Source organism: Streptomyces sp. NPDC053474 (genome assembly GCF_044544845.1).
In the GTDB taxonomy this organism is placed as follows: Bacteria; Actinomycetota; Actinomycetes; order Streptomycetales; family Streptomycetaceae; genus Streptomyces.
On the sequence record NZ_JBITXV010000017.1, the window covers coordinates 159,213 to 241,622 of the forward strand.

The 82,410-nt window shown below is 69.1% G+C and carries 81 protein-coding genes and 2 tRNA genes (1 of these 83 cut by a window edge); 39 read left to right on the top strand and 44 right to left on the bottom strand.

Going from position 1 to position 82,410, the window contains the following annotated elements; genetic code table 11:
• Nucleotides 1-183: the beginning of a type I-E CRISPR-associated protein Cse1/CasA gene (casA, locus tag ACIG3E_RS33330; protein WP_399623339.1), read on the bottom strand. Its footprint begins 1,341 nt before the window's first position; 183 of the gene's 1,524 nt are visible here — the first part of the coding sequence; the start codon lies at nucleotides 181-183; its stop codon lies beyond the left edge, outside the window.
• Nucleotides 184-371: 188 nt separating this feature from the next.
• Between casA and ACIG3E_RS33335 the strand changes: the two genes are divergently transcribed.
• Genes ACIG3E_RS33335 through ACIG3E_RS33360 form a run of 6 tightly spaced genes read left to right on the top strand, consistent with a single transcriptional unit; the run spans nucleotide 372 to nucleotide 5,719 of the window.
• Nucleotides 372-905: a hypothetical protein gene (locus ACIG3E_RS33335; RefSeq protein ID WP_399623341.1), complete on the top strand. Its 534-nt coding sequence runs from the start codon at nucleotides 372-374 to the stop codon at nucleotides 903-905.
• On the top strand, nucleotides 902-2,380 hold the full coding sequence (locus ACIG3E_RS33340) for a hypothetical protein (RefSeq protein WP_399623342.1): 1,479 nt from the start codon (nucleotides 902-904) through the stop codon (nucleotides 2,378-2,380). The genes ACIG3E_RS33335 and ACIG3E_RS33340 overlap by 4 nt, the downstream gene beginning before the upstream one ends.
• Nucleotides 2,347-3,675, top strand: a complete 1,329-nt coding sequence (locus ACIG3E_RS33345) for a DUF3440 domain-containing protein (protein WP_399623344.1) — start codon at nucleotides 2,347-2,349, stop codon at nucleotides 3,673-3,675. The genes ACIG3E_RS33340 and ACIG3E_RS33345 overlap by 34 nt, the downstream gene beginning before the upstream one ends.
• Nucleotides 3,672-4,481 carry an IbrB-like domain-containing protein gene (locus ACIG3E_RS33350; RefSeq protein ID WP_399623346.1) on the top strand — a complete coding sequence of 270 codons (810 nt, stop codon included), beginning with the start codon at nucleotides 3,672-3,674 and terminating at the stop codon, nucleotides 4,479-4,481. Before ACIG3E_RS33345 ends, ACIG3E_RS33350 begins: the two co-directional genes overlap by 4 nt.
• 49 nt (nucleotides 4,482-4,530) lie before the next feature.
• The gene (locus ACIG3E_RS33355; RefSeq protein ID WP_399623348.1) at nucleotides 4,531-5,262 is read left to right on the top strand and encodes a hypothetical protein; all 732 of its coding nucleotides are present in this window, start codon (nucleotides 4,531-4,533) and stop codon (nucleotides 5,260-5,262) included.
• A 25-nt stretch (nucleotides 5,263-5,287) separates the two neighbouring features.
• Nucleotides 5,288-5,719, top strand: coding sequence for a GNAT family N-acetyltransferase (locus ACIG3E_RS33360; protein WP_399623350.1), 432 nt, complete (start codon nucleotides 5,288-5,290; stop codon nucleotides 5,717-5,719).
• A 268-nt stretch (nucleotides 5,720-5,987) separates the two neighbouring features.
• Here ACIG3E_RS33360 and ACIG3E_RS33365 read toward each other — a convergent pair whose 3' ends face one another.
• Entirely contained in the window at nucleotides 5,988-6,281 is a 294-nt protein-coding gene (locus ACIG3E_RS33365) for a hypothetical protein (RefSeq protein WP_399623352.1), read from the bottom strand.
• A gap of 435 nt (nucleotides 6,282-6,716) precedes the next feature.
• The gene (locus tag ACIG3E_RS33370) at nucleotides 6,717-7,016 is read right to left on the bottom strand and encodes a sigma-70 family RNA polymerase sigma factor (RefSeq protein WP_399623354.1); all 300 of its coding nucleotides are present in this window, start codon (nucleotides 7,014-7,016) and stop codon (nucleotides 6,717-6,719) included.
• 169 nt (nucleotides 7,017-7,185) lie between these two features.
• On the opposite strand from ACIG3E_RS33370, the gene ACIG3E_RS33375 reads away from it, so the two are divergent.
• From ACIG3E_RS33375 to ACIG3E_RS33410, 8 genes are all read left to right on the top strand, one after another.
• Nucleotides 7,186-7,614: a hypothetical protein gene (locus tag ACIG3E_RS33375; RefSeq protein WP_399623355.1), complete on the top strand. Its 429-nt coding sequence runs from the start codon at nucleotides 7,186-7,188 to the stop codon at nucleotides 7,612-7,614.
• Nucleotides 7,614-7,829, top strand: coding sequence for a hypothetical protein (locus tag ACIG3E_RS33380; RefSeq protein ID WP_399623357.1), 216 nt, complete (start codon nucleotides 7,614-7,616; stop codon nucleotides 7,827-7,829). Before ACIG3E_RS33375 ends, ACIG3E_RS33380 begins: the two co-directional genes overlap by 1 nt.
• Nucleotides 7,826-8,089, top strand: coding sequence for a hypothetical protein (locus ACIG3E_RS33385; protein ID WP_399623359.1), 264 nt, complete (start codon nucleotides 7,826-7,828; stop codon nucleotides 8,087-8,089). Before ACIG3E_RS33380 ends, ACIG3E_RS33385 begins: the two co-directional genes overlap by 4 nt.
• Nucleotides 8,090-9,026: 937 nt before the next feature.
• Nucleotides 9,027-9,152 (top strand): hypothetical protein, encoded by a 126-nt coding sequence (locus tag ACIG3E_RS33390; RefSeq protein ID WP_399623360.1) that lies wholly within the window; start codon nucleotides 9,027-9,029, stop codon nucleotides 9,150-9,152.
• Nucleotides 9,153-9,254: 102 nt separating this feature from the next.
• Nucleotides 9,255-9,401 (top strand): hypothetical protein, encoded by a 147-nt coding sequence (locus tag ACIG3E_RS33395; protein ID WP_399623362.1) that lies wholly within the window; start codon nucleotides 9,255-9,257, stop codon nucleotides 9,399-9,401.
• Nucleotides 9,402-9,403: 2 nt separating this feature from the next.
• On the top strand, nucleotides 9,404-9,862 hold the full coding sequence (locus ACIG3E_RS33400; protein WP_399623364.1) for a hypothetical protein: 459 nt from the start codon (nucleotides 9,404-9,406) through the stop codon (nucleotides 9,860-9,862).
• Nucleotides 9,863-10,092: 230 nt separating this feature from the next.
• Entirely contained in the window at nucleotides 10,093-10,746 is a 654-nt protein-coding gene (locus ACIG3E_RS33405) for a DUF6192 family protein (RefSeq protein WP_399623366.1), read from the top strand.
• A gap of 280 nt (nucleotides 10,747-11,026) precedes the next feature.
• Nucleotides 11,027-11,677, top strand: coding sequence for an HNH endonuclease family protein (locus tag ACIG3E_RS33410; protein ID WP_399623368.1), 651 nt, complete (start codon nucleotides 11,027-11,029; stop codon nucleotides 11,675-11,677).
• 170 nt (nucleotides 11,678-11,847) lie between these two features.
• Here the strand turns inward: ACIG3E_RS33410 and ACIG3E_RS33415 are convergent, their stop codons facing one another.
• A complete protein-coding gene (locus ACIG3E_RS33415; RefSeq protein ID WP_399623370.1) occupies nucleotides 11,848-12,855 on the bottom strand; it encodes a hypothetical protein in 1,008 nt (335 codons plus the stop codon).
• Between the two features lie 412 nt (nucleotides 12,856-13,267).
• Between ACIG3E_RS33415 and ACIG3E_RS33420 the strand changes: the two genes are divergently transcribed.
• Nucleotides 13,268-13,486 (top strand): hypothetical protein, encoded by a 219-nt coding sequence (locus tag ACIG3E_RS33420; RefSeq protein ID WP_399623372.1) that lies wholly within the window; start codon nucleotides 13,268-13,270, stop codon nucleotides 13,484-13,486.
• A 50-nt stretch (nucleotides 13,487-13,536) separates the two neighbouring features.
• Here the strand turns inward: ACIG3E_RS33420 and ACIG3E_RS33425 are convergent, their stop codons facing one another.
• From ACIG3E_RS33425 to ACIG3E_RS33445, 5 genes are all read right to left on the bottom strand, one after another.
• Entirely contained in the window at nucleotides 13,537-14,721 is a 1,185-nt protein-coding gene (locus ACIG3E_RS33425; RefSeq protein WP_399623373.1) for a hypothetical protein, read from the bottom strand.
• Between the two features lie 670 nt (nucleotides 14,722-15,391).
• Nucleotides 15,392-16,477, bottom strand: a complete 1,086-nt coding sequence (locus ACIG3E_RS33430; RefSeq protein ID WP_399623374.1) for an asparagine synthase-related protein — start codon at nucleotides 16,475-16,477, stop codon at nucleotides 15,392-15,394.
• A 58-nt stretch (nucleotides 16,478-16,535) separates the two neighbouring features.
• Nucleotides 16,536-17,069: a hypothetical protein gene (locus ACIG3E_RS33435; RefSeq protein ID WP_399623375.1), complete on the bottom strand. Its 534-nt coding sequence runs from the start codon at nucleotides 17,067-17,069 to the stop codon at nucleotides 16,536-16,538.
• Nucleotides 17,070-17,619: 550 nt separating this feature from the next.
• Nucleotides 17,620-18,666: an NUDIX domain-containing protein gene (locus ACIG3E_RS33440; RefSeq protein ID WP_399623376.1), complete on the bottom strand. Its 1,047-nt coding sequence runs from the start codon at nucleotides 18,664-18,666 to the stop codon at nucleotides 17,620-17,622.
• 208 nt (nucleotides 18,667-18,874) lie between these two features.
• On the bottom strand, nucleotides 18,875-19,870 hold the full coding sequence (locus ACIG3E_RS33445) for a phosphotransferase (RefSeq protein ID WP_399623377.1): 996 nt from the start codon (nucleotides 19,868-19,870) through the stop codon (nucleotides 18,875-18,877).
• 650 nt (nucleotides 19,871-20,520) lie between these two features.
• On the opposite strand from ACIG3E_RS33445, the gene ACIG3E_RS33450 reads away from it, so the two are divergent.
• Entirely contained in the window at nucleotides 20,521-20,910 is a 390-nt protein-coding gene (locus ACIG3E_RS33450; RefSeq protein ID WP_399623379.1) for a hypothetical protein, read from the top strand.
• Between the two features lie 77 nt (nucleotides 20,911-20,987).
• Here ACIG3E_RS33450 and ACIG3E_RS33455 read toward each other — a convergent pair whose 3' ends face one another.
• From ACIG3E_RS33455 to ACIG3E_RS33485, 7 genes are all read right to left on the bottom strand, one after another.
• Nucleotides 20,988-21,989 carry a thioesterase domain-containing protein gene (locus tag ACIG3E_RS33455; RefSeq protein WP_399623381.1) on the bottom strand — a complete coding sequence of 334 codons (1,002 nt, stop codon included), beginning with the start codon at nucleotides 21,987-21,989 and terminating at the stop codon, nucleotides 20,988-20,990.
• 40 nt (nucleotides 21,990-22,029) lie between these two features.
• On the bottom strand, nucleotides 22,030-22,998 hold the full coding sequence (locus ACIG3E_RS33460) for a beta-ketoacyl synthase N-terminal-like domain-containing protein (RefSeq protein ID WP_399623383.1): 969 nt from the start codon (nucleotides 22,996-22,998) through the stop codon (nucleotides 22,030-22,032).
• Entirely contained in the window at nucleotides 22,995-24,134 is a 1,140-nt protein-coding gene (locus ACIG3E_RS33465; protein ID WP_399623384.1) for a beta-ketoacyl synthase N-terminal-like domain-containing protein, read from the bottom strand. The genes ACIG3E_RS33460 and ACIG3E_RS33465 overlap by 4 nt, the downstream gene beginning before the upstream one ends.
• Nucleotides 24,131-25,912, bottom strand: coding sequence for an AMP-binding protein (locus ACIG3E_RS33470; protein WP_399623386.1), 1,782 nt, complete (start codon nucleotides 25,910-25,912; stop codon nucleotides 24,131-24,133). Before ACIG3E_RS33470 ends, ACIG3E_RS33465 begins: the two co-directional genes overlap by 4 nt.
• A 164-nt stretch (nucleotides 25,913-26,076) precedes the next feature.
• A complete protein-coding gene (locus ACIG3E_RS33475; protein WP_399623388.1) occupies nucleotides 26,077-26,862 on the bottom strand; it encodes a nucleoside 2-deoxyribosyltransferase in 786 nt (261 codons plus the stop codon).
• 90 nt (nucleotides 26,863-26,952) lie between these two features.
• Nucleotides 26,953-27,669 (bottom strand): uracil-DNA glycosylase family protein, encoded by a 717-nt coding sequence (locus ACIG3E_RS33480; protein WP_399623390.1) that lies wholly within the window; start codon nucleotides 27,667-27,669, stop codon nucleotides 26,953-26,955.
• 43 nt (nucleotides 27,670-27,712) lie between these two features.
• The gene (locus ACIG3E_RS33485) at nucleotides 27,713-29,020 is read right to left on the bottom strand and encodes a methyltransferase domain-containing protein (protein ID WP_399623391.1); all 1,308 of its coding nucleotides are present in this window, start codon (nucleotides 29,018-29,020) and stop codon (nucleotides 27,713-27,715) included.
• Nucleotides 29,021-29,562: 542 nt separating this feature from the next.
• Here ACIG3E_RS33485 and ACIG3E_RS33490 point away from each other — a divergent pair.
• Nucleotides 29,563-30,957 (top strand): Twin-arginine translocation pathway signal, encoded by a 1,395-nt coding sequence (locus ACIG3E_RS33490; protein WP_399623393.1) that lies wholly within the window; start codon nucleotides 29,563-29,565, stop codon nucleotides 30,955-30,957.
• Between the two features lie 947 nt (nucleotides 30,958-31,904).
• Here the strand turns inward: ACIG3E_RS33490 and ACIG3E_RS33495 are convergent.
• The 4 genes from ACIG3E_RS33495 to ACIG3E_RS33510 form a co-directional block, all read right to left on the bottom strand.
• Entirely contained in the window at nucleotides 31,905-32,069 is a 165-nt protein-coding gene (locus tag ACIG3E_RS33495) for a DUF5999 family protein (RefSeq protein ID WP_399623395.1), read from the bottom strand.
• Nucleotides 32,070-32,359: 290 nt separating this feature from the next.
• The gene (locus ACIG3E_RS33500; RefSeq protein ID WP_399623397.1) at nucleotides 32,360-32,797 is read right to left on the bottom strand and encodes a hypothetical protein; all 438 of its coding nucleotides are present in this window, start codon (nucleotides 32,795-32,797) and stop codon (nucleotides 32,360-32,362) included.
• A 49-nt stretch (nucleotides 32,798-32,846) separates the two neighbouring features.
• On the bottom strand, nucleotides 32,847-33,242 hold the full coding sequence (locus ACIG3E_RS33505) for a hypothetical protein (RefSeq protein ID WP_399623399.1): 396 nt from the start codon (nucleotides 33,240-33,242) through the stop codon (nucleotides 32,847-32,849).
• 92 nt (nucleotides 33,243-33,334) lie between these two features.
• Nucleotides 33,335-33,712 carry a hypothetical protein gene (locus ACIG3E_RS33510; RefSeq protein WP_399623401.1) on the bottom strand — a complete coding sequence of 126 codons (378 nt, stop codon included), beginning with the start codon at nucleotides 33,710-33,712 and terminating at the stop codon, nucleotides 33,335-33,337.
• A gap of 495 nt (nucleotides 33,713-34,207) precedes the next feature.
• Here ACIG3E_RS33510 and ACIG3E_RS33515 point away from each other — a divergent pair, with 495 nt between their 5' ends.
• Nucleotides 34,208-35,077 carry a helix-turn-helix domain-containing protein gene (locus ACIG3E_RS33515; protein WP_399623403.1) on the top strand — a complete coding sequence of 290 codons (870 nt, stop codon included), beginning with the start codon at nucleotides 34,208-34,210 and terminating at the stop codon, nucleotides 35,075-35,077.
• 29 nt (nucleotides 35,078-35,106) lie between these two features.
• Complete coding sequence (locus tag ACIG3E_RS33520) at nucleotides 35,107-35,328, top strand: DUF397 domain-containing protein (RefSeq protein WP_399623405.1); 222 nt, start codon at nucleotides 35,107-35,109, stop codon at nucleotides 35,326-35,328.
• 184 nt (nucleotides 35,329-35,512) lie between these two features.
• On the opposite strand, the gene ACIG3E_RS33525 is transcribed toward ACIG3E_RS33520, so the two are convergent.
• On the bottom strand, nucleotides 35,513-35,998 hold the full coding sequence (locus tag ACIG3E_RS33525; RefSeq protein WP_399623407.1) for a hypothetical protein: 486 nt from the start codon (nucleotides 35,996-35,998) through the stop codon (nucleotides 35,513-35,515).
• Nucleotides 35,999-36,642: 644 nt separating this feature from the next.
• Between ACIG3E_RS33525 and ACIG3E_RS33530 the strand changes: the two genes are divergently transcribed.
• From ACIG3E_RS33530 to ACIG3E_RS33540, 3 genes are all read left to right on the top strand, one after another.
• Entirely contained in the window at nucleotides 36,643-37,218 is a 576-nt protein-coding gene (locus tag ACIG3E_RS33530; protein ID WP_399623409.1) for a helix-turn-helix domain-containing protein, read from the top strand.
• 220 nt (nucleotides 37,219-37,438) lie between these two features.
• A complete protein-coding gene (locus ACIG3E_RS33535) occupies nucleotides 37,439-37,840 on the top strand; it encodes a hypothetical protein (protein WP_399623411.1) in 402 nt (133 codons plus the stop codon).
• On the top strand, nucleotides 37,833-39,095 hold the full coding sequence (locus ACIG3E_RS33540) for a DUF6545 domain-containing protein (RefSeq protein ID WP_399623413.1): 1,263 nt from the start codon (nucleotides 37,833-37,835) through the stop codon (nucleotides 39,093-39,095). The genes ACIG3E_RS33535 and ACIG3E_RS33540 overlap by 8 nt, the downstream gene beginning before the upstream one ends.
• Here the strand turns inward: ACIG3E_RS33540 and ACIG3E_RS33545 are convergent.
• From ACIG3E_RS33545 to ACIG3E_RS33560, 4 genes are all read right to left on the bottom strand, one after another.
• A complete protein-coding gene (locus tag ACIG3E_RS33545; protein WP_399623415.1) occupies nucleotides 39,069-40,397 on the bottom strand; it encodes an NAD(P)/FAD-dependent oxidoreductase in 1,329 nt (442 codons plus the stop codon). The genes ACIG3E_RS33540 and ACIG3E_RS33545 overlap by 27 nt on opposite strands.
• Nucleotides 40,398-40,482: 85 nt before the next feature.
• The gene (locus ACIG3E_RS33550; protein WP_399623417.1) at nucleotides 40,483-41,385 is read right to left on the bottom strand and encodes a phytoene/squalene synthase family protein; all 903 of its coding nucleotides are present in this window, start codon (nucleotides 41,383-41,385) and stop codon (nucleotides 40,483-40,485) included.
• Between the two features lie 440 nt (nucleotides 41,386-41,825).
• On the bottom strand, nucleotides 41,826-42,881 hold the full coding sequence (locus ACIG3E_RS33555; RefSeq protein ID WP_399623419.1) for a PhlD: 1,056 nt from the start codon (nucleotides 42,879-42,881) through the stop codon (nucleotides 41,826-41,828).
• A gap of 214 nt (nucleotides 42,882-43,095) precedes the next feature.
• Nucleotides 43,096-43,914, bottom strand: coding sequence for a hypothetical protein (locus ACIG3E_RS33560; protein ID WP_399623421.1), 819 nt, complete (start codon nucleotides 43,912-43,914; stop codon nucleotides 43,096-43,098).
• A 377-nt stretch (nucleotides 43,915-44,291) separates the two neighbouring features.
• On the opposite strand from ACIG3E_RS33560, the gene ACIG3E_RS33565 reads away from it, so the two are divergent.
• Nucleotides 44,292-44,909, top strand: a complete 618-nt coding sequence (locus tag ACIG3E_RS33565) for a hypothetical protein (RefSeq protein WP_399623423.1) — start codon at nucleotides 44,292-44,294, stop codon at nucleotides 44,907-44,909.
• Nucleotides 44,910-46,091 carry an MAB_1171c family putative transporter gene (locus tag ACIG3E_RS33570; protein ID WP_399623425.1) on the top strand — a complete coding sequence of 394 codons (1,182 nt, stop codon included), beginning with the start codon at nucleotides 44,910-44,912 and terminating at the stop codon, nucleotides 46,089-46,091.
• Here ACIG3E_RS33570 and ACIG3E_RS33575 read toward each other — a convergent pair.
• Nucleotides 46,051-46,878, bottom strand: a complete 828-nt coding sequence (locus ACIG3E_RS33575) for a helix-turn-helix domain-containing protein (protein ID WP_399623427.1) — start codon at nucleotides 46,876-46,878, stop codon at nucleotides 46,051-46,053. The genes ACIG3E_RS33570 and ACIG3E_RS33575 overlap by 41 nt on opposite strands.
• A gap of 572 nt (nucleotides 46,879-47,450) precedes the next feature.
• Between ACIG3E_RS33575 and ACIG3E_RS33580 the strand changes: the two genes are divergently transcribed.
• From ACIG3E_RS33580 to ACIG3E_RS33615, 8 genes are all read left to right on the top strand, one after another.
• Nucleotides 47,451-47,849, top strand: coding sequence for a hypothetical protein (locus tag ACIG3E_RS33580; protein ID WP_399623429.1), 399 nt, complete (start codon nucleotides 47,451-47,453; stop codon nucleotides 47,847-47,849).
• Between the two features lie 241 nt (nucleotides 47,850-48,090).
• Nucleotides 48,091-48,570, top strand: a complete 480-nt coding sequence (locus ACIG3E_RS33585; protein ID WP_399623431.1) for a hypothetical protein — start codon at nucleotides 48,091-48,093, stop codon at nucleotides 48,568-48,570.
• 165 nt (nucleotides 48,571-48,735) lie between these two features.
• Nucleotides 48,736-50,043, top strand: a complete 1,308-nt coding sequence (locus ACIG3E_RS33590; protein ID WP_399623433.1) for a winged helix-turn-helix domain-containing protein — start codon at nucleotides 48,736-48,738, stop codon at nucleotides 50,041-50,043.
• Nucleotides 50,040-50,792, top strand: coding sequence for a DciA family protein (locus tag ACIG3E_RS33595; RefSeq protein WP_399623435.1), 753 nt, complete (start codon nucleotides 50,040-50,042; stop codon nucleotides 50,790-50,792). Before ACIG3E_RS33590 ends, ACIG3E_RS33595 begins: the two co-directional genes overlap by 4 nt.
• Before the next feature lie 225 nt (nucleotides 50,793-51,017).
• Nucleotides 51,018-51,923: an alpha/beta fold hydrolase gene (locus ACIG3E_RS33600; RefSeq protein WP_399623437.1), complete on the top strand. Its 906-nt coding sequence runs from the start codon at nucleotides 51,018-51,020 to the stop codon at nucleotides 51,921-51,923.
• A gap of 592 nt (nucleotides 51,924-52,515) precedes the next feature.
• Nucleotides 52,516-52,725, top strand: a complete 210-nt coding sequence (locus ACIG3E_RS33605) for a hypothetical protein (RefSeq protein WP_399623439.1) — start codon at nucleotides 52,516-52,518, stop codon at nucleotides 52,723-52,725.
• Nucleotides 52,726-52,993: 268 nt separating this feature from the next.
• Nucleotides 52,994-54,259, top strand: a complete 1,266-nt coding sequence (locus tag ACIG3E_RS33610; RefSeq protein WP_399623441.1) for a PTS transporter subunit EIIC — start codon at nucleotides 52,994-52,996, stop codon at nucleotides 54,257-54,259.
• Between the two features lie 1,315 nt (nucleotides 54,260-55,574).
• Nucleotides 55,575-57,386, top strand: a complete 1,812-nt coding sequence (locus tag ACIG3E_RS33615) for an ATP-dependent nuclease (protein ID WP_399623442.1) — start codon at nucleotides 55,575-55,577, stop codon at nucleotides 57,384-57,386.
• Nucleotides 57,387-57,545: 159 nt separating this feature from the next.
• Here the strand turns inward: ACIG3E_RS33615 and ACIG3E_RS33620 are convergent, their stop codons facing one another.
• The 16 genes from ACIG3E_RS33620 to ACIG3E_RS33695 form a co-directional block, all read right to left on the bottom strand.
• Nucleotides 57,546-57,989, bottom strand: coding sequence for a hypothetical protein (locus tag ACIG3E_RS33620; RefSeq protein ID WP_399623444.1), 444 nt, complete (start codon nucleotides 57,987-57,989; stop codon nucleotides 57,546-57,548).
• The gene (locus ACIG3E_RS33625) at nucleotides 57,989-60,076 is read right to left on the bottom strand and encodes an integrase (RefSeq protein ID WP_399623446.1); all 2,088 of its coding nucleotides are present in this window, start codon (nucleotides 60,074-60,076) and stop codon (nucleotides 57,989-57,991) included. Before ACIG3E_RS33625 ends, ACIG3E_RS33620 begins: the two co-directional genes overlap by 1 nt.
• Nucleotides 60,073-62,007 (bottom strand): hypothetical protein, encoded by a 1,935-nt coding sequence (locus ACIG3E_RS33630; RefSeq protein WP_399623448.1) that lies wholly within the window; start codon nucleotides 62,005-62,007, stop codon nucleotides 60,073-60,075. Before ACIG3E_RS33630 ends, ACIG3E_RS33625 begins: the two co-directional genes overlap by 4 nt.
• On the bottom strand, nucleotides 62,007-63,470 hold the full coding sequence (locus ACIG3E_RS33635; protein WP_399623450.1) for a hypothetical protein: 1,464 nt from the start codon (nucleotides 63,468-63,470) through the stop codon (nucleotides 62,007-62,009). The genes ACIG3E_RS33630 and ACIG3E_RS33635 overlap by 1 nt, the downstream gene beginning before the upstream one ends.
• 776 nt (nucleotides 63,471-64,246) lie before the next feature.
• A complete protein-coding gene (locus tag ACIG3E_RS33640; RefSeq protein ID WP_399623452.1) occupies nucleotides 64,247-64,648 on the bottom strand; it encodes a peptide deformylase in 402 nt (133 codons plus the stop codon).
• Between the two features lie 189 nt (nucleotides 64,649-64,837).
• Nucleotides 64,838-64,987 (bottom strand): hypothetical protein, encoded by a 150-nt coding sequence (locus tag ACIG3E_RS33645; protein ID WP_399623454.1) that lies wholly within the window; start codon nucleotides 64,985-64,987, stop codon nucleotides 64,838-64,840.
• Nucleotides 64,988-65,118: 131 nt separating this feature from the next.
• Nucleotides 65,119-65,805 (bottom strand): hypothetical protein, encoded by a 687-nt coding sequence (locus tag ACIG3E_RS33650; protein ID WP_399623456.1) that lies wholly within the window; start codon nucleotides 65,803-65,805, stop codon nucleotides 65,119-65,121.
• A gap of 54 nt (nucleotides 65,806-65,859) precedes the next feature.
• Nucleotides 65,860-67,140 (bottom strand): hypothetical protein, encoded by a 1,281-nt coding sequence (locus ACIG3E_RS33655; protein WP_399623458.1) that lies wholly within the window; start codon nucleotides 67,138-67,140, stop codon nucleotides 65,860-65,862.
• 39 nt (nucleotides 67,141-67,179) lie between these two features.
• Nucleotides 67,180-68,064 carry a hypothetical protein gene (locus tag ACIG3E_RS33660; RefSeq protein ID WP_399623459.1) on the bottom strand — a complete coding sequence of 295 codons (885 nt, stop codon included), beginning with the start codon at nucleotides 68,062-68,064 and terminating at the stop codon, nucleotides 67,180-67,182.
• Between the two features lie 35 nt (nucleotides 68,065-68,099).
• Nucleotides 68,100-68,711 carry a hypothetical protein gene (locus ACIG3E_RS33665; RefSeq protein ID WP_399623461.1) on the bottom strand — a complete coding sequence of 204 codons (612 nt, stop codon included), beginning with the start codon at nucleotides 68,709-68,711 and terminating at the stop codon, nucleotides 68,100-68,102.
• Nucleotides 68,712-69,375: 664 nt separating this feature from the next.
• On the bottom strand, nucleotides 69,376-69,930 hold the full coding sequence (locus tag ACIG3E_RS33670; RefSeq protein WP_399623463.1) for a hypothetical protein: 555 nt from the start codon (nucleotides 69,928-69,930) through the stop codon (nucleotides 69,376-69,378).
• Nucleotides 69,931-70,110: 180 nt separating this feature from the next.
• Entirely contained in the window at nucleotides 70,111-70,845 is a 735-nt protein-coding gene (locus ACIG3E_RS33675) for a hypothetical protein (protein WP_399623465.1), read from the bottom strand.
• 328 nt (nucleotides 70,846-71,173) lie between these two features.
• The gene (locus tag ACIG3E_RS33680) at nucleotides 71,174-72,028 is read right to left on the bottom strand and encodes a hypothetical protein (RefSeq protein ID WP_399623467.1); all 855 of its coding nucleotides are present in this window, start codon (nucleotides 72,026-72,028) and stop codon (nucleotides 71,174-71,176) included.
• Nucleotides 72,029-72,078: 50 nt separating this feature from the next.
• Nucleotides 72,079-72,591 (bottom strand): hypothetical protein, encoded by a 513-nt coding sequence (locus ACIG3E_RS33685; protein WP_399623469.1) that lies wholly within the window; start codon nucleotides 72,589-72,591, stop codon nucleotides 72,079-72,081.
• 965 nt (nucleotides 72,592-73,556) lie between these two features.
• Nucleotides 73,557-74,114: a hypothetical protein gene (locus tag ACIG3E_RS33690; protein ID WP_399623470.1), complete on the bottom strand. Its 558-nt coding sequence runs from the start codon at nucleotides 74,112-74,114 to the stop codon at nucleotides 73,557-73,559.
• 92 nt (nucleotides 74,115-74,206) lie between these two features.
• The gene (locus tag ACIG3E_RS33695; RefSeq protein ID WP_399623472.1) at nucleotides 74,207-75,199 is read right to left on the bottom strand and encodes a DUF932 domain-containing protein; all 993 of its coding nucleotides are present in this window, start codon (nucleotides 75,197-75,199) and stop codon (nucleotides 74,207-74,209) included.
• A gap of 263 nt (nucleotides 75,200-75,462) precedes the next feature.
• On the opposite strand from ACIG3E_RS33695, the gene ACIG3E_RS33700 reads away from it, so the two are divergent.
• The 7 genes from ACIG3E_RS33700 to ACIG3E_RS33730 all read left to right on the top strand — a co-directional run bounded on the left by ACIG3E_RS33700 (nucleotide 75,463) and on the right by ACIG3E_RS33730 (nucleotide 79,444).
• Nucleotides 75,463-75,535: transfer RNA gene (locus tag ACIG3E_RS33700), tRNA-Glu, on the top strand.
• Between the two features lie 135 nt (nucleotides 75,536-75,670).
• Nucleotides 75,671-75,742, top strand: a tRNA-Glu gene (locus tag ACIG3E_RS33705).
• 265 nt (nucleotides 75,743-76,007) lie between these two features.
• Nucleotides 76,008-76,712 carry a nuclease-related domain-containing protein gene (locus tag ACIG3E_RS33710; protein ID WP_399623474.1) on the top strand — a complete coding sequence of 235 codons (705 nt, stop codon included), beginning with the start codon at nucleotides 76,008-76,010 and terminating at the stop codon, nucleotides 76,710-76,712.
• 77 nt (nucleotides 76,713-76,789) lie between these two features.
• Entirely contained in the window at nucleotides 76,790-76,924 is a 135-nt protein-coding gene (locus ACIG3E_RS33715) for a hypothetical protein (protein WP_399623476.1), read from the top strand.
• Nucleotides 76,924-77,700 carry a GGDEF domain-containing protein gene (locus ACIG3E_RS33720; RefSeq protein ID WP_399623478.1) on the top strand — a complete coding sequence of 259 codons (777 nt, stop codon included), beginning with the start codon at nucleotides 76,924-76,926 and terminating at the stop codon, nucleotides 77,698-77,700. The genes ACIG3E_RS33715 and ACIG3E_RS33720 overlap by 1 nt, the downstream gene beginning before the upstream one ends.
• A 213-nt stretch (nucleotides 77,701-77,913) precedes the next feature.
• Complete coding sequence (locus ACIG3E_RS33725) at nucleotides 77,914-78,936, top strand: hypothetical protein (protein WP_399623479.1); 1,023 nt, start codon at nucleotides 77,914-77,916, stop codon at nucleotides 78,934-78,936.
• 190 nt (nucleotides 78,937-79,126) lie between these two features.
• Nucleotides 79,127-79,444, top strand: a complete 318-nt coding sequence (locus ACIG3E_RS33730) for a hypothetical protein (RefSeq protein ID WP_399623481.1) — start codon at nucleotides 79,127-79,129, stop codon at nucleotides 79,442-79,444.
• A 211-nt stretch (nucleotides 79,445-79,655) separates the two neighbouring features.
• Here ACIG3E_RS33730 and ACIG3E_RS33735 read toward each other — a convergent pair whose 3' ends face one another.
• Both ACIG3E_RS33735 and ACIG3E_RS33740 read right to left on the bottom strand, forming a co-directional pair.
• A complete protein-coding gene (locus ACIG3E_RS33735; RefSeq protein ID WP_399623483.1) occupies nucleotides 79,656-80,678 on the bottom strand; it encodes a hypothetical protein in 1,023 nt (340 codons plus the stop codon).
• A 155-nt stretch (nucleotides 80,679-80,833) separates the two neighbouring features.
• On the bottom strand, nucleotides 80,834-82,231 hold the full coding sequence (locus tag ACIG3E_RS33740; RefSeq protein WP_399623485.1) for a hypothetical protein: 1,398 nt from the start codon (nucleotides 82,229-82,231) through the stop codon (nucleotides 80,834-80,836).
• Nucleotides 82,232-82,410 lie beyond the last annotated feature (179 nt).

Below are 82,410 nucleotides of genomic sequence, written 5' to 3' on the forward strand. Positions count from 1 at the left end.
GGCCGCCGCGCCGTACACGGCCAGCAGCAGCCGCAGCACCACGGTGTGCTCCTCTGGCGGCCCGGACAGGCGCACCTCATGCGCGCGCGTCAGGGCCTCGCGCAGCGACAGACGTACGGGCCCGGCAGCAGTCCAGGCCGGAATCCAGGGGCGGGTGGCCAGAGAGAACGAGGCGAGGCTCACGAAGACCTCTCAGTCAGGTCGGTCAGGAGCGGACGGCGCGGTCGCGGGCTGCGCACGATCGGTCTGGCAGCACGCGATCGACCGAATTTAATCGCAACTCTACACCGATGCGATTTAATAGGAGGTGAGATGGACCCAACTCCCGCTGCCCTCAACCACAACACCAACTGACCTCCAGGAGGACCGTGTTGAACGCCCCGCGCCTGCGCCGCACTAAAGGCCGCCGGGTGCCGGTGCGCGTGCGCACGCTGCTGTGCGCGGGGCCGGGCTACGATCGACCGGTCCGCCGCCCCACCGACCTGTCAGGCCCGATGACCGCCTCCGAGACGCTCCCCGAGCTCATCCACCGCCTCGTCGAGGAGAAGGGCCGCCAGTGGGTGCAGCGGGAACTCGGCTACGGGCCCGACGTGATCGCTCAGCACCTGGCCGCCTACGAACGCGCCCTCGCCCGCCGTGCCCCGCTGAGCGGCCAGCCGACCCCGCCGGAGCGCGTCGAGCGCCAGCCGCAGCGCCTGACCGACCTTGCCCTCTACCTCAGGGTGCGGCGCGACACCCTCTCGCGGGCCCTGCGCCGCGACCCCGCCGCGCCCGCCCCCGTCCCCGGCGGCCCGCCCCACCGCTGGTCCTACGCCGAGGTCTACGCCTGGTGGCCCCAGCGCCGCGGCCGCGGCCGCCCGACGGGCGAACCCGCAGCCCCCCGCACCCCGCAGGATCCGGCATGAGCGCCCACACCACCCCACCCGCCGCACCCGCCGCGGACACCCCCACGGTGCGCGCTGCCGTACCCGCCCTGGGAGCCGGGGCGGCGGGCGGCTGGCGGCGGCTGCTCACCGCCATCGCCCCCACCGCCACAGGCGCCCACGGCCTTGAAGGCCCGTGGCTGCCCGCGGGCGCCACCGCCGCGATACCGGCCGGGGCCCTCATCGTCGCCGTGGACCACCACCCCGGCCCGCCCCGGTGGGACATCACCGCGCTGCGCGCCACCACCCCCAGCGACGACAGCAGCGACGGTGACGGTGTTCTCATCGAGGCCGCCCACTTCAGCAGGCGCAGCCCGCTCGGCCGCCGCGAGATCACCGCGCTGCGCCGCCTGCTGGCCCCCGGCGCCCACCAGCACACCGCCCGCCTGCTCACCGCCCCCAACCGGAAGCCGGGCCGCTGCCGCCACTGCGACCGCCCCGTCGCCACCGGCCAGGGCCTGGTCCGCTACACCCCCACCGGCTCCGTCCTGCTCTGCGCCGCCTGCCCCGACCGCCCCCGCCAGCTGCTTGCCAACCTCACCGCCGGCCGGTGCGCGGTGTGCTCGGGCTGGGTGGCCGCCCGTACCGGCACCGCCCACCTCGTCCACGACCGCTACCAGCCCGCCCACCACACCTGCCCCGACCAGGTCCTGCCCGGCCCGCCGCTGCGCGCCGACGCCTGGTGCAAGGAGTGCCGCACCCCGGTGAAGGCGGGGACCGGCTACTGGCAGCGCGGCCCCCACCACGCCCCCGGCACCTGCCCCACCCCGGCCGACGGCCTGCCCCGCTGGGTCGTGCCCGTGCCCGCCCGCCAGGCCGCCGCCTGGCACGAGGGCCAGATCCGCCGCATCCACCACACCCCCCGCCCCGGCGAACCCCTCCTGCCCGAGGGCCTGCCCGGCGGGCGCATCCTCGCCGAGAGCGGTCACATGAGCGTCCTCGCCCACGTCCTGGCCCTGCGCACCACCCGCCGCGGCCGCACCCTGGCCCTGGTGCGGGCCGCGACCTGGCCCGAGGCCGTCCCGCAGCTTGCCGCCGAGGTCGAACTCGCCCTGGCCGCCCGGCCCGACGGCGCCACCTTCCTGGCCCGCGCGGTCATCGAGCGCATCTGCGGCGACCGCGGCTGGGTCGCCGAGATCACCGGCCACGACCCCCGCTACGGCCTGAGCAGGACCTTCCTGCGCCCGCAGAGCGACTACGACCAGGCCGACGCCCGCGGACACCGCGGCATCTTCGACGCCTGGACGCTGCGCCCGCGCCGCGTCTACGAGCTCTCCCGGCCCATCGGCCCGGCCCGCTCCGACTGGCGCCGGGTCCGCCGCACGTGGGGCCCAGACGCCCGCGTCACCAACGAGGAGCGGGCGTTCGTCCGCGTCAACGCCGACGGCGACATCATCGAGATCACACGAGAGGAGGTCGAGGCATGGCTAAGTACGGCCTTGGAATGGATGTCCTGACCGCTGCCCGCCAGCGCATCCGCCGGATCTTCACCGACTTCCCCGTCGTGTACGTCTCCTTCTCCGGCGGCAAGGACAGTGGGGTGCTGCTGGAGCTCGCCGCGATCGAGGCACGCGCCCGCGGGCGCCGACTCGGCGTGCTCATCGTCGACCTGGAGGCCCAGTACCAGCTCACCGAGGACTACATTCGCCGCGCGCTCCAACGCCACCAGGACGTGCTCGACGTCTACTGGGTAGCCCTGCCGCTGAATCTGCGCAACGCCGTCAGCAGCTTCGAGCCGCAGTGGATGTGCTGGGAGCCGGGCAAGGAAGAGATGTGGGTGCGCCCCCGCCCGGCGGAGGCCATCGGCGACGAGGACTTTTTCGACTTCTTCGAATCCGGCATGGAATTCGAGGACTTCGTGCCGAAATTCGGCGACTGGTACTCCCGCAAGCACAAGGGCCGGATGACCGCGTGCCTGGTCGGCATCCGCGCCCAGGAGTCCCTCAACCGCTACCGGACCATCGCCCGCAAGGACAAGCGGCGCCACGACGGCCTCGCCTGGACCACGATGATCACCCCGACGGTCTTCAACGCCTATCCGATCTACGACTGGCAGGTCGAGGACATCTGGCGGTACAACGGGCGCTTCGACGTGCCCTACAACGAGATCTACGACCACATGCACCAGGCCGGACTGACCCTGCACCAGATGCGCCTGTGCCAGCCCTACGGCGATGACCAAAAGCGCGGCCTGTGGCTCTACCAGCTCATCGAGCCGCACACCTGGGGCATGGTCGCCGCCCGCGTCCAAGGCGCGGAATTCGGCGCCCGCACCGCCCGCGAGATCGGCAATATCTCCGGCCGCATCAAAATCATCAAACCGGATGCGGTCACCTGGGAGGAATTCGCCCAGAACCTGCTGGCGAGCATGCCGCCGTCCACCGCCGAGCACTTCCGCAACAAGATCGCCGTGTTCATCCGCTGGCACCAGAAGAACAACGGCTACACCGACGGCATCATCCCCGACGAGGGGCCCTTCGACTACAAGACCCCCTCGTGGAAACGCGTCGTCAAGGTGCTGCTGTCATACGACTACTGGTGCAAGGGGTTCTCCATGGCGCCGCCCAAGAGCCAGAACTCCTACAAGGCGTACACAGAGCGCACGAAGCAACAGCGCCACGAGTGGGGGCTGCGGGGCACCCTCCAACTACCCCCCACGCCCCAGCCAGACCAACGACGACCCGCCCTCGCCCCCGCGGCGCCCGCACCGGCCGCCGACGGTGCCACCTCCTCACCGGAGCCGACCTCATGACCAGCCACGAGCAGACCGCCCTCGACCTCCCCATCGCCAGCACCGCCCGCGCCAAGCCGCCCCGGCGCACGGGCCGCCCCACCACCAGCGGCCGGGGCGCGGACATCGTGGAGGCCGCCCGGCCCCTGTTCGCCGCCCTCGCCGACCTCCCCCTGGACGAACACGTCGCGGCGCTGAACGAGCTGCGCACCCTCCTGCACGAGCAGTCCCCCTTCCGCGACGAGCCGGTCGACCTCGTGCTATGGGAGAAGGCCAAGGACGTCAAGGGCAACGCCTACAATCCCAACTCCGTCGCCCCCCGGCAGATGGAACTCCTGGAACACTCCATCACCACCGACGGCTTCACCCAGCCGATCGTCGCCTGGCGCCCGCCACCGAGCGACGACACCACAGTGAACTCCGCCCCCATCGAGGTCGTCGACGGATTCCACCGCCACCTCATCGGCAAGAACGCCCCCGAGGTGGCCAGCCGCCTCCACGGCTACCTGCCCATCACCGTCATCAACACCGACCGCGAGGCCCTGGAGGACCGGCAGGCCGCCACCATCCGCCACAACGTGGCCCGCGGCCGCCACATCATCAAGGGCCTCTCCGCGATGGTCCTGCAGCTCAAGCGCGCCGGGAAGTCCTACGACTGGTTCGAAAAGCACCTCGGTATGCAAAAGGACGAAGTCAACCGCCTCGCCACAGTCGACGGGCTGGCCGCGCAGTTCGCCGACCAAGAGTTCTCCGAAGCCTGGAAGGTCAAACCCGAGGCGTGGGCAGCCGACCACGACACCTTCACCGGCGACACCACCAACATCTAGTCACCACGCCCGCCCGCGCCCCGCGCCGCAACCGCAGAGGGGAGCCCCCGTGAACCCGACACCATCCCTGCGCCCCATCCCCGGCGCCCGCGTCCCCGACGGCTGGGTGCGCCTGAACGTGCCCGCCATCCCACCCGGACGGCGCGCCTCGTCCTGGCGACGCACCCTCACCCGCACACTGCCCGGCGCGAGCGGCCTGGACGCCCTGCCCGGCCACTGGCTGAACGCTGGCGACGCCGTCGCCCTCCCGGCAGGCACCCTGCTGCTGACCGCCGACAAGAACGCCACCGGCCACGCCGTCAACACCCGCACCGGCCGCCGCTACACCACCGAGGACGCCCACGTCCGCATCCACCTCCTCCACCCCGACGCCACCCTCACCACCCTGTGGGAACGGCACTACACCCACGCCGCCTCCGCCCTGGGCCGCCAGGTCACCACCAAAGCCACAGCGCTCCTCGCCACCCACCCCGCGCCCGGCGGGCAACCCGTCGTGCTGGCCGTCGCCCAGCGCCCCAACCGGCGCACCGCCCCCTGCCGACACCAGTGCGGCAGCGACGTCGCTCCGCACGACGGCCACCTCACCGGCCACGGCCGCGACACCGAAGTCGAGCACTGGCCCGACTGTTCAGCCCCCGCGCCCGCCTCCGCTCCGCGGCGCGGCTGCGACAACTGCAAGCGGCCCGGGCGCGGGCACCACGCCGTCGACTCCAGCGGCATCGACGGACAGGTCTGCGCCCGCTGCGCACCCCTGCCCTCCTACCTCCTCAGCTTCGCCTAACCCCCCCCGCACCCGGGAGACGCCCGTGTCGTCACACCCCGCCATCGTGCTCATGACCAACACCGACCCCGCCTTCTACCGCACCCTCGGCCCCTACCTAGCCCGGCCCGACGTGCACAAGTACATCGAAGGCGTGCCCTGGGACGAGGACACCAAGACGTGGCTGGTGCTGAACGGCTCCGACGGCCAGATGCGGGGCTTCTGCGCGGTCAACCAGACCACCACACGCACCCGCAGAACCCTCCTGGAAAGCCTCTACGTCCTGCCCGACCATCGCGACTCAAACGCCGTCGACATCCTCGTACAGGCCGCCGTCCGCGAGTTCGGCCACGACCGCGACCTGCACGCCACCGTCCACCACGACATCGCCCCCGCCTACCACAAGGCCGGCTTCCACGAAGTCAAGAAGACCACCAGAATGACCCACCTGGTCCGCCCCGCCACCATCCGCGAGTGAGAAGTTGTTTGCGAAGCTCGGGCTCGTCCGGCCAACCGGCCACCTTCGCTGGCTTCCGGCGAAGGCTCGCCATGGTGCCCGCGGTGATCCAGCGAGCCGGACCCGCACAGCAGGGCCCGGGAACTCCTGGGGCCGTACCGTGTCCGTCCCCGAGGTCTTCGACGCCGCCGCTCTGGCCCAGGCGGCCGCGCTGGCCGAGAGCGGCGACGGGCTGCTGGCCGATGCCCTGACCGCAGCCCCCACGCACTCCCTCCTGAAGAGGTGCGGCCTAGGCGAGGTCGGGGCGGATCCGCCGGACGGTGGTGGCCGCGTGGCGGGTGGTGCCGTGGTCGACCTCCACGGGCAGCGGCTGGGTGAGCGGCCAGTACGCGGTGCCGTCGGCCAGCCGCGCCGCCTGCGGGCGCCCGCTGCTGCTCGCCTGGAGTGCCTGGGCCATCAGGTGGCGCAGCTCGACGGTCAGCGGGGTGGACAGCGCGAGCGTGCCCTGGCCGAGGTCAATGATGAGCCGGGCGGGGGCGAGCGCGCGGCCGGTGTAGCCGACGGCCACGGCGTCCCGCGGCACGGACGGCCGGATCTATAGAAGGTGCCGGCGGGCCCGGCCCCTGCCCGCCGTGCGCGCCGACTCCGGGGGCGGTGGCGTTGTCAGTGTCGCCCGCTACGGTGGCCGACATCTATCCGCGTCTGCTGGCTGCAGCGCAACGTCCCGCCTCGGCGTGATGCACCGCGGCGGGGCGCACTGCTGTCTACTGGAGATCACTTCACGGACGCCCGCAAACTGATCAAGCCACCTCGGAGTGCCGGATGAGCCGCTTGAGCTGCATCTCGACGACGGTACGCGACTGCCCCGCCTCGGCGACGACCTCCGTGATCCGCTCCTGCACCGCCAGCGCGGTCACGCGCCGCTTGGACCGAGATTCAGGCCGGGGCGCTGACCGTGGACGCGCGTTCCAGCTTGATGAGGTCGTCGGGGATGTTGATGTCTGCCACTCGTTGAACCTTAAGCGATCTCCTCGCCGGGACTGCCGCCGTCTCGCCTCCGTGCGCCGGACCGGCTGTGGCCGCGGGCGATCCCTGATACCCGCTCGGGCTTTACGCCGAGGTGTGGGGCCATGTCGGTGTAGCTGATCCTGTCGCGCTCGTGGAGGGTACGGACGACGTGCTTGCGTTGCTCTCGTAGCCACTTCTGCAGGTCGGGGATGGCTGTGAGCGCGGCTGTGAGGGCGACGGCTTGGTCGAGGGACTCGGTGCCGTCGACGAGGCGTGCGAGCTCTTCGAAGGGAGGGGGTGGCTTATCCATGGAACGACGTTAATGGGTACCCAGCAAAGAATCTAGTGGGTACCCCCTTGACTTCGTTGATGGGTACCCACTAAATTCGGAAGCGGTCGAGGCTAGGGCCTTCAGTGCTGGCGCCGAGCCCGCCACTCCCATCACCATCGACCACATCCCGGCAGGACAAGGAGCGACCGTGAAGACGTACACGCTGACGATGAACATCCAGGCGGGCGACGACGTCGACGCCGACAAGATTCGCGACGAGATCTACGAGGCGGCCGGGAACGTCCCCTTTAGCTTCGGCATCGCCAGCATCACCGAGCTGATGCCCGCTGCGTTCCTCGCCGAGCACTGCACGATCAGCTGGCACGGCACCGACTCCGACACCCCAACCGGCCACACCACTGCCATCGGCACCGGCCCCTCCGGCACGCAGTACCTGTGGCTCTTCAAGGGTGACCAGCCCACCGACGACGCGTTCGTCGGATCGGTCACCATCCCGGTACAGCCCCGGCAGATCCCCGACGCCTACGGGCGTGGCGGCGACCTCATCGGCCCCGCACCGGACATGAAGAGTGCCCTGGCGGACCTCGCCGCACGCGCCGCCGCCGAGGAGAAGTGATGGCCGTGAAGAAGCCGACGAAGGCCCAGACGGCCGCGACCGCTAACTTGCTGGTGGGCGCCGGATGGGCTGAGTGGGGCGAGGAAAACGGTCTCAAGCGACCACTGACCATCACCGACACCGGCCGCGCACAGCGCGATCACTCCGGCCCGGCACTCGATCCGGCCACCGTCGTGATGCTGGCCGAGCAACAGCACGAGAGGACGCGACCGTGAGTGACGTGACCGTGAGTTTCTTCGCCCGTACAATTGCGGACGACGAGGCGATTTTCACCCGTGACGTCCGCTCTGCCGCTGAACTGATGGAAAGCATCGCCCGGAATCCCGACGCCGGGCGCGCTGATGGTGAACTCGCCCGCCTCTCCCAGCGAGTAACGGACCTCGTCCGCCTCGCCGCCAAGATCAAGGCCAGCCGGGAAGCCATCGAGCTGATGGGGGCCCAGAGGGATGAGGCCGCAAGGCTCCCCGCCGAGTAGAAGTACCCGCGCAAGCACCGGTGCCCCGCCTGAGGCATGCAGGCGGGGCACCGATGCGTCAGCCTACGCCGCTTCGACGACCTCCAGGCGCCGGGCCTCCACCCACTCCGCCCGCAGCCGCTCTTACCGCTCCCGCGTAGGCTCCCAGAGCCAGCCGCCTGTCGCCTGCATGAGGGCACGGATCTCCGCATCCACGACCTCCGCAGAGCGCACGCCGTCCTGGCACGGGGGAGAAGGGGGCATGGAGGCCCTAAGCGCCGGGTCTGAATCCGTTAGCATCAGGTACCGAGCACATCCATCAGATGATCGTCCAGCCGTGTGCGGGCCGCGGAGGCTGCGAAAGAGCAGCAGTGGGAGCGCAACCGCCATCAGGACGTCCCCCGCACCAAGTGGCGGCGGGAGAAGCTCGCCGAGCGCGACGCCGCGCAGGACAGCTAGGAGACACCCAGGCGTGCGCGCTCACCCGCTGCCGGCTGGCCGACCAGATCCACCTACACCCTGGCCGGCCCTATGCGGCTGACCAGCCCGACGCCGGACTACGGTCCATCAGTGGCTGCTCGGCCGTCACCTCGCAAAGGCCCGCAGGGCCATCACGACCGGCAGCGGGCCCCGCACTGGGAACTCGACGGCGCCCACGCCCCTGGCCGCCATCACCACGCCCGCGCCCGCCACAGGACCAGGACCCCGCTGCCTCGACGTCACTGCCCTGGCGCCGGGGCTGCCGCGAAGACAGCACGACATGCACCTACCGCCAGCACCGCAACGAACAAGCACGCACCGCCCGGCGCCGCCGCACCGAGGATCGCTTCCCCGCCACCGCGCAGCGCACCAAGTAAGCGTCCCGCCCGGGAGAATGAGGAACATGGACGCATCAGAGGTCACGGCTAAACAATTCGTTGCGACGAACTTCCACGACCCCGGACTACCGGAGGGCAGCGTGGGAAGGGTGCTTCACGTCCACACGGACGTGGGCGATGGCGTCGACATCCGACTCGTCGACGGACGAGTCGTCAACATCATGAGCACGGGCCTGGACCCGGCGCCCCAGGGCTGGGGCGACTAACCCCTGCCACACCGTGGCCAGCCCCCACTCCGGCAAGAGTCCTAAACCGCGCCGGACGTCGGTAGCGGCCACGCCCCACACAGGCCCCCGGGCAACCGCACTGTGCTCGTCGGATCGGTCACCATCCCGGCGCAGCCCCGGCAGATCCCCGAAGCCTACGGGTGCGGGGGTGACCTCATCGGCCCCGCGCCGGACGTGAAGCGCACCCTGGCCAAGCTGGCCGCCCACGCCGAAGCAAAGGAGAGCTGAGCATGCCCAGCAGTCACCACCGAATCCAGCAGGAGACCATCGAGCGCCTCGGCCCCAAACCGAACACGCCGCTGGAGCGCCTGCGTCACACCCTGGCCGTCCACGCCGAGACACCCGGCGACCAGGTGGTCGTGGAAGCCACCGACGGCATCTACGGCGACGGCGTCCGCACCGGCCTCACCATGGACGACCTCAGGGCCCTGGCCGCCCAGATCAAGGAGAGGCCCGCGAAGAAACCGTCGAAGGCCCAGATGACCGTGCTCTCCCTGGTCAACTCCGGGCGCGTATACCGATGGGAGCGCGCCGCTTCCTCCTACTTCACCGCCCCGGACGGCTCAAGAATCGCCAAGGCGACCGTGAGCGCGCTCGTGAAGAGCGGCTGGGCGCAGTACGGAGACCTCGAAGGGATCAGGCGACCACTACTGATCACCGACGCGGGCCGCGCGCAGCTCCCTCACTAGCTGTGCTTAATCCCCTGATCTGTGACGCACGGTGATGGTTGGCAGAGTCGTTCAGGTGTGTGTCGGGACTAGGTTCGGGTTCGGGCGGGACTGGGAGGGTTCGTGTACGAAGCGGTGGTCTCCGGTCGTTCGCGGTGACCTTGGGGTGGGCGGCGGACTCTGGCAGTAGCGGGCCGGACTTCCTTCGGCCGGTGGAGCATCGGCCGTTCGGCCCGCCCGGGGAGGGTGCTGTGTCCGAGGTGATCGGCAGTGTGGCGGGCGAGCGGTTCGAGGCTCTGGTGGATCGGTCGGTGGAGCTGGTCCGGGTGATGACGGGGTGCCAGTTCGCGTTAGGGGACATCGCGCTGGAGATAGCCCCGCTGCGCTCGCATGGCGGGGACATGACGCTGGGCGAGGACGAGCTGGGGGTGGAGGGCAGCCTGCGGGAGTTCGCCGAGGCGATCGGGCTGTCCTTCCACACCGTGCGCACGTATCGGTGGGTGGCCGCGCGGTGGCCGAAGGACCAGCGGCAGCAGGGGGTGTCCTTCGAGGTGCACCGGATCCTGGCGTCGGCGCCGGACGCGTACGAGCTCATCAAGAGCCCGCCGGTCAGCGAGCGGACGGGCCGCAGTGAGTGGAACGGGGACGCGGCCAAGCGGGCCGCGGGCTGGGCGAGTGCGACGCCGGTGACGGTGGAGGAGAAGGTCGAGGCGATCCGGGATCTGGCGGCCGACGAGACGGTGGCGGCCCTGGCGGCCTGTGATCTGCTGCGCAGGCCGGAGGTTGCATTCCGTACGATGCGTGACCGCCAGGCCCGGGAGCAGGTGAACCAGGCCCAGTACGAGCAGGCCGAGCTAGTTCGTGGCGCGGCATCGTCGCGTCTTCGCGGGCGGCATGCTCGGTGACCGCGGCCTGGAAGTCCACGGCAGCGTCGCGCCAGGTGCGCCACTGTGCGTCGTACGCCTCGGCTTCCAGCCCGGTTAGCCGCGCGCGAGCCTCCTCGGCGGAACGTTCCAGCTTGATCAGTTCGTCGGGAAGGTCAGTATCAGCCACGTGACCCAATCCTAAGGCGCGGCAGTGCGACTTACGCCCTCACACGGGTGATCCACGCACGGAAGTGTCACCCGCTCCCACCACTCCTCGCTACGAAGATCACGACCCGTTCCGCGATCTTCGGAGGATCCTGTGCGCATCCGCGCCGCAGTCACCCTGGCCGCCCTCACTGCTCTGCTCACCCCCGCCGCCCACGCCGCACCCGACGAGGACATCCATCTGCCTGTCCGCGACGCCCTCGCCGCGCTCACTGTCGCGGACGAATCCCGCGACGGCTACGAGCGTGACAAGTTCCGCCACTGGATCGACGCCGACCGTGACGGCTGCTCCACCCGCAACGAGGTCCTGCTGGAGGAAGCCGTCACCGACCCCGCGCGCAGCGGCCGTTGCACCCTGACCGGCGGCCAGTGGTACTCGCCGTACGACGACCGCTACGTCGACGGCCCGCGCGCCCTGGACATCGACCACCTCGTCCCGCTCGCCGAGAGCTGGGATTCCGGGGCCTCGGCCTGGACGGCCGCCGAACGCGAGGCGTACGCGAACGACCTCGGTGACCGCCGGGCGCTGATCGCGGTCACCGCCGCCAGCAATAGGAGCAAGGCCGACCAGGACCCGAGCACGTGGCTGCCGACCGCTGCGGGCTACCGCTGCCAGTACGCCACCGACTGGGTCGCGGTCAAGACCCGCTGGGGACTCGCCGTCGACCCGGCTGAGGCCGCTGCGCTCACCCGTACCCTCGGCGAATGCCCCAACGTGCCGGTGGAGGTTGAGCTGGCGCGCTAGTCCGCAGCGCTTGAGCACGCGACGAAGCCCAGACCTAGCCGGGGCTTCGTCGCGTGTGTGGCGTGGTCTTCCAGCCGCGCTACCGGCCGTGGTCTGCGACCGCGGCTGGGGCACGGCCTCGGCGTCACTGTGGGCGCCAGCTCACCGATCGTGCTCCGTCTCCGTCTCCGTCACAGGCCCAGGCCGTCGGCGACGGTGTACGCGGGCCGCAGCCACACCACCGTCTCGCACTCCCAGCCCTCCAGGTGCGGCTCGTCGCCGTCGGGGGTACGGGCGGTCTCGCTCGCGCCGTTGGCCGTGAGATACACCGCGTCCCAGTCCTGTGCGAGGCGCGGCCAGTCGGGGAACCGGTGCTGGTCTTCGTCCAGGCCGATGGGATTGGGGTAGGCCTGCACCAGCGCGCGCAGGTCCTCCAGGTCGTTCACCCGCACGATGCGTGCGTCAGGATTCGGCACGATCCGCCGGTGCTCGCTGTAGCGCTCCGGGTCCCGGCCCGCCTGTACCCAGTAGCTCGACCAGACGGTCCTCAGCACCTCACCGGTGGCGGGGTCGCTCTCCAGGACCGGCGACGTCCACAGGCCCGCTCCGCGCTGCGGCATGACGCCCCGCGTCACCGGGTCGGGACCCAGCGGCCGGAACCTCTCCGGCTCGGTCCACCCGTGGTAATGGCCGGGGCTGTGCGCGTAGGCAAGGGCGGGCAGTGCGGCCACGTCGACGCGTTGCGGGGATCGGTCGGTGGCGTGCCGCCCCTTCCACGCCGCCACCTCGATCTCCCGTTCTGCCAAGCCGTCTTGGTGCACGCGCCGCCGTACCCGCGCCTCCTGGTCGAGGAGCGTTGCCGTCTCGGCGGCACGGGCCCGCCTCTCCGCGCGCGCTGCTTGGCGCGCCTCGCGCCGCTGCTCGGCTTCCTCCTCCGAGATGGAGCGCACGACCAGGACGGCGCCGTCACGCTCGACCGCCACGGGCCACGGGCACCTGGCTCCTTCGAGGTTGGTCGCGGCCCACGACGCGGCGATGCGCAGGGCCGATACGCTGGGAATACCGAACCGGTCGGCGGCCTGCAAGCGCACCCCGTCGGCCGTCTGTTCGGCCAACCACGCGCTGTTGGGGTCCTGCTCGCTCAGCCAGGCGACGATCTGCTCGGCGTCTGGCTGAGCAGGGACGGCGTTCTCGGGCATGGCTCTCTCCTTGAGTCGTGGTGTGGCAGGGCATGGGGGCGCGCCTGGGCGGCTCGGCCCGCGTCCCTGCTTCAGCAGGGAGCCAGCCCGCGCGATGGCAGGCGGCGGGCGAAGAAATGGTCTCGCCCGCGGGAAAGGTATCGGGAATATTCAGGTCTTCCCAGGCCCTGCTGTCGGAGTCCAGGTGCACGCGGGGCACAGCCGCACACAAGATCATCTGTTTTATTGGCTTTTGTCTGGCTTCCGGCCGCCGTCGCGCTCCGGGCCTGGAGTGGCCTGTCGTGTGCTGCGTCGTCGAGTCCGGCTTCGCCGCAGCACGTCCTTACGCCCGCACTCACCCCATTAAAGTGGCTTGCCACTAGCCTAGTACCCCTCCTTGAAAGTGGCAAGCCACATGTGGCAGGGTCCTTTCATGAGCAGCCAGCACCGCGAGCCCGCCATGACCGTGCGCCCCCCGGCCCACTTGAAGGCGGCCGCCCAGGCTGCCCTCGGGGGCCGCGAGATGACGGCGTTCGTCGTCGCCTGCCTCACCGCCCTGGTCGCCAATCCGGCGGACTTCCTGGCCCAGCTGGACCAGCACTGGCCAAAGGAGAAGCCCCGCGGCCGCCCCCGACGCACCCCAGACGCCTGAGCGGAGGGTCGTGGTGTCTCGGCGCGAGCGGGCTGCGTTGGAGCCCGAGGTCAGCTTCTACGACGGCCTTCGTCGGCGGCTGCCGACGGGCGAGCCAACAGCATCCCGTTTCTGCGCAGGGTCGGGGCCCGCACGCCGCACCAGCGTGAGCAGAACTCCCGGGGCTGGCGCAGCGGTTCGGGCAGGGGCTGGGCACACACCAGGCAGTGCCCTGGCGCGCTGATGGGCGCCAGGCGCTCCAGAAGGCGCTGGGCTCGCTGTTCGTCCGCAGGTTCGTACGGGACCACGTCGGCCGGACAGCCGCGCAGCAGTTCGGCGAGGACAGCGCGCAGCGCAGGCAGGTCTCTGCGGCAGGCGCCGAGCAGGTCCAGGTACTCCTCCACGGGCCAGGTGACAAGGGCGCCGGATCGGGTCAGGTAGAGGCCGAGCGTGTCGATGCGGTACCGGTCGTGGGTGTCGAGCAGCAGGTAGCCGAGCAGCTGCCAGGCGGTGCGCTTCTCCAGCTGGCCGGGGTTCTTGGTGCTTTTGAAGTCGAGCAGCACTCCGTCCGCGACGAGGTCGGCGTCGGCGGTGATGCCGACGCCTGCGAACGTCGGGCCGCCGGTGCAGTCGCGTGGACGTGTGCGCCGGCGCAGAGCGTCTAGGGGGCCGTCGGCGGCCCGGTAGAGCTGGGTGACGACGTCGCTCACCGTGTCCGGGTGCGGGAGCTCCAGGAGCCGGGCGAGGGTGAAGGTCTCGGGATCCTCCAGGGCGGCCGTGAACAGCGGCGTATAGACGAATCCGATCGTGGTGCGGGCGAGCACCTGGTACCAGGCTGCGGCCAGCAGCATGCGGGCCAGGTCCTCTTCCTCATCGTGGGCGCGGACCATCGGCTCCTGGCGGTTGTCGAGGTTCAGACGGTGTACGGCCTCGGTCAGCCGCGCGATGAGCTCGGTGCCAACGGCGTGCATGCGCGCGCCCAGCTCGTCGTACAGCATGCCGGTGGATGCGATGCCGCAGCGGCTGGCATCGTCCACGGGAGCGGCCGTCGTGAAAGCCAGGCGCAGCCGCTGGTCGATGGCGGTGCCGACGGTGCCAGCTTCGGTGCCGACGCCGGGCGGCGGCAGGAGGATGCGGTCAGCGCGGTGCTGGGCGCGGAAGCTCGCGCGAAGAGGTCTGGGGCCCGCAGACAGCTCACGGTCCAGGAACCGGCGCAGCGGGGTGCGGGGACTGCGCAGTCCCGACGTCAGACTCATCGAGAGGCACCGCCTTCACGTACGGGTGCCGGGGCGTGGTGGATTGCCATGCCATGGACGGTAGGAAGACGGTCTGACAACGCGTCACCCACACGAGGTAGCCATGAGAGGGCGCGGCAGGCCGGTTCACCAGATCGTGTGATCAACGGGAGTGTCAGGGGTGCGGTGGTGCCGGGGCCCTGCACCTTCACGACCTGCTAGCGGTCGTTCGTCCCGACTACGCCCACACCCGCCGCCGCGACATCGAAGCCCGAAAGCGGTTAGACCCGGCCCTGGACGAGATGCCCTGCCCGCCGTCGCGCTGCACGGCCCCGAGAAGGTCACGGTGGCAGGGCAACGCCTGTACGACGCCGCGCTTGCGACCGCGGGACAGACGCTGCGCCTCGACGTCGCCTGTGTCCAGCGATCTCTGTCCACCCACCTGGAGTTCCAGGGCGGAATCTCACGTCAGCGAGCCGACGCGGCCCTTGAGGACCTCGACACCGCATACGCCCGGCTGGCCGCGCCATTTGGATTGCCCGCCTTCGCCAGCGACGTGGCGGAGGGACTCAACGACACTGGACTGGTGGCCGCCTGCATCCGGCTTCTGTCGGACTTCGAGGGCCCCGCGATCGCACCGGGTGCCCTCGCTCGTGCAGCTGACCGGCCGCTGGGCCGGGCGGTCAGCGGCTCAGCCGGAGGTTCCAGCCGCTGGAGCCCTGGTCGTCGTCGTAGCGGACCAGGTGGGAAGTGTAGGTCTCCGGGGCGGGCCGCCCGGCGCCCTCCCATCCGGTGAGCCACGAGCGCAGCGCCTCCAAGGCATGACGGGCTTCTCGGTGACTAGGCCGAGCGCGGCCAGTTGCGAGGAGGGCCCCAACAACTCCCGCAGCACGGGCGCGTTGGAGGTCAGTCCCGCGTACGCGAGGGCGTTGAAGCCGCCCTTGGTGGTGCGGGCGAGCACGAAGTCGGGCACCACGCCGGTGGCGGTGAACGCCGCCTCCAGGAGCGGTTTGTACTGCCCCGGCGCCCCGCGCTGGTCGGCGGGGACCGCGAGGCAGGCCCGGACCACCCCGTTGTCCAGATAGGGGGCGGCCAGCTCGATGCCGTGCTCGGCGAGCGCGAGCGTCCGCCACCCGGCAGTGTTCGCCCCGACCCGGGCCAGGTCCTGGCGGTCCGACCAGTCGGCCAGCCGCGCGGGCGCGTCCGTCACACGGTCAGCAGCCTCGGCGATGGCGTCGGCCAGGCGGCGCCGTGCGTCGGTGGTCATCCAGTCCGCCGCAGCGAGCAACGGGGTCCACTCCGTTGGCCGTTGGGCCTGGGGCATCCAGTCCCGCGCCGGGCCGTGCAGCGTGGCGGCTGTCTGCCGCCACGCCCCCGCCAGGTCGAGCCGGGCGGCCGGCTTCGCGCGGGCGAGCACGGCGAACGCCGAGGTGTGGCGTAGCCGGGCGTGGACATGTGCGTGCCGCCAGGCCCGGCGCCGATGGCCCTCGCGCAGCAGATCCGCGAGGTAGGAGGAGGGGGCCGACAGCACTGCGTCGCCGGCCGCGCCGGTGAAGTGCACCCCCGGCGCGTTGGTCTGGGCGGTGACCGTGTTCAGGACGGCCCGCTTGATGGAGGCGGTGACCGCGTACGCGTTGGGCGCGTCGGTGACCGGCAGGGCCTCAAGGTCGTCGAGTCCGGCGTAGTACACGGCTTCCCGGGCGCCGGGCACGGCGTGGTGCGCCAGAGCCGGCACTGCGGCCGCGGTGCGCTCCGCGAAGGCCGCCCGCGTCGTCACCGAACCCGCCCGCGGCCTGGTGCTCGCTGTGTGTGCGAGAAGGCCAACCGGAAGAGGGTCACAGGTCCAGCAGGGCCCAGCGCCGGGATCCCGCTTCATCACCTTCGATGTCAGCACCGCAGGACCGCACTCCGAGAGCGGCGATCATGGGCAAGAGCGCCTCGACGGGCTCGCCGGGCCCGTCCTGATGGGACATCACCATAATCAATGCGGCGCCGTTCTGATCGGCTACGTGCACCGTGATCCGCTGGCCGCCGTCGGCGAGCGCGGCCCTCGCCAGGTGACGGGTCACCGCGGTGTACGTCTCCTGCTGCGCGGCGCTGGTGAGGTACCCCCAGGAACGCAGCTGCTCGACCACCTTCGTCGCGGCCTTCGCCTCCGACCAGGGGGCGCACTCCAGCGCCCAGTTGGCGGCGCGCCGGTTCGCGATCAGCGCGGCCGGGCGGCGGCGGACAGGCGGCGCGGCCTTCTTCTGCGGCGGAGTCGGCGGGGTGGGAGGAGGCGGCGAAGGGGGCTTCTTCGGTGGTGGCGGCGTCTTGGGCGGGTAGTCGGGCCTCGGCTTCACGGGGGCTTGGGACCGGGTGTCGTCCATGGAGCGACGGTACTCCCGAACCGAACGCCAGGAGCGAGTACTTCACGGATTGCCCCGCCCGCCACCCAGCCAGTGCGCGGCGAGCGCGAACCCTGCCTGCCCGCCGCTACGCCGACCCAGGCCGCCTGGTGGTCCGGACGTCGATCGCCTCCTCCACGAACGCGGCCAGCGTGGTGGCGGCGTACTTGTCCCCACGCAGTGTCAGGCTCTGCGCGGGGCCGCCGTAATGCAGGATGCGCCCGCACACCGCCCCGAAGGAGGGCCGCGCCAGCCGTCGAGGGCCGGGACTGGCTCGTCGGCGAGCGCGGGCGCGCCCGTCAGCTCCGTCATGTACGCGGGTTCGTCCCGGCGCTCCACGAGCAGACTCCTTCTCTCCTCGTCGTTCAAGACGCAGCCTGACCGGGGGGTGCGGCCCGGTTGCGGCCGGGTCCGGGCCGGGACCCCGCGATCCGGGCACCGATCGATCGTCGCATGCGCCCTGCCCCTCCGCGTCTCTGCCTCGACGCCACCCTTGCCCTGCCTCGGGCCGTGCAACCGAGATCTGAGCATCTCAAGAGGCACCGGCGAGTTCGGTGACGGCCTGGCGAGCGGCCTGAGGGATGCCCAGAGTGGCGCGGGCCTGGTGGACCGCCTGGAGCTGCTCGGCGGCGGATGTTCCCCAGTCGAAGAGGTCCCGGGTCTGCTCCGGGGTGGCCAGGACCCGTACGTAAGTACGGCCGGTTGCCGGGTGGACGGGGGCAGGGCCAAGGCCGGTGAGGGCGGCGGCGTAGCGGATGTGCGCACCGGGCACGCCGGTGTCGATCAGGTACCCGAGGTACTGGGCACAGGACAGCTCGGAGGCGGCCTGCTCACGGGCTCCACGCACGGCCGTGGCCATGAGGTTCCCAGCGTCTTCGGGCTGCGGTGTGCCGCCGGGCAGGCAGGCCGTGCCGGTGTCAGGGTCCAGGAGCACGAGGACACGCCCGTCCGGGGCGAACGCCCAGAGCAAGGACTGGCGGACTGCAAGACCGGCGGGGGCCGGGGCGGGGTGGAAGGGGTAGTGATGCCGGGCTCGGGCGGTGCGCAGGACGCCGACCCGGTCCAGGACGGTGGGGGCGATCGGGAGCCCGTCCTCAAGGATCGCGGGACCGGCGCCGTAGACGCGGGCGCGAAGTGCGGACAGGGCGCGGCGGGCATCACCAGGAGCCATCAGAGCGGGCAGCTGCGCTGGTTCGACGAATTCGACGCCTTCGATCTCACCCGGTGCTGGTCGGATCGCAGCTACCTGGTCCTCGTCCCAGACGCCGCCGTCGAAGACGTGCAGGATCTCTCCGGGGAACTGAACGGCCGGGGACGCTGCGCGGCCGGCGGGGGAGACCCAGTCGACAGCCAGCCCGCGGGTGACGGCCGTCGAGATCCCGAGTTCCTCCTCCAGCTCGCGGGCAGCCCCCTGGGCAGGGGACTCGCCCAAGTCGACGGCGCCGCCGGGCAGCAGCCGAGTGGGCCGGTAGCTGACGCGTTGGAGCAAGATACGACCGCGCCGGTCGGTGATCAGCACAGAGGTGCCGACCCACAGGGCGTTCGAGGCGCGCAGCGCCCCGTAGGCCTCCTTGCTCATGGCCACACTGGGAGGTCCATCGGGCACAGAGGTCATGGTCTCTCCAGTTGGTCAGTGCTCGCTCGTGGGCGGCGGCTGGCAGGCGGGGTGTCAGGTGGTCAGCTTGGCTGGCGCGCCTTGCCGAGGATGCCCCCGGCCAGGAGGGACTCGTCGTCCAGATGGGCCAAGACACACGTTCAGAGGTGCGCCGAGCATAGGGATCACGAAGTCAAAGAAGAGCGTCACGCAGGGCCTCCTCCATGTCAGGCAGCCGGGCCAGAAGCATCAGAGCTGCCTCGTGCCGCACCCGCCCGTAGGCCTGCATCGCGGCGTCGACGATGTGCGGTCGTTCCACTGGCACGGACAACGGAAAGGCCGAGCAGAGCATGGCTGCACAGCCGACACGAAGCGAGGACACGAGGTCGTCCGCGGACGCCACAGGGTTGGCGTCCCGGTAGGCCAGGGTGAGCTCGGTGTATCCGGTGAGCCAGCTCTCCACACTGTTGTCCAGCACGCTCTTGGGGTCACAGCCAAGACGAGCGATCTCCCAGGCGAGGTACCCGGGCGCAGGTGGTCGGAAGTCCACGAGCGCGGCTACCTCATCGTGCTTGAACAGAAGGTTGGGGCCGGCGATGTCGCCGTGCAGGACCTGAACGGTCAGCTGTGGAAGCGAAGCGAGGATGCGCTCGACGTCCCCCAGGATGGTTTGACGCTCACGCGCTGCCTGCAGCGCCCACGTCTCGAACTCCCCGAGCCTGGGCATGAGCCGGTACGCATGGATCAGGCGCTCGAAGCGGTCCCGTGAGGCGGCCACATCGCACACCGCCGCACCAGGTTCCAGGGTGGGCGCGACGGCGGGGTGAGCAGCGAGCCGGGCGTGGAGACGGCCCATCTCCGTGCCGACGGCTGCCCACCGCGCACCCCTCAGACCGCCTTCGGCCGTTGCGGTGTGCGGCACGTACGACCACAGGGACATCGGCAGGCGGCCGTGGGCCGCGATGAGTTCGTGCGCGCGCGTGCGGGTCGCCCGCGCGGTCGCGACACCTCCGTCGGCGCAGTACTCGGACAGTTCGACCGACGTCCGCTCCAGATCCAGGTGCTCTCGCGTGCGGTAGACCTTCGCGAAGTGACGCCGGCCCGCCCGGTCCACGACGGCGTAGTTGTCCGTCGCCGTGCCCTCCGGGATGCGCGTGATCTCTGCCGGAAGCAGTCCGTACGCGCGCACCAGCGTGTCGGCGATCGCCCTGATCGGGTCCCCCTCCGCGGTACGGCCGGGTGTGGAAGGCGCGGCGACGGGATGGGGGGCGGGCTGCTCAGATGGGGTGGACATGGTCTCCTCGTCGAAGCACGGCGATTGCGGTCAGATGATGGACGGGCAGGCGGTCGGGACGAGCAGGACGCGGGCATGGACCGTCGCCGCCAGGTGCTCACCGAGCTGCGGCGGGCCGCGCCGGGCGCACGGGGGCAGCAAGAATGCCGTACTCCGACGACGAGAGGCTCCGTCAATGCGGTCATCGGCTTGCGCCTCCCTCGTTCGGGGTGCCGCAGTACCCGAACCCGATCCGGCACCGCCCCAGCTGGCGGCAGGGGACTGGCGCACCAAGCCGACACCGTGGCTCCCCGCCGCGTGACTCGGCTGGTCGAGGCGACGAACGCGGTAACCGACGCGGGTCTTCCTTGGCGAGAAGGGCCGGTTCGGTTTCGCGCAGGCGGGGCGTAGGTCCGCCCGGCGGGCGCCGCTGCAACAGGTAGGGGGCTCTCGTCGCATAGAGTGCGGGCGCGCAGGTGTCCACATCGTTCACCAAAAGATGATCTTGGGTTCCTTCGCTCTCGTCTCCGCAGGCACCCCTCGGGCCGCACCACCAGGAGGAACCCGTGTCGTCCCCGCAAGTGATCACCCCCGAGGAGATGCTCGCCGAGGCAAAGAGGCAGCTGGGCTTCCCGAGAATTGTCGCGATCTGCGGCTCCACTCGTTTCATGGCCGAGATGGCCGAGGTCGATGTGCGGGAGACCAAGGCGGGGAGGATTGTCGTCAAGCCGGGTTGCGACCTGAAGTCGCCGCACGAGCTCTGGTCCGATCCTGTCGAGGCTGAGGCGTTGAAGGTTCGGCTCGACGAGCTGCACCGGTCGAAGATCTTGCTGGCGGATGAGGTGCTCGTGGTCGGCGACTACATCGGTGACAGCACCCGGGCCGAGATCGCCTACGCCCGGTCGCTCGGCAGGCCTGTGCGATTCACCCACCCCGAAGCCGACCCCGACGCCTGAGAGCCCGCACGGGCACTCGCCGCAGGGACACCGTTGCAGTAGGCCATCCAGCGGCTGGTGTGGTGGGGAGACCGCACTCATGCAGCGGCGGAGCGCATCGCGGCCGTGATGGCGGCAGCGAGAGGTCGCCGGTGGCTCGTCAGGTAGAAGTGGTCGCCCTCGTACAGCTTGAGTCCGCGGAAGTGCGTGGTGAACGCTTCCCAGGAGAGCAGACTGTCCTCGTCGGTCAGCTTGTCGCGGCGGCCTCCGAATACCGAGAGCGGAACAGGCAGCGGCTCGGGGGCACGGGGAGGAGCCCAGGTGTCCAGGAGCTTGAAGTCACCACGGAACACCGGGGCGAACTTGTGCCAGACGGTGTCGTCGTCGAGGAGCTGCGGCTGGCTGCCGCCCGCGGTTCGCAGCCAGCCGCGCAGTTCGTCGTCGGACATCAGGTGAGGGCGGTTGTTGGCGCTGACCTCGCCTCGCGGGGCGCCGTAGGCGGACACCCCCAGCCAGGTGGGGAGCGGGGCCCCCTCGTGGTGAAGGCGGCGGGTGAGCTGGTAGGTGATGAGTGCGCCCATGCTGTGGCCGAAGAACCCGAAGGGCCGGTCGAGCAGGGGCGCGATCGCGGTGTGGACGTAGTCGATCAGCTGGTCGCAGTCGTCGATCAGCGGGAGTGTCTGCAGGTGGCCTCGGCCCGGGGCCTCCAGGAGGCAGAGCTCCCAGTCCTGGGGGAAGAGCTCCGCCCAGCCTCGGTAGAGCAGGTGGGAGCCGCCGGCGTGGTGGAACAGGAACAGGCGCGTCGCTGGGTCGTGTAGCGGCCGCGGGCGGATGACCGGCTGTGCCGGCGTCTTGCTGGCGAGGTTCGAGACGACGACGGCGTGCAGTTCAGCGAGTGTCCTGGCACCGCTGATGATCACGGTGTTCTCCGGGACGCCGAACGCGGTCTCGACGCGGGTGGAGATTTCCAGCATCAGCAGCGAGTCGATGTCAAGCTCGTCGGTGAAGTGCGCCTCGTCGGTGACCTCCTCGGGCTCGATCTCCAGGGCTCCGGCTATCAGAGCGCGAAGCTGCTCGATGTTCACGGGCGCAGTGGTCATGGTGTTCCCCTGGCTCCTGTGTGGATGGACGAGTGGTTGGTCAAGGGGCCAGCAGCAGAACGGCTGCCGCGTCGTGGCGAGGGCCTCCGGCCGTGGCGAGCACGTTCCCGGTGGCGCCGCCCTCCAGATAGGCAGCCCCGGCGGCGCACTGCAGGACGCCCAGTGCCCCGGACAGCGGGCCCAGCTGGGCTTCGAGGTCGATCCGGCGCGTGGCTGCGAGCAGACGGCTCGCCTCGGCACCCGGCTCGTCCCCGAGCCACAGTCCGACGGATCTCTCCTCCGTCACACCGGCGGAGGCCAGCGCCACGGCGAGGTCCCTGGCCCGCGCGTACCCGGTGATCGTGGCGCGCGGCCGTGCGCCACGGGAATAGGCTGCGTCCGCCGGTTCGAGGACGACGGCGACCGCCGCGTCGGTGGATTGCTCGCCAAGCAGCTTCGCCGTCACGTCGTTCGCTGGTTCGACGCCGACGACGATGGCTGCGTCGGCGCGCCCGGCCACAATGAGATTCCGGGCCCAGGCGAGGGCGTCCAGACCGCTCGTGGCGCCGTTGCAGACGGTGAGGTTGGGGCCGCGCAGACGGTAGCGGATGGCGACCCAGCCGGCGATGACGTTGCTTGAGGTCTGAGGCAGGCCCAGCGGGCTGAGGCCCCTGCTGCCTTCCCTGGCGATGGTGTCTGCGGCTTCGCAGACGCTGTCCGCGTTGCCCAGGTTGGTGCTGACCACGACGGCGGTCGCATCGGCCGCGCCCGTGAACGTCGCGTGGGTGTCGGTCAGGCTCGCGTCGTGGAGGGCGAACTCGGCGGCCCGCAGGGCGAGCCGGGAGGCGCGGTCCTTGTGGCGCAGGTCGCGTCCACGGAGGTCGGTGGCCGGGTCGAAGCCGCCCTCGCCGGACAGGGGTCCGAGGAGGTCGCTGTACGCCGCGACACCGGGGAGCGCCAGTCCGATGCCCGTGACGACGACCTCCCGGACGTTCGGGTTCCTCCTGCGCGCGGTGCTCGTCGTGCTCATCGAGCTGCTGCCTCCACGATTGCGACGGCGTTGATCCCTCCGAAGCCGAAGGCGTCGATCTGCGCGATGGCCAGGTCGCCGGAGACGGGGGAGCCCTGCACCAGGTCCAGCCCCGTGGCCTCGGGGATCGGGTTGGTGAGTCCCAGGACCGGGGGTACCGTCCCCTTCTTCATGGCGAGCACGGCCACCAGGAGGCTGAGGAGTCCCGAGCCGCCCAGGGTGTGGCCGGTCATCGCCTTGATGGCGGTCATCCGCGGACCGGGTCCGGCGCTGTCGAAGATGCGGCGCAGGACGCCTGCCTCCGCCGCGTCGTTGCGGGGGGTACCGCTGCCGTGCAGCATCACCAGGTCGATGTCCTGCGCCCGCGCGTCTGCTCTGCGGTAGGCGTCGAGCACCGCGCGGGTGATGCCGTCGGGGTCGGGCGCGGTGGCGTGGTGGGCGTCGCAGTTCATGGACACACCGCGCACCCGGGCGTGCACGGGCCGGCTCGCTGTGCCGGCGCGCTGGATGACGACGGCCGCCGCGCCCTCCCCCATCAGCATGCCCTTGTGGCTGGTGTCGAAGGGACGGAGCGCGTCGGGGATGTCGTGCTGCACCCGGTCGAGCGTGCCGAAGCCGCTCTCGGTGGCGGCGTCGGTGCCCGCGACGACGACCGTGTCGGCCATGCCGAGCTCGATCATGTCGGTGGCCAGGCCCAGCGCGTACAGCGTGGCGGAGCAGGCGTTGGCGAAGGTGTACGTGGTGGCCGCCCCGAAGGTCTCCTTCAGGGCGGTGCCGAAGTGCAGGTCTTTGAGGGCGACTTGCGCGTTGCCCCGCCACCGTAGTTCGAGGCTGCGCTGCTCGCGCATGGTGGTCCCGACGAGCACGGGTACGTGTGCCAGGTCCTGGTCCAGGTCCGCGTCGGCGACTGCCTGGCGGACGACGGTGGTGAGCCAGTGGGTGGCGCGTAGCGGGATGTCGCCGCCGGCCTCGGGCCGGTCGTTGATCTCGTAGGCGTAGGCCGCCCGGTACTTGGCCCGGTCGAACGCCTTCAGGGGCGTGCGGCTTTCCTGGCCTGCGCACAACGCGGCGAAGATCTCCTGGGGGCTGGCGCCGATGTTGGCGACGGCGGCCATGCCCGTGATGTCCCAGGTCACGATTGTGCCGCCTTCCGGAGCTCGAAGGCGGCGAGCTTGCCCGTCGATGTGGTCGGGAGCTCGTCACGGAACTCCAGACGGGCGGGCCGCTTGTAGGCGGCAAGACCGCTGCGGATCGCGGCCATCACCGCGCGCCGCACCATGGCCTCGTCGCATCCCGGCTGGGCCACCAGAAACGCCACGGCCTGCTCCAGGCCGTCGGCGTCACGTCCGCCGACCACCACGCAGTCCTGGACCGCTTCCACGCCGCGGATGACGTTTTCGATCTCACCCGGCGCGACCTTGTAGCCGCCCAGGTTAAGCAGGTCATCGACGCGACAGAGATGGACGAAAGCCCCGTCCGGGGCACGGCGCACTACATCGCCGGTGTAGGCGCCGCCGTCGGCGAAGGTGACCGCTGCAGCCTCCGGCCGACCGATGTAGCCGAGGGCGACGGTCGGGCCGGCGATGTGCAGCCGGCCGTCGACCCCGTCGGCGACGGGCGTGCCGTCCGCGGCGCGAACGGTCGCGGTGATCCCCGGCACCGGGACCCCGAAGGTCCCCGGACGGATTTCCCCTGGCGGGGTGCCGACGACGATGTAGAGCACCTCGGTAGCGCCCAGGCCGTTGAGCAGCTCGGCCTGGAAGGCGGCGCGGATCCGCTCGCTGAGCGGACCCGGCAGATTCTCGCCCGCCGCCACGCACAGCCGCACGGAGTCGACGCAGTCGGAGACGAGCGCTGTCGTGGAGGCGTGCAGCAGCGCCGCGTACAGCCGCGGGACGGAGAACAGCACGGTGGGTCGGTGGCGCTGCATCGCGGCGGCGAGCGAGTGAACGTCGACCGTGCCACGGATGAGCGCGACGCGGGAGCCGGCCGCCAGGGGGCACAGGATGGAGCTGCCGAAGCCGTAGCCGAAGCTCATCCGGGCGCTGGACAGCACGGTGTCCTCGGGCGTCAGCGCCAGTACCGTCCCGATACCGTCGGCCATGGCCGCGATCGCACCCGCCGAGTGCCGCACCCCCTTAGGCATGCCAGTGCTTCCGGAGGTGTACTGCACGAGCGCCTCACAGCCCGCGCTCCACGCGGCGGGGAGCTTGGCCTCCTGCGGGCGGTGCGCGGGGCTGGCCTCGCCCCTCGCCAGAGCAGCGCGGACGTCAGCGCCGGAGAACCGGGGAGTCGTGGCGAACAGCTCCTCCAGAGCGCGTTGCCGCGCTAAGGCCGCGTCCAGGTGCACCATCGCGGCGGCACAGTCGGCGGCGACATAGCGGACTTCGTCGTCCCTGAGTACCGGACTGATCACCACGGGGACGCAGCCGTGCCACCACAAGCCGAGAACGGCGACCACGGTCGCCACGGAGTCGTCGGCGACCAGGAGCCCGCGGGCGCCCTCGGGCACTCCTGCAGCCTGCAGGGCGCCCGCATACCCGCGTGCTGCCTCCAGGAGACCCGCGTAGGTGATCTCCCCGACCTGGGGGTCGAGGTAGCTGGCCCGGTCACCCCGGTCGGCGGCGACATGGCCCGCCACCAGGCGGTCGATCAGGTCGACACCCTGGAGGCTCCTCGCCCGCTCGCCGAGCACGGCCACCGCGGCGTCCAGGCTGGTGAAGACTGCCGCTTCCTGCGCGGACAAGGCTCCGAACTCGCGCTCGACCGCGACCACGACCTCGGCCTTCTCCAAGGAGCTCATGCCCAGATCCTCATAGAACTGGGCACCAGGCTCGATGGCTTCCTTTTCCACCTCAAGGACAGACGCCACGATCTCTCGCAGCCTGTCGCGCGTTATGTCGATGAGTTCCACCGGCAGGAGTCCTTTCCTTGTCCGCGTAGCCGAGAAGCGGGATAGGGGTGGGTAGAGAGGACGAGCAGGCGACCTGCGTCCGTGGACTGCACCGTTCACCAAGACACGTTCTGGGCGAAGATGCGGGAACCGGGTGAGGTGCGGCAGTCCTCGGCGGGTTGGGCTCAGGCGCCCAGGCCCACCTCGCAGGGGAAGGAGACAGACACGCCCAGGGGCTCCTCCGTGAAGATGACCCTCTTGGACAGCGCGGACATGAAGCCAAGCTCGAAGACGGTGCCGCTTCCGACGCGACCGCCCGGGTTGCACACGACGACAGCGTCGGCTTGCCGGAACGCGTCCATGTGCACGTACTTGTGCCGCCAGGTGTCGCGTTCGTTCTTCAAGAGATCCTGATACTCGAAGAGGACGAAGTCGGTGCCCGCGGTCTCCGGCTTGATCCTTGTGGACCGAGGGCTCAGCACTACGGTGCCGCTCTTGCGCAGACAGGTGATGATGTCCTCGATGTACCCCAGAGACTGCTGGAAACTGCCGCAGACGACAGCAGTCCGGAACTCCCTCCGGATCAGGCCTTCCACCATGTCGTTCGAACCGCATGCGGACATGCCTGCGTTCAGGTAGAACTTCTCCAGCTCGGGCCCCACGATGTTGAAGTAGAGGCCCGTGTCGACGTAGACGCTATTGACGAGCGCGTTCGCTTCCGGCTGGGGGAGCTGCTGGAAGACCCCGGTGGCGTGCACGCGCGTGCTCTTGTTGTCGACGGCCTCGGTGAACTCCTTGAGCCCGGCACAGAACGTGCTGACGCTGTCCGCCAGCGCCCCTCCGGCGAGACCGGTTCCGAACGGAAGCCGCTCCCTTGCGAGTAGGCTCAGCTCGCCGCTGTGGAGGCGGTAGACGCTGACACGTTCCGGGCCGAAGTGGACCAGGACCCTGTTTGCCCTGTTTGTCGCCACTGTGCTGCTCTCCTTCCTTTTCGATCTGTCGCGTTGGGGAGCCCTCAGCCAGCGGGGAGTCAGCCGAGGAGGGCGCTGCGGAGGACGGCACTAGCCGCCTTCTCCACGCAGAGCACTGAGGTACTTCTCGGTGAATTCCTCTGTTCTCGCACCGTTGTATTGCGTGATGAAGCGCGGGTGCTCCAAGGGCACGATCTTCCTGAAGAAGCGCTGGCCCTCGTTCACCTTCGAGAGGAACGCAAAGTTCTCGCCGCTGCCGATGCAGTAGCACACCGAGGCATCGATTCCGAATGCCAGCTGACGCTCCAGGGATTTCACGAGGAAAGACCTCAGGAGCCCCAGCAGCTTCTTGTTCTCGTAGTAGTTACAGTTGACCTCTCTTCCCTGGGGGCTTGTTCTCACCAGGCCGAGAGGGCAGACAAAGTTCATGACGAAGTCGGCGTAGAACATTGTCCGGCCCCCGTAGCGCCGGATGACATCGTGCAGGAACCCAGCGGAAGGTCGGCTCACCGCATAGCCGTCGACATCGACTCCCGTTTCGCTTTCGAGGAGCTTGGCATCTTCGAACGGGACCCCGGTCACGGCCGTGCCCCGCCGGGCGGGCGAGCTCCCCAGCACCAGGCGGCGCGGCCTGTCGTCGTCGTAGTACTTGCGGTAGAACGCAGTCGTCACCTCGCGGACACGCTCCTTCTGAAGTCCGCTGAACGGGTTGATGACCGTGAACCCGGGAGGCAGCTCAAGCGTTGTTTCCGCAAGTTCCTGGTTGAACTGCAGGATCCGATCGGCCATGGTCGTTCGCCCGGTCATTGCAGAAGTCCTTCCTTCGTGCTGGTCACTCTGGACAGTCCAGTCACCCCCGGCCGTCTGCAATACGGGCCTCACGCAGAACTGATAGAACGTCGTGGGCATGGTCGGCTGGAGGGGCAGTGGAAACACTAGGCGTGACAGCCGACAGGTAGATCTCGGTGCTTCTTGGGAAAACCCGAATATCTTTGAATCCGGCAGAGCCGAGCTCCGTGCCAATCAGACTGACTGTGTCCATCCCGCGATAGAGGTCGACGAAGTCAGTACCGGGGATGATGAGTCCTGGCACGACGCGGCCTCGCTGAGGAGACAGAAATCCGTTGGCTATGGAGACGATAAGGGTCCCGCCGGGTTTCAGTACTCTGTGCGCCTCTGATGCTGCTGCGGACGTATCGAAGAACGACGAGTTGTACGTCCTCAGGGAGACATACAGATCGTAACTGTTATCCGGTAGGGCAGACAGGTCTTCGGCGCTGGAAACGATGGTTCTCGACGAGGGGATGCGGCTGCTTATATTGGCAAGGCCACGTTCCGCGATGTCAACGAAGGTGATCTGCGGGCAATCCGAAAACAGAGCCGCTGCTTCGTAGCCAGATCCGACGCCGACGTTGAGGATGCTGACGGCAGACAAAGGCCTTGAGGACGACCTCCCGTAAACCGAAATGAAGTCGTCGGTCCACCTCAAGTTGGCGGCACGGGCGTCGTACGCGTAGTCATAGGCACCGTACTTCGCGTCAAAGGCCGCGGACAGTGCGTCGTTGACGGCACGATCAGCCTCTTTGCGCTCGATCCCGTACCTCTGGCAGATGAGCGAAGCGAGCGCGATCCTCCCCCTGTTCGCATTGACATCACGCCTGGAAAGCCCGAACCCCCTCGAACTTAGCTCGGTGGACACGGCTTCGCTGATGCGGTGTGTGGAGTAGTGGGGGTTGCACTCGATATTCTGCTCGCTCGCTGAGTAGCATGCTCGATTCTGCTCAAGGATCTGACGCTGCAAATCGTCGGGGAAGCGATGTACATGACCTCGTGCAGTGACAGGGTCGTCGGCGAGGTAACTCGTCAGCGCGGGATCAGGTAGACCGACATAGACCCTGTCAATGTGCACTTCCTTTAAGAGCCCGCCGAGCTCAAACGAGCATCCCGCTGACAGGGTGTTGATCGTCAGATATGCGCTGTGCGCGCCGATTATTCCGAGCTCCTGAATCCTGTTCCGAAGAGTGCGATACCAGGATGCGCCGGGTGCTTCGCCCTCGAAGGCGGAGCACATCAACTCGTTGTGTTCGGAAACGAGCACAACGCCAACTCGCCGACCTGGGTATGCCGCCCTCTGCGCGACACAAATGGCGTAGTTCATCCAGTCGGTACTGTGCGGACTCATGTGGGCCTCTGCCCCTCAGCCAAACCGCGGGCTAGCGACCAGCCCGCTCCGGTACTCCCCTCTCGCGAACGGCGCCAGGAACGAGCCATCGAGTGCAGGCTGCTGAGCCGAAGGCCGGTCAGAGCGGCTTCGAGGTCGCTCGGCAGGTCGATGAACACACCGTCTCCTTGCTCGTCAAGGTTGGGGGGCGGGCTGGTGCTGTGGCTACGCGCGGGTCCCGCATCCGGTCCGCCCGCCGCGGGCGGGTCGGTCATCGTCGCGCTCCAGGGCCTAGAGGTGGAGGACAGACAAGGCTCGTCAGGCTGGCGTGGACGCGGCCGGCAGCCGCGTGCAGCTGCCGCAGCCTCCAACTGCGCGGTCTCATCGTGAACGGCAAGCGGCGAGCGGTCATCGGCTGCTGCAGACACCCGCATTGAGGGGCAATCACCCGCAATACCAGTGAGACCCCAGGGACTGCCACGCTGGCCCTCTGCTGGGTACGGTGACCAGGAGTCGGCCTCGGACCCGGGGGTGCGTCCATGACCACGATCAGCCGTACGCACCGCTACGCCATCCGCTACGCCGCCACCGTGATCCGCGAGCGCAGCCGACGTGACGGCCTGAGCATTGAGCAGGTGGCCGCCATGATCCAGGCAGAGCTGCCGACGGTGCGTCCGCTGGAGGCCTGGCGCCTCGCCCTTGGCTGGCAGCGCCCGCAGACCATCGAGATGATCGCCGCGCTCTACCGCTCGCGTGGCCTGCGCCCCCCGGGCCTGTCGACGTCGATGCTCTGCCGGTGGGAACACAACGCCAAACGGCCTGGAATCGACTACATCGAGGCCCTGTGCACCGTCTACCAGGCCCGCCCCGATCAGCTCGGCCTCGACGTGGACCACCCGCCCGCTGGGTACAGTGCCAGCGCGTGTGCCCTTCCCGCACCAGAAAAGATGGTGACGATGACCACTGCCGCTGGCCTGCCCGCCGTCCGAGAATCCCTGCAGCTCACCCTGCTGGCCACCGGTACGGCGACAAGCAGCGTCGTCGACCAGGCAGAAGAGGTGATCCAGCACTACGCACTGACCTACAGCAAGCACCCGCCGCACGTGCTGTTCGAGGAGGCCTACCGGACCCGCGCACTGCTGACCGGCGCCCTGGCCCTGTCGCCTGCCGAGCCGGTGGCCACCGGACTGCGCCGCGCCACGGGGTGGCTGTCCGCGCTTCTGGGAAACGCTGCATTCCATCTCAATGACTTGAGCGGGGCACTTGTCCACCTGGTGACAGCCGCCACCTGCGCCGATCGCACTGGCGACAGCCATCTGGCGGCCTGGTCGCAGGGAGCTCGGGCGATGGTGGCCCGCGCCACCGGAGATCACGACCAAGCCCTGAGCCACGCCGAGCGCGGCCTTGCCCTCGTCGCGCGCGGCCTGCCTCGCGCTCAACTCCACGCATGGGCACAGGTGCCCTCCCTTGCCGCCCTCGGGCGCGCCCAGGAAGCCGACCACGCCCTCGCTGAGGCCGGCCGCGCACTCGAAGCGGACACCACAGGGGGCACTCCAGGGCGATTCGGTTTCGACGCGGCGGAGTACCGCCTCCACGAGGCCGAGGCCCACCGGGTGCTGGGACGCACCGACAAGGCGATGGCGGCGGCGGAGGCCTCGCTGGCCGCCTGCACGCCGGGCACGCCCGGGTGGGCGGCCGCCTCGCTGACCCTGGCCCAGGCCGAGGCCCCCGCCCATCCCGACGACGCCGCCCAGCGAGCCCTCGCCGTCCTGGACCAGCATCCGCCCGCCCGGCTCCGGTCGACCGCGCGATCCCGCCTCACCGACCTTGACCGCGTGCTCACCGCGGACACGGCCGCGGTGAGTGAACTGAGGGAGCGGGTCCGGGCTCTGCCCGCCCTCATCGACGCCCAGGGCATTGCCACGACTGCGTGAGGTGGCCTGAGCAGGCGTGGCGTGCAGAGGCCGCCCGCCGGGCGGAGCGGGACGCGGCGCTCGCGCTGTCGCCGCACCAACCGGTGGTTGTGGGCCGGATATCGGTGTGAGCGGTGCTGGCTGTGCCGGCCTGCTGCGTTTGCTGACGCCACGAGCGCGCCAGTCAAGGCCCGTCTTCACGTTGGCCCCTGGGCATCCTGTCGGGGGATTCCTGTGGTCGCAGGGGCGCGGCTCGTGCGGGGCGGGCATGCCCATCGCGTCGATGTATGCGGCTAGCACCACCAGGGCCTGCGGGCTCGCCGGGATCGGCTCGCGCAGCTTCGTGCCTTTGGAGACGACGTAGACGATCTGGGCAGGCCAGTCGAAGTCGGCCGGAGTGACGCCGAGCAGCTCGGAGGCGTGGGCGCCGCTGGAGACGTAGAGCAGCACCGCGGCGCGGTCCCGGTCGTGGTTCATGGCGGCGAAGAACTCGTCCCACATGACATCTGGGATGGCCCGGGGCTCGGTGGCCGGGACGCGCTGGCGAAGGCGGGGGCGGCGGAAGGCCGGCACGGCCTCCGTCGGACTGCGGTGAGCGAGCGCCCGGCGCCGTGCCTCCGAGACCGGCACCGGATTCACCAGCGGGCCGTTGCCCAGATCGCGGTGGAAGTCGTAGAAGCTGGCGACCACGGTCAGCGCGTGGTTGATCGTCGCCGGGGCGTACCCGGCCTTGAGGTAGCGCTTGCCGGTGCGCGGGTTGAGCGATCCGGGCTGCGGCGCGTCCGGCCGGGTGCGGCGGCGCTGCGGATTCGGAGCAAGGTCCCGCAGGTAGGGCGTCACCGAATCGACCGGGCTTCCAGCGGGGGCGAGGACGGTGTACGCCGGGTGCTGGGTTGCCAGCTGAACGACCGAGCCGACGCGGGGCAGGACAGCCCGCCCCTCCATCAGCTGGTTGCGCAGGTGCGATGTCACACAGAACTCCTCGGGCAGTCGGACATCGCAGTGCCCAACGACCTCAAGAAGGTGCAGTTAACACACCAGCCCTGCCCCGGGTGACCGGCGATCACCAATGCGGCCTCCCGGTCGGCGGCGTCGGCACGCGGACAGGGCGGCTGGTGCGGGCATCCGGTCATCTGATGCTCCTCGCGGATCGGTGGGGGTGCGGCGCCATGGCGCCGCGAGAGGGGAGAGGGCGGCGGCCGCCGCCCCAGCGGGCCCGTGCTGGAGCGGCGGCCGGCGGATCCGCTGCCCGCGCCGTGTGAGCGCGTATCCCCCTTTGGCAGCGGCCGCGCTCTCCCGTTCCTGACCTTCCGTACCGCGCCTGCTCGGGGGAGACGCGCGGTACGGAAGCGGGGAGGGCCCGCCGGGGAAGTCGTCCCCAGGGCGGCGAGGGGGCCGTCCCGTCCCCGGAGACGACGGGTCTTCAGAAGGGGTCTTTCAGAGGCAAGGACGCCAGGCAGGCGGCACCGGCGAGCAACGCGATGACGCCCACCGTCAGCACAACCCTCGGCCCGTCCGGCTGCTTCTCCCGGTCCTTGGCCCCACGATCAGGAGCACGGCTGTGAGCAGGAGCAGCAGGACCCTCCCGTGCGTGCGCGGCCGTTCGACGCCTGCGGCGCTTCGGCCCGAGGGTGACCAGAAGCGCGAAGGCCACGACCACGGCTAAGCCCAGGGGCATCATGGCGCGCTCTTCCCGCACATCGTGTCGAAGACCTCGGCGAGAACCCCCCGCAACCGGGATGTCGTCCAGCGCGGTGCCCTCGGCTTCGGTCTGCTTCGGCGCAGTACGGGGCCCGCGCCCGGCACCGGTCTGCTCACGCTCCGCTCGCGGCGTCACATGCCCCGTCGTGGGCTGCTGCATCACCGGTCTCCTTCGTCTTCGTCGGGGTCCTTGATGTACCGGGAGCCGATCAACAGCTCCAGCAGGGAGCAGGTCTCCGGGCCAGCCGCCTGGCCAGCCCAAGATCAGCGCTGTACCGCTGGCCGAGGGCCCTCCGAGAGAGTTGGCGTACGCGCCCTGTGCGCTCATCGTCGAGGAGCTCTCGCGCCCGCTCGGCGGCCGCACTGACCTGCTCCTCGTCCGGGCTGGAGTGCGCGACGGCGATGGTGATCAGTCGCTGAAGCGTGTCGCGCAGGCCGTGAACGAGCTCAGGCAGTTCGTGAGGCGTCGGCGTCTGCGCGCCCAGCGCCCGGTCGAGGTCGTTGAAGGCATGACTGGCGTCGACCAGCGTCCAGCCCTTCAGCGCCTTGAGGATCTTTCCCAACTGGTCGGCGTCGAACGGCGGCGTGAAAGGCTCCGCCGGCATCGGGTGCCCGGGGCGCCCTGGCGGGTTCGCGCAGGGCCGGAGCCCGTCGGCCTGGTCAGGGGGCGTACTGGCTGCCACGGTGACTGGTCGCATCACCCACACTCCATCGCCGTCGAGACCTCCATGGAGCACGAGAGCCAGTCGTCCGTGACACACAGGTCCCTGGTGAGCGCACCGGCAAGAGGGAGACGGCCGACGTTCCCGTCCAGCCCGGCGAGGGCGTCCGTTCCGCAGGGCTGGAAGCCGAGAGGGCCGCCGCGTACGGCGAACCGCACGCTGTCGGTGAAGTGCGCGATGCAGACCTCGATGGTGGGGCCGGAGCCGTAACGCAGCGCGTAGGTGACGAGCTCCTTCAGCACCGTGTTCGCCACGTCGAGCTGCTCCGCCGATTTCACGCCCCAGTCGAGCAGCGTGGAGATGCCGTCGCAGCGGACCTGGTCCACCCAGCAGACGTCGCTGGGGGCTGGCATCGAGGCAGGCAGGACCGAGGTGCGCCGGTGTGCGAACGAGACGCACTCAAGGAACCGCGGCGGAGCTACAGCGGCAGGAGCCGTCGCGTACTCAGCCCTCGCGTGTCCGACCGTCAGCATCCTTCACACCTTCTTTCGCATGTCCGTGAGGTGGACGCGCGCGGCCCGGACCAAGGCCAGGTGGAGTGGGCCGCGCGCGATGCGAGATCGCCTCCGAGTCCGCACAGCGGCAGGCTCTTCCCCACGTCGGAGGCACCCCGCGCGCACCAGAACTGTGGGAAGGAGTCCCACTGAGCTGAGCGCTCAACTACCGTGCTGCATGTGCGATTTACTGTGCAAGGACAATTGCCATCGCGCAGGAAGTGGCAAATGCCTAAGCACAGGCAAGGGCTTGTTCAAGGGGGTACAGGGGGTGGAACACTCAGGGACACGACCCGCAACGGCATCGGACACAGGCCGTGTTGAGCACCGACAGGTTGGGGAGAGGGTTACGCAGTGGCAGCTAAGCGCGGGGCGACGTTTCGACGCAGGGAGCTAGGCAAGGAGCTGCGGAAGCTCCGGGACGGCAAGGGGGAGACGCTTCAGGAGGTGGCCAAGGCTCTCGGCTTCTCCCACACGAAGCTCGCGCGGGTCGAGGTCGGAGAGAACGACCTCCCGCGCGTCAGCGACCTTGAGGCGCTCATCGACCACCTTGCTCCCGACCTTCCGAAAGAGGACTTGGAGACCCTGCTCCAACTGCACCGAGAGTCACTCAGCAGTGAGCCGTGGACGCCCTACAAGGCGTACATGCCCTCGAAGATGCCGACGTACCGCGGCCTGGAGCAGGACGCCACGGTGATGCGCGTGTGGCAGCCCGCCTTCGTGTACGGCCTGTTCCAGACGGAGGACTATGCCCGTTTCCTGTACCAGATCGCCAAGCCGGTCGACGAGACGACGACCGAGTACATCGAGCAGAACGTCCGGCTGCGGCTGGAACGGAAAGAGCTGATCACGCGCTCAGAAGACCCCTTGGAGCTGCGCGTCATCATGGACGAGACAGCCGTCCGGCGCATGGTGGGCAGCCCCGAGGTCATGCGTGCCCAGTACGAAGAGATCGTGAAGCTGGGTGAACTGGACAACGTCACGATTCAGATCCTGCCGCACGACGTCGTGACGTACCGCTCGGAGAGCAACTTCACGATCCTCGACTTCTCCGAAACCCTTGATCCTGTCGTGCAGGTCGACATGCCCAACACGATCAGCGTCACCGACGAGCGGCGAGAGGTCCAGCGAAACGCCCGCCGCTTCGACGCCATGCGCGACAGCGCCTTGCCCCCGGCTCGAACGCCCGGGTTTCTGCAACAACTAGCGCGAGAGTGGATGTAGCCATCAATACCAAGACCAGGGCCCTGGACGTGGCCCCAGAATCCGCATGGTTCAAGTCCTCTTACAGCAACGACACCGGTGGTTCGTGCGTCGAGGTCGCCAACCTGCGATACCACCAGCAGGTCGGTGTCCGTGACTCCAAGAACAGGATCGGCCCGGCCTTCGTCGTCAGCGCCACGGCCTGGAGTTCCTTCGTGGGCCAGTACAACTCCCTTGACACCAACTGGGGCGTGGCCCGCACCGGCACGTGACCGAGGGGCTCGACGCCGCTGAGTTCGTTGTACGACGGGGGTTCGCCTCCCCCAGGCGCTATCCGGGGGAGGCGAACCCCACGCCGTACAGACGTACCCAATCGCACCGGCCATAGGCGGCAGCCCCCGCTGCATCTGCTCGACCCATGCCTGCGGGGTCAGTCGCACCGTTCACGGCGCCGTCCTACCGAAGCCGGGCTGAACCGGCGAACCTGCACATCATCAGCCCCGCGGCCCCCACGACAGCAGCGATCCATACCTTCGCGACAAGCTTCCCGAGCGTCACGGCCGCGATCGGCAGGCCCGCGATGGCCGCGTACGTCACGATGTCGATGACGACGCCAGCGGCGAGCACCGCGCCGGCCACTGCCCACTTCCCGTGTGGTCGCAGCGCCTTCCACGCCGCAGCGGTCACCAGCTCGGTGGCGAAGAAGGCCAGGACAGTCGCGACGACCAGGGAGGCCGGTGCCAGGAGCGCGGCGAGGACGCTGCCGGGAAGCCACATGAGCAGTACGACGGACCGGCCGTAGGCGTCGATCGCGGCCCCGCGCGCCCAGGTGGTGAGCGCGGACACCGCGGTCCCGGCCGGGGCCGCGAGGCCGGGACCGACAGGGACGAGCCCCAGGTACGTGGTGAGCACTGGCGCGGCGACGAGACATGCCAGGTACACCGTCGGCGTGCACTGGGCCCTTAAGGACGCCGGAGCAGCTCTGGAAGCCGGCCGTGGTCTGCACCCTGATCAGTTCAGGACGGCCGAGAGAAAGGGCCGCCTCCTTACCGAGCGCGGCCGCGTCTATCTCCTCGCTGACCGGCCCGAGCAGGCGGTCGGCGACTTTCTGCGTGCCGCACGTGCGGCACCGGGCGAGGGCCGCGAGCGCCCGTCCATCCGCCGGGATATCGAACAGCTGCGAGCCCGGCGCCCGCGCGCGTCCGGTATGCGGGAGCTCGCCGCGGCTGCCGGACTGCCGGCTTGAGCGCTTCCCGTCCCGTCGGGGCGCCGACCCCCGGAGCCTGCACTCGGCGTGCCTGCGGAGCACTCCCGCTGTAGCTGTGACGGTGCAAGGTTTTCTCCGGGTGCCCCCAGCAGCCCTTCTCCGGCTCCCGGCAGGAGGCGGCTTTCATGTTGCCTACACTTGCCCTGAGGGAACCTAACTGAGAAGGTCGCAGCACGTACCCAGGGGGAGTCGAACACTTTCAGGCTGGGCATGGCTTTGTTGCGGACGGGTCCCAGCAGGGCGCGTCATCGTGATGGGATCCGTGTTCCGTGGCCCGTGGCCAAGTTCGGGTGGGTGTTGGCACGTCAGGACGGTGTGGATGAGTGGCGTACGGCTTGAGGAGCCGCAGAGGATTGCGGAGCGCCTCAACTTCCTTTTCGCGCGGGTCTACTCACGTGAGACGGGGCCGAAAACCAGTGAAGAGGTCAGCCTGGCTACGGGGGTCCCTGCCGAGGACATTGCCAGGCTCAGGCGGGGGCTGCCTCTGGATGCGGTTGCCTCGGACGAGGAGCTCTTCCGAATGAGGCTTGAGCACCTGATGATTAACCGCTTGGGGACCCGATCCATCTCTGATGTAGCCAAAGCATGCGGAAAGACGCGCCAATGGCTTTCTAACCTAAGAATGGGCATTTCGGGCCCGAGGCTGGACTCTACCGTGCGTCTCGCGCGATTCTTCGACGTGGACACGAACTTCTTCACCGACGATCACCTCGAAGCCCTCGCACGCCATTTCGGGATCGAATGCGGGGTAGAGTTCTTCACCGCTGCCGACGATTCCCCCGCCGTCATAGAAGCGCAGCAACAGGTTGAGCTCGCCGTGGTACTGCGCGAGGCTGGGGGTATCCCCGCAGTACTGGGACGCATCCTCGGATCCTTTCCGGAGTCCCGGGGCTAGTCAGCACAATCCGTTCTGGTGAGGAGAGCAGGGCGTGGGGGGAAAAATCAGGGAGTCCCTCGCCGCAGTCGCAGCCAGTGTGCGAGAGGGCCACGAACTTCGGCGACTACGCAAGGACTTTCGGACGTCGACTAACTTGCCTGTGCAGCCGAGCCTGGACGATGTGCTTCAGGCTGTGGGGGCTCATGCGGGCAGGCCGATCCGAGTGGTGTATCTGCCCTTGAAGCACCCCTTCACTGGCGGACTCTTCCATACCCCGGACGAACTGCTTCTCATCGTCGACAGCCTCTCGCCGCGGCTTCTGCAGTTGTGCGTCATCGCTCACGAGGTCGCCCACGTGTTCCTCGGCCACGATCCCGAGGAACACGGGCACGACGTCCTGGATGATGGGCTGCTGGCGAGCCTGCTTCCCGCACTCAACCCTGCCGTCGCCCGCATGATGCTCGGCCGCACGTACTTCGACGGTGATCACTTCAACCCGTCTGATACCGGTGGTGTCGCGCCACCCGAACGGGCGGCCGAGACCCTGGGAAGGGTCATCGTGGGACTCATAGCCAGCGGCACGGGCGAGGAGCCGGACTCCCTCAACGCCGCACTGCGCCACAGGGGGACGGGTGTCTGAAGCAGCAGCCAACGTCGTCTACTTGATCGTCGCGTTCCTTGGCACGTGCACGACGGTGGCCAAGATCTGGGCCTGGCAGCGCGAGCGCTCCTCCGCGCTGGCATTCATCGCGATCTGCACGGTCTTCGGCACCGGAGCCTTCTTCCTGGCCACGCCAGTGGTTTACCGCAGCATCGCGGAGATCACCGAGAGCCAGAATCTCGCCGAACTGCTGGTTTTCTTCTGCATTCTCGGCATCTTCAGCCATACCCACGCCATGACGCTGATCTGGAATCCTCTTCCTGAGCAGCGCACCCAGAGGCAGGCCCTCGCTGTCCCCGCGGCGCTCTACGCCGCGGCCGTCGCCACGATGGTGATCGGCTTCTTCCTGGCCGACATCGATGACGTGCCGCACCCGCTGGACTTCAACATCGCCTACGGCCAGGACGCGGGAGCGCTCGTCATGCTGGCGGGCTTCCAGGGTGGGCTGGCCTACGCCTCGTTGGCGACAGCCTGGCGATTCCACCGCAGCTCTCAGTTCCTGACGGGGGACCCGCGGCTCAGCCGGGCGCTGCGGCACATCTCGATCGCCACCTGGCTGGTGTTCGGCTACGTGGCCTGTGTCGTCCCGGCCACCGTCGCCGGAGCCATGGGCACATCCGTCCTGGATCCGCTGCATTCGCTCGGCCCGGTGTCCGGAACGGTCGCCGCCTTCGTGATCAACTGGGGCTTCTTCGGCGCCGCGGTCGACGCCTGGCGCGCTGATCGACGCGACTTCGTCGCGCTGGTCCCGCTGTGGCAGCTGACCCTCAGCGCCGACCCCCGGATCGCGCTCACCGACCCCAACCCCGTGGTCGAACGACTGGGTCTGCTCCACATCCGGGAATGGCACCTCTTCAGCCGCATGGCGGACATCCTCAGCGCGATCCGCGGACTGTACCCGTACATGTCCAACGAGCCCGCACAGCAGGTTCGGGCTGTGGCGAAGGAGAACCGGTGGAGGCCGGAGGACGAGCAGGCGGCCACGGCCGCCGCGATGCTCCTGGCCGCTGTGGAGCTGAAGCTCAGCGGCGGCCAGGGGCGCGATGACGCGCCGGCGCTACCGGGCCGGGACCTGAGCCCTGCTGCCTCCCGCGCCCACCTCGTGCGCACGGCGAAGTTCCTCAGGCATCCGGATGTCCGCCGCGCCGCCACGGCGAGCAGCGCGGTCGGCACGGGACACGCACGCCCGGCTGCAGACCGGGGCCTGTCAGCGCCCGCAGCGCTGGGCGAGTAGCGCGCGGCCGACCCGCCACAAGAAGGCGGGGGACTGCAGCTGTGCGGGGTGGCGCCGCATGTTCACCACGTCCAGGAAGCGCTCGTTCACCCACGGGTCTGTCACGGAGGCCCGGGTGATCAGGTCGGCGGACTTCTTGATCAGGCGATAGCCCCGCGGGTACGGGCCGGTGACGTGAGGCTGGGCGAGGTCGGCCACCGTGGACAAGGACCAGGCCGCGTTCACGATGACGGCGATGTGCTCGAAGTACGCCCTGGCCGGGGCATGAAGGCTGTTGCCGCGGCGCAGGTAGGCCGCCAGGCAGGAGGCGTGCAGCGCAGCGGACGTCATGCCCTGGCCATAAACCGGGTTGTAGGAAGCTACGGCGTCGCCGACGGCGAACAGGCCGCCGGGCAGCCGCTGCAGGCCGGCGTAGTCTCGCCGCAGTGAATGCGCCATGCGGTAGGTGTGCACGGGGCTGAGCATTTCGCACCGTTCCGCGACGACGCCGAAGGGCGAGGCCTCGATGCCCTGCATCCGCTTGAGGAACTCCGCAGGGTCGCGCGAGGGGCGCCTATCACCGTAGGCCGCGATCACGGCCATCCAGCGGTCGCCCTCGACGGCAGCCAGAGCCCCGGTGTCCGCCTGGTCCGCCGTCGTCGCCGCGACCACAGGCGTCGCATGAGCCACCTTCAACCCCGGCAGCTCATCGGCGCGGCGGAAAACAGCCGTGGCGTACCCGAGGTCGATGCCTATCCGATCCACTGCAGGCGCCTGCCAGCCGCCGTCCTCCAGCCAGGCCGCCAGTCGACTGGAGCGGCCGGTGGCATCGATGACGGCGTCCGCGGAGAGGTCGGCAACGCGCGTGCTGCCCACCGCCTGATACCGCACACCGGACACACGATCACCGGTGAAGCGCAGTCCGACACCGCGGCCCCGCACGAGTTCCACTGCGCTGTCGCTGAACATCCTGCGCCGGACGTGGGACTCCAGCAGCTCCCGTGTGGTGCCGATCAGTTCGTTGCCGGGAACGCCGACCTTACGGGTGCCGGAGGCGTACATCGCGATCTGGTTGCCGCTGGCCAATACAGCACCGTCCTCGACAAGGCCATGCGTCAGGCCGGGGAATAAGCGGTCCAGCTGGGTCCGTCCCATGTCCAGGAGCGCGTGCACCTGGTGGAGCTGGGGAACACCAGGGCGTACTCCGGCGACGAGGTCGTCCGGTTCCACGATGATGACCTTGATGCCCGCCTGCCGGACGACGCGGGCGGCGGCGAGCCCTGCGATGCTGCTGCCGAGGACCACTACGTGCTGCATATCCATCCCTGCCTGTTGTGCTGCCTCAAAGGGGTCCAGAGGCGGGTGCCCCTGAACGCGCGTCGCCCGGCTTCTCCCAGGCGGTGACCATCTAGCCGCGGCGCCGGTACTCACGGATCAGCAGGCGCAGGGCAGCCGGAACGGCGGCCCGTGCCGATGACTCCAGCACCTTGGAGCCCTTTCGCCGGGCTGCGTCGGCCGTCAGCTCCTCCATGCCGATGAGCGCTCGGCCCATCGGGCGGTGGGGCTGTGGCAGGTACTCCACCATTGCGTGGCTCTCGGCCAGGCTGGCCTGCGCCTGGCCGACCAGGTGCTCCACCAGGCCGCGCACGGCCGGCGAGTCCCGGTGCGCCTCCAGGTCGGCGCGGGTGACTCCGTGGCAGCCGAGCGTCTCCGTGGGGATGTTCAGGCGCCCTGCTCGCAGGTCCTCGGCCAGGTCGGTCACGAAGTCGAGGCGCTGGCTGCCGTCGATGTACCGACGGCATGCGTCTCGGAAGCCGGGCGCGTCGGTATCGGGCGCCAGCAGGCCGGCCACGACCATGAACGCGGGCAGCGAGTAGCCGTCGAGGTAGTCCTGGTAGTCGTGCTCCGTGGCGAACCCGTCGAACTCCAGCTCAACAGTTCCGCCCTTGAGGAAGTCCTCAATCAGGTGCTCCAGGCGGGGAAAGGCTGAACAGGTGTGGAGCAGAGGACGCAGCACGGGGTGGTCGCTGCGTTCGGTGGCGAGCGCAGCGCGCACCAGGGTCTCCCACCGCCCGTAGGCGGCAGAGCGCTCCTCCAGCGTTCCCTGCCCGTCGAGGATGGTGTCGGTGTGGTGCATGAAGAAGGTCGCGGCGAGTACGTGGGGTACGACGGCCTTGGGCAGCAGCAGGCGGACGGCCAGGTACTGGTGGCGCCGGTACCGCGAGACGCCCCGGCGTATGCGGGTGAAGTCCGTGCGCAGCTCGGCACGGTCGATGCCCGCCGCCTCCAGCGTGGCCGTCCACGAGTTCATCGTGCTCCTAGGTCCTCAATCCGGGGGTTGCCGGATACCGCAAAGGTGATCTTGCTTCCGTCGGCAGCAGGGTACGGAGTCCTCACGAACTGCCCCATGGCCTTCGTGGTACGGCACGCATGCCGTACCACGGGCAGCGAAGTCAGTCGGTCCGCCGTCCTGCCCGCCCGGGGAAGGAGCCGAGGCGTCTCCCCAGGACACAGCGATTCAATCACCGCGGACGCCCGGGCCGGCAGCGCCTGCGCTCACACGGGCCCGCTGCCCGCGGCAGATGGCTCGGCGCCACTGTGCCGGGCGCTGTCGATGGCAAGGCCCCAGAGGGTTCGCCGTGGAGTCGCGGTGCGGCTCGGCCAGTTCAGTACTCGTGGAAGTACGGACGGCGGGGGTGGCCAGGATCTGTTGCAGGGCGTTGACCGGCCGTTTCTGACCGCCCGGGCGCCTCACACGGTCGCGCTGTGCCAGCGTCCCTGCACGGCCGCTCCGGTGAGGCCGGGGCCGACGCTGAGCAGCAGCGTGCGGCTGCCGTGGCGCGGGGCACCGGCGGCGGTGCGGTCGAGAATGTCGAAGACGGCGAGGCCCCCCAGATTGCCGCGGGTGCGCATGCTCTCCCAGGAGTGCGTAAGCATTTCGGGTGCACAACCGAGGACGGTCTCGGCGTTCTCCAGGACCCGGGGGCCTCCTGAGTGCACGACGGCGACTTCAGGTGTCCAGGTGGGGTCGTCCTTTCTGAGCCACTTCCACAAGGGGTCCTTGAGGTGGCTTATTCCGCCTGGAGCCTGGGAGGTGGAGTCGAAGTGCATGCCTTCCGCCTCGATGTTCAGACTGTAGTAGTCCATCGTGCCGGGCACGACGTACTGCCAGCCGTCCTGAATTTCCAAGCAAGCTCCGCGCGGATCGCTGGACACGATGCAGGCGCCGGCGCCGTCACCGAAAAGCAGGCGATAAAGGATGCCGGTCTTGGTGTTCTTGTCGCTCCGGTACACGGTGCTGAGTGCTTCGCTGATGAGGACCAGCACACGGAGCCCGGGCATGGCCTCGGCGAGGCGGGCGGCCCAGGCCAGCGTGTGTGCGCCAGCCACACATCCGAGCTGGGTGGCCGGCATGCGCAGGACGTCCTCACGCAGGCCCAGGGCATTGACAGTATGGACGTCCAGGCCGGGCGTCGCGGGCGTCGTGCTGTGGCTGGTGATGACGCAGTCGATGTCCCCAGGGCTCAGTCCGGCGCGTTCGATCGCCTTCTTCGCGGCGTTTTCGCCGAGGAGGTACATGGCCGCGAGCGCTGCTTCGTTGCGTGCGGTGACAGTTCCCGTTTTGGAGACTGTGCCGAGTGGTGCCACGAAGCGTCGACGGTCGACTTTAAGGCTGCTGGCCAGGCGTTCAACCACGGGGCGCAGTCGATGTCCTTCGGGCATCGACTGGAGGATGTCGTGAACCGTTTCCGAGACCGATATCTCGTTTTCGGGAAAGGCGAGCACCGGTCGGGTGACGTAGGGCACGCTGGCTCCGTTCTCCACACATAGTGATGTGGACTGCGGCTTGGCTGACACCTGGGCCCTCCTCGCGGTGATATCGCGTTGGCCGGATTCTCAAGTCCCCACAGGGGCGCGGCCGTTGCAGGAGTTGCCGGACGGTCATGCACGGGTAAAGCCGTAGCCTAGTGGCGCAGATCGCGCTCAGGAGTGTGGCCTGGAGCACAGCCTCGGTGAGGGCTCAGTCCAGAGGCGTCCACTTCATGAAGATCACTCGTGCCTGGCCACTGCCCATCGGTGTGGCGGCGGCGGCGTCCATCACGCCGAGCTGCCGCAGGGTGCCATGCTGCATCAGGCGTCGCGTCCCATCGGGGTGGATGTAGGAGTCGAGGGTCTTCCGGTACAGGTCTCCGAGCTCGGGGTCGGCGAGGACCTCACGCTCGATCTCGCGCAGTTCCCGGTGGTCAGGTTCCTCGTGGAGCGCTGCGGTCAGCTGGGAGAGGGCGACCGGTCCCCAGCTCTCCGCCCAGTCGGGCATCGCGGCACGGCTGTGTTCCTCGCCCCCGAGGGACAGCATCCACCTCATGACGTTCCTCGGCATGGGCCCGAAGAGCTCATCCGCCGCCTGATTGCATTCCAGAACATTCCAGCCAAAATCAGAGATGTATGCGGCGTGTTCTTGGCTGCGGATCACCCAGCTCCAGTTCTTGTGGATGGCCAGGCTGGAGTGAGGATCGAGCGGCTTGGAGGCCTTGCGGCCGTAGATGGCGAGGTTCAGGTCCTGCCACTGGTGCTCCTGAAGCTCCAGGATTTCGCCCACCGCGCGCAGTAGGTCCTCGGGAGGGTTCGAGATGAGGCCGCGTTCAAGGCGGGCGTATATGTCCTGGCCTGCGCCGTAACCCAGAAGGAGGGACACCTCGGCCTGCGAGAGGTGGCGCACGCGGCGGCCCCGCTTGACCATTCCCGCCGTGTGCCGCAACTCGGCAACTCGGGGGTAGTCATTGGCGTCCGTGCGCTGGCGCGCTCTGGTCAGTATCTGTCCAGCCCGATTTGTATCCATGAGCCCCTCCCGGTGACCACTCACAGCAACGATTCAAGCGCACAGCAGTCAAACTTTCAATCATGCGAGAACGTTTGCCCTTTCGCATATGCCAGGTCCCGGTCACAATCGCTGGACCGTGCGGCTACCGCGCACCTGGCCAGAGGGTTGCGGGGAAGCGCTGCTTCGGCAGGGGAGACGCTCTCGCGTTGAACAGCGTGCAGCCTACATTGACGTGACGGTGTAACTGCATGTAACGGCCGAGACTGCGTATCGACGCGCGGGGGACCGCAACAGGCAGACAGGCGCAGGGGGGCATGAGAAAGAGCACCAGCGGCCCGGAGAGGGTTCTACGCGCGCAGCAGCCACAAAGACGGGACGAGAGCAGAGAGGCAACGATGCTTGGCATCGATCTCCAGGGGCAGGCCGAGCCGACCAGCACGACCGCCTGGAGAACCAGATCGCTGCGCCGAGCGGCCCGCGCGTTCCGGGATGGTCGTAGCGAACGAAGAGCGGAGCGGGACCTTGAGCGCCGACTCCGTCGACAGCTGCGCGAACTGGACATCCGGCCGCCGCTGACCATCGCCGCCTTGTGCCGGGCCGTGGAGCGCAAGCGCCAACGGCCCATCCTGCTGCGGCCTTGCCCGATGCCCGTCCCCGGCCCGCAGGGACTGTGGGTCGAAACCCCTCACGCCGACCTGATCCTGTACCAGGAGCACACGAGCTTCATGCACCAGCGGCACATCATCCTGCACGAGGTGATGGGGCACATCTGCGGAGAGCACAAGGGTGAACTGAGTCCCGTTTCGTTGGGGATGTTCCAACCCGGCACGGTGCAGCGGGTGATGGCGCGCTGCACCTACGACACTGCCCAGGAGTGCGAAGCCGAGCGGGCGGCGACGATCGTCACCGCGTGGGCGTGTGTTCTGGACGAGGTCGCCCCGGCGAGCTCCCCCCACCCCGAGCTGCGCCGGGTCCACTCGGCGTTGGGTGACCGCCACGGATGGTGGGCGTAGATGTACCTCACGGTGTTCTTCATCGTCCTTGCGGCGGCCGGCTGGAAGTCCTACCAACTGGCGCGCGCCCCGCGAAACCAGACCTTGCGATGGCTCACCCTGGCCCTGGTGTGTGCCACGGGCGTCTACCCCTTGGTCCTGCCGACGTGGAGCATCAGCGTCGACACCCTGGTCGGCATCGGCACGGCGAAGATCCTCGCGGATGTCCTGTTCATGGCGATGACATTCAGCCTGATGATCTTCTGTCTCTACTCCGCCGACGGGGGCTCGGCGGCCCGCCGTCGAGCTCGTATGGAGGGCGTGGCCTTCCTGGTCGTCGTCGGCGCCATCGTGGGCACCACCGTGCCCCTGCGGGATCACGAGTCGCTCTACGGCGGCGGGGAAGCCCGCATGCCGGTCCTCCTGGTCGCGGCCTACATCGCCGCGGGGATGTACGTGACCTACACGCTGACCGTGTCGTGCCGCAAGACGTGGCGCTACGCGCGGATGTCCCACGGCGCCGAGGCGGCCGGTCTCTGGGTAGCCACCGCCGGCCTCGTCGGCATGGTGGCCTTCACTACCGTCAGCACGGGGCTGGACTTCAACCTCTTCACCCAGCACCCCGTCGCCACCGAACTCGGCCGGGCCTCGGCCGTGGTGCTGATGACGTCCATCCCCCTCTTCGTCATCGGTGTCACCTGGCCCGGCGCACGCAGCCGGTACGCGGCCTGTCGCCTGTGGCTGTTCCACCGGCGCGCCCACCGTGAGCTGGAACCCCTGTGGCGGCTGTTGTCCACCGCCTTTCCCGAGACCGTGCTGCCGGACACTGGCTGGGGACGCCGGGACGTACACCGCAGCTACGCCCGCCGGGTCATCGAATGCCGCGACGGCCTGGTCCGTGTCAGCCCGTACCTGCTCGGGCCCGGGCAGGCCCTGTCCGCGCTGACGTCATGCCCGCAAGACCTCGCTGTGCGCCTGACGGACGCCGTGAAGGCCGTTCGCCGCGGGGAGAGCAGCCCGCACCACGACACCCCCGTCACGCTCCTGCCGGACAGCGACCACGCCACGGAGGTCGGGCAGCTCCTCGCCGTGTCCAACGCCCTGACAGGCACAGCCCCTACGCCCCCTTGGACGGCACAGGCACGCATGCTTCTGCGGTCGACTAGCTGGTGGCAGAGCCTCGGTCCTGGTCCCAGCCGGTGAGCTCGACGTCCTGGAGCTGCTCGACGAAATCGTTCACCAGATGCAGCAGCTTGGGCGGCAGGCCGTCGGGCCCCATGCCGCGGGCGGCGATACCCGTGATGTGGCCCCCGCGCATGAGGTTGAGCGTCCGCGCGGCCTCGACGAGGGTCATCACGGTCGACTGCGCGGCCGCGGGCTGGAAATAGGTGCCATCGACACCGAGGGCCTCGGCGAGCCCGCTGAGGACGACGGGGGGCACGTCCACTTCCGTCATCGACCCCTCGCGCAGCTCCGTCACCTCGCCAGGCGTGATCACTACACGGCCGACGGCCTCGTTGACGCCGCGGGCGATGTCCGCATCCTCCGGCGGCTGCTGGTCGCCCGGGTACATGCGCGCGAGCAGGTACTCGATCTTCTCGGCGAGGGTCGCCGGCAGGTTACCGAAGGATCGCTCTTCCGCGGCCCGCAGTTCGTCCTCACCGACGCCGTAGGCGGCTGCCAGCGCGCTGACCAGAGCCGGCGACAGCCTGCGCACCCCCCTTTCTGCTTCGCCCACGGCACCCTTGGCGCCGAGCTGCTTGTCGATCTCGTACTGGGCGAACCCGGCGTCACACCTCAGGTCGGCCAGGTCGGGGTCGCCGTGCCGGGGGAAGAGGGTGTCAATATCGACGTGCACGGCCCTGGCGAGGGTCGGCAGGCGTTCGGGGTCGGGACCGCCTCCGCGGCTGCCTTCCCACGTGTTGACCGCGGTGCGGGAGGCCCCTACCGCTTTGCCGAAGTCGCCCTGGTTGCGGTAGCCGGCCCTCAAGCGTGCGGTTCGCAGGCGTAGGCCATCGAAATGGCGTTGGGGCATCACGGACTCCCGTACGGCTGACTGTCACGGCCCCAGCATCGTAGCCAGTGGCCGCTCGCTGCGGGGAGCTGGTGTCAATTTCGCTCGGATTAATCGACGGCCCGTGGCCCTGTCTGTCCCGTTGTGTTCGGGTTCGCAGGCTCGGCGTGTCGCGCCCTGAACAGGCCAATGGCAGGAGTTGGTGTGTAGTCGCTTGATCGCCGTACGAAGTTGCCTTAGTGTCAATTTTACTTGGCGCCGACGGAGTTGCTCGTTCTGTCGCGCCCTGTCGCGGAGCTTCCTGGAGCGCCGGTCCCGGTCACCCATGGCCTGAGAAACCTCGGACCGGAGCCGGCGCCATCACCAAAATGTTGGAGACGAGGATGAGTGTCGCACCATCAGATGCAACAGCGCGAGATCTTCGCCGTTTTCGGTATCCGATCGTGCCTCGTGCAGCGGTGGCGCTGGGCGCGAGCTTCCTGGCGCCGGCGCCTGCGGCACCACCCCGGGCGCGGGGGCAGGAAACGCTGAGGTCAGGCAACCCTGAAGTGCAGGACGCCTCCCGCAGCGGCACCGCAGCGCCCGGCCAGTGCCGGCCAGGCGCCGACGCCCACGGTGCGGACGCCGAACTGCGCGGCCCCGACAAGGCGAACAACCGCGCCCCCGCCAGCACCAACGCCACACAGACGAAGGAACTGCTCCCAGGCATCGAGTCCGTACGGCAGGACCGTGGGGGCAGGGCCCGGGCGACGGACACCCCGGATTGTCGCGGCTTCCGGCAGCCCAGGGGCCGCACCCCAAGCGCCGCCGCCACACCGGACCACACGGCCACCATCACCGGCAGCACGACCGCCGACGTTGCCGTGCAGGACGCGCAGATCCCCCGGCATCCGCAGCCGGACCTGCGCCCCCTCGCCCAGCAGACCCTGGTGAGCGCCCGCGCCTGATCCGGCGCTGTGCCACGTGCCCTTCGCGCCTGCCCCGGACAGGGCGGCGGCCCAGCTTCCCGCTGCCCTGCCCGCCCGGTCCATGCCGCTCTTACCTGCAGGAAGCACTCATGCCTCGCGCCTTCAGCACGCCCCTGTCCGACGACACCTCCTTTCTCCGCACGCCCCACTGGCCCGCCCCAGCGCACACCGGCCCCGTCGCCCTCGACGCGCGGCACACCTCAACACGGGGCGGCAGCCGATGAGCGTTCCCCAGCACCACGACGACGTCGAGGACTCCGACGGCGCCCTGGACGAAGCGCTCCCCGAAGACACCCTCGCCGAACTGTGCGGCAGCACGCTCCGCGAGGACCCCACCGACGACGCCCAGCCCCCAGGCAGTCGCACAGCCACGGCCATCGTGCAGCCCGCACGCCAGTGGCCCCAGTTCAACCACGACCGGGCCCGCGCTGAGCTCCTGGCCATGGAGATGATCACCCGCGGTGCCCCCTACCTGCGGGTGCGGCGCATCACCGGCCTGTCCCCTGAGGCCGTCCGCCGCCTCCAGGACCTGGTTGCCGAAGAGGCCGCCAACCCCGTCATCCCACGCAACGTGTGCCGACACCCGGCCTCTCGCCGGACTCCCAACACCCGTTCCGACGCACCCGTTCCGCTCCGGCACCCCGCGCCGCAGCCTGCCCCGTCCGAGCCCATCCAGATGACGCTCGCGCTCGACTGCTGAGGCCGGCCCCCCCAACCACCGCGCGCCGCACCGCATCAGGCCCACATCGCCACGGGCCCCTTCCGGCGTACCCGAAACCAGACCTCGCACGGAGCCCTTGTGCCCTCGCTGCCTCCAGCCCCCCGCTCCCCGCGCACACCACCAGATCCTGCACCTTCCTTCCCTGTGCCGGGGCGCAGCCAGTGGCTGGCCACGACCGCCGGCCGCATCGCCCAGAGCGGCGCCTGCTGGCTGGAGGCCGTGCTGTGGTTCAACAAGTACGGACCCGCCGTCGGCGCCTCGCACGGCCCCACCAAGGTCGGCAGCACGACCTTGCGCCTGGCCCAGATCCTCGCCCGCCTCAACGAGTGCCGCCCCAGCGTCGGCGTCCTGGTCGACTGGCTGCAGCTCTCCGAGCGCACCGTGCAGTACCACCTGCGCATCCTCCGCGAGGCCGGCCTGCTCACCTACCGCTCCAAAGGAACCCGTATCAGCGGGATCGGCGGCCGCGCGAGCATGTTCGCCCTGACCATCCCACCGCTCTTCGACACCGCGGCGGGCCTGCGGACTCGCCCCTCAGCGACCCTGATCCGAGCGGTCACCGGCTTCTCCCAGGACCACCTCCCGCTGCTGAAAAGGCTCCACGCCGAGGCCCGGCGCCTCCTGAAGAGAAATCGGCCAAAGCGCCCTAACCGCCCGTCGGCGAAGGGTACTTCGCCCCACGCCACTTGCACCCCAAAGGTGGGTAGTACTTCTAGTCGCTCTCCTGCAGGTCACACTCCCCTTCCCTCTGAGAACGACTTCGACGCCGGGAAGCACAAGCCCGCGCCCCCCAGGAATCCGAGTGACCGCAAGCAGAACCACGTCGCGCGGCGCTACCAGCTCGCCGCCCAGCTCATCCGCCAGATCCCCTGGCTGCACCAGGCATCCACACAACGCATCGCCTGGATCGTGCGCCACGTCGCCGACGCCGGCTGGAGCGCCACCGAAGTTGCCGCCGTCGTAGGACAGGAGGCGGCAGCCCGCCGCATCCACCGCCCCTCAGGCTTCCTCGCACACCGCCTCAAGGGCGTCCACCTGCTGTACAACACACCCGACAAGCGAGCCGCAGCCGTGACCTGGTGGCAGGGTGCCCGCTCCGCACAACAAGAGCGGCACGCCGAGTGGACCGGCGCCTGCCCGCGGCCGCCATATGCTGCGGTCCCCCCAGACGCGGTGGGCCCTTACCTCGCGCTGCCCGCCCCATCGACCGCGCACTCGCTGCCGCAACTTCCCGTCGACCAGGACGGGTTGGTGGACCACAACGAGTTGGACCGCGCCGCACTCGCCGAGCTGCGCGCGACCGCACTGACCCAGCCCGCACTCGTCCACGCCACCGCCCGCACCTGCGGCGAGGCCTACACACGCCAGCTGTTCACCCCGGCCGTCGTCGACCATGCCCGGCGCCTGACCCGGCTCGGCCGCACCGTTGTCCACACCTGGAGGCCGACGTGACCCTCGAACAACCCACCGGCGCAGACCTGGCGCGGATCGCACTCACCGCAGCCCGTCAGGCCGCCAGAAAACGCGACGGGGCCCCCACCCAGCGCGTCGTACGGAAGAACACCGCGGTGCGCCGCGACGGACGCGAGCCCGTCGGCCTGGAGCGTGCCTTGGTCCAGCTCCTCACCGAGCGTGGCTGGCAAGCACCGGCGGCCGGCGGATCGGTGATGCAGCAGTGGCCGGCCATCGTCACACCGGACCTCGCCCGGTACCTGCAGGCCGTTCACTTCGATGCGGAGACCGGCCGACTCGACCTCCTGCCCGCCTCGTCGGCGTGGGCCACCCAGGCCCGGCTCACCAGCGCCCGCCTCACACACCAGGTGAATCACGCGATCGGCGCCCAGGTAGTGCGCAGCATCCGCGTGCTGGCACCCGGCGTCCGCGAGACCAAACCGCCCGCTCCTGCTCCCGCGCCCACCCGGACACCGGTCCCTGCATCTGGCGAGGTCCGCCTCCCTGCGCCCGGCGCCGAAAGGGCACGCCGCGCCCTGACGGACTCTCCGCCCAAACGACCGCCCAGCGCACCGATACGCACCCGCCAGGACGCCTGCCCCGGCTACCGACGGGCCCGTGCCCAGCTCACGAGCGCCCCCACTGCCCGCGAACGGACCCCCGCGCCCGCAGCCGAAAGCCCCCCTCCGTCCATCGGCTACCAGCACGTCCGAGAGGCGCTCCGCGCGACCAAGGGGGAGCCTGCCTGATAGACAAACCCCTCAGCGCGCAGGCCACCGAACTGCCCGCCGCCAAAGCCTCGCTGCGCTCGCGGGCACACCGCTCCGCCATCACCAGACCGAAGCCCACTACAACCAGCGCGCTACCCTCCCGCGCCTTCCGTCCGTGTGCCTCATCGTCCGCGAAGACGTGAACAGGCCGGCCCGCCGGAGCTGTCCTTTGAACCGCCGTTGGCGCCTGCCGAGGAGATGACCGTGCCTGAGCCCCGCTGCACCCGCGCTGACCTCTCACTGGCGGACGGCGCCCGCCTGGCCCTCTACCTCCACGGGCCACACGACCCCGAGCTCGTACTCATCCTGGCCCACGGCTGGCAGGCGACGTCCGCCATCTGGGACAAGACCGTCGACCAACTGGCCCATCCTGCGACCCTCGTTGTGCGCTACGACCAGCGCGGACACGGCCAGTCCACGACCGGGACGGCCCGCCCGTCGATCGCGCTCCTGGCACACGACCTTAAGGCCATCATCGCGGCTACGGCACCCGACGATGTGCCGGTGGTCCTCGTCGGCCACTCGATGGGCGGCATGGCGGCTCTCGCCCTAGCCGCCGACCACCCCCATCTCATCGGGAGCAAGATCACTGCCGCGGTCCTGGTCGCAACCAGCAGCGGCGGTCTCGACCTGGCCGCCGCCCACCACCCGCCCCTGACCCGGGCGCTCGGCCTGCTGCGCCACGCAGCCGCCAGCATGTGCGTCCGCGCTCCCGCCGCGGCGCTGCGCCTGCACAACCTCTGGCAGCCGCGGCTCAGCACCCAGCCGCCCATCGATATCGCAGCCCACTGGTTCAAAGCACTGATGCGGCACGATGTGAATCACCGCCTGGACGTTCTGCAGCACATACCGGTGGACATTCTGGTCGGCGAATGCGATCCGACGATTCCGCCCGTTCACTCCCAGCGTCTGGCCGCGCAAATACCCACCGCACGCCTCCGTATCGTGCCCGGCGGATGCCACCGCCTGCCCACCCGTCACGCTTCGCACGTCGTCGCCGCCGTGGAACGTTCCTGCCGCCACGCGCTCCACCGGGCCGCCAGTCCCTCATCCCCACAAGCCTCTCCCGCACGGCGAGGCTCTGAAGCAGTGGACACGCCCCTCGTGTGACCCACAGCGCGACGACTGCTGTGGGCCAGCGGTGCCCGGTCGCGCCCGTCCTTTCGGCGGCAGAGGCGGCCCGGCTCGGCTCGGACAAGCGGTGCGTCTCTTCGACGCACCGCGACTCAGGGCGACGTCCCCCGGTAGCCCGAGGTGGGAATACCTCCTACCGCCTGCTCGAAACACGGAGTTATTCGCTCTCGAAGCCGAGAGCGCTCACGGCAGGCATTCGACCGTCGCCCGGCCAGGGAATCAGCAAAACTTATCCACAGGGTAATTCGCGTATACCTGAATACGTCAGCGCTGACTGACTGCACCACATGCTCTGAACACCCTTGGAGTTTCATGGGAATTCCAGTGCCCTTCACGGAACGTGCCGCCGCCACCTAAGCGTTGCGCGAGGGCCTCGTGCCCCTCGCGAACTGGACGACACCGACACGTTCATCTCGCACTGCGCCTTCGCGCACCTCCCTCAGGAGTCCGGCCCCAGCGCCCGAGCCCTGGCGGCCGCCTCTGCCCGCACCGCATCGGCCAACAGACACGCCCCATTCGCGTGCTGCCGCGCTGGCCGACCACCTCTCACCGACCGAAGGAAGATCACATGTTCCGTCTCAAGTACGCCGTGCCCGCTGCAGCCGTGGCCGGGCTGCTCGCCGTCGCGGCCTCCGGCCCGGCGGCCGCCGCCGACACAGGCTGGGGTATCGCCCCCAAGACGACGAAGTCCTCCGCCGCCTTCGCGACTTCGCCGGGCCCCGGGATACCGACCGGCCCCGACGGACAAGCCGACTGGACTATCACCTCACACCGGTGATCTTCATCTGACCGAAGGGCCAAGTCACCGCCGCTCTGCTCTAGCCATCGCGATCTGGCTGAGGCGGAGCGGCCCTCGGGCCCTCCGTCAGCTCCCCGCCGAAGCTGGCAGGACGCGGCCCTCGCCAGGTCTGCGCGTACCACGACCCGCCCCCACGTGTCTCCCACCCCACCCCACCCCGATCCGGAGCAGTCGCCATGTCCTGCCGTGCCCCGGCACCGCGAACTCGTCGCCGACCCCACCACGCTGCCGACGAAGGGCACCCCACATGGTGACCCGCCCCACCGACCCGTCCGCGGTCGACAAGCCCGGCCGCACAGCATCAGCGCCCCCCGAGGCCACCACGCTCACGGGCCGCCTGCGGCGGATGGGACAGGGCCTGGCCCTACCGATCGCCGCGATGCCCGCGGCCGGTCTGCTCCTGCGCCTCGGCCAAAACGATCTCCTTGGCCGAGTCGACGGCCTCCACCAGACCGCAGAGGTACTGTCCGGCGCCGGCAGCGCCGCCCTCGACCAGCTTCCGGCGCTGTTCGCAGTCGGTGTCGCCCTGGGCCTGAACCGTTCCAAGGACCACGTCGCAGGAGCCGTCCTCGCCAGCCTCATCTCCTACTTCGTCCTGGCCCGCGTAGTGCTCGTCCTCAACCCACTGCCCGCCGAGCAGCTCGGCGCCCCACCAGCCCGATGGCCATACGGAGCGCTCACTGGGATCGTTGGCGCACTGCTGGCCATAGCGGTCTGGAAGCACACCGCCGGCCGCCGCCGCATCCCTCCGTTCGCCGTGTACGCCCTCGTCACCCTCGCAGCCACCGCCGCAGGTTCTCTGCTCGGCCTCGCCTATCCCGCCGTTGAGCGGGCCCTCACCGCATCCGCGTCCGCTGTGGCCGATCACGCCGTCGTCGGCGGAGGCGTCTTCGGGGCCCTCAACCGTCTCCTGGGCCTAGTCGGCCTTCACCAGCCCCTGAACTCCATCGCCTGGTACCTCGCCGGCGACTGCGGTAGCGGCATCAAGGGCGACGTGCCCTGCTTCATCCAGGCACACGACCCCGACGCCGGGATCTTCCTGGGCGGCTTCTATCCGGTCTACATGGCCGGACTTCCGGCCGCCGCACTCGCGATGTGGCGCAGCGCGCTCCCGGAGCAGCGTCACCGCGTGGGCGCCCTGCTGCTGCCCGCGGCCGCGCTCTGCACCCTCACCGGTGTCACCGAGCCCATCGAACTGAGCTTCGCGTTCGTCGCCTTCCCCCTCTACCTCATCCACGCCGTGCTCACCGGACTCAGCCTGGCGATCGTGAACCTGCTCGACATCCATGCCGGCTTCGTGTTCAGCGCGGGCTTGATCGACTACGCGCTGAACTACTCCATCTCGGCGCGACCGCTGCTGCTCGTGCCCCTCACCCTCGCCTACGGAGCGATCTACTACACGATCTTCCGATTCGTGATCAGCCGCTTCAACCTCCGCACCCCGGGACGCACCCCCGGGTTTGACGACGAGGGCACACGAGAGCCCAGTACCAAGTCGCCCGCGATCTCCTGACTCACCGAGCGCACCAGGCCCGTCTCCCTGCCCCTCGACCCGGAGAACTGCCGATGACCCCCGCACCTGCTGCTCGCCACCTTGGGATGCGCGGAGCCCGGAAGGGCCCGCCAGCACCCCAACACGTCTAAGGAAGCTGATATGCCCTTTGAAGGAGTTCAGGCTGCTTGCTACGGAATCGGCGCCATCTACCCAATCATGGTTTTAGACCCGGTCTGTAGATGGCACCGGCCAACTCATCCCGGACTGCCCGCACTGCATCCGCAGCCCGACGACAGCCACGGCATGCTCGTCCTGCGCTGGACCGGCGTGCCGAGCGCGCAGGCCACAGCCCCCGCCCTTCTGCAGGAAGCGGCAGCGCAGGTGCCACCTTTGCCAGCCACGCCTGCCGAACTCGCCGAATACCAACGGACGATACCCGCCGGCCTGTACCTGATTGCGCTACCCGCGCGCTACGTCATCGGGCCGTGGGCACAACGGCCGGGGCAAATCCCGCCCCATCGCGCACCCGGGCAACCCGCCCACCGGTCAATCGGCCACCGGCTTCGGCCCCCCGCTCTGACTACCCCAACCAGTGCCTAACGCCCACCCATGCATACGGAGAAGCCCTTGCGCCAGCACGACCAGCCCGCCGTCGCCGTCATCACCCCGACCGGCCTTCGCCCCAACCGTCTCCCCTTCCTGGAAGAGCTCTACGACAGCCTCCTAGCCCAGGAGGGCGTGACCTGGGAATGTTCTTCGCGCTCAGCATGTCTCATGAGACATGCGGCTTGTCGTTGGCGGCGTGATCGACCAGGAGGTTAGCGGCGTCAGCGAGAGCCTCTGGGGCATAGTGGGGTAACGGCGGATGAGACGTGTCGGACGAACATGGTGGCGCACGATCCCTTCCTGAAACTCAGCCCCTTCAGCCCCTTGAAGTGGCCAGCCACGGTCCCATGACCGCGCGGTTCATCCTCGCGGCTGCGGACGTCGCGAACCCGGGCCGCGTTCGCAAGGGCGGCGCGGCCGCCGGGCCGCCCCGGCGGCCGTTGACCGGTATGCGCCTCGAGGTGGCAGGGGCCGCGGTAGGGAACGGCTCAGCTCCTTCACCAGCAATTTCTGCCTCACCCGCCTCTGTGAGGAGCGCACTCTGTGATCACGCAGCCAGGTATCTCGCAGCCTTCATCCATCGTTGGCCACGAGGGGTGCGAGATCAAAAGCGCCGCAGTATAGCAATAACTCCGGGGATTTGATAATGACTTTCCAAAGTTCGCCGCCCGCAGTAATTTGTGTGGTCGTTCCAGTTCGAGACCACACTGCCGCCCGGAGGTGAAGCGTGCGCCTATCACGCCTATCCGTGTCAAACTTTCGGGCTGTCCGGGAATTCTCCGTCGCCGATATTTCCGCTCACTCTCTCACGGTAATGACCGGACATAACGGCGCAGGTAAGACGAGCATCTTGGACGCTCTGGCCTTCCTCACGCTAGGGACTAACGTCGGGAAGCACCCGATTGGCCCCCACGGCGACCACGCCGAAGTTGAGGCATCATTCACCTTGAATGACTACGAGCTGGATATTCTCGACGCCGAATGCCGAGAGAGGCTGGGGCGCCCCGCAGAAACGAAGAATGAGTATAGCCGCAGGATCATCATCGGAGATGGTGGGCGGCGGCAGGCATCCGGCGATGAGGAACTAAAGGTAGTTTTCTCGCCAGAGTTCAGGGCAAGTCACTCATTCTCAGATATCACCCTCGTCGGGCCCTCCCAGATCTTCACCCTCAAGAACAGTCCGACTATCAGTCTTGGAACCCCCTTCAATCCCCAGGCAACCATCAAGTCCCACTCCGGCTGGAATCACCCAACAAGAGACACCGAGGGGTATCTGGCTTCAGTGGATTACGAATCGATGCTCGCCAAGCGAGAGGGAAGAGAGAGCGAAGACGCATTCGCCCTCATAGCTGGACAGTTCAGGGAACTAACTGGTCAGCTACTGCTTAGACCTTCCTCGAAGCGGAGTGCTGGGTCCAGCTATTTGTCGGTTGCCCTGCCAGATGGTCATCATCACGGGCTAGAGGGGCTATCCAGCGGGCAGCGTGGCGTCCTTGGGCTCCTTTGTCTCGCTCATTACCTGAAGACGACAGGTGGCATTGCCCTGCTCGATGAGCCCGAGGTCCACCTTCACCCCTCTGTTCAAGTTCCATTGATGAACCACTTCCAGGACCTTCCATCGTCATCACAAGTCCTGGGGGTGACCCACTCAAGGGACCTAGTTGCAGCCCTCCCTCCGCGCTGCATTATTGAGGTCCGCCGAGATTCAGAGAAGGGAAACCAAGCGCATCGCCCAGCGACCTCATATGGCGCGTCGATGTCACTCGGGCATGATGTCGCCGACGGCATGCTGATGGATTTTCAGCTCGTCGTTGAAGGTCAGTGCGATGGGGATGACCTGCTCTTGCTGTTTCCCAACGAGATCAGTCGCGCCAAGGTGGTAAAGGCGGGTAATTCGAAGGAGGTCCTGAGCCATCATCGATCCTTGGCGGCGAGCGTAAATCAGTTGCCGTGGCTCTGCCTGTTGGATCGCGATCTCATGACCGTAGGAGACGTTCAGCGCCTTTCCGTCGACTATCCACATCTTCATGTCTGGCCTCGTCGAGCACTTGAAAGCATGCTGCTTCATCCGCCTCTTATCTCTTCCGTGTTTCTGGAAACAATTGGCCGCAAAATCTCAGAGGAAGAGGTGGACGAGATGCTCCAGGAGTTGGCCATGCCATTCATGGATGAGGTAGCTGAAACGCTCGCCCATGCGGCGAGGAATCGAATCCACCCTCCACCTCGACGGGCGGATTACAACTCGATCCCCGATTTTGATATTGCCTTCGCTCGCATCCATGAGGACCGTGCCGCTGCATGGGATTCGGTTTTGTCTGAGCAACTGGAATTGGTCCGAGCCCGCTGGGATGAAGATTGGCTGGACCTAGTTGAGCCGAAGAGGCTGCTCGGTGCTCTCCAGGCAAAGACGAAGATCTTCGGCAAGAACCATCTTCTGAAGGAGGCACTAATGAACCGGGCTGCCCGGGATAAGGAGGTTCGCCCCCCGGGCCTGGAGGAGTTCCGCGTCAAGATGGCCCGGGCAGCAACTTCCGAATGAGTCCGAGGCAGTCAGAGCGGCCGTATCAGGAGCAGACGCCAGACCGGCCCGAAGGCGGGCGCCCACCACCACGTACGACTCTGCGGAAGAAGTCGCGTCCGGACAGCCTCCGTGCTGACCGGCGCGGCCTGGGCCCCTGGGGTGGCATTTGGGCTGGGCTCAACGGGGCTGACGGGGCCCCTTTGGGCGAAGGGGTGTGACGACACCTGAGACGTCCTTGTCGAGCTGCTGGCGCAGGGCTTCGTTGTCGTGGAAGAGGGCGGCGATCGCGGTCTGGGCAGCTTTGAGCTTCTTCTCCAGGAGGGTGCATTCCTGGGTCTTCTTGGTCAGTCGCTTCTTGAGGTCTGCGATGGTCGCGTCGCGCTTCGCTTCGCCGGGAGTGGCCTTGCCATGGGCCTCGATGTGGGCGTCCCACTCAGCCAGGATGGCGTGTGCCCGGTTCATGGTCGCGCGGCTGACCTGGGCCTCTTTGTAGAGGTTCTCCTTCGCGAGTCGGCCGTCGGTCCGTTGCGGGCGCCCTTCGAGGAGCCGGGTCATCGCCGCCCGAAGCGCTGCGGCGGTCTTGGGGCTGACCTGGTCTTCAGGAGTGTCCGTGGGTTGCATCACGGGGTCCCGCCAGCCATCTTGAGCACGTTGCGGGTGATGTCGAGTTCGCGTTCAGCAAGGTCGCGACGGCAGGCAGGCGTGGAAGGGCTGTTGATGAGTTCCAGCTGTTTGCGCTGGTGGGAGTCGTAGATCAGAAGATGCTCGGGGCCGATCATGCTGTTGGCGCATCGGTCCGGCCGGCAGCGTTCGTCCAGGGGGCCGGTGTGTCCCTCGGGGATGATCGCGTTCTCAAGGCAGACGGCGCCGACGGGGTTGGTGTGGTCGGCGGTGCAGTTGTTGAGCATGCCGAATCGGATGTGGATCCGTGTGGTGCGCAAGAGACTGTCCGCGGTGCGGGCGTCTCCGGCGCGGGCTTTGACGGTGGCCTCGATTTGGTCGAAGGCGTCTTTGACTCGGTCGGCGCCTGGGCCGAAGCCGATTTCCTCGCCTCCAGTGTGGCGCTCGTAAAGGTCCTTGATCTTGCGGAACTTGACGTTGTCGAGGGCGTCTCCGAGGTACTTGGCCCACTCGGAGTCGGATGCGGCATAGCTGCGGGTGGTGGCGTTGGCCAGGGCTCGCTTGGCGAGGTGCTTGAGCTGAATGCCGGTAGCGATCTCGGAGCCGGGGAACTGGTCGGTGAGCATCGCCATCGTCCGGCGGAACATGTGCGGGCGGAGGTAGGTGTGGGGGATCTCGTCGAGTCCCGTCCACTCGCGGTGGGCGTTAACGAGTCTCATGAACGACTTCAGCAACTTGACGCCGTTGATGGTGCCGTCGGCGCCTGCGCCGGGTCCGACAGCGGCGAAGATGCGTTCGTCGTGGGAGGAGACGGCCTCGGCGACGGCAAGCGCCTCGACGAGGGGTTCGGCGATCCACCAGTGTTTGCCGGGGCGGCTGGTGGTGCCCTTGATCTTGGTGGAGGAGATGGCAGGAGTGCTGTAGTGCTCGACGACGGGTGCCCGCAGGACCTCGTGCACCTCCGAGTCGCGCATCATCGACAAGCCCACGACCAGCACGAATGCCGCATCGCGCAGAGCCAGCTTCAGTTCCTTCAGGGCCCGCGGGTCGATTCCGTGATGCCAGGGGCCGGTGCTGCCGTCCGGCCGAACGGCGTGCGCGAGGTCGCTCACCAGCGCGTGGGACGTCGTTCGCCCTTCGGCCACCACCTTCAGGACGAGGCCGCGTCGCCGCAGCCGGGCCTTGGCGGTGTGACTGAGGGAGTCGGAGAACGCCGAGCGGTGGACCGGGTCGTAGCCGAGGAGGAGCGTGAGGAGGCTCCAGTTCACGTGGGGGACCAGATCATGCGAAGGGGCGGTGTGAACGGGGATCTTGTTCTGTGTGTCTGCGAGCCACTCCTCGAGCCGCCCGTCGAGGTCGGACGATGTCGGACTCGCGGCGGCGAGAAGCTCTTCATAGCGGCGGTCGGCGCGCATGATGTCGGGGGCGAAGTCGTGGATGTAGGCCCAGGCCGCGCGGATCAGCGGGAACCAGGTGGCCGGCGGAACGACGGGAGTGCTGAGCTTTGTCTTGCCGCTGGCCTCGGCGACCTGGCGGGCGCTCTGCCCGGGCCATGGATCCTCGGCCGGCCAGGGCAGGCTGAGCGCGGGGGCGGCTGCCGCGAGGCTCTTGAGGGTGGTCACGTGGTGGCGGACCGTTTGCGGGGATCTTCCCTCCGCGGCCAGGTCGTTGATGCGTTGGCGCAGGTCATCCACCGTCCACGCCTCCTGAAGGACACCGTTCTCCTCGCCCCAGCGTGCCGCCGTCCGCACGTGCGAGGCGAAGTGGCTGAGGGTTCGAGGATCATTGGCGCCGTCGAGGATGACGCCGCTCTTCAAGACGGCGGGGTGCCGGTGATTGAGCGTGAACGTGAGGAACTCGCGCACGAGCAGATTCCAGTACGGGTCCTCCAACTCCAGGTTGAAGTCGACCCTCCAGTCGACCGCTTTGACATTGGCCGGCCGTTTGAGGACCCCGTTGAAGTTCCAGACGGCTCGGTCACCGAATCGCGGGACCCGGGCGCCGGGCAGGAGCGAGCGCCCCCGGACGACAGGCTCGTCGTCCCGGAACAAGGACGGGCACCGCTGCTGAGGAAGAGGAAACGTCATGCGTCGAACTCCGTGTTCGCGGCCAGCGGCAGGTCCAGTACAGCCTCTCCGGCTTCGATGTGCTTGCGGGCGTGGGCGAGTTCCTCGGGCGTGCGATCGTCCAGTACGGCCCCGAGGTTCGCCCAGCTCTGGCCCCAAAGCCGCGCGAACGCCGGCGGAGCCAAGACCGTACGGAGTCGTTCCAGGTGCCTCTTGAACAGCAGGAGCTGGGGCAGATTGGAGGGCAAGATCCAGGCATTGCGGCACTCCAGGCAGCGCAGTGGCGCGACGACGCAGAGTTCACCGGGACGGCTGAAGGGCCCCTGGTAGGGGTTCTTGCAGTGCGAGACACCCATGTCGAGCTGGCCCGCCATGATGCCCTCGGCTTCCTGCGCGGACAGCCCCGTCGCCTGCAGCCGGTCCTGGTCGACGTCCTGTCCGTCGCTGAGGACTGTGGGCCCGTCGACGCGGTCAAGAGCTTGGTCGAACCAGTGCTGCTGAGCCGTTGCGATCGTCCGACCGGACAAGATCCGCAGCGTCGTGCCCTGCGCGTAGTGCCCGATGAAGGCTTCCTCGGTGTGGTCGTCTGCGGCATCACTGACCCGCCCTTCGGTCACGATCGCCTTCTCAACCTTGACCGATTTCCGCAGGCGGCCGATGTGGGGGTCGCCCTGGACCTCGACGCCCACAGCATCAAGCCATGCCTTGAATGACAAGTCGCATTTCGGGCGCCATGGCCCGAACACCACGGTGTAGTCGGCGTGGACGGCGGCGCTGACGAAAAGGGTGTCGGTGACATCCGGAGCCCGGCCGCGGGCCTGGGCGGTGAAGTCCAACAGTTGGCGTACCACCTCGCTGGCCTCGCGTCGCGGCCAGTTCACGGTCAGCCGGCCCTCGTCCGCCTCTTGTTGGTCAGGCTCCTTCCTGCTGGCGGGAAGGTCTCGGAAGGCGCGGTGCCTCAGCAGCCCGGCCCGCTTCTTGACCAGGGTCAACCGGACGCCCTTGGGCAGGAACTCCACCTGCTTCTCGCCGAACCCGGTGACCTCTTCCGAGGTGTAGCCGGTGGCATCCATCAACAAGATACGGAAGGCATGGAGGTCGAAGGTGTGCGGATACAAGCACGCGAACAGCCGGCGCAGCAGCTGGATCCTGGCCGTCGCCGCATTGAGTACCTTGTTGCCGTCGGCAGCGAACTCCCGCAGCTCGTACGGCCATTCACTCAGAGGCGGGACCCGGTGGCGGACCTCATCGAGGGTGATGCCCTGGTGGGCGATGCCCCAGAGCAGGTCCGGGACGTTGGTCCAGCTCCCGGCGTCCGGGGGGCGCCCCTGCTCGGCCAGGGCCCGGCCCTCGTCCAGCCGCTTGCGGGCAGCATGGGCACTCTGCCAGGCGGCACGGACCATGGCTCGCTTCTCGTGCCGGGTGAACTCGTCCCGCTCAGTCTTCTCGCCGCTGGTCAGGAGTCCGGGCCGGCGAGCCAGCCCAGCCAGCTCGGGTGCGACCTCACGGTCAGGGTGGTCGTCACGGCGCACGATGAGCATGCGCACGCCGGAGGCCAGCACCGCGGGGTAGGTCGAGCTCGGAGCGTAACTCTCAGGCAGGGACAGCTCCCAGTTCACGAGCACGTCGAAGAGCCGCGGATCCGTCAGACTCGCTGCCCCAGCCCTTGGTCCGAGCGCCCCGTCCGCGTACTCGCAGAATCTGTTGACCGCCAGGTGGTAGGTCTGCGCGTGGGAGGTGATGGCGGTGGCGGCCACGTACTCCACCCACTCGTCCGCCAGTTGAGAGGCCAGACGCGTGCAGCGGAACTCCGCCGGATCCACCGTCAACAGGGCTCGGGACGTCTTGACCACCCGCGGGCCGACGCCACCTGGTGGGGTCGGGTTCGCCAGCAGCGCCAGGAGCCGCTCGCGCTCCGATTTGCTTCGTCCGTTACTGCGTTTCCTCGGCATCAACGAGCCTCCTTGGCGACGGCCAGAGCGTGCGAGGCGATCTCGGCATAGGTCGCCTCGTCGTCACCAACCCAGCCGGAGAACGCGGCCTCGAACTCGTTGATCAGATCGTCCGTGTACTGGAGGTACTCATACGTAGTTTCTGGGCTGGAATGCCCCAGTCTTCGGCTGACGATCAACAGCGGGTTGTGCCGGATGTGGCCGGTCAAGTAGGAACGGTGCCGGCGCCGACGAGCCCGCAGGTCCGGCTCCTCGCCGTCCATCATGTTCTCCAGGTAGGTCAGCAGCCTCAGGGCGTAGGTGTGCCTCAGGTCGTGCCATCTCCACCGCCGGGCGGGCAGATGTGGGGTGGTCTCATCGGCGAGCATGGTCATGCGCGTCCAGGCCCGGTGCCGGTAGCCCTTCCAGGCGTCCGCACCCGGCATCAGCCCGCCGCGACAGACGAACAGAGACAACGCCTCGAGCCCGAACTCGCCCTCATAGACGCTGATCCGGCGAAGCTTGGCGGGCATCGCCGACATCTGGAACTCCCGGACAAGGCCGTCCAAGACGCCTCGTACTCGCCCGCCGGCCACGTCGACCTCGCCCACCACGAACAAGTCGCGTGCCTTGCGCTCCAAGGCTCGTGCCGCCTTGCGGACGATCTCCGGCCGCTCCAGCAGGCAGAACACGTCGGCGGAAGCGACAGCGTCCTCGGGAGCATAGATGGTGCGCGCTTTGCCGTACTTCGCGCACGCCTGGACCGTGTACTCGGCGGCCCCGCCCGGCATTCCGGGCCAGAGCCCAATCTCGGGCAGCAACACGGTCGACCATTCCCGCCAGCGTGTCCCTGAGCCGAGGGCTATGTCCGAGCCTGCACGGTTGCGCAGCGGTGACCACCCGCGGAAGGCCACATCCACACGGGCGTCAGGCAGTTGGCCACCCAGGCCCACGTCCCGGAAGTACCGGTACTGCTCGAAGGTCAAATGCCGGATGTCCATGCTGGACCGGACTTGCGGCGCCAAGGCGTTACGCCCTCGCGCCGCCAAGCGCGCCGGCCGGTGCGTCAAGACCTTCCGGTCGACGAGGAAGCTGTAGAGGTCATCCTGGACGAACGACTCCTTGCCCCAAGCTGATGCGCCGATCGGTCGCTCCTGCCAGCGACAGCGCTGGTCGCGGTACGCAATGAGATCCGACTCCACTGCCGACAGCACATCGCTGCCCAGGTTGACCAGATAGTCATCCAGCCGGCCGACCGCCCGCCCGTAGTCCTTCAGCGTGGTCTCGTCGAGCAGCGCCGTCGACAGGTACTTGCCGTACTCACACAGCGGTGGCACCGGCATCTGCGTCTCCTCGTCGAGGAACACCGGCGTCCCGTCAAGCAAGCCGCGCCGCTTCAGCAGTGCAGCGACCTCCGCCGCCGAGATGACGTCAGTCTCCAGGAACTTCTCCAGTAGCCCGGACTGCACAAAGGCAAGATCCACTCTCGTCCCTCCCTGCGGGCAGACAGGGCACCCCCGTCAGCTCACCCGCCCCACCACCACAACGGAGCGAAACTGAACCACAGATCTCATGAGACAGAACTGAACAGCAGAAAGAAGGAGTGGATCGTCGCGCCCAACGGCCCGCGGGCCGATCCCGACCTCATCTCGCGGGCGATCACGGAGGACCCGCGGGTCAAGGTGATCGCCCGCCCCGGGCCCGGCCCGGCGCCCGCCCGCAATACCGCCTCCCGTAGGGCGCCCACCCATGAGACGGTCGCGACCGGCGCCGCACACGCGGCGAGCCCGGTCGGTTCATAGGCGACCGGGCTCGTGAACTGCGCGGAGGGTCTGACTCTGGCTGGTACCCGGAGTCGGGCCCTTCGTCGTAGCCGGATGACACCCGCCACGACGCTTCGAATAGTACAGCGCGCGTCACCTCTCCCGTTAAGTTATAAGGGTCATTGCCCCGGTTGAACTACGTCGAGGCTCCGCGCTGCGCCTTCGCCGACGACGACGATCGGCTTGCCCCGCTTAGTCTGGCGATCCGCAACGATCGCGCCATCGCCACCGGGCTGCGCTGGGTGGCCGGCCGATCAGCTGACTGGGACGCCGAGTCCGGGAACCTGTCGACGTGGATGTGCCCGACGCCCGTCGGGCCGCTCGCGGCCGGCGAAGTACTCGACTACTGGCCCGATCCGCTTGCCAGCAAGCCGCCGCTGGGGCACTGCATGCTGCTGACCGACACGCACCTGGCGCGGGCAGTTGGGCACGGTGGCCTACAAGGTAGTGTCTGCGGCCCCGTCCCAGGTGGTGGTTTCGACGGTGATCCGCAGCGGGCGCGGCACCATGCCGCGGACGTCGAAGAAGCTCAGGCAGCCCTCGTACTGCTCGTCCATCTTGTCGCTGGCCGCCGTGATGCGGGGGTTGAGCAGGACGATCGGCTCTGCGCCCGGCACGGCGGGTCGTGCTGCGGCGGCGGCGCGGACGATGCCGATCTGCGGTGCCGCCAGCCCCATGCCCTTGCCGGAGAAGTCGTGGACGCGGGCGATGCGGTCCATCGCCTCGGCGAGCTGGTCGACGATGCGTTCGGCGTCGGCCCGGTCGGCGGGCAGGTCGAAGGCCGCTGCGGGTTCGGCCAGGACCGGGGCGCCGTGCTGGACGACTCCGAGGTCTCGCATGCGCTGACTGGGCCGCACCTCGATCATCCCAACTCCCTGTGAACCGTGCTGGGTTCGGGCCGCGCCCGGATCTTCCACTTCAAACGGTATCGGGCGTGCAGGCCGGTCTGGACGTCGACCAGGCGAAGGTCCACCGGTCTCCGTCGTCGTGACGATGCGGCGCCGTCCGCAGCGGCGCGGCCTCGGCGGTCATCGAGTCTCGGTGCCCCACAGCACCGGGTCGAGCGCGAGCGGGAAGGAGAGCTGGACTTCGAGGTGCTCGGTGGGCAGTCGGACGCCTCGCTGGAACCAGCGGCCCCATTTGTAGTCGGAAACGGAGTAGGCGTACTCGACCCACACCGAGTCGCCTGGATAGAGCGGGAAGCGGCCGCTCGGGCGCCCGCTCCGCCCTCGACATGCTCGTCACCGTCGGAACGGCCGTGACCACTTGGCTCTCCGCAGCTGGTCTAGCTGGCCACTGAAACGGCTTCTCACCTCGGTGAGCACAGCACCCCGGCCGACACGGTTGAGTCACCAGATCCGCGGGACCGCAGGCACCTCAGGATGTGCAGTCCGAGTTCGGCGGGAACACCGGTGAGCTTGAGGGTCATGGTCGAGCCATCGTTGTCCAAGTAGACGGTGCCAGAGGCGACGGCTTGCGGCGGCCCCTGGGCAAAACACTCACCGGGCCAGGACGACCGCGTACGGTCCGGCGACCCGTCGGCGACCGCAAGCGCAGGGAGCGCGGCCTCCAAACGCCGGTTCATGGTGATGCGAGCCTGGCGCTGCGCCTGATCGATGCGCTCGCGGGCCATTGCGGTGATCAGTGTCTCCAGGTAGTCGGGCAGGAGCCGGCGGATGATCTCATCGGCGATCTGCGGGGCCGAGCGGCCCACGCTCACCGTGATCGATCGGGTGCGCGTGCCGTACCAGCCGCTCGGGTAGCCGCCGACGATCGTCAGTCGCTGGCCCGCGTCGCCTTTGCGGTGGGTGTTCAAGCGGATGAGGGAGATCGTGAGACGGGCGGGGTGGTGGAGCGACAACGAGCCGTGTGCGTGCAGCTGGGCCGTGTGCGTCCAGCCGCCTCCTTGGATGTCACGGCGGTTGAGCTCGACGACCAGGGCGCGGCCGAGGGCGTCGTAGTGGTGGCGTATCGCCTGCATGTCGGGGTGGGGCATGCTCTCCTTCGGCGTCGGGGCTGGTGGCTGACCTTGGGGGCGGACCCGCCGAGCTCAGGCAGTGTTCTTCATGGCCTGGACTGCCGTGGCTGCGGATCCGCGGGCAAGTGCGCGGTACTGCCGTTCGCGCAGCCGGTGGTGGTCTGCCTGGGCGCGAGCGTGGTGGTGACGCTTTCGCAGTGTGCGCAACTCGCGGCGGGTCTCCGCGAGCGCGGACGACGCGAGGTCCTGGGCAGCCGCCAGCTGCAGTGCAGCAGCGTCAGCCCGGGCGAGGTAGTGCAGTGCCAGGGCGCGCAGCACGGCCGCTGCTCGCCGATTGGTGGCGGCCGGCGCTGAATGACCTGTCGTGCGGCTGGTGCGCACCCGGGCGGGGGCCTCGGCGGGGGTGGCCGCGGTGAGGTCCTGCGTTCCGTGCAGGTCCCAGTCGCCGCTGATGGTCACGCCGTTGACGCTGGGTTCGTCGGCGCGCTCGTAATCGAAGTGACGTCGGCGGGCGTGGCCGTAGCCGACCCAGATGCCCCCGGGCATCGGTTCCGGGCGCAGGGTGTGCCGGCCGAGGGTGAACCGGCCGTGGACGCGCGCGCCGTGGACCTCGTAGACGACACTGCCCGGGACGTCGGTGCTCACCGCGATCTCGCGTACGGTCACCGTCCCCATCGGGTGACGGCGGTGATCGACGAGCGCCAGGCGTACCGGCGACGGGTCGGCCGGAGCGGGAGCCTGAGGTGTACGGCGCAGGATTCCGGTGAGGCAGTAGAGGCGGGCGCGGGCTACCTTGCGTGCGGCCTGGAGTTCGGCCGCCTCGCGCTCGGCCTGGACCGCCAGGTCACGCTCGTGCTCGGCCATCTGCTGCGCCTTGGGGCGGGCGGCGGCCTCAATCAGCTGGGCGCGGTGCGGCAGATGCGACCAGTGCGTGACCACCGACCGGATCACTGCCTCGGCGCGGCGGCGCACGCCGTTGCTGAGCTCACGATGCACGCGGTTGTCACGGAGGTTGGTGGCGTCGCGGCCGAGGAAGTATCCCGTGGGTACGGCGTCGGGGTTGATGCCGGGCGTCCAGCCGTGTACCTGCACTCCGTAGACGACGGGTTCGTCGGGGCGGTGCTCGTAGTAGCCCACGGGTTCGGCGCCGTCCCCGAACTGGACGCTCACGGTGCTCGGGATGACGGAGCCGCCGTACAGGTGCTCGGGGATGACCAGCAGAGTGCCGCGGAGGTGCGGGCCGCGTACGACATAGCGGACGCGGCCGTGCTCCAGGGTGGTGACGCGTGCAGCCAGCGGGCCGGACCCGGCCAGCGGGAGGTTCGTGCGGATCGTCAGCGGTGTGGTGGTCAAGGAACTCCAGGAGGTGAGGGAGGGCTCGCCGAGTGCTGCTCAGCGCGCGGGGTCGGGCGCGTCGAGCACGTGGCCGGTGCCCTGGCAGGTGTTGCACGCGCGGACCGATGCGCTGCGTACGAGGTCGGTCCAGAAGGCGACCTGGGCGTGCCACTCGGTGAGTGCCGTGTGGTAGTCAGGGCCGCTGACGCGGTCGCTGACGGGCAGGTACATCTCGTGGGTGGCCAGGACCGGCACATCGCGGCCGGACTTCAGCGCCTGGCCCCGGGAGCCGAGGTTCGGCCGCCAGCGGGAGACCGGCTTGTCGAAGGGGACAGAGATCGTCACGTGCAGTCCCTCGGGCTTCTCGGAGCGCCCGTTCAGGCAGGACGTCACGTGGCTCATCGGCTTGATCAGGCTGGTGAGGTGGCTGCGCAGCCCGGGAATGTAGCCGGGGAAGCAGTGGCGGTATTCCGGGTGCTGCACCAGCGAGTCCGGCAGGTTTGCCACCCAGGGCAGGCCGTCTACGGGCGGCTCGCCGCCGGTGAGGACGACCGTGCGGCCCTCATAGGTGTGCTCCTGGTCCTCCTGCTCCTCGTGCAGCGCCTCGTACAGCTCGTCGTAAGCGTCGAGGCGGCCTCCGCTCAAGCGGGCCTGGCGCATCTCCTCCGGGCTCAGGTGCTCCGGGAAGCGCTCGGAGCGCGCGGAGGGGTCCGTCAGGCGGTAGCCGACGGTCTTGGGCCGAGGCCGGTAGACCGCGGTGAGCCGGGTCGCCTGGCGATCGGTCACCCACCAGTTGTCCCTGCCCTCGTTCAGCGGCTGCATCGGCTTGTCATCAGCGAGCACGGCTGTGCGAGTGCAGTGGCGGAACTGGGGCGCCATGGGCAGGTAGTACAGCCAGCGTCCGTCGGGGTGGCGGACGGCGTAGTGCTGGGAATCGGTCATCTTCGTCCTTCGTCGGGGCAGGGGTGCGGGAGTGGTCAGGCCGGGCTGTCGTCCGGTGCGGCGTCACCGGTGATCTCACGCAGCATGTCGATGCGCTGCTGGGTCTCCGCCAGGGCCCGCTGTGCGCGCTGGAGGGCCCGCTTGCGGTCGGCGAGTTCGTGCTGGGAAAGGTTCAGGAAGTGCTGCGCGCTCGACTGCACGGCAAGGGCGTCGAGAGTGGAGCGGTCGCTCCGCTGGCGCCAGTGCGCGGCTGCCGCGCCGAGTGCGGCACGGGCCAACAGCCGGGAATGTCCCCGCAGCGGCACCGGCCGTCCCTCTCTGCCGGTCCGATAGGCCTCGATCGTGCGCAGGTCCCGGGTGTTGACGGCACTGCGGCTGGTAAGCGCGATGCCGTGGACGCTCAGCGGACGTTCGTGGCGTCCGGCGACGCCGAGCCCGTCCAGGCGGGGAAAAAGATAGAGATCGTGATCCGGCTCGTGGGTGTCGGTGGGATCGGCGAACAGGAGCGCCGGGATGAGCACGACGCTGCCCCGTACGTGAGGGGCTGTCAGCCAGTACCGCACGGCGCCCGTGGCGGGGTCGGCGAGCGACGTCATCTGCAAGGTTCCGAAGGCGCCCAGATCGCGCTGTGCGTTGCGGTCATCCAACGTTCTTCTCCTTCGGGTCGGTGAGTTCGAGTGGTGCCGCAGCGGTTCGCATCCGGGATCCGGGGCGGCGGGCCACCACAACCTTGATGACTCTTAAGACTGTACTCATGGCGAGGGTGGCTTGCAAGTCTTAAGAGGCGTTAGGTGTGCTGCCGGAGGCGTGAACGGCGCCGACCCAATCTGTGATCGTCACGGATCGGGCCTGAAGGGGGCAGGGGAAGCGGGGCCAGGCGCCGCCCGCACGGGCCTGGCCGCGGGCATGGCCAGCCCGTTACTGGGAGTTGGTCATCCGGTACTCGCGGGAGATCACGGCCGTCTCGCCGCGCCTGGGCAGTCCGGCCAGCGCGGTGCACTGGTAGGTGTTTGACGACGGCGACCCGGTCGGAAAAGTTGTAAAGCGCCCCTGCCTTCGTCGGATCGATCATGCGGCTCCTCGTCACGTACGTGGGCTCGGGCAGGGCGCGCGCAGGTGCGCAGTCCACCGTCCCCGCCGTACGCCAGCCGCAGAGAGCGGGGAGTTCAACGTGCGCGGCGGTGCGCCGGGCCCGGCGGGGAGACGTCCCCCGGCGACTGCCTCACGCGCCGCCCGCAACGTATGAGCGATCCCCCGTGGGTCCCAGTGCCTGCCCGCCGAGCCGACCGTCCAGGCGGAGCGATCACCTGCTCAGTGAGGAGGAGCAGCCAGCATGCTCAAGGTCCTCGGCGTCGCCGTGTTCGTGCTCGCCTTGTGATAGACGCTCCAACCAGCCAAGGCCAGGACGGCGCACACCCGAGTGATGGCCGCGTTGCGGGCTGCGCGCGTGGCAGCGACCCGGTTGCGCTGGATGCAGCGTTCCTTGTCGCGGCCGTCGATGAACCAAGTCGCTTCGATGCCGCGACCGGCCGGCCACAGGAACACGCCCTGCGCACCGTGCTCGCCATAGGCGTCGTGCCAGTCGTCCCGCAGAACGGCGAGCTCGACCGCGGCCGCGCGCAGGGCTGCGGAGGCGGCAGTGAGAGGCGGATGGTGCGCGTGCTGAGGCAGGCAGCCCACGCAGGCACCGCGCCGGTCCTTGGTGATCGAAGCCGGATCCTCCCACAGCTGCCGGGCGCGCCATGCGAGCGCGGTGAGCGTGGGCGCGTGGGTGAGCGAGGATGCTGCGGTCAGGGTCGCCGCCAACGCCTCGGATCCCTGCGTGACCGGATGCGTGCCCGCCTCGGCGAACGGCTCTGCGCACACGGTCGGCCAAGGAGGCGGTGTCGTGGCTGGCACAGAGGCTGGTCATCGCCTGGTGGAACGGGTGTGCCGCCAGGCGGTCGTCGGCAGAGATCATCATGCTCCATATCGTGGTGTGCGGTAGGGCCGGGGCGCCGGGCGGGCCTGGCGACGCGATGACGATGACCGCGCCGGTCTGAGGGGCTAGCGGTCCAGATGCGCAGCCGTCTCGAATGCGGCGAGGGCGTGGCGGGTCTTCTGCACCGCTGTGAGCAGATGCTGAGCAGTGAGGGATGTGACGTCGTGAGCGGCGCCGACGGCTGCGCGCGCCTGCTGGAGTGCGCCGTGGGCCTCGGACCACGCCTGCCCAGGGCCGGAGGTCCGCTCCATGACTGCCTTGGTGAAGTCGGCCAGAGAGCCGAGCGCGTTCGCAAGGCCCAGCGCCGGAATCTGGTGAACACCGGCGGCTTCGAAGGCCGCCAGCGCGCTGAGGCCGTTGTCCAACAGGCGGCGCGCGGGCACTGCCTGCCCCGCCGGCATCTGGCACTGTTCGCAGTTCTCGGGGCGGTGATAGGCGTCGGCAAGGCTGACGACGGCGGCTCTCACCTGCCGAGGAACGTCGTGGGCGGGGGTGCTGACGGCCTCGTACCACTCGTGGTCGGGGCCCGAGTAGCCCGGATCGATCACATGCGCGTGGGCGTGCGACTCGGCCCCCGGGCCGCCGTCCTGCACTCCGTTGAGATAGACCGTGACCCCGGTGAAGCCTTCGGGGTCACGGTCGACCACGACGTCGACGCGGGGGGTGGACACCGGGCGGCGGAGCTCGTAGCGCAGGCTGCCCGATACCCGGATTTCGAACACCTGGGGGGAGAGGCTGAGTTCGCTCAGTACGCAGTCCTCGACGGTGTCGAAGGCCTGCCATGCCTCTCTGGCGTCCACAGGCGTGCCCGTGGAGTTGGGTGCTCCGTCGTACCGTGATGCGACGGTCAGGGTCCGGCGCAGAATGCCGAGGGTGTGTCGGTGGGTGCGGCTGACGATGCGCAGGGTGCGGTTCCCCTTTCTGGTGGGAGGAGGTCGGTGCGTCGCACGGGCCCGAGCTGGCGCTCCGCCGTGCCGCATGGGCGGGTCGAAAGGACTCGTCCGGCGTCAGGGGTGCCGCGCGACGAAGGGCCAGTTCGCGGGCGAGCCCTCCGGAACCCGAAGTGCCTCTTAAGGCTATACGGTGTTGCAGGTGAGAGCAAGTCTTAAGAGTCGGGCGGGGTTCGGGTTAAGCAGCCGTGAGGCGTACGGCGTAGGCGGCTAGCGCGGTGACCCGCTCCGTGTCCAGGGCGATGTCGAGGAAGAGGTGGGCCTCCTCGCCGTGGCGGTGGATCGTGACAGCTGCCCCTGCATGTCCGAACTCGACACCGGGTGCTCCGGGCAGGCGGGCGGGAAGGGCGGGTGCAGGCTCGGGCGCGTAGCCGACGGCGCAGCCGGCGAGGTCGGCAGTGAACTGCCGCAGACTGTCGGCAGGATGGGTGCAACGGTTGTGGCACTGGAGCACCGCGAGGCGCGGCTCGCCCTCGCCCGCGTACAGCGCGTGGCGGGTGTGCGCGCCGTATCGGTGGCTGTGCACGATCGCGGACGCGGCGCGGGGGTTGCTGCGCACCAGCCAGAAGGCCTCGCCCTGCCTGTCCTGGAACCGACGGCCGAGCTGAAGCCCGGGGGTGTTGCGAACGGTCCGCCAGTCGGCTGCCACGTCCTGGCGTTCGCCGAGCCAGGAGAACAGCTCCAGTGCGCTCAGGCCGGCCGCCGCAGTGGCGAATGTGCTGTCCGCGGCCGCGGGAAGCGGACGGGTGCGTGCCAGCAGCAGCGGCGTCCCCTCCGGCCAGACGACGCCATCGTGCTTCAGGTGCAGCTGCTGGACGCGGCAGTCGCCGCAGCCCCCCCTCGGTGTGCTCAGGCAGCGGTCGAAGCCGCCCCAGGCCTGTCGTCCTGTCATGGACTCGAACAGCGCGGCATAGTTCTGCGGCAGCAGGCCGCACTGGGGGCGGCTGTCGAAGTGGGCGTTGAGGCTCAGGCGGTTCCACCCCCGGCCATCCGGCCCGCCGGGCCCGTATCCGGGCTCAGGCAGGAAGATCACAGAGTGCTCCTTCGTGGCGCAGGCCGTGTAGTGGCGGCAGGCCTTGCCCGTCACCAGGGCAGCGACTGGGCAAGCACGTCCGCCCGGTCGATCCCGTGGAAGAGCGCTACAGCGTCCCGGGCGGTCGGCGCGTCCTGGTGGCCGACCTCGAAGCGGCCTATGCGGGTCAGGTCGTCCCACCCGGGGAGGCAGTAGGCGACCCGCTCGCCGATCGGCACTGAGCCGTGGGCGCCGTCCGTGGCGAGCGTCGTGAAGCCGCTGCTCAACGCGAGCAGCGCCTGGCCATCGCTGACCCAGAAGTTCTGGCGGCCGTCTGCGGTGACGCTGAAGCCGTCCCCGGGACTGAAGCTGCGCTGCCGCTTGTCGCGGTAGTCGGTGGCGAGCTTCCGGTCGTGCCCGCTGAGCATCTCCGGGTCGGCGTTGCACAGCGTCACGGCGCGCCACAACAGGTCCTCGGCCGGACCGGTGGGGGCTGAGTAGGAGAAGACGGGCAGCATGGGGTGCTCCGGCCGGTAGCCGGAGCGGTAGCCCGTGACCATGTTGTGCCAGACGGTGATGAGCATGAGCGGCCTCTCGTGGTTGAGGGAAGGGCTGGGGGAGGGTCAGGCGCTGTCGCTGGAGAGCCGGATGGCGGAGCGGCGGCTGTTGTGCCTGTCCCGGGCCCGGCGCGGGCCCGAGGCGTGGGCCCCGCTGGCGCCGGACCGGCGGCGGTCCTGGACTGCGGCAACGCGGGCGGGGTTGCCGCCCTGGTGAGGCTTCCGTGAAGGCATGGGTGCGCTCCGTCCTTCCCTGGGGCATCGAGAAACCTTGACGTCTCTTAAGACTATACGCGCCCGGCGTGGGGGATGCAAGCCTTAAGAGGCGAGTGAGTTCTGTCGATGCGCGCCGGACGCAGGCGCGGTTGCGGCCGTGGAAGCCGTCTCGACCCGCCGTGCACCCACCGGCGCGGCGCTGCCAGGCCGCCGGGCGGCGATCGCCCTGCAGGCCCTTCGGTGGTCCAGGCTCCGCGCTGCCGATGCCGGCGGCGCCCGGCACGGTGTTTACGCCCGACCGCCGCGCAAGGGGGGCGGCGCACCTTCGTGCGGACTATGCGGCACGGTGGGACGGCCGGTACGGTGGATGCGGAAGCCCCTTTCGCAGGGGTCGGGCCCCGCCCCGGAGTGGCCTCTCCGGAACGGGACCCAGTGGCCTACGGGGGCCCCCAAGACGTCTGGGGGCCGCCGGTCATTGGCCCGACATCCACCGCCACAGCTCCCGGATCACCGCGATGATCCGCTCGCGCAAAGGCTTCCGCCGGTGCTTTCCCATGGGGTCCGTCCCCTTCCCTGCTGCCGTCCTGGCCGGGGACGGCTCCGGGAGACCCACATAGGTGTGGGCCCCCCATGGGCCCACACCCGAAGGCGCGGTACTCCCAAGGAAGGGACGGACCTTGCGGTCCGGCACAAGCCCACACTGTACGCGGCCAGTTGGTCACTGCGGGACCACAACGGACGCACCCCAGCGGCCAGGAAGCGGCGGCAGCAGGCGCCTACTGGACGAGGGCCCGGACCTGGCCCAGGCGCCTCTCCGCTTCCTCGGCCCGGCCCTTCATCCCCTCGAAGCGAGCCCGGTAGTCATCCGCCCGCTCCTTCCAGTCATCGGCCCGGCGCCGGGCCTGCTCGGCTGCCGAGCGGGCCTGGTCGCGCTGCGTGCGCATCTGCTCGGTGAGCTGAGCACGCTCCACCAGCTCGCCCAGACTCAAGGACGCCAGGACTTTCGCGTCCTTCGCCGGGCCCTGGGGTGCCTTCCGCCGGGCCGCCAGCTTCGGACGGTTCGGGGGTGCGGTGACCGCACCGGCGGGAGACTTCGGTGCCTTGGCCACCGCCGCCTTCGGCTTCTTGGGCTTGTGAGCCTTCAGGTGCGGCCTGATGCTGTTGATGTTCGGCGACGTGTACGTGCAGTGGCGGCAGCCGTACACCTCGGCCCCGTCCGCCAGCAGCAAGTGTCGGATCTGCTCGAAGGTCACGGTGACGCCGGGGCGGCTGATCGGTGACGGCGCGGGCTCGTCGGCGACTACCGTGACGCCGTTCACGTGCGTTGCGGTCATGCGGGACGGTGCTCCTTGTCGAAGGTCGGATACGGATCGGAAAGGAATGAGGCAGTCCGGCCGGTCCGCTCCAGCGGACCGGCCGGAGGGGCTCAGACGGCCAGCAGTTCGTACGCCTTCTGCTTCTTCTTGGCCACGTCGGAGGAGGTCAGGACGCGGTGCGCGCGGACGCTGTCGTCCTTGGCGGGGGCGTAGTGGTCCAAGTACTCGCCGATGGCCTGGATTCCGGCCCACCGGGTGTTGCGGATGTTCGCCTGCGTCTCGGCGTTCTCGAAGAGACTGCGCAAGGTGTTCATGCGCCGCATGTGGCTGTTGCGGGTCCGCACGCTCGGGTTCGGTTCCATCGGGCCCCAGATGTGCTCGCAGACCCGCTCGAAGGCGCCGAGGGTGAGCGTCTCGTTGATCAGCTTCTCGGCCTCGCGTTCGAAGGCCTCGGCGTACTCCCAGACCATCCCCAGTGCCTGGCGCGCTTCGGCGATCTTCGCCTTCGCGCCGGAGGTGTGCCGCACGGTGTAGTGGGCGACGGCGTTGGCCACGGCCATGTGCTGCGTGTTGGCGCACACGATGCGCGTGGGGGAGACGTTGAAACGGAAGCCGGACGAGCCGTCGTGGCTGTTGAGCCCTGCCAGGTACAGGTCGACATCGTCCGCTCCGGCGATGGAGATCGCCTTCGGGAGCTTCATCGTGACGAAGACGCGCTTGCCGCCGTGCAGCGACCCGGCCGTCTCGAAGTGCGCGCCGCTCTCCTCCACCAGGAGGTTCAGCAGTTCGCAGTGCTCCTCGTTCTGCACCGGCTCGTACTTCCGGCCGACGGTGCCAAGGCGCTCCGTCATCCCCGTCCTGGGGTTGGTCCGCACCGTGAAGTAGTCGTCGGAATCGATCCGAGTGACTCCGGAATCGGAGATCTCGTAGGCGTGCACGCCGCCGATCTTGCGGACGTTCCACTCCGACAAGTAGGCGTCAGCCAGGGCCTCTTCCGCAGTGAGCAGGCCGGGGCGGATGCGCCCGAGGCGGTGCCATGCGTCGAGGCGGGCGGAGACGAACGATGCGGTGCCGTCGGAGTGGACCTCAAGACCGTGCGACAAGGTAGCTCTCCCAATCGTCGTGGTGGGGGCGGAACCGCTCCGCCCTTTCGACTCTTAAGACAATACTCAGCCCACCTCGGGAGTGCAAGCCTTAAGAGTCATTCCGTGCAGGGGTCGCGCGCGCAGCCTGCACCCCGGGGTTGCGTCCCCCATCCCGTTGCAGTATAGTCTTAAGAGTCACTAGGGAGGGTGGAGCGCTGCAAAGCCGAACCGTCCTCTTGGTGCACCCCTTCCTGCCGGTCCTCTAGGCGGAAGGACTACCTGCCCTCGTGGAGTAGTGGTCATCTCGCCTCATTCTCAATGAGGAGATCGCGGGTTCGAATCCCGCCGAGGGCGCGCACCGCACGCAGCACATGCGCATCAACGCTCCCTCATGGCCGCCGGGTTGACGTGCCGAGTTGGCGGCGCGGGCGGCCAGGGCTGGTCTGCGTGAAGGAGGGGCCGCCCCGGCCGGGGGCGGCTGCGCGACCGGCCCTCGTCGTCTATCGGCCAAGACACCGGTCCTTCAATCCGGAGAACGGGGTTCGACTCCCCGCGAGGGCGCGCCTGAACCGCGCCGGAGCACCGTCGCACCGAGCCCGCGAGCCGTCGGCGCGATGTGTCGCGGCCGCCAGTCGCTTCAGTCGCTGGCCAAAGGGATCGGCGAAATCTCTCCACAGGCAGATCGCCTTACGGTCCGACAGCACACAGCAACGAGAGGGGAATTGTGGGCACCATCCGAGGCAGCCGCGCCGGGGCCAGCGCACAGAGGATGGCCCGCGGGCGCCGCGCTCGCCGCGTCCGCGCCGCCGCAATCGCCTGTGCGGCCGTGTTGGCGCTCGGCTTCCTGGCCGCCTGCGCCTTCGGCATCGCTGCCGGTGCCGTAGCGGCGGCAGCGGTACTGACGGCAGGCACCCGCCGGGCCGTTACCGGAGGGCGGAACTCGTGGGCCAAGGGTGCGGCAGGCGAGCGCCGGACCGCCCGTATCCTGGCCCCGCTCACCCGGCGCGGGCGGTATGCGGTCCTTCACGACCGGCTCATACGCCGCTCCTCCGCCGCCAACCTTGATCACATCGTCTTCGGCCCGATGGGCGCCGTCTACATCGACAGTAAGAACTGGGGCTCGGTCAGGTCTCGGGTGTGGGTCGGGGCGGGCGGGCAACTCCTGTTCGGGACCCCGAACGCCAGGCGCCCGAAGGGCTGTCGGGGCAGCGGGTTCGCCCGTGGACGGGCTGTGGCGACGGCGCGCTGGGAAGCCGACCAGATCCAGCGGGCGCTCGGCTGTCCGGTTCAGACCGTCGTAGCCGTCCACGGGGCCCGCGTGTCCGGCGGCCTCATCCGCCTCGACGGTGTCACCATCGTCCAGGCCAGCAGGCTGCGGAGTCTTCTGCGCGCCATGCCGCTGGCTCCGGGCTGGAGCCGCGAGAAGGTCCACGAAACCGCCCGTGTTGCCGACCGGCGGTTCCCGCCTGCCGCGTCCGGCGTAAACGCTGCCGACTGGACCGGTCGGCGCTCAAGTGGGGGCGGCCACTGAACCTTGAACGCCTCTTAAGGCTTGCGTTCGCCCGATGATGGCGGTATAGTCTTAAGAGTCAACGAGGGGAGGGCGAAATGCTTCGCCGCAGCCACACCTTGAACTACGGCCACAAGGGGCGCCGCAACCGCACGTACGACCGCACAGTCCGGAGGAACGCCAAGCGCCGTGAGCAGCGGCTGTGGCGGGGCGACGCACGGTGGGAGAGCTGATGACCGGGGAAGCGGGCACCACCGCCAGCAGAGCCGTACGCATGGCGGACGGCCACCACGACGGCGGGGATGCAGGCACATCGGCATATGCCGTCTTTGACCGCGCACGCGAAGACCTGACGCGGCGCGAGGTGAGCTCCACCCGCTTACTCCAGACGCTTGCCCTGGTCGTGCCCGTCGCCGAGGGCCTGCGGGCCCAGGTGGCAGACCTGACGGACCAGTTGACCGAGGCTCGAACCTGCCCGCTTACCGGACTGCCCACCCGGACCATGTGGACCACGCTGGCCGACTCGATCCTCGCCAAGGGGCCCACGGCAGTCCTGCTGGCCGACCTCGACGGCTTCAAGCCGATCAACGACCGCTTCGGCCACGCCGTCGGAGACGCGGTCCTGACCGAGCTCGGTGCAAGAATGCGGACCTGGGCGGAGAGCGAGGAAGCCGCACCGGGGCGGCTCGGCGGCGACGAATTCGTGGTGGCCATGACCGACAGCCCTGACCTGACCGACCGCGTCGCACGCCTCCACGCTTGTCTGACCAAGCCGTTCCGCTACCAGGGCCGCACCCTTTGCGTGGGGGCGTCCATCGGGACGGCACGCACCGACGACCTCGGAACCATGAGCCCGGCCAACGCACTGTCTGGCCTGCTGAAGGCTGCGGACAACGAAATGTACGCGGTCAAGGGCCGCAGCCGTCGCGGCCGCCGCGTCGCCCGCTTCGTTCCCAGTTGGCTTCGCCCTCTGGCCGACGCCCTTACCGGCAACTCGACGCTCCGGTGAACCGCCGGGGCGCCGGGTGAGCCCTCGCCCCGCTCGCCCGGGCGCCACACGGCGGTGAGCCAGCGCGAGCCCGGACGCGTAACGGCACGCCGAGCACCGCCCCTCCACCGGCGCGTCTGCCCGGACCGCGGCGAATGCCCCCGACGTCTTCGGTGAAGCCTCGGCACCGCCGCATCCCTGCCCGTGAGAAGAGCACCCCGAGGAGTTACGCCCATGCACCCCTGGACCAGCATTCCGCGCGACAGCCCTGACCTGGCCGAAATCAGGAGGCAGTTCACCGTCTGCCGTCGCCGCGAGGCCACAGAGCGCGGCCTCGCCTGGATCGACGCCGACGCCGCTGAGGCGTGGGCCCTGCACGACGATCCCGGATGGCTCGGCCGCATTTCCCTGTCCGCTGACTGGGACAGCGTCCGGATCTCCTCCCTTCTCCAGTGCGGCGACACCTACTGGGAGCTGCGCCGCGAGCCCGTCAAAGTACTGGTCCTGTCCGCCTGGATCGCCGATGACGACACCGTCACCGAAGGGGCGGAGACTGTCCGCGACGCCACCTGGACCGATGCCTTCGAGGGGGACTGGGAGCGGCACGCTGCGCGCGCCGCCCGCTGGATCGCCTCGGTGCCTGACCCTCGGGACCCGTTCGACTACACGCGCCAGCATCGCTTCCAGAAAGCCAGGGATCGCGCCGTCTCCCGGCTGAAGAAGTGGGCGTACGAGCGGCTGGAATCCGCAGGCGTCCCCCTGCGATGGCACATCGAGGACCACCGCGTCCACGTGAGCGACCGCCGCTACTGCACGCGCGTACTGCTCGCCGGATCCGATCACGAAGCGGTTCGCGAGGAATGGACCGACGGGCTGCCTCGGACCCGCCGGCACGTGATCGCCGCGGACCGCTTCCGGCGTCTGATGACCGTGTACGGGAACGTCGTCGACCTCAATAAGGTCAAGGCCGGGCCGGGCCTGCTGGCCGACCTGCGGCGCGAACTTGCCAAGGACCGCACCCCTCAGCCGTCGACCGCACCGTTCCGCACGTCCTCATGGGTTACCTGGACATGCCCCGATACCGCCGACACACGACGTGGTGTCGTCGTGGGTGAATCCCTGAAGGGGGCCAAGGTGTCGGCCGTGCGCATCCTGCCGGACGACGGCGCCGAGATGATCGAAGCCAGAGTGGAGCGGCATACGGGCAGAATCACCACGTGCGGCACGTTGGTCACTCCGGCCTCTGCGCCCGACTGAACCAGCAACCGGGGGCCTTGCCGTCCTGTGCCGCACTGCCGCACCCGGCTCCACAGGCGGAGTGTGGCTCTTAAGGATTGCATCCTTAGCGCCGCGACGGTATAGTCTTAAGAGTCAAAAAGGTTTCGGGTGCAGCCCGGAACGGCTTTCGACGCTGTCCATTACAAACCTCACCGCAAGGAGAGTTCCGATGACCCACGCGCCCGCGGTCCCCGTTGCCATCGACCCGCCCTACTGCGGCTGCGTGGACTGCATCACCGGATACAGCGTGCCGCTCGACCAAGCCGTCCCGGCTCAGCTAGCCGCGCTGCTGAACGGGACCATGGCCAATCGGCTCAACTCCCATACCGACTTGTGCCTGGACCTGACCTGTGCGGTGAGCCGCGGCAGCGTGCCGGTCATCCGCTCCGCCCGCGTCAGCTACCACAACGGCGGCGACATGGATGACCGCCTGTCATGGGACCTCTCTCCTGCAGACCTGGGCGCCAACTGGCAGGGGAGCGCGTAGAGCCCGTAGTGCGTCCGGTCCAGTGAGGGCCGGACGCAAGCGCTTCGCCCACCCTGGCCCAGGGCGCCCCGCTCTTGCCCGTCGCCGCTCCCGGAAACCCGGCCGAGAGTGAGATGGCCGTGAAATCATCCTTGGCCTTAGCTTGAGATTTAACGTCTCGACTTGCAACGCGATATGGCCGCTCGGTGAGATCAGTGTCGGCAGTGGGCCGTCACCGCCGTAGAACGCTGACGACGCGTTCCCTGCCCAGGATCGGGGCGTCCTCGCATCCTTCGGGGGTAACCAGGTAGGGGCCAACCCACTTGCGGGAGTAGCCCGTCGGGTCGTCCTGGTCAGGGTAGGTACGGCGGTGCGGCCGTACGAACCATTGGTGTCGGTAGATGCGGCCAGCGGTGTCGCGGGCCCCGCGGTCGTCGTCGGAGGCTGGCCGGACGGACTGGCGGAGCGTGATGTAGCGAACCGGAGCGTCGGGGTGCTCGGCCCCGGCTCGGCGCAGGCGTTTGCGGGCAGCGGCGTCGGGCCGCACCTGTTCGGCCTGCCACAGGGTACGGCGGGCGTCGGCAGGCTGACGGATCAGCAGCAGGGTACCCAGCAGGGTCCGGATGATCCGGAGCTGGTCTTCGTTGACCTCGTTGACCCGGTCCGAGCCCACGCCGTACCGGTCCTTCGCCGGGCGGCCGTGCCTGTCGACGGCCCAGGTGTGCTTCACCTCATCCCACTCGGTCTCGGTGTTCAGCGGGATCGTCGCGCCGAAGCCGATGGCCAGGTCACCGGCGAGCGAGCCGCTGACCTGGCGGGCCCAGGTCGGATCGGCCCGGCTGCCGACCTCCTCCAGGGCCCGCCGGTACGGCCCGGCGTCGTCCAGGACCAGGACGCGCAGCGTCATCCCGGCCCGGCACCACAGCACGGCCCGCGGCCGACCAAGGGTGTTGGTGTGAGCGCTCGGGTCGTCGGACCACAGCAGGAACCTGATCGGGTCCGGCAGGTCGTCCGCGTCGAACGCGCACACCGGCAGCTCTTCGCCGGTCGTCCGCGCCAGCCACGTCATGCGGTCGTTGACGAAGAACTGTTCCGCGCCGCGCACGGCCGACTGCATAAGGAAGGGATCGGTGAAGCCGTTGACCTGGATCGCGCCCGAACCACGCTGGCCGCGTACTACGTTGTCGTCGGCCCGCTGGAGCAGGTCCTGGCGGACCTCTGGAACATCGCATGCTCGTAGGTGAGTTGTCGCCACGCCCGACACACTTCCGAGATGTGTATCGCGTTGCAAGTCACGACGTTAGATCTCAAGCTCAGGGCCGCCGACGGAACCAGCCTCGGCGGCTTCGGCGGCGGCTTCGCGGGCGATGTCGTCCTGAACGATCTTCTGGTACACCGGGGGCGGAGTCGTCAAGTTTCAGTAGGGCTGCGGGCAATGCGCGGGTCGAGGGCGTACACCGGCAGCCCGGGACGTGGGGGTAGGTGTTCGTTGACCCAGGTTCCGCGGACCCAAGTGCGGCGCCGGGTGAACGTCACGCCCTCGATGGCTTCAGGTCCGTAGACGGGACCGGAGGGACGGCCGTGTTCGTCGAGCAGGTGCACGCGGGTGTTGCGGGTGAAGTGCGCCCGGCGCCACTCACGATATTGGGCGGCTGGCTTGCCCGGTCCGCTGGCGGGTGCGGGGGGCGCCTGGGCGGGTGGCGCGGGCTGGTGGGGCGGGGCGGTGAAGGAACGCACGCGCAGGAGTGCACCGGCCAGGGCCTGCGGGGTGCGGGCGCGGCGGCGGCGCTCCGCGGGGGGCAGGCCGCGGCTTTTCTTGCCCCTGTTTTTGCCGCATGAGCGGGCCCGGCCCGGCACAGGCGGGGGTACATCCCAGCCCTCCAGGCCGAGCAGCGCCGAGTAGTTGCGCAGGATGCGGGCGGCCGGGCTGGAGCGTTCGAGGTGAGTGACCGGCACGAGCCCGAACTGGTTGGGTCCGTGGTCCGCGTGTACGGAGACGATCAGCCAGCCCTGGTCCGGGTCGAGAACGTACGTGTCGCCGGTGTCGTCGGGGCATCCCAGTAGGAGGCCGCCAACGATCAGAAGGCTCCGGCCGAAGAGGGCAGCCTTCTCGGCACCGGCGGAGGCCATGGCGGTGACGTGGGCGTGCAGGGTCGCATCGTCGGCCGTCACGGCGGGCAGGGGGATGCCGTCGTGGAAGACAAGGACGCTCTCGGCGGGCAGCCGCAACTCGGTGCCCGGGTCGGGCGGCAGTCCAGTGGCGGCGTCGAACGCGGCGGGGGCCGGGATGAAGTGCGGCCACGCGGTGTAGGCGGCCATCAACGCCAGCACCTGGTGGACCCTGGCCACCGCCTCGTCCTCGGAGCCGCCGCGCAGAGGCCGGCCGCTCATGGCTTCGGGGCTCACGCTCCGGTACCGGATCACCGCGGCGTCTCCTGGCTGGAGGTGCTGCGCGGTACGAACCAGGCTGCCACGGTCGGTGACGGTCTCGTAAGCCCGGTCGTCGGCAAAGTCGTGCCGAAGAAGCCACGGGACCAATTCCAGCACATCCCAGTCACGGCCGTCGGCCAGGCGAACAACGCCCTCCAGCTGGCCGTCGCCTGCCACCAAGTTCTGGCCCGGCGCGAGGTGCCGCGTCACGCCCACCCTCTCCAGCAGCCGCCGCCACGTGGCGGCGATGCTCCCAGCGTTCACCTCTCCGGACTCCTGAAGACGGGCGACCTCGGCCGCGTCGAGGCCGTACAAGAGCCGGGCCAAAGCCTCGGCCATCGGATCACCAGGCGGCAACAAGCCGGACTCCATGGACATGAGCGGCGTCTCTCATCTCTTTAGTTCGGGCTCGGCAAGGAGCAGCACGGGCATGTCCTGACGCTGGCTCACAGTACGGCGACCCGGCGCCGGCGCCCGTCAACTCGCCGCGCCGACCGCGTACGCGCTGTCCGACCTCGGGCACTGCCCGGCGAGGGCAAGGGCCCGGCGCATCCAGT

Excerpts from the sequence above, each read along its gene's own strand:
- ACIG3E_RS33340 (WP_399623342.1), top strand. The coding sequence starts at position 902 with ATGAGCGCCCACACCACCCCACCCGCCGCACCCGCCGCGGACACCCCC.
- ACIG3E_RS33345 (WP_399623344.1), top strand. The coding sequence starts at position 2,347 with ATGGCTAAGTACGGCCTTGGAATGGATGTCCTGACCGCTGCCCGCCAG.
- ACIG3E_RS33350 (WP_399623346.1), top strand. The coding sequence starts at position 3,672 with ATGACCAGCCACGAGCAGACCGCCCTCGACCTCCCCATCGCCAGCACC.
- ACIG3E_RS33370 (WP_399623354.1), bottom strand. The coding sequence starts at position 7,016 with ATGGATAAGCCACCCCCTCCCTTCGAAGAGCTCGCACGCCTCGTCGAC.
- ACIG3E_RS33380 (WP_399623357.1), top strand. The coding sequence starts at position 7,614 with ATGGCCGTGAAGAAGCCGACGAAGGCCCAGACGGCCGCGACCGCTAAC.
- ACIG3E_RS33400 (WP_399623364.1), top strand. The coding sequence starts at position 9,404 with ATGCCCAGCAGTCACCACCGAATCCAGCAGGAGACCATCGAGCGCCTC.
- ACIG3E_RS33415 (WP_399623370.1), bottom strand. The coding sequence starts at position 12,855 with ATGCCCGAGAACGCCGTCCCTGCTCAGCCAGACGCCGAGCAGATCGTC.
- ACIG3E_RS33420 (WP_399623372.1), top strand. The coding sequence starts at position 13,268 with ATGAGCAGCCAGCACCGCGAGCCCGCCATGACCGTGCGCCCCCCGGCC.
- ACIG3E_RS33425 (WP_399623373.1), bottom strand. The coding sequence starts at position 14,721 with ATGAGTCTGACGTCGGGACTGCGCAGTCCCCGCACCCCGCTGCGCCGG.
- ACIG3E_RS33435 (WP_399623375.1), bottom strand. The coding sequence starts at position 17,069 with ATGGACGACACCCGGTCCCAAGCCCCCGTGAAGCCGAGGCCCGACTAC.
- ACIG3E_RS33440 (WP_399623376.1), bottom strand. The coding sequence starts at position 18,666 with ATGAGCAAGGAGGCCTACGGGGCGCTGCGCGCCTCGAACGCCCTGTGG.
- ACIG3E_RS33455 (WP_399623381.1), bottom strand. The coding sequence starts at position 21,989 with ATGACCACTGCGCCCGTGAACATCGAGCAGCTTCGCGCTCTGATAGCC.
- ACIG3E_RS33460 (WP_399623383.1), bottom strand. The coding sequence starts at position 22,998 with ATGAGCACGACGAGCACCGCGCGCAGGAGGAACCCGAACGTCCGGGAG.
- ACIG3E_RS33480 (WP_399623390.1), bottom strand. The coding sequence starts at position 27,669 with ATGACCGGGCGAACGACCATGGCCGATCGGATCCTGCAGTTCAACCAG.
- ACIG3E_RS33485 (WP_399623391.1), bottom strand. The coding sequence starts at position 29,020 with ATGAACTACGCCATTTGTGTCGCGCAGAGGGCGGCATACCCAGGTCGG.
- ACIG3E_RS33490 (WP_399623393.1), top strand. The coding sequence starts at position 29,563 with ATGACCACGATCAGCCGTACGCACCGCTACGCCATCCGCTACGCCGCC.
- ACIG3E_RS33495 (WP_399623395.1), bottom strand. The coding sequence starts at position 32,069 with ATGACCGGATGCCCGCACCAGCCGCCCTGTCCGCGTGCCGACGCCGCC.
- ACIG3E_RS33500 (WP_399623397.1), bottom strand. The coding sequence starts at position 32,797 with ATGCAGCAGCCCACGACGGGGCATGTGACGCCGCGAGCGGAGCGTGAG.
- ACIG3E_RS33505 (WP_399623399.1), bottom strand. The coding sequence starts at position 33,242 with ATGCCGGCGGAGCCTTTCACGCCGCCGTTCGACGCCGACCAGTTGGGA.
- ACIG3E_RS33510 (WP_399623401.1), bottom strand. The coding sequence starts at position 33,712 with ATGCCAGCCCCCAGCGACGTCTGCTGGGTGGACCAGGTCCGCTGCGAC.
- ACIG3E_RS33530 (WP_399623409.1), top strand. The coding sequence starts at position 36,643 with ATGAGTGGCGTACGGCTTGAGGAGCCGCAGAGGATTGCGGAGCGCCTC.
- ACIG3E_RS33545 (WP_399623415.1), bottom strand. The coding sequence starts at position 40,397 with ATGGATATGCAGCACGTAGTGGTCCTCGGCAGCAGCATCGCAGGGCTC.
- ACIG3E_RS33550 (WP_399623417.1), bottom strand. The coding sequence starts at position 41,385 with ATGAACTCGTGGACGGCCACGCTGGAGGCGGCGGGCATCGACCGTGCC.
- ACIG3E_RS33560 (WP_399623421.1), bottom strand. The coding sequence starts at position 43,914 with ATGGATACAAATCGGGCTGGACAGATACTGACCAGAGCGCGCCAGCGC.
- ACIG3E_RS33565 (WP_399623423.1), top strand. The coding sequence starts at position 44,292 with ATGCTTGGCATCGATCTCCAGGGGCAGGCCGAGCCGACCAGCACGACC.
- ACIG3E_RS33570 (WP_399623425.1), top strand. The coding sequence starts at position 44,910 with ATGTACCTCACGGTGTTCTTCATCGTCCTTGCGGCGGCCGGCTGGAAG.
- ACIG3E_RS33585 (WP_399623431.1), top strand. The coding sequence starts at position 48,091 with ATGAGCGTTCCCCAGCACCACGACGACGTCGAGGACTCCGACGGCGCC.
- ACIG3E_RS33605 (WP_399623439.1), top strand. The coding sequence starts at position 52,516 with ATGTTCCGTCTCAAGTACGCCGTGCCCGCTGCAGCCGTGGCCGGGCTG.
- ACIG3E_RS33610 (WP_399623441.1), top strand. The coding sequence starts at position 52,994 with ATGGTGACCCGCCCCACCGACCCGTCCGCGGTCGACAAGCCCGGCCGC.
- ACIG3E_RS33620 (WP_399623444.1), bottom strand. The coding sequence starts at position 57,989 with ATGCAACCCACGGACACTCCTGAAGACCAGGTCAGCCCCAAGACCGCC.
- ACIG3E_RS33625 (WP_399623446.1), bottom strand. The coding sequence starts at position 60,076 with ATGACGTTTCCTCTTCCTCAGCAGCGGTGCCCGTCCTTGTTCCGGGAC.
- ACIG3E_RS33630 (WP_399623448.1), bottom strand. The coding sequence starts at position 62,007 with ATGCCGAGGAAACGCAGTAACGGACGAAGCAAATCGGAGCGCGAGCGG.
- ACIG3E_RS33640 (WP_399623452.1), bottom strand. The coding sequence starts at position 64,648 with ATGCGAGACCTCGGAGTCGTCCAGCACGGCGCCCCGGTCCTGGCCGAA.
- ACIG3E_RS33650 (WP_399623456.1), bottom strand. The coding sequence starts at position 65,805 with ATGCCCCACCCCGACATGCAGGCGATACGCCACCACTACGACGCCCTC.
- ACIG3E_RS33660 (WP_399623459.1), bottom strand. The coding sequence starts at position 68,064 with ATGACCGATTCCCAGCACTACGCCGTCCGCCACCCCGACGGACGCTGG.
- ACIG3E_RS33685 (WP_399623469.1), bottom strand. The coding sequence starts at position 72,591 with ATGCTCATCACCGTCTGGCACAACATGGTCACGGGCTACCGCTCCGGC.
- ACIG3E_RS33690 (WP_399623470.1), bottom strand. The coding sequence starts at position 74,114 with ATGACCGCAACGCACGTGAACGGCGTCACGGTAGTCGCCGACGAGCCC.
- ACIG3E_RS33715 (WP_399623476.1), top strand. The coding sequence starts at position 76,790 with ATGCTTCGCCGCAGCCACACCTTGAACTACGGCCACAAGGGGCGCCGC.
- ACIG3E_RS33720 (WP_399623478.1), top strand. The coding sequence starts at position 76,924 with ATGACCGGGGAAGCGGGCACCACCGCCAGCAGAGCCGTACGCATGGCG.
- ACIG3E_RS33725 (WP_399623479.1), top strand. The coding sequence starts at position 77,914 with ATGCACCCCTGGACCAGCATTCCGCGCGACAGCCCTGACCTGGCCGAA.
- ACIG3E_RS33730 (WP_399623481.1), top strand. The coding sequence starts at position 79,127 with ATGACCCACGCGCCCGCGGTCCCCGTTGCCATCGACCCGCCCTACTGC.
- ACIG3E_RS33740 (WP_399623485.1), bottom strand. The coding sequence starts at position 82,231 with ATGTCCATGGAGTCCGGCTTGTTGCCGCCTGGTGATCCGATGGCCGAG.